The 114,393-nt window shown below is 60.1% G+C and carries 112 protein-coding genes (2 of these 112 only partly in view); 50 read left to right on the forward strand and 62 right to left on the reverse strand.

The window, feature by feature from the left end:
* A protein-coding gene (locus tag M0412_RS08825) for a DUF1499 domain-containing protein (protein WP_142839259.1) crosses the window boundary here: on the reverse strand, positions 1–567 show its 5' portion. 354 nt of this gene lie to the left of the window's left edge; 567 of the gene's 921 nt are visible here — the first part of the coding sequence; it begins with the start codon at positions 565–567; its stop codon lies beyond the left edge, outside the window.
* Between the two features lie 759 nt (positions 568–1,326).
* On the opposite strand from M0412_RS08825, the gene M0412_RS08830 reads away from it, so the two are divergent.
* From M0412_RS08830 to M0412_RS08840, 3 genes are all read left to right on the forward strand, one after another.
* A complete protein-coding gene (locus tag M0412_RS08830) occupies positions 1,327–2,691 on the forward strand; it encodes a dicarboxylate/amino acid:cation symporter (protein ID WP_269698535.1) in 1,365 nt (454 codons plus the stop codon).
* Positions 2,692–2,841: 150 nt separating this feature from the next.
* Entirely contained in the window at positions 2,842–3,249 is a 408-nt protein-coding gene (locus M0412_RS08835; RefSeq protein WP_269698536.1) for a hypothetical protein, read from the forward strand.
* 152 nt (positions 3,250–3,401) lie between these two features.
* The gene (locus M0412_RS08840) at positions 3,402–3,674 is read left to right on the forward strand and encodes a hypothetical protein (protein ID WP_142839256.1); all 273 of its coding nucleotides are present in this window, start codon (positions 3,402–3,404) and stop codon (positions 3,672–3,674) included.
* Here the strand turns inward: M0412_RS08840 and ppdK are convergent.
* Positions 3,652–6,378 (reverse strand): pyruvate, phosphate dikinase, encoded by a 2,727-nt coding sequence (ppdK, locus tag M0412_RS08845; protein WP_269698537.1) that lies wholly within the window; start codon positions 6,376–6,378, stop codon positions 3,652–3,654. The two genes, M0412_RS08840 and ppdK, sit on opposite strands and share 23 nt — an antisense overlap.
* A 228-nt stretch (positions 6,379–6,606) precedes the next feature.
* Here ppdK and M0412_RS08850 point away from each other — a divergent pair, with 228 nt between their 5' ends.
* Complete coding sequence (locus tag M0412_RS08850; RefSeq protein ID WP_269698538.1) at positions 6,607–7,584, forward strand: VOC family protein; 978 nt, start codon at positions 6,607–6,609, stop codon at positions 7,582–7,584.
* 739 nt (positions 7,585–8,323) lie between these two features.
* On the opposite strand, the gene M0412_RS08855 is transcribed toward M0412_RS08850, so the two are convergent.
* The 4 genes from M0412_RS08855 to M0412_RS08870 form a co-directional block, all read right to left on the reverse strand.
* On the reverse strand, positions 8,324–11,791 hold the full coding sequence (locus M0412_RS08855; RefSeq protein WP_269698539.1) for a chromosome segregation SMC family protein: 3,468 nt from the start codon (positions 11,789–11,791) through the stop codon (positions 8,324–8,326).
* An 84-nt stretch (positions 11,792–11,875) separates the two neighbouring features.
* Positions 11,876–12,556, reverse strand: coding sequence for a DsbA family protein (locus M0412_RS08860; protein ID WP_142839252.1), 681 nt, complete (start codon positions 12,554–12,556; stop codon positions 11,876–11,878).
* A 128-nt stretch (positions 12,557–12,684) separates the two neighbouring features.
* Positions 12,685–13,206 (reverse strand): DUF721 domain-containing protein, encoded by a 522-nt coding sequence (locus M0412_RS08865; protein ID WP_142839251.1) that lies wholly within the window; start codon positions 13,204–13,206, stop codon positions 12,685–12,687.
* 26 nt (positions 13,207–13,232) lie between these two features.
* Complete coding sequence (locus M0412_RS08870) at positions 13,233–13,697, reverse strand: hypothetical protein (RefSeq protein ID WP_269698540.1); 465 nt, start codon at positions 13,695–13,697, stop codon at positions 13,233–13,235.
* A gap of 126 nt (positions 13,698–13,823) precedes the next feature.
* Between M0412_RS08870 and mutY the strand changes: the two genes are divergently transcribed.
* The gene (mutY, locus tag M0412_RS08875; RefSeq protein ID WP_269698849.1) at positions 13,824–14,933 is read left to right on the forward strand and encodes an A/G-specific adenine glycosylase; all 1,110 of its coding nucleotides are present in this window, start codon (positions 13,824–13,826) and stop codon (positions 14,931–14,933) included.
* Between the two features lie 80 nt (positions 14,934–15,013).
* The gene (locus tag M0412_RS08880; RefSeq protein ID WP_269698541.1) at positions 15,014–15,625 is read left to right on the forward strand and encodes an HAD family phosphatase; all 612 of its coding nucleotides are present in this window, start codon (positions 15,014–15,016) and stop codon (positions 15,623–15,625) included.
* Between the two features lie 66 nt (positions 15,626–15,691).
* Here the strand turns inward: M0412_RS08880 and M0412_RS08885 are convergent, their stop codons facing one another.
* From M0412_RS08885 to M0412_RS08895, 3 genes are all read right to left on the reverse strand, one after another.
* Positions 15,692–17,206: a DegQ family serine endoprotease gene (locus tag M0412_RS08885; RefSeq protein ID WP_269698542.1), complete on the reverse strand. Its 1,515-nt coding sequence runs from the start codon at positions 17,204–17,206 to the stop codon at positions 15,692–15,694.
* Positions 17,207–17,491: 285 nt separating this feature from the next.
* Positions 17,492–18,004 carry a hypothetical protein gene (locus tag M0412_RS08890; RefSeq protein WP_269698543.1) on the reverse strand — a complete coding sequence of 171 codons (513 nt, stop codon included), beginning with the start codon at positions 18,002–18,004 and terminating at the stop codon, positions 17,492–17,494.
* 614 nt (positions 18,005–18,618) lie between these two features.
* The gene (locus M0412_RS08895; RefSeq protein WP_269698544.1) at positions 18,619–19,764 is read right to left on the reverse strand and encodes a site-specific DNA-methyltransferase; all 1,146 of its coding nucleotides are present in this window, start codon (positions 19,762–19,764) and stop codon (positions 18,619–18,621) included.
* Positions 19,765–19,998: 234 nt separating this feature from the next.
* Here M0412_RS08895 and M0412_RS08900 point away from each other — a divergent pair, with 234 nt between their 5' ends.
* The gene (locus M0412_RS08900) at positions 19,999–21,099 is read left to right on the forward strand and encodes a hypothetical protein (protein WP_269698545.1); all 1,101 of its coding nucleotides are present in this window, start codon (positions 19,999–20,001) and stop codon (positions 21,097–21,099) included.
* 52 nt (positions 21,100–21,151) lie between these two features.
* Here the strand turns inward: M0412_RS08900 and M0412_RS08905 are convergent, their stop codons facing one another.
* Both M0412_RS08905 and M0412_RS08910 read right to left on the reverse strand, forming a co-directional pair.
* Positions 21,152–21,628: a DUF1284 domain-containing protein gene (locus M0412_RS08905; RefSeq protein WP_269698850.1), complete on the reverse strand. Its 477-nt coding sequence runs from the start codon at positions 21,626–21,628 to the stop codon at positions 21,152–21,154.
* 46 nt (positions 21,629–21,674) lie between these two features.
* A complete protein-coding gene (locus tag M0412_RS08910; protein ID WP_269698546.1) occupies positions 21,675–22,355 on the reverse strand; it encodes a GntR family transcriptional regulator in 681 nt (226 codons plus the stop codon).
* Between the two features lie 233 nt (positions 22,356–22,588).
* On the opposite strand from M0412_RS08910, the gene M0412_RS08915 reads away from it, so the two are divergent.
* A complete protein-coding gene (locus M0412_RS08915) occupies positions 22,589–23,278 on the forward strand; it encodes an HAD family hydrolase (RefSeq protein ID WP_269698547.1) in 690 nt (229 codons plus the stop codon).
* A 184-nt stretch (positions 23,279–23,462) separates the two neighbouring features.
* Here the strand turns inward: M0412_RS08915 and M0412_RS08920 are convergent, their stop codons facing one another.
* Positions 23,463–24,002 carry a PilZ domain-containing protein gene (locus M0412_RS08920; RefSeq protein ID WP_269698851.1) on the reverse strand — a complete coding sequence of 180 codons (540 nt, stop codon included), beginning with the start codon at positions 24,000–24,002 and terminating at the stop codon, positions 23,463–23,465.
* Between the two features lie 294 nt (positions 24,003–24,296).
* On the opposite strand from M0412_RS08920, the gene thrC reads away from it, so the two are divergent.
* The 4 genes from thrC to M0412_RS08940 are packed head-to-tail and all read left to right on the forward strand — an operon-like array spanning position 24,297 to position 30,559.
* Positions 24,297–25,694, forward strand: a complete 1,398-nt coding sequence (thrC, locus tag M0412_RS08925) for a threonine synthase (protein WP_142839240.1) — start codon at positions 24,297–24,299, stop codon at positions 25,692–25,694.
* Between the two features lie 21 nt (positions 25,695–25,715).
* Entirely contained in the window at positions 25,716–27,014 is a 1,299-nt protein-coding gene (locus M0412_RS08930; protein WP_269698853.1) for a pitrilysin family protein, read from the forward strand.
* Positions 27,015–27,047: 33 nt separating this feature from the next.
* Positions 27,048–27,647: a GNAT family N-acetyltransferase gene (locus M0412_RS08935; protein ID WP_142839239.1), complete on the forward strand. Its 600-nt coding sequence runs from the start codon at positions 27,048–27,050 to the stop codon at positions 27,645–27,647.
* Positions 27,644–30,559, forward strand: coding sequence for a sensor domain-containing phosphodiesterase (locus tag M0412_RS08940; protein ID WP_142839238.1), 2,916 nt, complete (start codon positions 27,644–27,646; stop codon positions 30,557–30,559). Before M0412_RS08935 ends, M0412_RS08940 begins: the two co-directional genes overlap by 4 nt.
* Positions 30,560–30,740: 181 nt before the next feature.
* On the opposite strand, the gene M0412_RS08945 is transcribed toward M0412_RS08940, so the two are convergent.
* The 3 genes from M0412_RS08945 to M0412_RS08955 all read right to left on the reverse strand — a co-directional run bounded on the left by M0412_RS08945 (position 30,741) and on the right by M0412_RS08955 (position 32,952).
* Positions 30,741–31,847 carry a putative zinc-binding metallopeptidase gene (locus M0412_RS08945; protein ID WP_269698548.1) on the reverse strand — a complete coding sequence of 369 codons (1,107 nt, stop codon included), beginning with the start codon at positions 31,845–31,847 and terminating at the stop codon, positions 30,741–30,743.
* A 169-nt stretch (positions 31,848–32,016) separates the two neighbouring features.
* On the reverse strand, positions 32,017–32,208 hold the full coding sequence (locus M0412_RS08950; protein WP_046798516.1) for a CsbD family protein: 192 nt from the start codon (positions 32,206–32,208) through the stop codon (positions 32,017–32,019).
* Between the two features lie 138 nt (positions 32,209–32,346).
* Positions 32,347–32,952: a YqgE/AlgH family protein gene (locus M0412_RS08955; protein WP_269698549.1), complete on the reverse strand. Its 606-nt coding sequence runs from the start codon at positions 32,950–32,952 to the stop codon at positions 32,347–32,349.
* Between the two features lie 161 nt (positions 32,953–33,113).
* Here M0412_RS08955 and M0412_RS08960 point away from each other — a divergent pair, with 161 nt between their 5' ends.
* Positions 33,114–33,962, forward strand: coding sequence for a protein-disulfide reductase DsbD domain-containing protein (locus M0412_RS08960; RefSeq protein WP_269698550.1), 849 nt, complete (start codon positions 33,114–33,116; stop codon positions 33,960–33,962).
* Between the two features lie 122 nt (positions 33,963–34,084).
* Positions 34,085–34,570, forward strand: a complete 486-nt coding sequence (locus tag M0412_RS08965; RefSeq protein WP_149898739.1) for a peroxiredoxin — start codon at positions 34,085–34,087, stop codon at positions 34,568–34,570.
* A gap of 159 nt (positions 34,571–34,729) precedes the next feature.
* On the opposite strand, the gene M0412_RS08970 is transcribed toward M0412_RS08965, so the two are convergent.
* The 12 genes from M0412_RS08970 to coxB all read right to left on the reverse strand — a co-directional run bounded on the left by M0412_RS08970 (position 34,730) and on the right by coxB (position 44,929).
* Positions 34,730–35,038, reverse strand: coding sequence for a Dabb family protein (locus M0412_RS08970; protein WP_142839232.1), 309 nt, complete (start codon positions 35,036–35,038; stop codon positions 34,730–34,732).
* A gap of 142 nt (positions 35,039–35,180) precedes the next feature.
* Positions 35,181–35,621, reverse strand: a complete 441-nt coding sequence (gene rnhA, locus M0412_RS08975; RefSeq protein WP_003494262.1) for a ribonuclease HI — start codon at positions 35,619–35,621, stop codon at positions 35,181–35,183.
* Positions 35,618–36,586, reverse strand: coding sequence for a homoserine kinase (locus M0412_RS08980; protein WP_269698551.1), 969 nt, complete (start codon positions 36,584–36,586; stop codon positions 35,618–35,620). The genes rnhA and M0412_RS08980 overlap by 4 nt, the downstream gene beginning before the upstream one ends.
* A 94-nt stretch (positions 36,587–36,680) precedes the next feature.
* The gene (gene ispH, locus M0412_RS08985) at positions 36,681–37,727 is read right to left on the reverse strand and encodes a 4-hydroxy-3-methylbut-2-enyl diphosphate reductase (RefSeq protein ID WP_137037217.1); all 1,047 of its coding nucleotides are present in this window, start codon (positions 37,725–37,727) and stop codon (positions 36,681–36,683) included.
* 76 nt (positions 37,728–37,803) lie between these two features.
* Complete coding sequence (locus M0412_RS08990; RefSeq protein ID WP_269698854.1) at positions 37,804–38,538, reverse strand: SURF1 family protein; 735 nt, start codon at positions 38,536–38,538, stop codon at positions 37,804–37,806.
* A gap of 10 nt (positions 38,539–38,548) precedes the next feature.
* Positions 38,549–38,935: a DUF983 domain-containing protein gene (locus tag M0412_RS08995; RefSeq protein WP_052817424.1), complete on the reverse strand. Its 387-nt coding sequence runs from the start codon at positions 38,933–38,935 to the stop codon at positions 38,549–38,551.
* A gap of 350 nt (positions 38,936–39,285) precedes the next feature.
* A complete protein-coding gene (locus M0412_RS09000; protein ID WP_142839229.1) occupies positions 39,286–40,161 on the reverse strand; it encodes a cytochrome c oxidase subunit 3 in 876 nt (291 codons plus the stop codon).
* A gap of 58 nt (positions 40,162–40,219) precedes the next feature.
* Entirely contained in the window at positions 40,220–40,837 is a 618-nt protein-coding gene (locus tag M0412_RS09005; RefSeq protein WP_142839228.1) for a cytochrome c oxidase assembly protein, read from the reverse strand.
* 28 nt (positions 40,838–40,865) lie between these two features.
* Entirely contained in the window at positions 40,866–40,997 is a 132-nt protein-coding gene (locus M0412_RS09010; RefSeq protein WP_003521105.1) for a hypothetical protein, read from the reverse strand.
* On the reverse strand, positions 40,997–41,950 hold the full coding sequence (locus tag M0412_RS09015; protein ID WP_142839227.1) for a heme o synthase: 954 nt from the start codon (positions 41,948–41,950) through the stop codon (positions 40,997–40,999). The genes M0412_RS09010 and M0412_RS09015 overlap by 1 nt, the downstream gene beginning before the upstream one ends.
* A 388-nt stretch (positions 41,951–42,338) precedes the next feature.
* Positions 42,339–44,048 carry a cytochrome c oxidase subunit I gene (gene ctaD / locus M0412_RS09020; protein WP_142839226.1) on the reverse strand — a complete coding sequence of 570 codons (1,710 nt, stop codon included), beginning with the start codon at positions 44,046–44,048 and terminating at the stop codon, positions 42,339–42,341.
* A gap of 17 nt (positions 44,049–44,065) precedes the next feature.
* A complete protein-coding gene (coxB, locus tag M0412_RS09025; RefSeq protein ID WP_305765180.1) occupies positions 44,066–44,929 on the reverse strand; it encodes a cytochrome c oxidase subunit II in 864 nt (287 codons plus the stop codon).
* A 446-nt stretch (positions 44,930–45,375) separates the two neighbouring features.
* Between coxB and M0412_RS09030 the strand changes: the two genes are divergently transcribed.
* The 5 genes from M0412_RS09030 (at position 45,376) to M0412_RS09050 (ending at position 49,350) form a co-directional block, all read left to right on the forward strand.
* Positions 45,376–45,900: an invasion associated locus B family protein gene (locus M0412_RS09030; protein WP_003494243.1), complete on the forward strand. Its 525-nt coding sequence runs from the start codon at positions 45,376–45,378 to the stop codon at positions 45,898–45,900.
* An 83-nt stretch (positions 45,901–45,983) separates the two neighbouring features.
* Entirely contained in the window at positions 45,984–47,399 is a 1,416-nt protein-coding gene (gene tldD / locus M0412_RS09035; RefSeq protein ID WP_142839224.1) for a metalloprotease TldD, read from the forward strand.
* Positions 47,400–47,727: 328 nt separating this feature from the next.
* Positions 47,728–48,165 carry a VOC family protein gene (locus tag M0412_RS09040; RefSeq protein WP_110757604.1) on the forward strand — a complete coding sequence of 146 codons (438 nt, stop codon included), beginning with the start codon at positions 47,728–47,730 and terminating at the stop codon, positions 48,163–48,165.
* A 4-nt stretch (positions 48,166–48,169) separates the two neighbouring features.
* Positions 48,170–48,844 (forward strand): HAD family phosphatase, encoded by a 675-nt coding sequence (locus M0412_RS09045; protein ID WP_142839223.1) that lies wholly within the window; start codon positions 48,170–48,172, stop codon positions 48,842–48,844.
* Between the two features lie 128 nt (positions 48,845–48,972).
* Complete coding sequence (locus M0412_RS09050; RefSeq protein ID WP_269698552.1) at positions 48,973–49,350, forward strand: hypothetical protein; 378 nt, start codon at positions 48,973–48,975, stop codon at positions 49,348–49,350.
* A gap of 54 nt (positions 49,351–49,404) precedes the next feature.
* Here M0412_RS09050 and M0412_RS09055 read toward each other — a convergent pair whose 3' ends face one another.
* Positions 49,405–49,710, reverse strand: a complete 306-nt coding sequence (locus tag M0412_RS09055) for a MazG nucleotide pyrophosphohydrolase domain-containing protein (protein ID WP_142839222.1) — start codon at positions 49,708–49,710, stop codon at positions 49,405–49,407.
* Between the two features lie 151 nt (positions 49,711–49,861).
* Between M0412_RS09055 and M0412_RS09060 the strand changes: the two genes are divergently transcribed.
* Positions 49,862–50,641 (forward strand): sulfite exporter TauE/SafE family protein, encoded by a 780-nt coding sequence (locus M0412_RS09060; RefSeq protein WP_269698553.1) that lies wholly within the window; start codon positions 49,862–49,864, stop codon positions 50,639–50,641.
* Between the two features lie 30 nt (positions 50,642–50,671).
* Here the strand turns inward: M0412_RS09060 and pdxH are convergent, their stop codons facing one another.
* Positions 50,672–51,292, reverse strand: coding sequence for a pyridoxamine 5'-phosphate oxidase (pdxH, locus tag M0412_RS09065; RefSeq protein WP_142839221.1), 621 nt, complete (start codon positions 51,290–51,292; stop codon positions 50,672–50,674).
* Positions 51,293–51,348: 56 nt separating this feature from the next.
* Between pdxH and M0412_RS09070 the strand changes: the two genes are divergently transcribed.
* The 4 genes from M0412_RS09070 (at position 51,349) to M0412_RS09085 (ending at position 54,698) form a co-directional block, all read left to right on the forward strand.
* A complete protein-coding gene (locus tag M0412_RS09070; protein WP_142839910.1) occupies positions 51,349–51,798 on the forward strand; it encodes an RT0821/Lpp0805 family surface protein in 450 nt (149 codons plus the stop codon).
* A 208-nt stretch (positions 51,799–52,006) separates the two neighbouring features.
* Entirely contained in the window at positions 52,007–53,122 is a 1,116-nt protein-coding gene (locus M0412_RS09075) for a DnaJ C-terminal domain-containing protein (RefSeq protein WP_269698554.1), read from the forward strand.
* A gap of 131 nt (positions 53,123–53,253) precedes the next feature.
* On the forward strand, positions 53,254–54,072 hold the full coding sequence (fabI, locus tag M0412_RS09080) for an enoyl-ACP reductase FabI (protein ID WP_142839219.1): 819 nt from the start codon (positions 53,254–53,256) through the stop codon (positions 54,070–54,072).
* A gap of 32 nt (positions 54,073–54,104) precedes the next feature.
* A complete protein-coding gene (locus M0412_RS09085) occupies positions 54,105–54,698 on the forward strand; it encodes a histidine phosphatase family protein (protein WP_269698555.1) in 594 nt (197 codons plus the stop codon).
* 256 nt (positions 54,699–54,954) lie between these two features.
* Here the strand turns inward: M0412_RS09085 and M0412_RS09090 are convergent, their stop codons facing one another.
* On the reverse strand, positions 54,955–55,215 hold the full coding sequence (locus M0412_RS09090) for a DUF1344 domain-containing protein (protein WP_006309807.1): 261 nt from the start codon (positions 55,213–55,215) through the stop codon (positions 54,955–54,957).
* 435 nt (positions 55,216–55,650) lie between these two features.
* On the opposite strand from M0412_RS09090, the gene aroC reads away from it, so the two are divergent.
* Positions 55,651–56,745, forward strand: a complete 1,095-nt coding sequence (gene aroC, locus M0412_RS09095) for a chorismate synthase (protein WP_269698556.1) — start codon at positions 55,651–55,653, stop codon at positions 56,743–56,745.
* A gap of 91 nt (positions 56,746–56,836) precedes the next feature.
* The gene (gene ribB, locus M0412_RS09100) at positions 56,837–57,937 is read left to right on the forward strand and encodes a 3,4-dihydroxy-2-butanone-4-phosphate synthase (protein WP_065115034.1); all 1,101 of its coding nucleotides are present in this window, start codon (positions 56,837–56,839) and stop codon (positions 57,935–57,937) included.
* Between the two features lie 265 nt (positions 57,938–58,202).
* Here ribB and M0412_RS09105 read toward each other — a convergent pair whose 3' ends face one another.
* The gene (locus M0412_RS09105) at positions 58,203–59,399 is read right to left on the reverse strand and encodes a winged helix-turn-helix domain-containing protein (protein ID WP_269698557.1); all 1,197 of its coding nucleotides are present in this window, start codon (positions 59,397–59,399) and stop codon (positions 58,203–58,205) included.
* A gap of 113 nt (positions 59,400–59,512) precedes the next feature.
* Here M0412_RS09105 and M0412_RS09110 point away from each other — a divergent pair, with 113 nt between their 5' ends.
* The 7 genes from M0412_RS09110 (at position 59,513) to dxs (ending at position 65,851) form a co-directional block, all read left to right on the forward strand.
* Positions 59,513–60,193 carry an energy-coupling factor ABC transporter ATP-binding protein gene (locus M0412_RS09110; RefSeq protein WP_269698558.1) on the forward strand — a complete coding sequence of 227 codons (681 nt, stop codon included), beginning with the start codon at positions 59,513–59,515 and terminating at the stop codon, positions 60,191–60,193.
* The gene (locus M0412_RS09115; protein ID WP_269698559.1) at positions 60,190–60,822 is read left to right on the forward strand and encodes an energy-coupling factor transporter transmembrane protein EcfT; all 633 of its coding nucleotides are present in this window, start codon (positions 60,190–60,192) and stop codon (positions 60,820–60,822) included. The genes M0412_RS09110 and M0412_RS09115 overlap by 4 nt, the downstream gene beginning before the upstream one ends.
* 5 nt (positions 60,823–60,827) lie before the next feature.
* Positions 60,828–61,391: a biotin transporter BioY gene (locus M0412_RS09120; protein ID WP_137452278.1), complete on the forward strand. Its 564-nt coding sequence runs from the start codon at positions 60,828–60,830 to the stop codon at positions 61,389–61,391.
* A 25-nt stretch (positions 61,392–61,416) separates the two neighbouring features.
* A complete protein-coding gene (locus M0412_RS09125; RefSeq protein WP_269698560.1) occupies positions 61,417–62,352 on the forward strand; it encodes a histone deacetylase family protein in 936 nt (311 codons plus the stop codon).
* Positions 62,353–62,354: 2 nt separating this feature from the next.
* Entirely contained in the window at positions 62,355–62,609 is a 255-nt protein-coding gene (locus M0412_RS09130) for an exodeoxyribonuclease VII small subunit (protein ID WP_003503059.1), read from the forward strand.
* 299 nt (positions 62,610–62,908) lie between these two features.
* Positions 62,909–63,832: a pirin family protein gene (locus tag M0412_RS09135; protein WP_065115028.1), complete on the forward strand. Its 924-nt coding sequence runs from the start codon at positions 62,909–62,911 to the stop codon at positions 63,830–63,832.
* A gap of 99 nt (positions 63,833–63,931) precedes the next feature.
* On the forward strand, positions 63,932–65,851 hold the full coding sequence (gene dxs, locus M0412_RS09140) for a 1-deoxy-D-xylulose-5-phosphate synthase (protein WP_080817504.1): 1,920 nt from the start codon (positions 63,932–63,934) through the stop codon (positions 65,849–65,851).
* A 42-nt stretch (positions 65,852–65,893) separates the two neighbouring features.
* Here the strand turns inward: dxs and M0412_RS09145 are convergent, their stop codons facing one another.
* Complete coding sequence (locus tag M0412_RS09145; protein ID WP_269698561.1) at positions 65,894–66,256, reverse strand: nuclear transport factor 2 family protein; 363 nt, start codon at positions 66,254–66,256, stop codon at positions 65,894–65,896.
* A 107-nt stretch (positions 66,257–66,363) separates the two neighbouring features.
* Here M0412_RS09145 and M0412_RS09150 point away from each other — a divergent pair, with 107 nt between their 5' ends.
* Positions 66,364–67,158: a helix-turn-helix domain-containing protein gene (locus M0412_RS09150; protein ID WP_269698562.1), complete on the forward strand. Its 795-nt coding sequence runs from the start codon at positions 66,364–66,366 to the stop codon at positions 67,156–67,158.
* 5 nt (positions 67,159–67,163) lie between these two features.
* Entirely contained in the window at positions 67,164–67,472 is a 309-nt protein-coding gene (locus M0412_RS09155) for a putative quinol monooxygenase (protein WP_269698563.1), read from the forward strand.
* A 113-nt stretch (positions 67,473–67,585) separates the two neighbouring features.
* Here M0412_RS09155 and M0412_RS09160 read toward each other — a convergent pair whose 3' ends face one another.
* The 3 genes from M0412_RS09160 to M0412_RS09170 are packed head-to-tail and all read right to left on the reverse strand — an operon-like array spanning position 67,586 to position 68,852.
* Positions 67,586–67,948 (reverse strand): nuclear transport factor 2 family protein, encoded by a 363-nt coding sequence (locus M0412_RS09160; RefSeq protein WP_269698564.1) that lies wholly within the window; start codon positions 67,946–67,948, stop codon positions 67,586–67,588.
* A gap of 40 nt (positions 67,949–67,988) precedes the next feature.
* Complete coding sequence (locus M0412_RS09165; RefSeq protein ID WP_269698565.1) at positions 67,989–68,372, reverse strand: ACT domain-containing protein; 384 nt, start codon at positions 68,370–68,372, stop codon at positions 67,989–67,991.
* 27 nt (positions 68,373–68,399) lie between these two features.
* Positions 68,400–68,852 (reverse strand): Lrp/AsnC family transcriptional regulator, encoded by a 453-nt coding sequence (locus M0412_RS09170; RefSeq protein WP_269698566.1) that lies wholly within the window; start codon positions 68,850–68,852, stop codon positions 68,400–68,402.
* 119 nt (positions 68,853–68,971) lie between these two features.
* On the opposite strand from M0412_RS09170, the gene M0412_RS09175 reads away from it, so the two are divergent.
* Positions 68,972–69,934 carry a nucleoside recognition domain-containing protein gene (locus tag M0412_RS09175; protein ID WP_269698567.1) on the forward strand — a complete coding sequence of 321 codons (963 nt, stop codon included), beginning with the start codon at positions 68,972–68,974 and terminating at the stop codon, positions 69,932–69,934.
* An 85-nt stretch (positions 69,935–70,019) separates the two neighbouring features.
* On the opposite strand, the gene M0412_RS09180 is transcribed toward M0412_RS09175, so the two are convergent.
* Positions 70,020–72,041: a methyl-accepting chemotaxis protein gene (locus M0412_RS09180; RefSeq protein WP_269698568.1), complete on the reverse strand. Its 2,022-nt coding sequence runs from the start codon at positions 72,039–72,041 to the stop codon at positions 70,020–70,022.
* A gap of 270 nt (positions 72,042–72,311) precedes the next feature.
* Between M0412_RS09180 and M0412_RS09185 the strand changes: the two genes are divergently transcribed.
* Together M0412_RS09185 and M0412_RS09190 are read left to right on the forward strand one after the other, a co-directional pair.
* A complete protein-coding gene (locus tag M0412_RS09185) occupies positions 72,312–73,064 on the forward strand; it encodes a TlyA family RNA methyltransferase (protein WP_142839208.1) in 753 nt (250 codons plus the stop codon).
* A complete protein-coding gene (locus tag M0412_RS09190; RefSeq protein WP_269698569.1) occupies positions 73,061–74,311 on the forward strand; it encodes a class I SAM-dependent RNA methyltransferase in 1,251 nt (416 codons plus the stop codon). Before M0412_RS09185 ends, M0412_RS09190 begins: the two co-directional genes overlap by 4 nt.
* 10 nt (positions 74,312–74,321) lie before the next feature.
* Here the strand turns inward: M0412_RS09190 and M0412_RS09195 are convergent, their stop codons facing one another.
* From M0412_RS09195 to M0412_RS09205, 3 genes are all read right to left on the reverse strand, one after another.
* Positions 74,322–74,636, reverse strand: a complete 315-nt coding sequence (locus M0412_RS09195; protein ID WP_269698570.1) for a hypothetical protein — start codon at positions 74,634–74,636, stop codon at positions 74,322–74,324.
* Between the two features lie 291 nt (positions 74,637–74,927).
* Positions 74,928–75,686 carry a crotonase/enoyl-CoA hydratase family protein gene (locus tag M0412_RS09200; protein WP_142839205.1) on the reverse strand — a complete coding sequence of 253 codons (759 nt, stop codon included), beginning with the start codon at positions 75,684–75,686 and terminating at the stop codon, positions 74,928–74,930.
* A 10-nt stretch (positions 75,687–75,696) separates the two neighbouring features.
* On the reverse strand, positions 75,697–77,481 hold the full coding sequence (locus tag M0412_RS09205) for an acyl-CoA dehydrogenase (RefSeq protein WP_269698571.1): 1,785 nt from the start codon (positions 77,479–77,481) through the stop codon (positions 75,697–75,699).
* A gap of 224 nt (positions 77,482–77,705) precedes the next feature.
* Between M0412_RS09205 and M0412_RS09210 the strand changes: the two genes are divergently transcribed.
* Entirely contained in the window at positions 77,706–78,701 is a 996-nt protein-coding gene (locus M0412_RS09210; protein ID WP_142839203.1) for a transporter, read from the forward strand.
* Positions 78,702–78,758: 57 nt separating this feature from the next.
* On the opposite strand, the gene M0412_RS09215 is transcribed toward M0412_RS09210, so the two are convergent.
* From M0412_RS09215 to M0412_RS09230, 4 genes are all read right to left on the reverse strand, one after another.
* Complete coding sequence (locus M0412_RS09215; RefSeq protein ID WP_142839202.1) at positions 78,759–79,280, reverse strand: BA14K family protein; 522 nt, start codon at positions 79,278–79,280, stop codon at positions 78,759–78,761.
* 223 nt (positions 79,281–79,503) lie between these two features.
* Positions 79,504–79,980 carry a BA14K family protein gene (locus M0412_RS09220; protein WP_142839201.1) on the reverse strand — a complete coding sequence of 159 codons (477 nt, stop codon included), beginning with the start codon at positions 79,978–79,980 and terminating at the stop codon, positions 79,504–79,506.
* A 284-nt stretch (positions 79,981–80,264) separates the two neighbouring features.
* Complete coding sequence (locus M0412_RS09225; protein ID WP_142839200.1) at positions 80,265–81,347, reverse strand: hybrid-cluster NAD(P)-dependent oxidoreductase; 1,083 nt, start codon at positions 81,345–81,347, stop codon at positions 80,265–80,267.
* A 7-nt stretch (positions 81,348–81,354) separates the two neighbouring features.
* Positions 81,355–82,599, reverse strand: coding sequence for an aromatic ring-hydroxylating dioxygenase subunit alpha (locus M0412_RS09230; protein WP_142839199.1), 1,245 nt, complete (start codon positions 82,597–82,599; stop codon positions 81,355–81,357).
* A 332-nt stretch (positions 82,600–82,931) separates the two neighbouring features.
* On the opposite strand from M0412_RS09230, the gene M0412_RS09235 reads away from it, so the two are divergent.
* The 3 genes from M0412_RS09235 to M0412_RS09245 are packed head-to-tail and all read left to right on the forward strand — an operon-like array spanning position 82,932 to position 86,066.
* A complete protein-coding gene (locus M0412_RS09235) occupies positions 82,932–83,540 on the forward strand; it encodes a DUF6656 family protein (protein WP_269698572.1) in 609 nt (202 codons plus the stop codon).
* Between the two features lie 60 nt (positions 83,541–83,600).
* Positions 83,601–84,578, forward strand: coding sequence for an L-threonylcarbamoyladenylate synthase (locus M0412_RS09240; RefSeq protein WP_269698856.1), 978 nt, complete (start codon positions 83,601–83,603; stop codon positions 84,576–84,578).
* Positions 84,579–84,629: 51 nt separating this feature from the next.
* Positions 84,630–86,066 carry an FAD-binding oxidoreductase gene (locus M0412_RS09245; protein ID WP_269698573.1) on the forward strand — a complete coding sequence of 479 codons (1,437 nt, stop codon included), beginning with the start codon at positions 84,630–84,632 and terminating at the stop codon, positions 86,064–86,066.
* Between the two features lie 72 nt (positions 86,067–86,138).
* On the opposite strand, the gene M0412_RS09250 is transcribed toward M0412_RS09245, so the two are convergent.
* Positions 86,139–86,999: a glycoside hydrolase family 75 protein gene (locus tag M0412_RS09250; protein ID WP_269698574.1), complete on the reverse strand. Its 861-nt coding sequence runs from the start codon at positions 86,997–86,999 to the stop codon at positions 86,139–86,141.
* A 160-nt stretch (positions 87,000–87,159) separates the two neighbouring features.
* Positions 87,160–87,678 carry a glycosyltransferase family 2 protein gene (locus tag M0412_RS09255; protein ID WP_269698575.1) on the reverse strand — a complete coding sequence of 173 codons (519 nt, stop codon included), beginning with the start codon at positions 87,676–87,678 and terminating at the stop codon, positions 87,160–87,162.
* A 286-nt stretch (positions 87,679–87,964) separates the two neighbouring features.
* Between M0412_RS09255 and M0412_RS09260 the strand changes: the two genes are divergently transcribed.
* Positions 87,965–89,122, forward strand: a complete 1,158-nt coding sequence (locus M0412_RS09260) for a PA0069 family radical SAM protein (RefSeq protein ID WP_269698576.1) — start codon at positions 87,965–87,967, stop codon at positions 89,120–89,122.
* Between the two features lie 338 nt (positions 89,123–89,460).
* A complete protein-coding gene (locus tag M0412_RS09265; RefSeq protein WP_269698858.1) occupies positions 89,461–90,114 on the forward strand; it encodes a ribonuclease HII in 654 nt (217 codons plus the stop codon).
* A 172-nt stretch (positions 90,115–90,286) separates the two neighbouring features.
* Here the strand turns inward: M0412_RS09265 and M0412_RS09270 are convergent, their stop codons facing one another.
* From M0412_RS09270 to M0412_RS09330, 13 genes are all read right to left on the reverse strand, one after another.
* On the reverse strand, positions 90,287–91,270 hold the full coding sequence (locus tag M0412_RS09270) for a phosphotransferase enzyme family protein (protein ID WP_269698577.1): 984 nt from the start codon (positions 91,268–91,270) through the stop codon (positions 90,287–90,289).
* Between the two features lie 342 nt (positions 91,271–91,612).
* Complete coding sequence (locus M0412_RS09275) at positions 91,613–92,098, reverse strand: F0F1 ATP synthase subunit B (protein ID WP_004440269.1); 486 nt, start codon at positions 92,096–92,098, stop codon at positions 91,613–91,615.
* Position 92,099: 1 nt separating this feature from the next.
* Positions 92,100–92,741, reverse strand: a complete 642-nt coding sequence (locus M0412_RS09280; RefSeq protein WP_142839194.1) for a F0F1 ATP synthase subunit B — start codon at positions 92,739–92,741, stop codon at positions 92,100–92,102.
* 79 nt (positions 92,742–92,820) lie between these two features.
* Positions 92,821–93,048, reverse strand: a complete 228-nt coding sequence (locus M0412_RS09285; RefSeq protein WP_003494147.1) for a F0F1 ATP synthase subunit C — start codon at positions 93,046–93,048, stop codon at positions 92,821–92,823.
* Positions 93,049–93,120: 72 nt separating this feature from the next.
* Positions 93,121–93,870: a F0F1 ATP synthase subunit A gene (locus M0412_RS09290; protein WP_003494138.1), complete on the reverse strand. Its 750-nt coding sequence runs from the start codon at positions 93,868–93,870 to the stop codon at positions 93,121–93,123.
* Between the two features lie 60 nt (positions 93,871–93,930).
* Entirely contained in the window at positions 93,931–94,296 is a 366-nt protein-coding gene (locus M0412_RS09295) for an AtpZ/AtpI family protein (RefSeq protein ID WP_142839193.1), read from the reverse strand.
* Positions 94,297–94,566: 270 nt separating this feature from the next.
* Complete coding sequence (locus M0412_RS09300; protein ID WP_269698578.1) at positions 94,567–95,730, reverse strand: cell wall hydrolase; 1,164 nt, start codon at positions 95,728–95,730, stop codon at positions 94,567–94,569.
* A gap of 366 nt (positions 95,731–96,096) precedes the next feature.
* The gene (locus M0412_RS09305) at positions 96,097–98,016 is read right to left on the reverse strand and encodes a potassium transporter Kup (protein ID WP_046800710.1); all 1,920 of its coding nucleotides are present in this window, start codon (positions 98,014–98,016) and stop codon (positions 96,097–96,099) included.
* 15 nt (positions 98,017–98,031) lie between these two features.
* Positions 98,032–99,009, reverse strand: coding sequence for a magnesium transporter CorA family protein (locus M0412_RS09310; RefSeq protein WP_161991137.1), 978 nt, complete (start codon positions 99,007–99,009; stop codon positions 98,032–98,034).
* A gap of 338 nt (positions 99,010–99,347) precedes the next feature.
* Positions 99,348–100,475 (reverse strand): Mrp/NBP35 family ATP-binding protein, encoded by a 1,128-nt coding sequence (locus M0412_RS09315; protein WP_269698579.1) that lies wholly within the window; start codon positions 100,473–100,475, stop codon positions 99,348–99,350.
* A 129-nt stretch (positions 100,476–100,604) separates the two neighbouring features.
* Positions 100,605–101,828 (reverse strand): CmpA/NrtA family ABC transporter substrate-binding protein, encoded by a 1,224-nt coding sequence (locus M0412_RS09320; protein WP_269698580.1) that lies wholly within the window; start codon positions 101,826–101,828, stop codon positions 100,605–100,607.
* Positions 101,829–101,906: 78 nt separating this feature from the next.
* Positions 101,907–102,647, reverse strand: a complete 741-nt coding sequence (locus M0412_RS09325; RefSeq protein ID WP_269698581.1) for a LuxR family transcriptional regulator — start codon at positions 102,645–102,647, stop codon at positions 101,907–101,909.
* A 209-nt stretch (positions 102,648–102,856) separates the two neighbouring features.
* The gene (locus M0412_RS09330; protein ID WP_269698582.1) at positions 102,857–103,726 is read right to left on the reverse strand and encodes an IclR family transcriptional regulator; all 870 of its coding nucleotides are present in this window, start codon (positions 103,724–103,726) and stop codon (positions 102,857–102,859) included.
* An 82-nt stretch (positions 103,727–103,808) separates the two neighbouring features.
* Here M0412_RS09330 and M0412_RS09335 point away from each other — a divergent pair, with 82 nt between their 5' ends.
* Genes M0412_RS09335 through M0412_RS09350 form a run of 4 tightly spaced genes read left to right on the forward strand, consistent with a single transcriptional unit; the run spans position 103,809 to position 107,029 of the window.
* The gene (locus M0412_RS09335) at positions 103,809–104,579 is read left to right on the forward strand and encodes an SDR family NAD(P)-dependent oxidoreductase (protein WP_371338157.1); all 771 of its coding nucleotides are present in this window, start codon (positions 103,809–103,811) and stop codon (positions 104,577–104,579) included.
* Entirely contained in the window at positions 104,579–105,493 is a 915-nt protein-coding gene (locus M0412_RS09340) for a 2-dehydro-3-deoxygalactonokinase (protein ID WP_142839185.1), read from the forward strand. Before M0412_RS09335 ends, M0412_RS09340 begins: the two co-directional genes overlap by 1 nt.
* 14 nt (positions 105,494–105,507) lie before the next feature.
* A complete protein-coding gene (locus tag M0412_RS09345) occupies positions 105,508–106,137 on the forward strand; it encodes a 2-dehydro-3-deoxy-6-phosphogalactonate aldolase (RefSeq protein ID WP_142839184.1) in 630 nt (209 codons plus the stop codon).
* A gap of 4 nt (positions 106,138–106,141) precedes the next feature.
* Positions 106,142–107,029: an SMP-30/gluconolactonase/LRE family protein gene (locus M0412_RS09350; protein WP_269698584.1), complete on the forward strand. Its 888-nt coding sequence runs from the start codon at positions 106,142–106,144 to the stop codon at positions 107,027–107,029.
* A gap of 99 nt (positions 107,030–107,128) precedes the next feature.
* On the opposite strand, the gene M0412_RS09355 is transcribed toward M0412_RS09350, so the two are convergent.
* Together M0412_RS09355 and M0412_RS09360 are read right to left on the reverse strand one after the other, a co-directional pair.
* Entirely contained in the window at positions 107,129–108,481 is a 1,353-nt protein-coding gene (locus M0412_RS09355) for a bifunctional diguanylate cyclase/phosphodiesterase (protein ID WP_269698585.1), read from the reverse strand.
* A gap of 140 nt (positions 108,482–108,621) precedes the next feature.
* A complete protein-coding gene (locus M0412_RS09360) occupies positions 108,622–110,241 on the reverse strand; it encodes a response regulator (RefSeq protein ID WP_309568461.1) in 1,620 nt (539 codons plus the stop codon).
* 405 nt (positions 110,242–110,646) lie between these two features.
* On the opposite strand from M0412_RS09360, the gene mutL reads away from it, so the two are divergent.
* Together mutL and M0412_RS09370 are read left to right on the forward strand one after the other, a co-directional pair.
* On the forward strand, positions 110,647–112,479 hold the full coding sequence (mutL, locus tag M0412_RS09365; RefSeq protein WP_269698859.1) for a DNA mismatch repair endonuclease MutL: 1,833 nt from the start codon (positions 110,647–110,649) through the stop codon (positions 112,477–112,479).
* A gap of 151 nt (positions 112,480–112,630) precedes the next feature.
* Positions 112,631–112,852, forward strand: a complete 222-nt coding sequence (locus tag M0412_RS09370) for a DUF2093 domain-containing protein (protein WP_142839180.1) — start codon at positions 112,631–112,633, stop codon at positions 112,850–112,852.
* Positions 112,853–113,053: 201 nt separating this feature from the next.
* On the opposite strand, the gene lpxK is transcribed toward M0412_RS09370, so the two are convergent.
* Both lpxK and M0412_RS09380 read right to left on the reverse strand, forming a co-directional pair.
* Positions 113,054–114,100: a tetraacyldisaccharide 4'-kinase gene (gene lpxK, locus M0412_RS09375; protein WP_269698587.1), complete on the reverse strand. Its 1,047-nt coding sequence runs from the start codon at positions 114,098–114,100 to the stop codon at positions 113,054–113,056.
* 233 nt (positions 114,101–114,333) lie between these two features.
* Positions 114,334–114,393, reverse strand: the final stretch of a protein-coding gene (locus M0412_RS09380; RefSeq protein ID WP_269698588.1) for an HAD family hydrolase. The gene runs 678 nt beyond the window's last position; 60 of the gene's 738 nt are visible here — the last part of the coding sequence; the start codon falls outside the window, past its right edge; its stop codon occupies positions 114,334–114,336.

Raw genomic sequence — 114,393 nt, forward strand, 5'->3', positions numbered from 1 at the left:
TTCCGCGCCGATGACGCCTCTTGTGTGGCTGATGCGGATATTCTGGGCAGCGGCCATCTTCTTGGCGGCGGCATAGATGCGGTCGATCGCGCCTTCATAACGGCGGCCGGCGAGGCTGGCATAGGCAATCGCCTGCGCGTCCCGGTCTTCCTTTGCCACCATGGCGGGCCTTGCCAGCCATTGCTGGTTCGCCACCGGCGTCACCAGCCATTCCGGCACGTCGGTCAGGTCGGTCGAGATGTCGTAAATCTTCGGCTGCTGCCAATAAAGATATGCGCCGTAACCGACCACACCGAGCGGCAGGGCCGACAGGAGAAGAGCGGCAAGCGCTGAAAGTCCGCCGCGCGCGCCCTTTGTCCACAGTCGCTCAAGGCCGATCAGCGCCAGAAGCACCGCCGCCAACGCGATGCCGGCGGCAATTATCAGCAACCCCACGAGGTCAGGCGTCGTCAGTGGTCCAAACCGGTGGACACAGGCGGCAATCAGAAATAGCGCCAGCGCCGCCAGACCGAGATAGCGGGAAAGATAGGCTGCAACCGAAAAAGGCCGGACGAAACGCACAGTCATGGAAGCGGATATCCGTAAGATCGCATTGGCGTAAAAGCGTTGCACCCGAAATCTGGCAAGGGAATCACCTGCATATGATGTCATAGACCGGATTTGCGGCGAGGAAAACAAAGGAGGGAGCCGATCTGCGGGTAAAGCGTGCTCACAACCTCTGAAGACCTCTTTTCCGTCATGCCGGACATGATCCACTACTGTCGGGTTAAATTTCCGGACAGGTCGCTGTCGCCTTGAAGTCGATGATGAAGGGTGAACATTCACTCAATGTCATCCTCGGCCTTATGCCGAGGATCTAATCACGTTGAATAAAATCAATACGTTGGCAGATCCTGGGACAGGCCCGAGGATGACGTCGGCGCAATTGGCATGACTTTCCTTCCCATCGGGCGACGCTGCTCTTCTTTGGTGTCGGGTTAAGGCGAAAATCCGGAAAGCCTATTCGAATGAGAGGCTTGTGCCTTCTCCAGAAACTTGAACCGGACAGCAGTGGACATGGCCCGGGGTGCGCAACGCTCCTGCCAAATGCAGACGCTCCCCCGGCCTCCGGTATCGCTCCGGCAGACTGAGAGGCCACGGCAACAGGGAACGGGAATATTTTTCCCCATTGTCGCCACTTAAGGGAATAATTCCCCGGCAATGCAACAAATACGCAAGCTCATCCCTTAATTGCTGAGGAAATCGGCGTATCCTCGGCGACCTCCCTCGAGAATGCGTGTAAAAAGTGCAACATTCTCGTTTTCTTGCACAATAAAGAGACATGTCATGTCACAGGCAACGACGTCCGCCGGCCCCTCCGGGCCTAAACCCTTTTATCGCAATTTCGGCTTTCAGGTTCTGATCGCCATGGTCATCGGCCTGCTGCTCGGACTCGTTGCGCGCAACATCGGTCCCGATGCCGCCGGCAGCCCGAACGGGCTTTCCGTGACGCTGCAGACCATCGGCAGCATTTTCGTGCAGCTCCTGCGAGCGCTAGTGCCGCCGCTGATCTTCACGGCCATCGTCGCCTCCATCGCCAATCTCAAGAACCTTTCGAATGCGGCAAAGCTCGTCTGGCAGACGCTTTTGTGGTTCGCCATCACGGCGCTCATCGCCGTGGTCATCGGCATCGTGCTCGGCCTCGTCATTCAGCCGGGTGTCAACACGGCGATTGCCAATACGGCAGCGGCAGCCCCCTCCTCCACCGGCTCCTGGCTGGACTTTCTCAAGGGCCTCGTTCCGGCCAACGTCTTCGGCCTTGAAGCCTCTACCAAAATCAACAACGGTTCCGGCAGCACCTCGCTGAACTTCAACGTTCTGCAGCTGCTGGTGGTGTCGATTGCCTTTGGTGTTGCGGCGCTGAAAGCTGGCAAGGCAGCGGAGCCGTTCCTTGCCTTCAACCAGTCGCTCCTTGCCATCGTGCGTAAGATCCTGTGGTGGGTCATCCGCCTCACCCCCATCGGCACCATCGGCCTGCTCGGGCGTGCGGTTGACCAATATGGCTGGACGACGCTTTCGCAGCTCGGCTGGTATGCGGCGGCCGTTTATATTGGTCTCGCGCTGGTGCTCTTCGTGGTCTATCCGGCGCTGCTGATCGCCCATGGCCTGAAGCCGTCACGCTTCTTTGCGGGCGCGTGGCCAGCCATCCAGCTCGCTTTCGTGTCGCGCTCGTCCATCGGCACGCTGCCCGTCACCGAAACCGTGACGGAAAAGAGCCTCGGCGTGCCGCGCGAATATGCCGCCTTCTCCGTGCCGCTCGGCGCCACCACCAAGATGGACGGCTGCGCCGCCATCTATCCGGCGATTTCGGCGATCTTCATCGCGCAGTTCTTCCAGGTACCGCTCGGCATTCAGGAATATGTGCTGATCGTCTTCGTTTCGGTGCTGGGTTCGGCTGCAACAGCGGGTCTCACAGGCGCGGTGGTGATGCTGACGCTGACACTCTCCACGCTTGGGCTGCCACTCGAAGGCGTGGGCCTGCTGCTTGCCATCGACCCGATCCTCGACATGGGCCGCACGGCGGTCAACGTTGCCGGTCAGGCGCTGGTGCCGACCATCGTCGCCAAGCGCGAAGGCATTCTCAATGAGGCCGTCTACAACAACGCCAAGGACATCGACGCGCTCGATGACCGGGAAGTGGCGCCGGCCTGATCACGATAATCGTGGGGCGTTTCCAGTGAAAAGGAAACGCCCCACGTGTGCCACTGCCGTTGCTCCATAAGAGTTTGGGATTGACGGCGATGGTTTCGTCGATAGCAATATCGGCACAGACAACAATGCATCTTTCGGCGGAACCTGCGCATGGCGAAACGTAACTGGATTTATGTCGCCCTGCTCGCCTTCCTCTCCCTCGGCCTCTTGATCGACGCCGCCATCTGGCCCGCCGGACCTCCAAGTTCCTTTACCGCAAACGATCTCGTACAGATGATCGGCATCATCACGCTGTTTGCCTGGTGGCAGATAGAAGATGCCGAAAAGCGGGACATCCGGCGCAGTTCTGCCGCCAAAGTCGCGACCATTCTGCTCGCGCCTGTTGGTCTTGCCATCTATCTTTATCAGACCCGCCGGTGGACACGCGCCACGCTCGGCCTCATCGCCTTCATGGGCGGCATCTTTCTCGCCGCCATCCTCACGCTGTTATTGAGTGACTGGCTCATTCTGCAGGGCTTTTTCCCTTCCTCTTTTTTGTCCGGTTCTGAAACCGGATAGAGGTCCGTCCCGCTGGGCCGGGCGCAGCCATTGTCTGGCGGTCAATTGATGCAACTTTCCGCGCCAATGCGGCTTTTCCCCATATGAAAACAGGCGTATCAATCGCGGCAATAAAAGTGCCGTACGGCTGTCATGTTCAAGGGAGAAACAAGATGCGTGTTTCCATCGTCCTCGGTTCGCTTGCCGCCATGCTGGCGCTTACCGCCTGCCAGACGCTGACGCCGGAAGAGCGGCGGGCGCGGGACGAGGCGACTTGCCGGGGTTATGGTTTCCGCCCCGGCACCGACCCGATGGCGGGTTGCCTTCTCGATCTGGAAATGGATCGCCGCGCCGATAACCGTGCATGGCAGGCGCAGATGAACCGCGACATGTTCTACAGGCCGGTTGTCGTCGAGCGTCAGATCATCGTCCGACAGAACCCCTGACGGGAATGAAGGCAACGTTGCTTGCAACCTGCCCCTCCTTCGCCCGCGCAGCAAGCGTTGCCTGCGCGGCGGCAAGGCGGGCAATCGGCACGCGGAACGGCGAACAGGACACGTAATCGAGATCAGCATCCTCGCAGAAATGGATCGAGGCCGGATCGCCGCCATGTTCGCCGCAAATGCCGAGCTTCAGTTCCGGTCGTGTCTGGCGGCCGCGTTCGGCGGCGATGCGGATCAATTCCCCCACACCATCAAAATCGAGCGAGATGAACGGGTCGCGCTCGATGATGCCCTTGCGCTGATAGGTGTTGATGAAGCGCGCTGCATCATCACGGGAAATGCCGAAGGTCGTCTGCGTCAAATCGTTGGTGCCGAAAGAGAAAAATTCCGCGGCTTCGGCGATGACATGGGCGCGCAGTGCAGCGCGCGGCAGTTCGATCATGGTGCCGGTTAGATATTCGATCTCCATACCGGTTTCCTGCGCCACCGCGGCAGCGACACGATCAATAACCTCGGTGACATAATCCAGCTCTGAGCGCAGGCCGACCAGCGGCACCATGATCTCAGGCACAACGGGCGCGCCGGTGATGCGGGCTGCCTCAACGGCGGCTTCGAAAATGGCGCGGGCCTGCATTTCGGCGATCTCGGGATAAGAAATGGCGAGACGGCAGCCGCGATGGCCGAGCATGGGGTTAAATTCATGCAGCGCATCCAGCCGCTGACGGAACACGGTCTGCGGCATGCCCATGGCGGCCGCCACCTCGACGATCTCGCCATCGGTCTTCGGCAGGAATTCGTGCAGCGGCGGATCGAGCAGACGGATCGTCACCGGCAGGCCATGCATGATCTGGAACAGTTCGGTGAAATCCGATCGTTGCATCGGCAGAAGCTCATCGAGCGCTGCCCGCCTGCCCCTTTCGCTCTCGGCAAGGATCATTTCGCGCATCACGTGGATACGGTCGCCCTCGAAGAACATGTGTTCGGTGCGGCAGAGGCCAATGCCTTCCGCCCCGAAGGCGCGGGCGGCGCGGGCGTCGGCCGGGGTGTCGGCATTGGTCCGCACCGTCATGCGGCGCAGATTGTCGGCCCAGACCATCAGCTTGCCGAAATCGCCAGACAGTTCCGGCTGCGTCATCGGCACTTCGCCCTTCAGCACCCGGCCGGAAGAGCCATCGATGGTGATGATATCGCCGCGCTTGAGCATACAGCCGACGCCGATCAGTACCTTGTTGCGCATGTCGACGCGCATGGAACCGGCACCGGTGACGCAGGGGATGCCCATGCCGCGCGCCACCACGGCGGCGTGGCTGGTCATGCCGCCACGCGTCGTCAGAATGCCTTCGGCGGCGTGCATGCCGTGAATATCTTCCGGGCTGGTTTCGATGCGCACCAGAATGACCCGGCGGCCTTCGGCTTCCGCTGCAACCGCCTCTTCCGAGGTGAAGACGATCTCACCCGTAGCAGCTCCCGGAGAGGCCGGCAGGCCGGAGCCGATGACGGGGCGGGAAATGCCCGGATCAATCGTCGGGTGCAGCAGCTGGTCGAGCGATGAGGGCTCGATGCGGCAGACCGCCTCCTCCTGCGAAATCGTGCCTGCTTCCACCATATCGACGGCAATCTTCATGGCGGCGCGGGTGGTGCGTTTGCCGGAACGGGTCTGCAGCATCCAGAGCTTGCCGCGCTCGATGGTGAATTCCAGATCCTGCATGTCGCGATAATGGTTTTCCAGCCGCTTGCAGATGGCCAGGAACTCACTGAACGCCTCCGGCATCAGCTTTTCCATGGAGGGCTTGTCGGAACCCGATGCCAGCCGCGCAGCCTCGGTGATCGACTGCGGCGTGCGGATGCCCGCCACCACATCTTCCCCCTGCGCATTGACGAGGAATTCGCCGTAAAGCTCCGCCTCGCCGGTGGAAGGATTGCGGGTGAAGGCGACGCCGGTTGCCGAAGACGAACCGAGATTGCCGAAGACCATGGCCTGAACGTTGACCGCCGTACCCCAGTCACCCGGAATATTGTGCAGATGCCGGTAGGTCACGGCGCGGTGGTTGGTCCAGCTGGCGAAGACAGCGCCGATGGCGCCCCAGAGCTGCACGTGACAGTCCTGCGGGAAGGCTTCGCCCAGCTCGTCCTCGATCAGCTTCTTGTAAAGCGAAACGACGTGCTGCCATTCGACCGCCGACATGTCGGTATCATATTCATGGCCGAGCCGGCCCTTTTCATCCTCGAGAATTTCCTCGAACAGTTCATGATCGAGGCCCATGACGACATCGGCATACATCTGGATGAAGCGGCGGTAGCTGTCCCAGGCAAAACGGGCGTCGCCGGCATCATGGCCCAGCGCCTCGACGGTGCGATCATTGAGACCGAGATTAAGCACGGTATCCATCATGCCCGGCATGGAGGCGCGCGCGCCGGAGCGGACGGAAAGAAGCAGCGGCGACTGGCTGCCGCCGAAGGTCTTGCCGGTCACGGTTTCCATGCCGTGCAGGCCGGCCATGACTTGCAGCTTCAGCTCTTCGGGAAGATCGCGGCCGTTCTTGTGATAAAGGGCGCAGGCATCGGTAATGATGGTGAGGCCGGGGGGAACGGGTAGGCCGAGACTTGCCATTTCGGCAAGGTTCGCGCCCTTGCCGCCCAATATTGCAACGTCACCTGCCCTGCCTTCGGCAGCACCATTGCCGAAGGTATAAACCCATTTTTTCATTCCACGCTCTCCACCCAGAAGCGTTGTCATTTTTCTATCATCTACAGCATTGCCAGCATGTTGGGAACGCCGCAACGTGCAGTTTACATCGCAGTGCAGCATAATTGCGGCAAATTGCGCGCCAGAATTGCCGCAAACACAAAATAACAGCAGGACTGACGCATTCGTGTAGTGCGTAGAAACGGAGTGTTCCCTAAGCCATTATCATCGCCGACAAAGAGATTATTCATGCAATTTACTCGCCGCCACACGTTGAAATTTGCCGGAATTTCTTGCGCCGCCACGGCGCTGGCCGGTGCGCTCAAGGCCGAGGGCGGCCCGCCCGCTGTAAGTGCCGCCACCGCCCTGCCCTTTGCCCTGACGACACCCATGCATATTGGCCAGGCCGCACTTCGCGTGCGCGACCTTGATCCGATGATCGATTATTACCGTTCGGTGCTTGGCATGAACGAGGTGGGACGCACGGCAAGAGGCGTGACGCTCGGCGTCGGAAACGTGCCGCTGCTCGATCTCGTCCACAAACCGGCGGCAGATTTCGAAAGCCCCACTTCCGCCGGCCTGTTCCACATCGCCTATCTGATGCCCACCCGCGAGGATCTCGCCCGCTGGCTGGTGCATGCGGCGCTCCGGCAGGTGCCGCTTTCGGGTTTTGCCGATCACAACGTCAGCGAAGCGGTCTATCTCAACGATCCCGAGGGCAACGGTATCGAGGTCTACAGCGACCGCCCGAAAGACGCATGGGTCTGGAGCGGCCGGGTGGTAAAAATGGGCACCGAACCGCTGGATGTCGATAATCTCGTGGCGCTGACCGACACCAAAACCGACCATTACGAGGCGGCCCCGGCCGGAATGCGCATCGGCCATATTCACCTGCGGGTCGGCGAAATCGCCGCCGCCCGTGGCTTTTATGAACAGGCCGTCGGCCTGCAACCGACGCAGGATGCGCGCTCCGATGCCTCGTTTCTCTCTTCCGGCGGGTATCATCATCATCTGGCGGTGAATACGTGGAACAGCCGTGGCGCGAAGGAACGCAACGCCATGGAAACCGGCCTCGACTGGTTCTCGCTGACCGTTCGCAATCCCGCCGATCTGGAGGCGCAGAAAACGCGGTTGCGAGCGGCCGGTTACGTGCTGGTGGAGATGGAGAACAATGTGGTGGAGGCAATCGACCCATGGGGCACGCGGCTGCGGCTGGTGCCGGGGTGAGTGGTCGTGGGTCTCCGTATCATGCGCGGAGCACACTGCGCGATTGAAGGTTACGGCGGGTTAAGCGTTTAGAGGGCTTCGCAGCATCATCTCCTTCCGACATTCCGGCCTTGAAACGCTACTGTCCGGTTTAAATTTCGAGCATTGGGACAGGAATGACGTATGGCCGTCGTCCTATAAATGGCAAACCTCGCCAAACACTCCGACGTCATCCTCGGGCCTGTCCCGAGGATCTGCAACGGATTGATTTTTTTGACGTGTTTGGATCCTTGGGACAAGCCCAAGGATGACGTCGAGAAAATGCGCAACGTTCACCGCTAGCTTCCAAGCCATATAAGGTATCCATAAATTTAAACGGGACGGCAGTAGCCTTGCGCAGGAATCCAGCCGACGCGGGTCTGCGCGTCGGGAAGGACTCTTTTCAGCCCAAGGACTTGGGCTGGCTGGATACCGGCTGAAGGCCTGAATGACGGAGGAGGTTTGCGCCCCGGAAACGATTACCAGCCATGCAGCCACATCGCCCTCTGAACCCGGAAAAGAAAGCCTTGCGAGGCCACGGCAGCGGCCTCGCAAGGCATTCCATCCGGTACAGGAAACCGGATGGTGGGGTCTGGTGAGAGCCCTTGGTTGTTTCGAAAAACATAGCAAAATGCCGCGTGATGTCGCTCACCCGAATGGGTGATACGGCCAGATAAATTCACATTGAGCAAAAGTCGGGGCTGATCCCGAACAAGCCGCCTCAGACGGCTTCGCGCAGCTGTTCGGCGGTCTGCAAGTCCACCGACACAAGCTGCGATACACCCTGTTCGGCCATGGTGACACCGAACAGGCGGTTCATGCGCGCCATGGTGATGGGATTGTGGGTGATGATGACGAAGCGGGTCTCCGTCGAGGCCACCATCTCGTCCATCAGGTTGCAGTAGCGCTCGACATTGTGGTCGTCAAGCGGGGCATCCACCTCGTCCAGCACGCAGATCGGCGCGGGATTGGTGAGGAAGACGGCAAAGATCAGCGCCATGGCCGTCAGGGCCTGCTCGCCGCCGGAAAGCAATGTCATGGTCTGCGGTTTCTTGCCCGGCGGACGGGCGAGAATTTCCAGTCCCGCCTCCAGCGGATCGTCGGATTCGATCAGCTGCAATTCGGCCGTGCCACCGCCGAAGAGATGGGTAAACAGCCGCTGGAACTGCGAATTGACCACGTCAAAGGCGGCGATCAGCCGCTCACGGCCCTCGCGGTTGAGGTTCTGGATGCCGGCCCGCAGCTTGCGCACGGCATCGATGATATCGTCGCGCTCCTTGATGAGCGCCTCGAGCTTGGCGGAAAGCTCGGCCTGCTCTTCCTCGGCACGCAGATTGACCGCGCCAAGCCTTTCGCGTTCGATCTTCAGCCGGTCGAGATCACGCTCGACGTCGCGAATATCGGGCTTCGGCTGGTCCGGGCCAAGGCCGGTCAGGCGCAGGGCCATATGCGGCTCGGTATTCAGTGTTTCACGGATGCGATGTTCAGTCTCCTGCCGTTTCTCGCGGGCGGAGACCAGACGTTCTTCGGCACGGCCACGTTTTTCGCGGGCTTCGGCCAGTTCGGAAAGCGCCGTCGCGGCCACCCGGTCTGCGGCACGCTGCAGGTTTTCCGCCTCAGCCAACCGGTCGGCGGCCTCGCGGCGGGCGTCCTCGGTCTTCTGCAATTCGTTGAGGAGGTTGCGGCGTTTCTCGTCGAACTCCTCCGGCGCTATGTCAAGCTCGGCGATTTCCTCGCGCGCCTCTTCCTCACGTTCGCGCAGCGTGGCGATGTGATCGGCCGCACTTGCCGCCCGCGATTGCCAGGTGGAACGCTCCTGCGCGATTGCCTGTATTCTGCGCTGGCGGCTTTCCGCCTCGCGGCTCACGCCCTCGTGGCGGGCGCGGGCTTCCGCCAGAAGGCCGCGGTCGGTCGCGACTTCGAGCTGACTTTCGCGCAGCTTGAGATCGAGCACGGAAAGATCCGGCGCGTCTTCTATCTCAATACGGGCGTTTTCTTCCTGGACGGCGATTTCGTCGATCTGCGCGCCGATCTGGTTCAGAGCTTCGGAAACGATATCCCGGCGGCGCAGCAGATCGCCCGAGGCACGTTCGGCTGATGTCAGCGCCTCGCGCGCCTCGGCAAGCTGACGGGTCGCGAGCCGGCTCCGGTCGCGCACGTCTGAAAGCTGCAATTCGCTGCTTCTGATGGCCTCGGTTTTCGCGGCAAGCTGGTCTTCGGCCTCTTCCAGAATGGAGCGGGCCTCATCCAGTTCGGTTTCGATTTCGGCGAGGCGATTCTTCTGCGACAGGCGAAGTGCTGCAGCACCCGGGGCATCGGCGCTGGCGATGTGGCCGTCCCAGCGGAACAGGGCGCCTTCGCGCGTTACCAGCCGCTGGCCGGCTTTGAGCGAAGGCAACAGGCGCCGGGCTTCCGATACGTCTGCAACGACGCCGATCTGTGCAAGGGCACGTCTAAGCGCATCGGGTGCCTGCGCATAATCCAGAAGCGGTTTGACACCCTGCGGCAGGGCGGGATCACCAGCACCGTCGCCATTGCCGCCCCAATAGGCAGGTGCTGCGGCATCGAGCGGGCTTTCGAGGTCATCGCCAAGCGCCGCGCCAAGTGCAGCCTCATAACCGCGTTCCACCGTCATTTCTTCCGCCACCGGCGTGAAACTGCCATTGGCAGCGGCACTGGAGGCGAGGATTTTGGTAATGGTGCGCGCTTCCGTATCCAGCGCGTTCAGCCGATTCTTCGCCGTTTCCAGCGGCCCGCGCGCCAGCGCTTCGGCCGAACGTGCCTCGGCAACGGCGGCCTCGGCCTCCTCCGCCACGATCAACGCGTCTTCGACTGCGATCTCAGCCGCCTCGACCGCTTCACGCCGTTCTGCGGGGTCGGGAAGGCCGGAGAGTTTTTCGTCGATGGCCTCGATCTCGGCGGATGCCTCCTGCGACTGCCGCTCCAGCCTCAGCTTGCGATCGGAAAGATCGCGGATCGCCCGCTCCAACTGCTGACGCGCGGCGGCGGCTTCGGCTCGTTCGGCGGTGATGGCGGTGAAGATGGCCTCACTTTCCGCAAGTTTGACAGCGGCGGCTTCGAAGGCTTCGCGCATTTCGTCGGCATGGCGGCCGGAATCGGACAGGATTTCGAGGAGTTCGGCTTCTTCCTCATCGAGCCGCGCCAGTATCTGGGCATTGTCGGAGACAAGCCGTTCCTCGCGGACGATATCCTCGCCAAGTTGCGACAGACGGCGCGCCAGCTCGTCGCGGCGGCGCAGCAGGCGGTTCGCCTCGTCATCCAGCTGGGTGCGGGCGATCTGCAGGCGTTGCAGGGCAGCGGCAACGCGGGCCTCGTCCTCGCGCAGTTCCGGCAGTTTCAGGCTGGCGATGCCCTGCTGCTTGGCCGCTTCCATCTGCCCTTGCGCCTTTTCGGCGACGATATTCGTGGCCTGATTGAGCGCGCTTTCCGCCTCGCCTTCGGCTTCCTTGGCCTCCACCCAGCGGATGTGCAGCAAGGTCGCCTCGCGGGCGCGGATATCGGCTGACAGCATCTTGAAGCGGTTGGCCTGGCGCGCCTGGCGTTTCAGGCTTTCGATCTGGCTTTCCAGCTGGGCGGTGACGTCTTCCAGCCGCTCCAGATTGGTCTCGGCGGCGCGCAGGCGAAGCTCGGCCTCGTGGCGGCGGGAATGCAGGCCGGAAATGCCGGCCGCCTCTTCCAGCAGCTGGCGGCGGGCCTGCGGCTTGGCATTGATGAGTTCGCCGATACGCCCCTGCCCCACCATCGAGGGCGAGCGCGCGCCGGTGGAGGCATCCGCAAACAGCAGCTGCACATCCTTGGCGCGGGCCTCCTTGCCGTTGATGCGGTAGACCGAGCCGTTTTCGCGCTCGATGCGCCGCGTCACCTGAATTTCATCGGCATCATTGAAGGCGGCTGGGGCGGTGCGGTCGGAATTGTCGAGATAGAGGCCAACTTCGGCGGTGTTGCGGGCCGGGCGATTGCCGGAACCGGAGAAGATCACGTCATCCATGCCGGAGGCGCGCATGTTCTTGTAGGAGTTTTCGCCCATCACCCAGCGAAGCGCTTCCACCAGATTGGACTTGCCGCAGCCATTCGGGCCAACGACACCGGTGAGCCCCGGCTCGATGATGAATTCGGAAGGTTCAACGAAGGATTTGAAACCGACAACGCGCAGCTTGTTGAACTTCATCCCGTCATGCTCCGGCCGGACGACAGGCAATAAAAAACGGGCGAACGGAAGTATCCGCCGCCCGTTTCTTTCAGGGTTCGGCGATCAGAGCAGCTTGTCGATGACAGCCGACATGTTTTCAACCGACATGTCTCCCGCGTATTTCTTGCCGTTGATGATGAAAGTCGGCGTGGAGTTGATGCCGAATTCCGTCGCACCGCGTTGCATGGTTGCGTTCACATCATCCAGAAGTTTCTGGTTCGTCAAGCAGGCCTCGAAAGACTCCTGTGAGAAACCGGCCATTTTCGACAATTGCAGCAGGGCGGCGCGCGCATCCTGGGCTACAGCCCAGCTCTGCTGCTGCTTGAACAGCATGGAAACGAAGGGGAAATACTGGCCTTCAGGGGCGCAGCGCGCCAGCATGAAGGCGGCAGCCGCGCGCGGATCGAACGGGAATTCGCGCAGCACGAAATAGACCTTGCCGGTATCGATGTATTTTTTCTTGATCTCTTCGAAGGTCTTGTTGTGGAAGTTGGCGCAGTGCGGGCAGGTCATCGACATGTATTCGACGATCTTTACGGGTGCGTTGGCATCACCGAGCGCTGCTTCCGGCAGCGGGCCGGGCTTCATCACCGCAGCCATATCCACATCGCCGGTGGATTCAGGCAATTCCTGCGCCTCGGCGATACCGGGCGTGAAGGCAAACGGCAGGGCCGCAGCAACGGCAGCAAGGGCAACACCGCCGAGAAGGCCGCGACGGGAAATGGTCAGTTCGGGAAAATGCATGAAAGCACCTGTTGGTAATAGACTCTATTGTCTGTTGATTCCGATATAGCGACGGCCTGTTCATCACAAGCGGGGTTTTGAACTCTTCTTGTCAAAGAATTGTGACCAGTCAAGGACAGCGCCTTTCATCAAATCGTCCTGCGCGGCGGCTTTTTCTGCAACACCGCCGTGCCAAGCCGCTCCACCGCCTTGCGCAGCGCCTCGCTCTCGATGCCTTGCATCATGTCATCGAGACGTTTTGCCGCATCGCCACGCAGCGGCGGCGGTTTTCTTTTGCGGGCAATGGTTTGGGAAACCGGCTTCTGCACGATCCGGATCTGGCGCACCGCCGGAAAGCCGAAAAAACCGTTGATGCGAGCGATGAGTTCGCCCTGTGCATGGGTGAGAAACAAGGCGCGCGCGCCTTCGCAGGCGATGGTCAGCACGCCGGGCTGATAACCGCCGCGATCCGGCCCCTCATCGCGGCGCGGCCAGGTGATCTTTTCCGGCCGGGTGCAATCGGCAAAGTCGTCGCCGGCAATCTCGTCCCAGGAGCCGAGCAGCGCCGTGTTGATGCCCGCCCGCTTCGACAGCACGGGATCCATGATGCCGTTGGCGACTTCGGCGATCTGTACGACGCCCTTGCGGAACGAATCTGCAGGTTTCTTCATGCTCTCCTCGACAGAGGCAAACGACCTCAAGCGGTCGCGCCGTCGTCACCTTCTTCGCCGCGCAACAGCGCACGGAATCGTCGCCAGTCCCGGCGGGCGCCCAAGCGTATCATTCCCGCCACCCAACATCCAAAGAGGAAATAGCCCGCAGCCAAAATCTTCAGATGAAGGATGCCCGGCTTATCCGAGATGAAAGCAATCACCAACATGCAGGCCAGAACGACGAACAGATATATCCACAGGCCATGGCAAAAAATCGCCCAGAAACCCGATTCAAAAATCCGGAAGCGGCGTGACGGTTTTTCCCGCGTCATTTCCAGCTCACGAATGTGCCGGATTACCCGCGCCGTTACCAGGGCGACCCCGTTCTGCGTGCCAAAGCACAGCCGACCGATACGGTTCAGCAGGCTGATGATCAGGCACAATGCGAGAAGCGCTCCAATAATATGGAGGAGCGGTTGGGGCATGTTTTCCAGCAGCGCGTTCGGCATGGGTTGGTCCTCCTGAAACGGATGGTGGGTCTCGATGTCATGGCGTTCACCGCCGGATGCGGTTTTCCGCCTCGCCACGACAGGCTGCTGTTGCAGATTGCCGCGCCGTCTCTATGTTCAGCGGCGATGAACACATATGCGCGACAACAAATATCACATCCGACGGCGGAACAACTTCTGGCATGGTACGACCGGCACCATCGCGAGCTGCCGTGGCGCACATCTCCGGCCATGGCGGCACAGGGAAAACGCGCCGATCCCTATCACGTCTGGCTGTCGGAGGTGATGCTGCAGCAGACGACGGTGCAGGCGGTAAAGCCTTATTTCCTGAAGTTTCTCGCCGCCTGGCCAACCGTCAGCGATCTGGCGGCGGCACCGGTCGAGGATGTCATGGCGGCATGGGCAGGGCTTGGTTATTATGCCCGCGCCCGCAACCTCAAGAAATGCGCGGAAGCCGTGGCGCGCGACCATGGCGGCATTTTTCCGGATAGCGAGGCAGGCCTGAAAGAGCTGCCCGGCATCGGCGATTATACCGCCGCCGCCGTGGCGGCCATCGCGTTCAACCGGCAGGCGGCGGTGATGGACGGCAATGTGGAGCGCGTCATTTCCCGGCTCTTCGTCATAGATGCTCCCCTGCCCGGTTCCAAACCGGCCATGAAAGCGAAGGTCGCCGAGCTTACGCCCGCCGATCGGCCCGGCGATTTTGCCCAGGCGATGATGGATCTCGGCGCGACGATCTGCACGCCGAAACGGCCGGCCTGCGCACTCTGTCCGTTCAATGGCGCCTGTCTGGCGCTTGCGCGTGACGAGCCGGAGCGTTTTCCCGTGAAGGCGGCGAAGAAGGCCAAACCCGTGCGGCTCGGCGCGGCCTTCGTAGCGGTGAATCCGAGCGGCGAAATCCTGCTGCGGCGGCGCATCGAAAGCGGGCTTCTCGGCGGCATGACCGAGGTGCCGACAACGGCGTGGACTGCCCGTGTGGATGGCGGCACGGAGGCGAGCCACGCGCCCTTTGCCGCCGGCTGGCAGGCGGCGGGCGTCATCGTGCATGTCTTCACCCATTTCGAACTGCGGCTCACCGTCTATCGCGCGCAGGTGCCGGATAGCCTCAAAACCGGGCCGGATGACGGATGGTGGGAGCCGGTTACAAATCTTGACGCGCAGGCGCTGCCAACGGTGATGAAAAAAGTCATCATCCAAGCTATTCCATCCGCGTATCGGCCCGAAAATCGAAATTGATTTTCGACAGGGACGATGCAACTCAAAGATTTGGAGCGTTTGAAAGACGCGCTGATGTTCGATGAAAGCAGGAAGTTTCGATGACCAAGATTGAGCATATCGTATTCGACATCGGCAAGGTGCTGATCCATTACGATCCGCATATTCCCTATAGCCGCCTCATTCCCGATGCCGACGAGCGCAAATGGTTCTTCGAGAATGTCTGCACCCATGACTGGAACCTCGAACAGGATCGCGGTCGCCGCTGGGAGGACGCCGAAGCGCTGTTGCTGGAGCAATTTCCCGAGCGGGAAGAGCATATTCGCGCCTTCCGCAAGTTCTGGCACGAAATGGTCTCGCATTCCTATGACGAGAGCGTCGCGATCATGGTTGGCCTGATCGACAGCGGCCACGACGTGACGATGCTGACCAACTTCGCTTCCGACACCTTTCGTGAAGCGCAGAAGATGTTCCCCTTCCTCACCCTGCCGCGCGGCGTGACGGTCTCCGGCGATGTGAAGCTCCTGAAGCCTGACGTGGCGATCTACGATCTGCACGCAAAGGAATTCGGCCTCAACCCCGCGGCCAGCATCTTCATCGACGATACGCTGGCGAATGTGGAGGGCGCAAAGCAGGCCGGCTGGCAGGCGGTGCACTTCACCGGCGCGGAAAAGCTGCGGCAGGATCTGCGGGATTATGGGGTGGATGTCTGAAAATGACAGAACGGGCAGCTCCGATGGAGTTGCCCGTTCCTTGCGATTTTACCGGAAAACCGGGGTTCAGCCCTGTGCGAAGGGCACGGCGACATAGGTCTGCGAATCGCCGCGCTGGATGAGCAGCAGAACGGATTTGCGACCAGCCTTGCCCGCCTGCGCAATGGCCGCCTTGGCATCACCCGCCGATTTCACCGCCGTCTGATTGACCGAAACGATCACGTCGCCTGCCTGCAAACCGGCCTCGGCGGCGGGTTTGGAGGGTGTCACGCTTTCGACGATCGTGCCCTTTTCATTCTGCGGGAGATTGAGGGCTTCACGGATCGCCGGGGTGATATCCGCCAGTCCGATACCGATCATTGGCAGGGCTTGTGATGAGGCATCGCCCTTCTGCTGGCCATTGTCAGGCGATGCCTGTGCGCTCTGGCCATCATTGCCACCCACGGTGAGAAGCAGGTCGCGGGTCTCGCCCTGACGCCAGACCGTGACGTGTTCCTTCTGGCCCGGCGACAGATCTGCGACCATGCGCGACAGATCGCGCGGCGACTTGATCGTCTGTCCGCCGAGCGCGGTAATCACGTCGCCGGTCCTGATGCCGGCGCGGCCTGCGGGTGTGCTCGCTTCCACCTTGGCGACCAGCGCGCCTTCCGGCGTGGCAAGGCCGATGGCGTTGGCCACGTCAGGGGTCACCGGCTGTATCTGGACGCCAATGAAGCCGTGGTGGATCGACCCATCCTTCATGAGGCGGACGACGACATTCTGCGCCTGATCCGACGGAATGGCGAAACCGACACCGACGCTGCCGCCATTCGGCGAATAGATCGCCGTGTTGATGCCGACGACCTTGCCTTCGACATCGACCAGCGGACCACCGGAATTGCCGTGATTGATCGGCGCGTCGATCTGGATGAAATCGTCATAGGGTCCGCTGTGCAGGTCACGCCCGCGGGCCGAGACGATACCGGCCGTGACCGTGGTACCGATGCCGAACGGATTGCCGATCGCCAATATCTGATCGCCGGCCTTCAGCCTGTCGGAATCTCCCCAGGAAATCACTGCCAGAGGCTTGGAAGCGGTGATCTTGAGGACGGCCAGATCCGATTTCGGATCGGCGCCGACAAGCGTGGCGGGAAGCTCCGTGCCGTCATCCAGCGTCACCTTGATCGAAGTGGCATTGTCGATGACGTGATTATTGGTGACGATATAGCCGTCCGGCGAGATGATGAAGCCGGAACCCAGTGCTTCCGCGGTCTGGGATTGGCGCTGCTGCGGCTGCTGTTGCGGCAGGGGAATGCCCTGCTCGCCGAAGAACTGCCGAAACTGCTGGTCGAACGGCGTGGTGTCATCGCTCGCCTGTTCCTGCGTTTTCATTTCGGTGGTGACGGTCACCACCGCCGGCTTGTCGGCGGCAACGATCCCGGCGAAGGAACCGCCCGACGTCACCGGGCCGGGAACGGCCGATAATCCGGCCTGGGCAAAAGCGGGTGTGTTATGCAGAAAGACGGGCAGCACAAGCGGTGCGGCGACAAAGGCTGCGCCAAGCAAAGCTGCGATACGATATCTGCGAAGAATGCCGGACATGACGTTTCTCCTTTGTGAGGACATGCGCAGCCGAAACCGCGCCGTCGCTATACGATGCCCTTTCGGCAACCAGATTCCGGCTGCGCATAAGATGGGCTATGCCAAATCCTCGTGCATCCCGATGGGGACGCACGGTGCCTTGTGTTACATGTCTCTAGAAAATCGGCAGGTTTTCCCTACCGGGCCCTGGAGTGAGGGAGGGCGGGTCTCACCGGCGCGCCCTCCTGATGCTTTGCTTTCCGAGGGGAAGCCCGATCCTCGGAAACGAGGATCGAAACGTCCCGGTCAGCTCATGCGCACGATATTCCGATCAAGTTGCCGGACTTCACCTTGAAGCGTGGCGAATGTCTTGAAAGGGATGCCGCCGCGATGCATGTCGGCTGCTCTCAAGGCCTGCGTGCTGATGCCCGCGGCCTCTTTTTCCAGCCTGTTGAAAGAGCTGGCCGTCAGCTTGCCCTGCTGACGTTCGAGATCGATCCGGTGATCGGCGACGCGCACTTCATTCAGAACGCGGGCCAGATGATGTGGTCCCTGATAGCTGTAGCTCATCGGAGGGGCATTATAATAGCCGGTGGCAAGGTCACTCCAGTCGACATAGTTGTCGGACTTGAAGAAACCCCGATCACGGTCACCATGGAAACCGCCACCCCGGTCGCCGTCATGGAAACCGTGGCCCCCGTCACTGTGCTCCCCACCATGACCGCCACCGTGACCACCGTGCTCGGCCGCGAACGCGCCGCCCGAGGCAACCGCCAGAATGAAGGATGCTATTGTGACTGTTTTTAAAAGCGAGCGCATGGCACGCCTCCTTGTTCATCGCAGGCAATGGCCCGCGAATCCGGCTGTCTCGCATCGTCGCGTCGCGATCGTTTTTGGTCGCCGGCGACACTCAGCCTGGAAGAATATGTACTCCCCGCCATGTGTAGCGTCACGTTAATCTTCCGTAACGCGCCGGACATCTATTGTTAAGACTTGGCCACCAGAGCACATCCTGACTAAACGGAATCAAGGACGTGCTTTATTGCCCTGTTCTCATGATTTTTTTGGACGTAGAGCCGTTATCTGGGGGCGCCGGAAAGCCTGGGGGAACCCCAAAAAGAAAATTGGCGCAGGCGGAAATGGCGGTCTCCGGCCTGCGCCAGTCCTGCCGCAAGCGGCATGGGACAGCAATGTTTTCGTGATCTGTCCGAACCGGATTTCCACAACCACTGCTTTGACCCAGACAGTATGGGCCGTCTCTTGCGCGAAACTTGTCTGGCTAAAGTTTTATATTCGAAAATACCAACGCCCGACACCAGGGTGCCGGGCGTTGGTCGTTCTCCATCCGGGACTGAAGGTACTAAACCGGACAGAGACGTATTCTGACAAGGGCGGGCGGTGGATCGTCCGTCTTCAGCCTTGCGGGCTTTCGACTATTCGGCCTTTGCCATTTCACTGCGAATGATGGTTCTGAGATCATCGATCGGCTTCAGTTCGTCGCCGTCCTCGAAATGCCAGAACGTCCATCCGTTGCATGCGTCGAGACCCTGCACCTTCGCGCCTAAGCGGTGAATGGAGCCGGCGGTCCCGCCGGATGCCAGGGTACCATCCGCACGAATAATGGCGCTATAACGGCGTCTTGCATCCGTCAGAACCTGGCCGGGGCGGACGAGGCCGCTTTCGACCAGCGTGTTGAAGGCAACGCGCGGTTCGGCTTTCTTGCCGGTCATGACGGTCAGTTCGGCCTTGCCGAGCGGCTCGACGGCGGCGATGCGGGTGGATGCCGCGTCGATATAATCCTGCTCGCGCTCGATGCCGACGAAGTGGCGGCCGAGGCGTTTTGCGACGGCACCCGTGGTGCCGGAACCGAAGAACGGGTCGAGCACGATGTCACCCGGCTTGGTGGACGCCATGATGATGCGCGCCAGCAAGGCTTCCGGCTTCTGGGTGGGATGTACCTTCTTGCCGTCCTCGCCCTTCAGCCGCTCATGGCCGCTGCAGATCGGGAACAGCCAGTCGGAGCGCATCTGCACATCGTCGTTGGAGGCCTTCAGTGCATCGTAATTGAAGGTGTAGCTTTTGGCTTTCGGATCACGGCTTGCCCAGATCATGGTCTCATGGGCGTTCTGGAAACGGCGGCCCTTGAAATTGGGCATGGGGTTGGTCTTGCGCCAGACAATATCGTTGAGGATCCAGAAATCGAGGTTCTGGAGCATGGCGCCGACGCGGAAGATATTGTGGTAGGAGCCGATGACCCAGATGGTGCCGTTCGGTTTCAGCACGCGGCGGCAGGCGAGCAGCCAGGCGCGGGTGAAGGCATCATAGGCATCGAAGGAGGCGAACTGGTCCCATTCGTCATCGACGGCATCAACCAGCGACTGATCGGGCCGGTGAAGCGTGCCGCCGAGTTGGAGATTATAGGGCGGGTCGGCGAAAATCGCATCCACCGACTGGCTCGGGAGGGCATCCAAGGCAGCGACACAATCACCTTTGATGATGCTGTCTTTCCAGGCGTCACTCTCGCCCGCACGATCAAAACCGGCACGCCGAAAATCGGCCAGCGGAAAAACTGCTGCCATTGGTACTCGCTCCATACGCTTACTCTCTACTGATGCTTATGGTTACCGAAGATGGTTATCAAAGCCTGAACAAGTCACGGAAAACGCAAAATAAATGGCTATAGCGGCCGCGATGTGGGATTTGCGGCGACGGGCGGGGAACCCGAAGCGGCGCAAAAACGTTGTGCACAACGGGTTAGTCTGTCGCGCAGTTCGACGCGGCAGCAAGACGGCAATGGCAAGGGGTGATCCGCAATGGGGTCGATGATGAAAATGGCTTCTTTTTCCGTAAATGTCGCATGCGCTGCGCTTGTCGTTGCGGCGCTGCCGTCGCCATTGCGGGCGCAGGCGCCCTCGGCGCAATTTAACGTGGTGACGGATGCGGTGCTGTTTGATGGCGGCCCCTCGCTTGGCAACAGCAACAAGGTGCGTTGGGATTTCTACAAGACCGACCGGGCTGGAGCGCGAACCGATGAGAATGCCGGCGGCTCCTATGACGCCACCTTCGAGGCAAAACTGCCGGCCGGCAAATATGTCGGTGTCGCGGCGCTGGGCAATGTGACCCGCGAAATTGCCTTCGAGGTGAAGGATGGCAGCGTCGCAAGGCCGAAGGTGAATTTCGATGCGGCGGAACTGACTGTCGTGCCGAAACGCAGCCCGGATGGCGATGTGGAAAGCCAGGCGAAAACCGAAATCACCAAGGGCGATTTCAAGGACAGCGTCTATGGCCAGAATGCCGTCTTCGTGCCGGCGGGCGAGATTGTTCTCACCGGCAGCATCGGTCCGGCGCGGGTGCAGGAAACACTTGCCGTCAAGGCGGGCGAAACGATCAGCCACGACCTTGTCATCCCGAGCGGCGTGGTGATTGCCAAGGCGGTTTATGCCCAGGGCGGCAAAGCGGTTGAAACGGACGACATTCGTTTCGAGGCGATGTCAGCCAAGGAAACCCTTGATGGCACGCGCCAGACCATCAACGGCATTTACGGCACGGGCAAGATGATGGAAATGCCGGCAGGCGATTTCGTCATGCGGGCCCGTCTGGGCAAGGTGACAGTGGAACAACCTTTCACGGTGACCGCCGGAAAACGCTCGGAAATCACCCTTGATCTCGATGCCGGCGTTCTTGCCATCACCGCCCCCGGTGCGGAACGGATCGATATCGTCGAGACAACCAAGGATCTGCAGGGCACGCAGAAGGAAATTTCCGGTCGCTACGGCACACAGCATCAGGAAACGCTGCATCCCGGCGATTATTCGGTGAAGGTGAGCTACGACAAGAAATCCGGGCGCGACCCGAAGGAGATCAAGGCAACGGTGAAGGCGGCAGAGCGGACCGAGACGAATGTGCCGGAGTAAGCCCTCTCACCTCACTCCTGTGCCTGTCACAGGAATAAGGAAAGAGAAGGCGTCACAATTTCCGGCCATCCGACCCATATTTGGGACTGAGCATCGGATGCTTCGAAAAACCCGCCGCATCCTTCGGCACCATCTGCAAAGGCTCGCCGATTTTCACGCCCGCGAAGCCTGATGCTGCGATACGGTCGCAAAGCCTTATCCACTGGCAACCACGACAGGCCTGCCGGATGTCTCCGGCGGCGAAGGCGAGACGCATTCTTGCAAGAAAGTCCGGCGTTGCCCGCAGCCGTTTTCCGGGGGCAAGCGTCTCGTTCAAGAGCGTCGACACTGAACCCCGCGCCGCCTCGTCCCGCTGCACCACGCCTTCGTTAAAACAGTGCGCATGGCTTTCGCAGAGCAGGCCGGTGCAGATATCATCCGGTCCATCCACCAGCTCGATATCCTCTTCGCCCGCATTCAGTCGGGCGGCGACACGGTCGTAATTTTCGACGAAGCCGGAAGTATAGCCCTTGCCGACATAGGTCAGCATACACAGAAGATGGTGGGGGCGGAGCCGGACAGTCAAGCGCCGCCGCCTATCCGACAATCGCGAAGGCGTCGCGTACCGAGCCGGACGAGGTGCGGATGGCCTTGCGGCCGATCCATTGCACATGTCCGTCGAGAATGCGTACCGCCTCTTCCGCGCGGCCGCCGCGCAGCGCGTCGATGATTGCGCGGTGGTCAGTATCCGTGCGGCGCTCCCAGCCGGCCCGCCAGGCGGAAAACAGGAAACGGGCGCTTGCCGCATGCAGGCCGTCGATCGCCTCCATCAGGCGCGGCATGTTGCAGGGTGCCGTGATGAGGCGATGGAAGCGGCGATTGGCCTCTTCCCAGTGCTGCACGTCAACGGCGCTATCACCTTCCAGCGTCGCCGCCTCGGCCTGATCGAGAATGGCTGACGTCATGTTGGGAATGGCGTGGCGCAGCGCCAGAACCTCAAGGGCGGCGCGCATTTCCGCCACTTCGCGCACATCGTCAAGGCCGAAATCCGCCACCCGGACACCCCGGCGCGGAATGCTGGCGGCCAGCCCCTGCGCTTCCAACCGGCGAAACGCCTCGCGAACCGGCACATGCGACGCGCCGAATTCGGCGGCGATGTGATCCTGCCGCAGCCGTTCACCCGGCGACAGTTCACCGCGGACGATGCGGTCGGCGAGCGTCCGGCTGATGCGTGCGGCAATGGTGTCTTCAGGTGCGGTTTTTACTGGCTTGGGCATAATATCCCATAACGCATATGCCGCGCGACTGTGTAGCGGTTTTTGCAGGCGGGAAAAAGCAATGGCGAATATTCTAGATCCCTTAGCCGCTTATGCGTTCCCCGTGTCCGGCACAGGCAAGCTATGAGCCCGGCGGGACCGACCCTTGCGGGTGAGCCGGTTGAGCTTGACGCGGACATGGTCTAAAAGCCCGGCATCACTTTTTCCAGGCACATTCGATACAGGGAGCGCCCATGAGCGGCTTCGACCTCATTATTTTCGACTGCGACGGCGTTCTGGTCGATTCCGAAATCATCGCGGCGCAGGTGGAATCCCGCCTTCTGACCGAGGCCGGTTATCCGATCTCCGTCGAGGAAATGGGCGAGCGCTTTGCCGGCATGACCTGGAAGAACATTCTTCTGCAGGTGGAAAGCGAAGCCAGCATTCCGCTCTCCGCGTCGCTGCTCGACAAGTCGGAAAAGCTGCTCGACATGCGGCTGGAACGCGACGTGAAGATCATCGAGGGTGTTAAATTCGCGCTGTCGCGCCTGACGACGCCGCGCTGCATCTGCTCGAACTCCTCCAGCCACCGCCTTGACATGATGCTGACGAAAGTCGGCCTGAAGCCCTATTTCGCGCCGCATATCTATTCCGCCAAGGACCTCGGCGCCGACCGCGTGAAGCCGAAGCCCGACATCTTCCTGCATGGTGCCGCCCAGTTCGGCGTCTCGCCCGATCGCGCGGTCGTCATCGAAGATTCCGTACACGGCATCCATGGCGCGATGGCCGCAGGCATGCGCGTCATCGGCTTTACCGGCGCATCCCACACCTATCCGAGCCACGCCGACCGGCTGACCGATGCGGGCGCCGAAACGGTGATTTCGCGCATGCAGGATCTACCGGCCGTGATTGCGGCAATGGCGGAGTGGGAAGGCGCCTTTTGAGTTTGGAGGAGAGCCCCCACCTTCAAGTCATCCTCGCCCTTGAGGCGAGGATCCAAAAACCGCGCGAAGGTGGAGCCTCGGGACAGGCCCGAGGATGACGTTGCGAATGTTGGGCGGTCTGTAAGCAATAAAAAACCGGAGCCTGCAAAAGCAGCCTCCGGTTTTTTTCATCCAGCTCGTCAAATCACCGGCGCCTGGTCTTTGCCTTGGCGCTCTCGCCGCCGAAGCCGATATAGACGTTGACCGACTTCGGTGCGCCGCCCGGTCCATTGGGAATGGCGACGTGGTCATTGTTGAAGATGAACTGCGTGCCGGCGGCGCCTGCCGGGACATCGATGGCGAAATTGGTCGTTTCGCCGTAGATTTCGCCATCACCGTCCTTCACCGTCACGCGGATCGGAACTGTGACGCGGCCGGGCTTGGCCAAGGGGCCGGGAACGAGACGGCCCTGGGCCAGCACGTTCACTGTCAGCGTCGTTTCGTTTGCGGTGCAGGAGCGCGTCGTATCTGACAGCGAGACCTGATAGGCAAGCTTCTGCGGATCATCCTTGGCGCCGCCGGCATAAACGCGGTGGACGGCGCTGGCGTCGAGAACCGTGACCGTCGGGCAGTTGGCCTGCACCACGGGGGCAACGGCATTGGCCTGCGCCGCCGGAGGGTTGACGGCAAGCGAGTCCGCTGGATTGGAGGAATTGCACCCTGCAACGACGGCCAGAAGCGACATCGCGGCGGACAAACGCAAGAAATTCCCTGACACTCTTCTAATTCCCTCTCCATTGTCCCGGAACCGAACCGGAGACGCTGTTTATTGACCTTTCACGCAGGTTGGCGATGGTCTATAGCAGCGACGCCGGAAAAAATCGATTGGCATGTTCGGTTTTGCTTGAATTTTCAAAAAAGCCCTTCATTACCTCGCCAATCGCCTCATTTCCGTGAGACGCTGCTGGAAAAGATGCCGAAGATCGGCGACGGACATACCGGTTAAGGACAAGGCCGGTTAAGGACAGGGGACTATCTCGTGAAATATGTATCGACCCGGGGTGCGGCCCCTTCGCTTGGTTTCTGCGACGCGCTTCTGGCGGGCCTTGGCCGTGACGGCGGGCTTTACGTGCCCCGCGAATGGCCTTCCATGACGAAGAAGGAAATCCGCAACCTGCGCGGCAAATCCTATCAGGACGTCGCATTCGAGGTTCTCTATCGCTTCACCGGCGGCGAAATTCCGGCCGACAAGTTCAGGGCGATGATCGATGACGCCTATTCGACGTTCCGCCATCCGGCCGTCGTGCCGTTGACGCAGACCGGCCCGAACACTTTCGTGCTGGAGCTTTTCCACGGCACCACGCTCGCCTTCAAGGACGTGGCGATGCAGCTTCTCGCCCGCCTGATGGACTATACGCTGACTGAGCGCGGCGAACGCGCCACCATCGTCGGCGCCACGTCCGGCGACACCGGTGGCGCTGCGATCGACGCCTTTGCCGGCCGCGAGCGCACTGACATCTTCATCCTTTTCCCGAACGGCAAGGTTTCCCCGGTGCAGCAGCGCCAGATGACGACCTCCACCGCTTCCAACGTGCATGCGCTGGCGATCAACGGCAATTTCGACGATTGCCAGACGCTGGTCAAAGAAATGTTCAACGACGTGAAGTTCCGCGACGGCGTGAAGCTTTCCGGCGTCAACTCCATCAACTGGGCGCGCATCATGGCGCAGGTGGTTTATTATTTCACCGCGTCGCTGTCGCTCGGCGGCCCTGACCGGAAGGTGTCCTTCACCGTTCCGACCGGCAATTTCGGCGATATCTTTGCGGGTTACGTCGCCAAGAAGATGGGCCTGCCGATCGACAAGCTGGTCATCGCCACCAATGACAACGACATTCTGGCGCGCACCCTGAAGACCGGCCGTTACGAGATGCGCGGCGTCAAGCCCACCACCTCGCCTTCGATGGACATCCAGATCTCGTCCAACTTCGAACGCCTGCTGTTTGAAGCCTATGACCGCGATTCCGCGGCGGTGAAGGCATCGATGGACGGTCTGAAGCAGTCCGGCGCGTTTGAAATTCCGCCGAAGGCACTGAAATTCATCAAGAAGGACTTCCGCGCCGGCCGCGCCACCGAAAAGCAGGTGGCGGCAACCATCCGCGAGACGCTTGAGAAAACCGGATACCTGATCGACCCGCATACGGCGACCGGTGTTTTCGTGGCGGAAAAGCACGAAAAAGCGGGAAGCCCGATGGTGGTTCTGTCTACCGCCCACCCGGCTAAATTCCCGGCCGCTGTAAAATCCGCTTGCGCAATCGACCCGGCGCTTCCAGTATGGCTAGCTGACATTATGAACCGGGAGGAGCGTTTCGACATTCTGGACGCAGAGCTGAAAGCCGTGGAAACCTTCATCGGCCAACATGCACGCGCCGGCAAATAGAGACGCGGAAAGACGTTGAGTATGAGAGTTAATGTGACCCGGCTTTCGTCCGGGTTGACCGTTGTGACGGAAAGAATGCCGCATCTCGAAAGCGTTGCTCTTGGGGTGTGGATCAAATCCGGGTCCCGCAACGAGACGACTGCCGAACACGGCATCGCCCATCTACTCGAGCATATGGCGTTCAAGGGCACGGCGCGGCGTACCGCCCGGCAGATCGCCGAAGAGATCGAAAATGTCGGCGGCGAAGTCAACGCCGCGACATCGACGGAAACCACCTCCTACTACGCCCGCGTCCTCAAGGACCATGTTCCGCTCGCCGTCGATATCCTTGCCGACATCCTGACGGAATCGCTCTTCGACGAAGAGGAACTGGAGCGGGAGAAAAACGTCATCCTCCAGGAGATCGGCGCTGCGACCGATACGCCCGACGACGTGATCTTCGACAATTTCTCCGGTGTCGCCTATCGCGACCAGACGATCGGTCGGCCGATCCTCGGCACGCCTGATACCGTGCAATCCTTCACGACAGGCCAGATCAGGCATTATCTCGCCCGCAATTACACGACGGATCGCATCTTCGTCGTCGCGGCCGGTGCTGTCGATCACGAAAGCTTCGTCAAGCAGGTGGAAGAACGTTTCGCCTCGCTGCCGCAGCTGCCCATTGCCACGCCGGTTATGGAAAAAGCGATCTATACCGGTGGCGAAATCCGCGAAACCCGCGATCTCATGGACGCGCAGGTGCTGCTGGGCTTCGAGGGCAAGGCCTATCACGCCCGCGATTTTTATTGCTCGCAGATCCTTGCCAATATTCTCGGCGGCGGCATGTCTTCCCGCCTGTTCCAGGAAGTGCGCGAATATCGCGGTCTCTGCTATTCCGTCTATGCCTTCCATTGGGGCTTTTCCGATACCGGCATCTTCGGCGTGCATGCGGCCACCGGCGCCAACGACCTGCCGGAACTGGTGCCCGTCATTCTCGATGAGCTGCGCAAATCGTCGCAGACCATCCATCAGGAAGAAATTGACCGTGCCCGGGCGCAGATCCGCGCGCAATTGCTGATGGGGCAGGAAAGCCCGGCCGCCCGTGCCGGCCAGATGGCCCGGCAGATGATGCTTTACGGCCGGCCCATCCCCAATGAGGAGATGATGGAGCGCCTCGGCGACATCACGCGTGAACGCCTGACCGATCTTGCGGGACGGCTGTTTTTCGATACAGTTCCAACATTGTCCGCAATTGGCCCGCTTGAACATCTGCCGCCTCTTTCAGACATCACTGCCGCGCTTTCTGCGCAGCAGCCTGCAAGGATAAAGGCGAACGGCTGAGACATGGCGGTTTCTTCCGCACAGGGATGGTGAATGCTGCGTTTTCTTTCCCGACATAACGACACGCCTGAACTGCGCAGCGCCGACCATCTTCTCAGACTGCCGCGCTACAGCGATTTCAAGCAATGGCATGTGCTGCGCTCCGAAAGCCGGCAGTTTCTTCAGCCCTGGGAACCCACCTGGCGCCCTGATGAACTGACCGAAGGCTCGTTTCGGATGCGCGTGGTGCGCAACGGGCAGGAGTTTTCCTCCGGCACCGCCGTCTCGTTCCTGCTGTTCGAAAAAGAGACCCTGCTCGTCGGCGGCATCACCATTGGTTATATACGCCGGGGTGCCGCGCAGAGCTGCATGATCGGCTATTGGACGGGCGAACGGCACGCGGCACGAGGCCATATGTCTGCCGCATTAAAATTGGTAATACCATACATCTTCAACGGACTTCAGTTGCACCGTATCGAGGCAGCCTGTATTCCGGAAAACTTCAAAAGCATCCGGCTTCTCGAAAATGCCGGTTTCCAGCGGGAAGGCCTCTTGCGGGAATATCTGAAAATCAATGGCCAATGGCGGGATCATATGATGTTTTCCCTTCTTGCCGACAAGCAAAGCTCCGGCGGAACGAAGTACGATACATGACCTACATTCACCATGAGCCATGCCTCACGAAACGTCTGGCGGCAATCGCGCTGGCCGTGCCGTTTTTCCTGCTGTTTCTGCTTTTCTCCTCCTATTCCTACGCCTTCGAGCCGGTGAAAATTTCCCGTGACGACACGGCGCTTGATCTGACTGCCACCACCGATATCTATGCCAATCAGGGCGAAGCCTTTCAGGTCTCGACCGCGCCCGGCCCCGACGGCATCCGCCGCCGTATCGAGGTGCGCGCCAGTTCCACCGACCACCAGGGCGACTGGGCGGTTTTCGCGCTCGCCAACGTGTCAGAAGAGCAGCTGGAGCGCGTCATCGTCGCCCCGCATTTCCGCCTCGTGAATTCCAAGCTGTTCTGGCCCGATCTCGGCTCGCAGCGCATCATGGCGATCACGCCGAGTGAGGGCTTTGCGCTTGACCGGCAGCCGAGCCCTGACGCCGACGTGTTCCGCATAACGCTCAACCCCGGCTCCGTCATCACCTTCGTTGCCGAGCTTTCCACACCGCAGCTGCCGCAGCTTTATCTGTGGGAACCGGAAGCCTACAAGGACACGATCAACGCCTTTACGCTCTATCGCGGCATCGTGCTTGGCATTGCCGGCCTGCTGGCCGTGCTTTTGACCATCCTTTTCGTGGTCAAGGGCACTTCGGTCCTGCCGGCCTCCGCAGCACTCGCCTGGGCGGTTCTGGCCTATATCTGCGTCGATTTCGGCTTTCTCGAAAAGCTCATCACGGTCACCTCAAGCGACCAGCGAATATGGAGGGCGGGCGCGGAAGTCGCGCTCGCCTCCAGCTTTGTGGTCTTCCTCTTCACCTATCTCAATCTCAACCGATGGCATGCGCATCTGGGTTATGCGACCTTTGCCTGGGTGGTGGGTCTGGCGCTGCTGTTCGGCGTTGCCATTTACGATCCCTCGGTCGCATCAGGCATTGCCCGCGTATCCTTCGCCCTGACGGCGACCGCCGGCATCGCCCTCATCATCTATCTCGGTTTCAACAAATATGACCGGGCCATTTTGCTGGTCCCCTCCTGGGCGTTGATCCTCGTCTGGCTGTTCGGCAGCTGGCTGACGGTTACGGGACAGCTGGACAACGACATCGTGCAGCCGGCGCTCGGCGGCGGGCTGGTGCTGATCGTGCTTCTGATCGGCTTTACCGTCATCCAGCACGCGTTTGCCGGCAGCGCCTATCAGCAGGGTCTGTTCTCCGACCTCGAACGCCAGTCGCTGGCCCTTACGGGCAGCGGCGATACCGTCTGGGACTGGGATGTGACGCGTGACCGTATCGTCACCACGCCCGACATTTCCAACCGGCTGGGGCTCGAACCCGGCACCATGCATGGCGCTGCGCGCAACTGGCTGCCGCGCCTGCACCCTGACGATCGCGACCGGTTCAAGGCTACACTCGACGTGCTGCTCGACCATCGCAAGGGCCGTCTCAACCACGAATTTCGCATTCGCGCAGAAGACGGACATTTCCACTGGCTGCAAATCCGCGCCCGTCCGGTTCTCGGCTCCAACGGCGAAATCATCCGCTGCGTCGGCACCATCACCGATATTACCGAGCAGAAGAATTCGGTCGAGCGGCTGTTGCAGGATGCGATGAACGACAATCTGACCGGGCTTCCGAACCGGCAGGTCTTCCTCGACCGCCTGCAATCGATCCTCAATCTCTCGCCCGATAGCGAGGGCGTACGCCCGACGGTGATGGCGATCGATATCGACCGTTACAAGCTGGTCAACGATACGCTGGGCATTGCTGCCGGCGACAATATTCTCATCGCGCTGACGCGGCGTCTGCGCCGGCTGCTGAAACCGCAGGATACGCTGGCGCGTCTTGGTGGTGATGAATTCGGCCTTATCCTGACCTCGGAGCGCGATCCGCAGCGTGTCGCCGATTTCGCCGATGCGGTGAACAAGGCGATCATGGTGCCGATCAATTTCGCCAACCGCGAAATCATCCTCACCGCCTCCATCGGTCTCGTCTCTTGGATCGACCAGCAGGAAAGTGCGGCCGGTCTGCTCAGCGATGCGGAGCTGGCCATGTACCGCGCTAAGCGCGCCGGCGGCAACCGCGTCGAGCCTTTCCGCCCCGCCTTCCGCACGTCAGGCACTGACCGGTTGCAGATGGAAAGCGACCTTCGCCGTGCCATCGAGCGCAAGGAGCTGTCGCTCGCCTATCAGCCGATCGTCAAACTTGATGACGGTGAGCTGGCCGGTTTTGAAGCCCTGATGCGCTGGGAACACCCCAAGCGCGGCAATATTCCGCCAAGCGAATTCATCCCCATCGCGGAAGCCTCCGGCCTGATCGAGCCGCTCGGCATGTTTGCACTGGAACGGGCGGCGACCGACCTGATGGACTGGCAACATGCCATCGAGAAGATGCCGATCTTCATCTCCGTCAATATTTCCAGCGCGCAATTGCTGAACAACGAATTGTATAACGACGTGCGAGGCATGCTGACCCGCACGCGCTGCAATCCGCAGCAGCTGAAGCTGGAACTGACGGAATCCGTCGTCATGGAAAACCCGGAACAGGCGCGGCTTGTGCTTTCCAAGCTGAAGGAAACCGGCCTGAGCCTCGCCATGGACGATTTCGGCACCGGCTATTCGTCGCTCGCCTATCTGACCCGTTTCCCCTTCGACACGATCAAGCTCGACAAGGCGCTGGTGGCCAATACCAGCGACAAACGCAACGTGCTCCTGCGCTCCGTTATCGCCATGGCGCGGGCGCTCGACATGCAAGTGGTTGCGGAAGGCATCGAAACGCCTGAAGATGCGGCCGAGCTTTCGCGCATGAACTGCCACTTCGGCCAGAGTTTCCTGTTCGGTACCCCGGTCTCGGGCGATGCGGCGCTGAAGCTGCTGCGGGAACGGTTCCAGCCGACGAAGCGGGCTTCGTAAACTTCGAGGGCGATTGTTATGCCCTCTCACCCACACACGGCGTCATCCTCGGGCTTGACCCGAGGATCCATCGTCGCTCGTGGGTGTGGATTCTCGGGTCAAGCCCGAGGACGACGGAGAGGCATTGAATACCCGCAACCTCCAAGATTTTCCGACTAGCCGCGCTAGGTCAGCACCTGACTCACTGAACCATCACACCCTGCCCTGCCATCGGCGCTTCATCCGCCGCCACCTTCCCATGCAGCAGGTCGTGAATGAACTCCATTTTCGCCACCACCGGCGGTGTCAGCACGAAGGGGTAAAGGTCCGCCTCCCCCATGCTGCGCTGGATGGAATTGATGGCGACACTGAGGGGAATCCACGCCTTGACCAGCTGCGCGGCGCTGCGGGCATTGTAGGGATCAAACGTCACCTCGGCCGCCATTTCCTCATGCCCATCAGGATCGATTGCGACGCCGAAGGCACGGGCGGTCTCGAGCGTATCGACGATATGCAGGTAATGGGCGAAACATTCGGCGAAATCTTCCCAGGGGTGGACTGAGGCGTAAGAGCTTATGAAGCTTTCCTGCCAGTCGGGACGCGGTCCCCCATCGTAATTGCGTTGCAGCGCCGCGCCATAATCCTCGCGGTCATCGCCGAACACTGCGCGGCAGGCCTCCAGCCGGTTCGCATCACGCACCAGCTTGTTCCAGATGAAATGCCCGACCTCGTGGCGGAAATGGCCAAGCAGGGTGCGATACGGCTCATTCATGTTGGCGCGCACCTGCTCGCGCGTCACATCGTCGGCTTCCGCCGCGCGGATTGCGATCAGGCCTTCATCATGCCCGGTCATCGCCGGAATAACCGAACCATCGGGCGCCACCTCATCGACCAGAAAGTCGAAGACAAGTCCGCCGGCTGGATCAACATCACGGTTGGGATGTGGCAGGCCGAGCCGCAGGATCGAATAAAACAGGTGCCGCTGCGCCTGGCTGATGCGGCGCCATTGTTCGATCCCCTGCTCCGTCGCAATGTCGGGCACCAGACGATTATGGCTGCAGGCTGGGCAGAAGGCGCTGTCGCTTTCCGCCGGTACCGACCAGTTGCAGATGTCATTCACTTCATTGGCGCAGAAACGTACCTGTTTTTGCGGCTCCGCGACGATCTGCCAGTTCGGTTCGCCGGCCGGCGCCAGCGCTTCCATGGAAAGGCGCTCCGGCACGAAGGCAAGGCGATGGCCGCAGGAAACGCAGAAACGATTGTCGAAATGGACCGGCTGGCCGCAGGATGCGCAGGAGAAAAGTCTCATTGATGAAACCCTTGCGATGGATCAGTTGAACGAAGGAAAACATACGATGTCAGCATGAACGGCGTAACAACCCGTCGTTCCGGCATCCCATACGACAAGAGCGCATGTGCGGTAACACATGCGCTCCAAGCGCCGCATCGTTTGAGAGGCGGAAGATCGTCAGGCGGTATTACATACGGTCAACAGCGCCCTTTACAGCATCCTTGGCCTTGCCGACGCTCTTCTGTACCTTGCCCTTGGTTTCCTGGGCGGCACCCTTGGCGCGCAGCTCGTTATTGCCGGTGGCTTCGCCGACGCTCTTCTTGACCTTGCCAGCAACTTCGTTTGCCGTACCGGAAATCTTGTCTGATGTGCTACCCATCTTACTGCTCCCTAGTTGAGCCGTACTGTCTGTCCGGCTTTCCGGGTGAGTAACGTGAGGGGGCAGGATTTGGTTCCCACCTATAATGATAAGTGGGCGGCAGAAAATATACGCTCGCCAAATTCCGGCGTTCCTGGTTTACGCGTGGCCGGCATCGGTGGAGAGCATGCGGGCATCAACGCCCATCAGGGCCAGCGCCCGCTCATATTTATTGTCCAGCCCGCGGTCGAAAATCAGATCTTCCGCCGCCGGGCAGTTCAGCCAGCCATTATTGGCGATCTCGTTTTCCAGCTGGCCGGGTCCCCAGCCGGCGTAACCGAGCAGCATGGTTGCCTTTTGCGGGCCACGGCCGTTGGAAATGGCACGGACGATATCCAGCGTCGCCGTGAGCGAAATATCGTCGCTGACGGGAATACTGGATTCGCTCAAATAATCATCGGAATGCAGCACGAAACCGCGGCCGGATTCGACCGGGCCACCGCACTGGATCGGAAATTCGCGGGTACGGTTGGGCAGCATGATGGCGTCATTGCTGTCCACCAGCTTCAGATGCAGCAGAATGTCCGTAAACGTGATCTGCTGCGGCCGGTTGATGATGAAGCCCATGGCGCCGGCATCCGAATGGGCACAGATATAGATCACCGCACGGGCAAAATTACCGTCGTCCAGCCCCGGCATCGCCATGAGGAACTGACCGTCGAGAAAGCCACGTTCGCGTTTGTCCATCAGGGTTGAAAAGCTCACCGGCGCCTCCAGCAGACCGAATTCCGTGATTGAACGGAAAACGGCGTTCGCACTTCGACAAGGGACAGGATGCGGCATAGCGTGCCATCAATCAACCGAAAATGATGAACCCCACGAATTCGTAACTGGTCGACCGGGCAATGTTGGGTTAGACGGGAAGCATGAGCGCCAGGACATTCTTCCGATTTTCACATCTTCGTTTCGCGGCCCTGTTTGCCGCTCTCCTCGGCGGCGCGCAAGCCGCCCGGGCCGAAATTACCGATTGGGCCAGGAGCGAAGGCGGCCAGATGCGCGTGGCAAGCCTTGCCATGGATGCGGACGGCGTGGTGCGCGGCGTTTTGCAGATCGAGCCGAAGGACGGCTGGATAACCTATTGGCGCGAGCCGGGCGAAGCAGGTATACCGCCGAAGATCACGCTTGATCCGGCAAGCGGTGTTACGCTCACCACCATGGCCTATCCCGTTCCCAAGCTCATCGAAAATGGCGACATTACCGATATCGGCTACGACCATGCCGTCAGCCTGCCTTTTCAGCTGAAAGCCACCGACCCGGCGGCCAGCGGAAAGATCGACCTCACCGCCTTTATCGGCGTATGCCAGAATATCTGCATTCCCTTCGAGGCGACATTCTCGATCGACCGTGGCAATGCGGGTGACGACGATGGCGAGGAACGGCGTCTGCTGGAGGAAGCCCGCGAAACGCTGCCTGAAGCCGCCTCCGACGATTTCAAGGTCATCGATTTCCACATCACACCCGACAAGACCATGCTCGGCGTGCAGCTGCAATTGCCGGAAAACGCGCCGAAGGAAACCGAGATCTTCATCGCCGGCCCCTCTGGCTTTGCCTATTACGAGCCGCAGAACATGGTGCGCGACAAGCGCAAGCTGTCCTTCTACATGAACATCAAGGGCCTGCCGAAAACCTATCAGGTGCCCGGCAACAGCTGGCCCATTCTGGTCAAATCCGGCGATCGGGCGATGGAGACGATGCTGAATTTTCCAAAGCCCTGAGCGCTTCTTGTGTTGTCCCCGAACCGGTGGCTCAACTCTGGAAATTACCTCGAAAACCGCATGACAGATTTCATTTCCGTGCTCTATAGTCGCGCCAACCGAACGACCACAGGAGCATGGACATGACCATCAAGATCGGCGAAAAACTGCCTTCCGCAACCTTCAAGGAAAAGACGGCCGACGGCCCGGTGGAAACCACGACGGACGCGCTTTTCGGCGGCAAAAAGGTCGTTCTTTTCGCTGTACCCGGCGCTTTCACCCCCACCTGCTCGCTGAACCACCTGCCGGGCTACCTCGAAAACCGCGACGCCATTCTCGCCAAGGGCGTCGATGACATTGCCGTGATCGCCGTCAATGACTGGCACGTCATGGGCGCATGGGCGCAATCCTCCGGCGGCCAGGGCAAGATCCACTTCCTCGCCGACTGGGACGCGGCCTTCACCAAGGCGCTCGGCCTCGATGCCGACCTTTCCGGCGGCGGGCTCGGCGTGCGCTCCAAGCGTTATTCGATGCTGGTTGAAGACGGCGTGGTGAAGTCGCTCAACGTGGAAGAAAATCCCGGTCAGGCGACGGTTTCCGCTGCTGCGGCGATGATCGAGCAGCTTTGACGTTAAGAAGATGGCCTCTTGGCCCTAGATAAGGCGTCATCCTCGGGCTTGACCCGAGGATCCACCAGCTCAACAGGGGGTTATGGATCCTCGGGTCAAGCCCGAGGATGACGTCGCGAGTGGAGCGACGAGACATTGAAGAGCGGCCCCGCCGCCCTCTCAAACATTCATATCAAACACCAGAAGACCGGCCAGACCGCCATCGGTGAGCGACACCAGGCGTTCGCCCACTTCCACATGCTGCGGATGGGCGAGATAGTCGTCGCGGGCCTCGGGGCTTTCCAGCGTCACGATGAAGCCGTCGACAAAACCGCCGTTCAGGCCTTCAGGCGAGACATTCTGGCCGTATTTCACATCGATGATGCCGGGTATCACGTCCTTCAGGGCGGCAATCGCCTCGAATATCGCGTGTTTTTCAGAGGATGCCGTCGCAGCCTTGAAGCGTAGAAATACACAATGCAGGATCATCCGGATTCCTCTCCTCCGCTGGACGCAACGCAGGCGCCCTTGACGACAAGATAAGTCGGGTTTCGGTTTTCACAACCCCGATAAATGCGGCCCGGGTCAAATCGCCCCTGACCGAGCCAAGCGGCAATAAAGCAGGCCTGCGTTACCGGCGTTTGAAGGGCTCCATGCCCTTGCGCGCCAATTCGTCGGCGCGCTCGTTTTCCGGGTGGCCGGCATGGCCCTTCACCCAGTGCAGGGTAACCTTGTGACGCTCCTGTGCCGCCTCAAGTGCCTGCCATAGCTCGACATTTTTGACCGGCTTGTTATCGGCTGTTTTCCAGCCCTTCTTTTTCCAGCCGAAAATCCACTTGGTAATACCGTCTTTGACATAGGCGCTGTCGGTATAAAGATCGACCTCGCAGGGGCTTTTCAGCGCGTTGAGTGCCGAAATCGCCGCCAGCAGTTCCATGCGGTTATTGGTGGTCTCGGCCTCGCCGCCGGACAGTTCCTTCTCCACCTCGCCATAACGCAGCACGGCGCCCCAGCCACCCGGACCGGGGTTACCGGAGCAGGCGCCATCGGTGAAAATATCGACATGTTTCATTCGCCGGCCAGCCCATATTCGGCGACATTGGCGATCGAGCGGTGGAACCGCAGCTTGCGCAGATATTCCAGCGGGTCTTTCTTCACCACCAGCGCGCCTTCCGGGGTCGTCAGCCAGTCGTAAAGCCGTGTCAGGAAGAAGCGCAACGCAGAGCCGCGCGCCAGCAGCGGCAGCGCTTCCAGTTCCGCCTCGCTCATCGGCCGCACCGACTGGTAACCTTCCAACAGCGCCTTGCCCTTGGTGACGTTATAGGCGCCATCCTTTTCGAAGCACCAGGCGTTGAGGCAGATCGACACGTCATAAGCGAGCAGGTCATTGCAGGCGAAATAAAAATCGATCAGGCCGGAGAGTTCGTCGCCGAGGAAAAATACATTGTCCTGAAACAGATCCGCATGGATGACGCCGGCCGGCAGATCCTTCGGCCAATGGGCGGCGAGATAATCGATCTCCGGACGGATTTCGTCCCTCAGGCCCTTCTCCACCTCGTCGGCGCGATCTTCGGATTTGTCCCACAGCACCTTCCAGCCTTCAACGGAGAGTGCGTTGGGGCGCGTGATTTCGAACCCCTCACCCGCCAGATGCATAGCCGCCAGCGCCTTGCCGACTTCGCGGCAATGTCTGGCTTCCGGCTTTCTTAGCCACATGCCTTCAAGGAAGGAAATCAGCGCCGCCGGGCGGCCCGACAATTCACCCAGCAATTCGCCATCCCTGCGCGGCAGGGGCAAGGGGCAGGACAGGCCCTTGGCGGCCAGATGCTGCATGAGGCCGAGGAAAAACGGCAGATCGTTTTTTTCCACCCGCTTCTCATAAAGCGTCAGGATCAGCGGTTCCTTGGTGGTGTGCAGCAGGAAATTGGAGTTTTCGACACCTTCGGCAATGCCTTTATAAGAAGTGAGGCTGCCGGTGTCGTACTGCGTGAGGAAATTCCTCAGATCATCTTCGGTGATATCAGTATAAACTGCCAATTTAAAATCTCTTGATGAAGGATGGAATGAGAAACCCGGGGGGTGGGAATGACGGATGCAAGGCGAGAAGCGCTCACCTCGCCATCACCCTGTTCTAGGCCCCGGCGGCGGTCTTCGGCGGCAGCGCATTGCTGGCATTACCGTTGACGAACGCCATGTCATCCGTCGTCAGCTCGATGCTGCGCAGCTCGCGGTTGACGAGGAAATGTTCTGTTTCCTCAACCGTCACGGCAAGATCGAGCGTGGTGTCGAACCGTGCCTTAAAGGCCTCGATGATTTCATCGACGATAACTTCAGGTGCGGATGCGCCCGCCGAAAGACCAACGGTGCGGATATCGCCGATCGCATCCCAGTCGATTTCCGCCGCCCGCTGCACCAGCACGGAGTGCTTTGCCCCGGCCCGCAGCGCCACTTCCACCAGCCGCTTGGAATTGGAGGAATTGGGTGCGCCGACAACGATGAACAGGTCACAGCCGGGTGCTGCCTGTTTCACCGCATCCTGACGGTTGGTGGTTGCGTAACAGATGCTGTCGGCGGCAGGCGCCTGAATGGCGGGGAACCGTTCCTGCAGACGGGCAATGACGCCGGCGGTATCATCAACCGACAGCGTCGTCTGGGTGACGAAACCGAGATTTTCACGGTCCACCGGTTCATATGTGCCAGCGTCTTCCACCGTTTCGACCAGCGAGACGGTACCTTCGGGCAGTTGGCCCATGGTGCCGATGACTTCCGGGTGACCGGCATGGCCGATCAGCACCACATGGCGGCCAAGGCGCTGGTGGCGCATGGCCTGCTTGTGAACCTTGGAGACTAGCGGGCATGTGGCATCTAGATAAAACAGGTTGCGCGCCTGCGCATCCTCAGGCACGGATTTCGGCACGCCATGGGCGGAAAAAACCACCGGCTGCTCGCGATGTTCGGCAGGGATTTCATGCAGTTCCTCGACGAAAACCGCGCCCTTGGCTTCCAGCCCTTCCACCACATAGCGATTGTGCACGATTTCGTGGCGGACATAGACCGGCGCACCATAGGCCTTCAGCGCCAGCACGACGATCTGGATCGCCCTGTCCACGCCCGCGCAAAAGCCGCGCGGTCCGCACAGCCTTATCGTCAAAGGGGGTTTGGAAACGGCGATGTTCATTCGTGCTCCTTGGCCTGCTTCTTGGCGTGCTCCATGCCTTGCCCGATAGCCTGCCCCTTGCCGGGCGGGGCGCACATTATTCGTCGCGCGCCTTATGGTTCCGGAAATAGGCAAAACCAACGACGATGACAAGGGCCAGCGCCAAGCCATACCACGTTATCGCATATTGCAGGTGATTGTTGGGCAAATCTATCAGCGTCACGCCGCCCTGCGGCCAGCCGCCGGGATTCTGCGCATTGTCGGCATCCACGAAGAGGTTGACCAGCCGGTTGGAGGGAATATCGACGCTCGAGGCCATCACCGCCAGATCCTTCCAGTAGAAGATGTTCTTGGCGATATCGTTATCCGGCAGCAGGGAGGAGGGTTTTGCGATCAGGGGCGCGCGTGCCAGTCCTGTTATTACCACCTCGCCGGTTACCTGTCCTTCCGCCCGTTTGGCCTGTTCCTTCATCTCGAAGGGCACGAAGCCGCGATTGACGAAAAGGATGCGGCCATCGGCAAGCGTCAGCGGCGTATAGATGTAATAACCTGTCCGGCCCTGATGGGTGGCGAAGAAATGGCGCTCGCGGCCGTGATCGAACGCGCCTGACAGCCTGACCTTGCGATATTCGATATCGCCGCCGCTTTTCGCCATTGCCTCGATATCGGCAAGCGGAACCGGGCTCGCGCTCAGCCGCTCCTCGATATCGGCCATAAGCGCTTCTTTCCAGTAAAGCCGCTTCACCTGCCAGGTGCCGAGCCCGAGAAGGATGGCAAGCGCCAGCAGCACCAGCGGCGCGGCGAACCAGACCCGTCTGTCCGCCGCCTTCATGTGGGAAACCTCATTCACGATCAAGCCTGCCTTCGCTTGCATTGTTGCGGTATTGCAGCGCAATCATGATGCCCTTGAGCTTGCGCAGCAGCACGAGCGAAACAATCACCGTAAACGGCAACCAGAGCATGACATGCACCCAGACGGGTGGCGCAAAACGCTGGTCGAACCACAGCGCCAGCCCGACAACCAGAAAACCGACGATCAACATGACGAAGACCGCCGGACCATCACCCGCGTCAGCGAAACCATAATCCAGCCCGCAGGCGCTGCAGGCCGGTTTCGGCGTCAGGAAACCGTCGAACAGCCGGCCGTTACCACAACGCGGGCAGCAGCCTTTCAAGCCCACCTTGATGGGATCAACAGGCGCAAAATTACCGTTTGATGGTTCAGACATGATGACCTCCCGCGAAGTTGCCTAACCCCTCGCCCGTCCGCCTCGGGCTTGACCCGAGGACCCACAATTTCAGCGGGCTATGGATCCTCGGGTCAAGCCCGAGAATGACGTCCAATCTCCTGGAAGCTTGCCTCAGAACCCGGGCACTTGTTTGTTGCGAGCCGGCGCCGCGACTTTCTTCTCCCCGCCGGGGAGAAGGTGGCCCGAAGGGTCGGATGAGGGGGCGAGCTATCGGTCTATCTTCACCCTTGCCCCCTCATCCCGTTGCCGCGGACTTCTCCCCGGCGGGGAGAAGAGATGTGCGGTACCCGCTCGATTCAGAAGCAACGTGGTAGACGATCCGACGTCGTTTAACCGTGGACCGGCGCGCCCCAGCCACCCCAGATGTAGATGGCGAAGAACAGGAACAGCCAGACAACGTCAACGAAGTGCCAGTACCAGGCAGCCGCCTCAAAGCCGAAGTGCTGCTTGGGCGTGAAACCACCGGCAATGGCGCGGAACAGGCAGACCAGAAGGAAGATCGTGCCGACGAAGACGTGGAAACCGTGGAAACCGGTGGCCATGAAGAAGGTCGCGCCATAGATCGAATTCTTGAAATCGAACGGGGCGTGAATGTACTCGTAAACCTGCACGGTGGAGAACAACACGCCGAGCGCCACGGTGAGCGCGAGGCCGCTGATCAGGCCCTTGCGGTCATTGTGCAGCAGCGCATGGTGCGCCCAGGTGACGCAGGTGCCGGAAAGCAGCAGGATAACGGTGTTGTAGAGCGGCAGGTGCCAGGGATCGATGACTTCAATGCCCTTGGGCGGCCATTGACCGCCGGTATATTCAAGGCGGGACGCCTGAATGGCCTCATGCGGGAAGAGGCTGGCATCAAAATAGGCCCAGAACCACGCCACGAAGAACATCACTTCCGAAGCGATGAACATGATCATGCCGTAACGCAGATGCAGCGACACGACGCGGGTATGGCTGCCCTCATTGGCTTCCTTGATCGTATCCGCCCACCACGCATACATGGTGTAAAGCACGATGACGAGACCGATATAGAAAAGCCAGGGGTTGGCGAGTTCCGCACCGAACAGCTTGAACGAGCCGCCCGACAGGTAACGCATGTAACAGACGCCGCCGAAGGTCAGGATGAAAGCGCCGATCGAGGCCAGAAGCGGCCAGGGGCTTGGGTCTATGATGTGGTAGTCGTGGTTCTTCTGATGCGTGTCTGCCATTGCGACAATCCCCTGGTATCTCTTCCCTGATCCGGCCTCAAGAAGGCCAGATCTCCTCTCACAATTTGCTTTCGCCAGATTCAGTCTTTACCGGCAAGGACGCAACCGGTTTTTCGGTTTTGGCCGGATAAAACGTATAGGACAGCGTCAAAGTATGAATGCTCTTGGTTTCGCGCGCCGTGGCGATGTCGGGATCGACGAAGAAAACCACCGGCATTTCCAGTGTTTCGCCCGGCTGCAGCGTCGTTTCGGTGAAGCAGAAACACTCCACCTTGTTGAAATAAGCGCCCGCCTCCATGGGCGTGACGTTGAAGACCGCCGTTCCCGTGGTCGCCACGGGCGAGCGGTTGGTCGCCTTGAAGGTGACCTGCACCGTTTCGCCGATCTTCGGCTTGACCATCCTGTCGACCGGCTGGAAATCCCAGTTGAGGCCGTTCGACGTGTTGGCGTCGAAGGTGACGTTGATGGTCTTGTCGAGGATGACGTCGGAATATTGCTCGACGCGCTGGGTCGTGCCGTTATAACCGGTGACGCGGCAAAACAGGGTGTAGAGCGGCACGGCGGCATAGGCCATGCCGATCATGGCGCAGAAAAATACGAGACAGAGCACCAGGATGGAGCGATTGCTCACCCGTTGCCTGCCGGTTCCCACCGTCTGCGTTTCCATATTCGCCATGTCCTCCTCCTCTCCCCTCAATCAGCCCTTAATGCGAGCCGATCTTGATGATGGTGATGATGTAGAACAGCACCACCAGACCGGCGAGCAGGACGCCGAGCGCGATGTTGCGTCCGCGTCTCGACTTTTTCTGCGCCGCGCTCAGTTCCACCGTTTCCATCACAGAACTCCCGAAATCACGGCCTTCAGGGCCGGAGCGAAATGATCGGCCAGAAGGCCGGAAAAGATGGCGAAGAGGTAAAGCACCGAATAGGCAAACATCTTCTTGGCCGGCAGCATCTTCTCGTCACCCTCGGGCATGCGCCGGACATCGAGCGAACAATAAACGAAGATAGCGCTCAGCACCGCGGCGAAAATACCGTAACCGGCGCTCGCCAGACCCGTGAAATACGGTGCGACGGCAGCGGCGGCCGTCAGCACGGCGTAAACGATCATCTGGTTCTTGGTAGAGCGTTCGCCCGCCACATTCGGCATCATTGGAATGCCCACGGAGCCGTAATCACGCATCTTGAACAGCGCCAGCGCCCAGAAATGCGCAGGCGTCCACAAAAAGATGATGAGGAACAGGATGACGCTATCAAGCGAAACGCCGCCGGTGACGCAGGCCCAGCCGAGCATGGGCGGGAAAGCGCCGGCAGCACCGCCAATGACGATATTCTGCGGCGTCGAGCGCTTCAGCCACATCGTATAAACGACGGCGTAAAAGAAGATGGTGAAGGCGAGCAGGCCGGCGGAGAACCAGTTGACTGCAAGGCCGAGGATGACCACCGAAAAGGCCGACAGCGTCAGCCCGAAGGCCAGGGCCTCACGCGGCGCGATGCGGCCCGAAGGGATCGGCCGCTTTGCAGTCCGGCTCATCACGGCGTCGATATCGGCATCGTACCACATGTTCAGCGCGCCGGATGCGCCGGCGCCGACCGCGATACAGAGAATGGCGATCAGCCCAAGCACCGGATTGATTTCGCCCGGCGCCAGCACGAGGCCGGCAAAGGCTGTGAAGACGACCAGCGACATGACACGCGGTTTCAGCAATTCGAAATAATCGCGCGCGCCGGCTTCCGAGAGTTCGGAGCTTTCAACACCCAGCATATCGCGATTGTCGATAACGGTCATTTCCTGTCCTGTTTTCCTTCAGATGCCACTTGCCGCGACATCCCTTGCACCGGCCCGAAAACGAAGGTGATTTCCGGCATGCGCGATGCGTCAATTCATTGGGTCCGAACGTTTCGGCATGGGCGGCATCGGCCAAAACCGATACCATTCGCCCGGCCTGTCGCCGCGCCCACCCCGCCATTCGTCTGCGCCTGCTCATTCATAAAGGCCAAACTTGGCATTTATCACATCCGGGCATGTATCATGTCGGACGTCAGGCTTCGCTTGGACAAAATGTCACGCGGCAATGGACCAACCCGCCTTTGGAAACGGCACGGACGCAACCACGCCGTCCCCTTTTTCAGCAACCGGAATGCGCGAGCAGCGCCCGCGCCTTCCGGTCCGGTATTCAGCGAATGCGCGGAAGCTGTTCCCACTGGTGGTAAGGCGGCGGCGAAGACAGCTGCCATTCGAGTGTCGTTGCACCCTCACCCCAGGGATTGTTGCCGGCGATCCGCTTCTTGGCGAAGGCTTCCCAGACGCCGAAGAGGAAGATGCCAACAGCAACCGCCGAGATATAGGAGCCGTAAGACGACACCAGGTTCCAGCCGGCATAGGCATCGGGATAATCGATGTAGCGGCGCGGCATGCCGGCGAGACCGAGGAAGTGCTGCGGGAAGAAGATCAGGTTCACGCCGACGAACATGACCCAGAAATGCAGCTTGCCGATGAACTCGCTATACATGTAGCCGGTGATCTTCGGGAACCAGTAATACCAGCCGGCGAAGATCGCGAAGACCGCGCCGAGCGACAGAACGTAGTGGAAGTGGGCCACGACGTAATAGGTGTCATGCAGCGAGCGGTCGAGACCGGCATTGGCGAGCTGCACGCCGGTGACGCCACCGACCGTGAACAGGAAGATAAAGCCGATCGCCCAGATCATCGGGGTCGAGAAGGTCAGCGAACCGCCCCACATGGTCGCGATCCACGAGAAGATCTTGATACCTGTCGGCACCGCGATGACCATGGTTGCGAATACGAAATAACGCTGCGCTTCGAGCGACAGGCCGACCGTATACATATGGTGCGCCCAGACGATGAAGCCGACCGCGCCGATGGCGACCATGGCATAGGCCATGCCGAGATAACCGAAGACCGGCTTCTTGGAGAAGGTGGAAATGATGTGGCTGATGATGCCGAAGCCGGGCAGGATCAGGATGTACACTTCCGGGTGGCCGAAGAACCAGAACAGATGCTGGTAGAGGATCGGATCACCGCCGCCTTCCGGCGAGAAGAATGCCGTGCCGAAGTTACGGTCGGTCAGAAGCATGGTGATGCCACCTGCCAGAACCGGCAACGACAGCAGCAGCAGGAATGCGGTGACGAGAACCGACCAGGCAAACAGCGGCATCTTGTGCAGCGTCATGCCCGGGGCGCGCATGTTGAGAATGGTGGTGATGAAGTTGATGGCGCCAAGGATCGAAGACGCGCCGGCAACGTGCAGCGAGAAGATCGCCAGATCCACCGCAGGTCCCGGCATGCCGCTGGTCGATAGCGGCGGATACATGGTCCAGCCGCCGCCCACACCATAAGCACCCGCCGGACCTTCAACGAAGAGCGACAGGAGCAGCAGGATGAAGGCCGGAACGATCAGCCAGAAGGAAATATTGTTGAGGCGCGGGAAAGCCATGTCAGGAGCGCCGATCATGATCGGGATCATCCAGTTGGCAAAACCGCCGATCATCGCCGGCATGACCATGAAGAAGATCATGATGAGCGCGTGCGCCGTGGTGAACACGTTGAACATGTGCTTGCCGCCGTCGATGGCAGCGTCGCCCTCGAAGCCGTAAACCATGGACGCCAGACCGTGGAAGATCTGGATGCCCGGCTCCTGCAGCTCCATGCGCATGACAACGGACAAACCGCCGCCGATGATGCCCGCCATGATGGCGAAGATCAGGTACAGCGTGCCGATGTCCTTGTGGTTGGTGGACAGGAACCAGCGGGCGAAAAAGCCCGGCTTATGGGAATGATCATGCGAATGATCGTCATGCGCATGCGCATCGTGTTCGGATTGACCATGCGAGTGATGATCGTCGTGTGCGGAAGGTCCAGCCATTGTCGTCACTCCAGTCGTCAGTTGGTTTCGTTGGCGGCAACGTCAACTGTGCGCGGAGCGCCGTCGACGGAGGCCATCAGCGCCCGGTTCGCGCCGTTCAGATCTGAAGCGGCGGCGGCGTGCCAGGCATTGTACTGCTGTTCGGAAACCACCCGAATGGCGATGGGCATGAAGGCGTGGTCCTTGCCGCAAAGCTCGGAACACTGGCCGTAATAAAGGCCTTCCTTCTCCGGCTTGAACCATGTTTCGTTGAGACGACCCGGAACGGCATCGATCTTGACACCGAAAGCGGGCATGGCGAAGGCGTGGATGACGTCGGTCGGAGCCGCCGTCACCAGAAGGCGAACGGTCTTGCCGACCGGAACGACCATTTCATTATCTACCGCAAGAAGACGCGGATAGCGGGCCTTGTCCTCCTTGCCCGCAGCAGCGCGATCCTGCTCCTTCAGCAGATAGCTGTCGAAGGAGAGCGGCTCTGCGCCCTCGGCCGCGGCATATTCATAGCTCCACAGCCATTGCGTGGCGGTCGCCTTCAGCGTCAGGTCCGGGTTTTCCGGCTGGGTCAGCTGCGCGTTCAGAAGATTGAACGAAGGGAAAGCAAGGAACAGGAGAATGAGCACCGGCGCCAGCGTCCAGACAACCTCGATCGCCGTATTATGGCTGGTCTTGGAAGCCACCGGATTTTTCGCGGCGCGGAACTTCAGGGCAACGATGATGAGCAGCACAAGAACGAAAAGCGTAACCGGAACAATGAACCAAAGCGTATATTGTTCGAACCAGCGTATTTCGTGCATGATCGGCGTGGCGGCCTCCTGCATGCCCATTTGCCAATGCACCGGCTGATCGGCGTGGGCGCCGACAGCCGTGAGCAGACAGGTCATCCCCGCCAATGCTGCGTAAATCCTATTCCTCACGGTACCCTCTCCCTCACGCGTCTGATCTAGATCAATCACAGACGCAGAATCCATGCTAATGGTACTAACTTCAAACCACAGTTTGTCCTCTGCCGCAATATGCGTCGGGACACGGATGTCAGCCAATTTTGCCATTGGTCAATTGGCGGTCGACTTTCCCGCACTCCACGCCACGATGGATAGGCCGCGACCGCTTTCAAACAGTCAGAATGCGGCACAGGCCCTTCTTTCAGAGGGTTTTGCAGCCTGCCAGCCCAGGCCGGAGGTGGGGTGGCGGGCGGAGAAATTACGCACATGAACAAAGCGGAAAGGTCCTATTTCCGCCCAACTCCGCTGGAATTGAGGTTCCAAGGCTTTTTTTTCCGGATTATGGCGTCAAAATAGCCGCACTGATTCGAATCCCAGAGGTATCCATGCGTCTTTCCCCGCTCGCGCGCACTTTTCTTGCCGCCGCCGGTCTTGCCATCATCGCCCCCGCCGCTGCGGCGCTGGCGCAACAGCAGCCGCCCGGCACGCCGAAGTCGACGCATGGCGCATGGTCTGTCATCTGCGACAAACCGGCCGGCGCGTCGGAAGAGCAATGCGCCCTGATGCAGAACGTCATTGCCGACGACCGCCCTGAAGTGGGGCTTTCGGTGGTGGTGTTGAAGACCGCCGACCGCAAGTCGCGCATCCTGCGTATCCTCGCACCGCTTGGCGTTCTGCTGAAGGATGGCATGGAGCTCTATATCGACAATAATAATATCGGCCGCGCCTATTTCACCCGCTGCTTCTCCGAAGGCTGCTATGTGGAAGTGGATATTGACGACGAGCTGCTGAAGGTTCTGCGCGCCGGCAAGGCCGCCGTTTTTGCGCTGCGTGAATCCGTCGATCAGGACCGTGTCGGCATTCCGATCGAGCTCACCGGCTTTGCCGAAGGCTACGACGCACTGCCGTAACGTCTCGTCGTCAACGGGCAGCCTTGCGTCTGCCCGCTCCAGTGCCTAAATCGGTCATTGAACGATAATGACTGGAGCCTCCCATGACCGACGATCTTGTAAAACTCTTCGATTGCGATGAAACGCAATTGCGCAAGCTCGTCGGAGAGGCGCTCGTCGGCGCTGACGATGGCGAGCTGTTCATCGAACATGCCCAGGCCGAATCATTGACCTTCGACAATGGCCGGCTCAAGGGCGGCTCCTTCAACACCGATCAGGGTTTTGGCCTGCGCGCCGTTGCCGGCGAGACGGTGGGTTACGCCCATGCCGGCGAGCTTTCCGAAAGCGCGCTGAAGCGCGCTTCGGATGCGGTGGGCGCCGTCACCCGCGGTTATTCCGGCTCCTATGCCGCCGCACCCCAGCGCACCAACAAGAAGCTCTATGGCGACGAAAACCCGATCGGCAGCCCGAGCTTTGAGGAAAAGGTGAAGCTCCTCACCGATATCGATGCCTATCTGCGTGATAAGGACGAAAACGTCCGGCAGGTGACGGCGACGATTTCCGCAAGCTGGCAGGTGGTGGATATTCTGCGCGCCGATGGGCATCGCGTCAGCGATATCCGCCCGATGACCCGCATTAATATTTCCGTCGTTGCCGGCGAAGGCGACCGGCAGGAAAGCGGCTCCTATGGCATTGGCGGTCGCGTTGGCTTCGGCGACTTCATTACAACGGAAAGCTGGCAGCGTGGCGCGGATGAAGCGCTGCGCCAGGCGCTCGTCAACCTCACCGCCATCGATGCACCGGCCGGCACCATGGATGTGGTGCTGGGCTCCGGCTGGCCGGGCGTGATGCTGCATGAGGCCGTCGGTCACGGTCTGGAAGGCGATTTCAACCGCAAGAAGACCTCGGCCTTTGCCGGCCTGATGGGCGAGATGGTGGCCGCCCCCGGCGTCACCGTCGTGGATGACGGCACCATCGACAGCCGTCGCGGTTCGCTCACCATCGACGACGAAGGCACGCCATCCGCTTATAATGTGCTGATCGAGAATGGCCGGCTGGTGGGCTATATGCAGGACCGCCAGAACGCCCGGCTGATGGGCGCAAAAGCCACCGGCAACGGCCGCCGGCAGGGTTATTCGCATGTGCCGATGCCGCGCATGACCAATACCTACATGTTATCAGGCGACAAAACGCCGGAAGAAATCATCGCCTCGGTCAAAAAGGGCATCTATGCCGTTTCCTTCGGTGGCGGACAGGTGGATATTACATCAGGCAAATTCGTGTTCGGCTGCACCGAGGCTTACCTCATCGAGAACGGCAAGATCGGCGCGCCGGTGAAGGGCGCCATGCTGATCGGCAACGGACCTGATGCGATGAAGCGCGTCTCGATGATCGGCAATGATTCCAAACTCGATACGGGCATCGGCAATTGCGGCAAGGCCGGGCAGTGGGTGCCGGTCGGCGTTGGCCAACCGCATCTGCGCATGGACCAGATCACCGTTGGCGGCACGAAGGCGTAAGGAATTCGGAGCTTGGATCACTGCGGTCTGTCCCAAATGCCGCCATACCGGCCCTGAGCCGGTATCCAGCCGACGCGCGTCTGTGCGGCGAGAAGCGTGTTGTCCGCCCAAGGATTTGGGCTGGCCGGATGCCTTATCCAGTCCGGCATGACGGCAGAGATAGTTGCGGTCACGCGAAATGTTAAGCCTGCCGCAGCAATCCCAGCCCATAACCTTGCACATGGCTGCCATGATGAGGTTTCCTCTGGCACCTCACCGAGAAGACGATAAGATCACCCTCACGGCAGGCCCTCCTCCCACCGCCGGGCCTGCGTGGCACAAGGAGACCATGACCATCATACGCAATGCCCTCGTCCCGGAACTTGCCGTCACCGACTGGCTGAAAAGCCGCGCCTTTTATTGCGACCTGATCGGTTTTCATGTGGTTTATGAGCGTCCCGAAGAGGGCTTCGCCTATCTTGCCCTCGATGAAGCACAGGTGATGATCGACCAGATCGGTGCGACCCGGACCTTCGTGGCTGATAATGCCGGGCTAGAATTTCCGCTGGGTCGCGGCATGAATCTGCAGCTCGCCGTTCCTTCCCTGCAACCCATTCTGACGCGACTGGAGCGGTCTTCGATCGACCTCGTTCTGGCGCCGGAAGAGAAGTGGTACAGGCGCGGCACGGTCGAGGTCGGCAATCGGCAATTCATCGTTGCCGATCCGGACGGTTATCTGATCCGCCCGTTCGAGAGCCTGGGCGAACGCCCCTTCCGGTTCGGTTAAGCCCATGTTGCCCTTTCGCCCGCATGCGGTTGTTTTCGACATGGACGGATTGCTGATTGAAAGCGAGGTGCTTTATCGCGATTCATTTCTGGCGGCTTCGGAGGAAGGCGGCCATGGAATGCAGGTCGAGACCTATCAGAAGGTCTGTGGCAGTCCCTGGGATGTCATCACCGGCACCATCTTTGCCGATTACGGCGCGGATTTTCCCATGGATGCTTTTCGCGACGCGTGGCTGCGGCATCTCGGTGTGATGATGGCGGAGGGTGTGGCGCTGAAACCCGGCGTCGCCGAAATCCTCGATCTTCTCGACCGGCTGGACATCCGCCGCGCCATCGCAACATCTTCGCAGCACACATCGGTTACACGCCATCTCGGCCCTTACGATCTTCTCAGGCGCTTCGACACCATCGTGGCGCGCGGCGATTATACCGAACCGAAACCCGCACCCATGCCCTATCTCACTGCAGCAAAGCGCCTCGGCCTCGAGCCGGGCCGCTGCCTGGCGCTCGAGGATTCCTATTCCGGCGTCCGCTCGGCCGCTTCGGCCGGCATGATGACGATCATGGTGCCGGACGTGGCGCCGCCGACCGAGGAAATGCGGGAAAAATGCGTTGCCGTCATGGGTGATCTCCATGCGGTGGCAGACATGCTGCAAGACGCACGGCTTTTACGGCTTTGAAAAGTGGGCCGTGATGTGAATGCGCGTCACACGCCTTTCGCCATTTGGACTTATAGTGGCGGTCGTAACGGCCGGAACGCCGATATTGGTCAGGCGCCTCCGTCGGCGCATCCATAACCGGAGTGGTCATGCTGCTTGTCGCCGTGTCGCTCGCGACGCTTGTATTGCTCTCTCTCTCCGCGTTTCAGATCACCCTCGCCGCCGGTGCGCCTTTCGGCCGTTTTGCCTGGGGCGGCGCAAGCCGTGTGCTGCCGGTCAGGCAAAGAATTGCAAGTGTCGCTTCTCTTGCGATCTATGGCCTTATGGCGTCTTTTCCGCTGCAAAAGGCAGGCTTCGCAGCGATCTGGCCGGCAAGCTGGATCGAACCCGGCATCTGGATCATCGCCTGCTATCTTGCGGTGAGCATTGGATTGAACGCAATGTCGAAGAGCCGCGCAGAACGGCTGGTCATGACACCGGTAGCCACCGTTCTTGCGATCCTGTTCTTTATCGTCTCGCTGTCATAAAGACACCAGACCAACGGCACGATGCCGCAACGATCGGGCCTTCTCAGCGGATCGTCAGCCCCCCGGCCTGAAACGCCACTTGCGCTCGATCGCTCCTTCAATATCGAGACCATTATAATGGGCCAGCAACAGCACATGGCCGAGGAGATCAGCGGTTTCGTCGGCCAGATCCCGCTTCATCTCCTCTTTGCTCCTGCCCTTGATGCGCCCCCGCCCCGTCAGCCGGTTCCAGGCCTGCGTGACCTCGCCAACCTCTTCCTGAAGCTTCAGCATGTACCAGTCCGGATCGCGGAATATTCCGTTTTCAGCGGCATATTTTTGCGAGGCCTCTTCAAACCGACGCATCGTGTCAGCAAACATTTGTTCATCCTTTGTTCGTGCGCTACAACTCTAACCACGATTCTCCGGCCGCGTCGATCCGAAAGGATGTTTCGCGACCCTGAACGGAAATCTCCGCGACAGATGCCCGCCGTCGCGATAGGAACAGTCATTCGAAACAGTGCCGTCACCCATGCCTTATCTCGATTTTTTCTCGTCCCTCATCACCGCCCATAGCCCGTCGCTGCTGGCCATGTTTGCGGGTGCGGCATTTCTCGCCGGTCTCGCCCGCGGCTTTTCCGGCTTCGGCGCAGCACTCATCTTCATTCCGCTGGCAAGCGCGATCGTCGGACCGCGCATCGCGTCAGCGGTTCTGCTAGTGGTGGACGGCGTGTTGACGCTTGGCATGATACCCCCAGCCTTTCGCATGGCGGACCGGCGTGAGGTTTTCACCATGGCGGCAGGCGCACTTGTCGGCGTGCCACTTGGAACCCTGCTGCTTTCCCATAGCGATCCGTTGACCCTGCGCTGGATCATTTCCACCGTGGTCGTCGTGCTTCTGTTGTTTCTGCTGTCCGGCTGGCGGTATAGCGGGCGGCCGAAGACGCCTCTGACACTGTTTACCGGGTTTCTGGCCGGGCTGTTTTCGGGTGCGGCGCAACTGGGTGGGCCGCCCGTGGTTGCCTATTGGCTTGGCGGGGCGCTCAAAGGTGCGTTCGTGCGCGCCAATGTCATTCTTTATTTCGCGGTTTCGACCGTGATTTCCACGGCAAGTTATTTTTTCGGTGGTCTTTTCACCGCCGATGTCTTCGTTTTTTTCCTGCTGGCCCTGCCGTTTTACGGGGCGGGTCTTTATGCCGGCGCGCGCCTGCACGGATTTGCCGATGAGGCCGCATTCAGACGCATCTGCTACGGCCTGATCGCCATTTCCGCCGTCATCGGCCTGCCGCTGTTCGATTCGCTGTTGAAATAGGCAGGCCGCACCGGCCTGCCCCCACCGCCTTCAAGGATACATACGAACCTTCGACCATGGCGCATCCGGCGTCTCGCGGCGGAATTCGACGCGGTCATGCAGTCGGAATTTGCGGTCGTGCCAGAATTCGATGCTGACCGGGCGAATGCGAAAACCGGACCAATGGGCCGGGCGCGGAATATCGCCGATGGCATATTTGGCGGTATATTCAGCCACCGCCTTTTCCAGCGCGAAACGGCCTTCCAGCGGTCGCGACTGCTTGGACGCCCAGGCGCCGATGCGGCTGCCGCGCGGGCGGGAAGCGTAATAGGCATCCGCCTCCGCATCCGTGACGATTTCCACCTCGCCGCGCAGACGCACCTGACGTCTCAGGCTTTTCCAGTGGAAACACATGGCGGCTTTTTTCTGGCCAAGGATCTCGCGGCCCTTCTGGCTTTCGAAGTTCGTATAGAAAACGAAGCCGCGATCATCGACGTCTTTCAACAGCACCATGCGCACATTCGGCAGGCCATTTTCATCGACGGTTGCGAGCGCTACCGCGTTCGGATCGTTGATTTCGGAAGCCGTCGCATCCTTCAGCCATTCGGCAAAAAGGGTGAAAGGTTCATTTTCTTCCGTGAAGTCACTGGATGTTAACCCCGTTTCCGACATATTGACTAAAATGCTCCCGAGCTGATTTGGACCCCAGAGATGATTTCTGGCGAAAGATGGTGACCGTCATAGCAAAGTCGAACAGTCGAACAAAGGGCCTCCTTTCGTCGATCGCGGAAGTTTCCGCCGTCGTATCAATGCTCGTGGTGCTGAGCGGTTGTGTCAGCCTCGATCTGTTCGGCGGCGACAAGGTCGACCGCTCGCTCTCCACGGCCTCCGTTCCCAACCAGCAGAATAATGGCCAGCAGACCGATGATGCGACCATCCGCAATGCGGTAACATCGGCCGATCTTGCCAAACTTGCCGACCAGCCGCTGCCCTGGGCCAATGCCTCAACCGGCAGCGCCGGCGTCGTGACCGCCATTCACGAAGACAAATCCAGCGGTTTCGTCTGCCGCGATTTCAGGACGACGCGCCACTCCTTCGAAGGTGTGGCCGCTTATTCCGGACAGGCCTGCCTCTCGGAAACCGGCGAGTGGTTGATGACCCGCTTCGAGCAGAAATAATCTATTTACCTTGGCGCATGGAATAAGCCCGGCCACCCCGCGCCGCGCTTCCTGCGTAAAGGAGTGATTAGCAACTTATTGCAACAGTCGACGTTGATTAAACCGAGGGCGTGTACGTGAATGATCGCGGCATCCCTTTTCGGAGGGGTTAGTTTCAGGATTGCGCCATGAACGGCGGCAGACTGAGCCAACGTAACTGGTGTTTCGCATGCGCGATCCATATTCGATCCTCGGCGTGAAACGTGACGCCCGCCATGAGGAAATCAAGGCTGCCTGGCGCACGAAGGCGAAAACCGTCCATCCGGACGCCAATCGCGACGATCCCGATGCTTCGGCGCGATTCGCCGAAGTCGGGCAGGCTTATGACCTTTTAAAAGACCCCAAGAAGCGCGATCTTTACGATCAGGCCCGCCAGGCGGCCGAGAAGAAGAAGCGCGGCGAAACCATCATGCAGCAGCGGGAGGCAGCGCGCGAGGCTGCCGAACGCGCCAAGGCGGCTGAGAAGCTGATGGAGGAACTGGCCCGCGCCGATGCCCGCAACCGGGCGCAGACCGGCCAGAAAACCGACGGAAAACCTGAGACGGCCGAGGATATCGTCGAGCGTATTTTCGGGGCCGATGCACAAAACGACCCCAAGGTGCAACAGGCGGCGGAAGCGGCCAAGGCTGCAGCCAGCGGCACAAAAAGTGACATTCCGGGGACGGGTGAAACGGCACAACCGGCCGCTGCTGACGACAAATCCACATCCGCCTCGCTTGCCGGCAATCTCTTCAGCGCCCTCGTACGCCGGTTCCGCACGCCGCAGCCGGTTGCGGAAAAGGCACCTGACATTACGGCCGAAGCCACCATCACGGTTGCCGATCTTCTGGAGCGCAAATGGGTTACCATTGGGCTTGCCGAAGAGCGGGAAGCCCGCTTCCAGCTGGAACCCGGCATGACCGACGGCCATGTGGTGAGGTTAAAGGGACAGGGGCTGAAACTTCCCGGCATGGCGCGCGGCGATCTTGCCGTGACGTTGCTTGCCGCACGCGACGACGCCTTTTCCATTCGCGGATTCGATATTCACACGACTTTGCCGATCTCGCTTGGTGATGCGGTTCTGGGCTGCGAAACGAAAGTCCGCACTCCGCTCGGCGAAGAAAATCTCAGCATTCCGGCCTGGTCCGGCTCGGACCGCGTGCTGCGGCTTGCCGGCAAGGGCCTTGCCGATGGCAAGGGTGAATATGGCGATCTCGTCATTGAATTGCGCATTGTCCTGCTCGAAAAGCCGGATGAAAAGGTGACCGACCTCATGCGCCACATGCGCGAAGGCCTCTATTTGTGAAAGTTTTGCGAATAGCCGGGACAACGCACCCTTTGTTACGTTCCCTAACAGTTGATGATCTTTGGCAATCTTGAACAGGATTGCAGCCTATGCCATAGGCAGGATCAATCGAAAGTATCAGGGAGCATAAAATGGCTCAGGCATCCGGCCTCATGGCTGGCAAACGCGGCCTCATCATGGGCGTCGCCAATAATCGTTCAATCGCTTGGGGCATTGCAAAGGCCTGCGCGGATGCAGGTGCGGAACTCGCACTCACATGGCAGGGTGACGCGCTGAAGAAGCGTGTCGAGCCGCTCGCACAGGAACTTGGCGCCTTCATGGCTGGTCACTGTGACGTGACGGACCTCGGGACGATCGATGACGTTTTTGCGTCTCTGGAAAAGCACTGGGGCAAGATCGACTTCGTCGTGCACGCCATTGCGTTTTCCGACAAGGACGAGCTGACGGGTCGTTACCTCGACACCAGCCGCGACAATTTCAACCGCACCATGGATATTTCCGTGTTTTCGCTGGCCGCTGTCGCCAAGCGTGCGGAGCCTATCATGAATGATGGCGGCTCGATCATCACGCTCACCTATTACGGTGCCGAGAAGGTCATGCCGAACTACAACGTCATGGGTGTGGCCAAGGCGGCTCTTGAGGCCAGCGTGCGTTATCTCGCCGTTGACCTCGGCAATCGCGGTATCCGCGTCAACGCCGTTTCCGCCGGCCCGATCAAGACGCTTGCCGCTTCCGGCATTGGCGACTTCCGTTATATTCTCAAGTGGAACGAATATAATGCGCCGCTGAAGCGCACTGTTTCCATCGAGGAAGTCGGCAAATCGGCACTTTACCTGCTGTCCGATCTTTCGACCGCGGTGACCGGTGAAATCCACCACGTCGATTCCGGTTATCACACCATCGGCATGAAGGCGGTGGATGCGCCTGACATTTCGGTGGTGAAGGACTAACCATCAGGAATGCTTGAAACAGGGGTATCGCCTTGCTCGTCTATGTGATCCGGCACGGACAAACGGACTGGAATGCGATACGCCGGCTTCAGGGCCAGAAAGACATTCCGCTCAATGATTTCGGCCGCCAGCAGGCGGTCGGCAATGGCAGGCTGCTCGCCCATTTGCTCGGCGAGCAGGCCACGGATTTCGACTATGTGGCAAGCCCGCTTGGTCGCACCCGCGAAACCATGGAACTGATGCGCGGCGCGATGGGTCTCGACCCCCTTGCCTACCGCACCGACGACCGCCTGATCGAAGTTTCCTTCGGCGACTGGGAGGGGCAGACCCTGCCGGAACTCAAAAAAGAGTTTCCTGACCGGGTGAAGGCGCGCAAGGCCAACAAGTGGGATTTCATTCCCCCCGGCCAGGATGCCGAAAGCTACGAAATCCTCTCCTGGCGCATCGGCGCATGGCTCTCCTCCGTGGACAGGCCGACAGTCTGCGTCTGCCACGGCGGCGTCATCCGCTCGATCTTCCGGCTGGTGTCCGGCATGGACAAGGATGAGGCGTCACGCACGCAAATCCCGCAGGACCGGATTTTGAAGGTCGATATCGACGGGAACAGTGCGGAGTGGGTGTCGTGAGGGAGCACCGGGATAGCCCTCGGCGGCGTCTTTGAGACGCTTGTATATTCGCAGGACGGTGCCGCATATTTCTTCTCCCCGCCGGGGAGAAGATGGCCCGAAGGGTCAGATGAGGGGGTTACGTTGCCGGATTTCGGAGAGCTTGCCCCCTCATCCCGCTGCCGCGGACTTCTCCCCGGCGGGGAGAAGAAACAAGGTGCAAACGCTCATTTCACAACGGCGGTTTTAGGATGATGACGCGTAGACCCGAGCCGCCTTACTCAACGACCTGAAGATCGTCGACCACGCGTTTCCCATCCACTTCCGTATAGAAAACCACGACCTTCACGCCCGCCTTCAGGCCTTCAAAGTTGAACTCTTCCGGCACGCGATAGGTCTTGCCATCGTTGAGCGTAATGCTCAGCCCGTTCGCATCGATCTTGCTGATCGTGCCTTCCACATCGACGCTCTGGGCGAAGCTGTTGATTGGCATCAGCAGGTTGGCGGTGGCCAGAAGGGCGGCAATCATCATACGCATCGATCTAGCTTTCGTGGATTTGCGTGAAAACCTTACATGCATGAAGAATTGCCTTTCGAATGTGGCGGAAATTGCCCGCAACCATGACATTTTCGGCCCAATTGATGAACGGATTTGAGATCGTGTTCAAGCCGTTAGTGATTTTTACACCGCATTTCGCGGCAATATTGGAAAACTGCGGATAAACGTGGAAAACGGCGGCGCATTTACATTTCCGTCATCTCGAAAAACCGCGCTCGCCGGCCCGAATCGCCACCCACTCCCATCCCGGCGCCTGTCGGCGGGATGGGGAAGACGCCTGTCGATGTCGTGTTCGGCACTTATCCTGCCGCAGCGAAAGAAAGGCTTTTGCCTTGTCGGGATTTACACTAAGACAAATCCGCTTGTTTTAAACGGCGCTACCCGCAGGCGCCCTGTTTTCCGGTTTTGAGAACTATGTCGCATAACAGCTTCGGTCATCTTTTTCGCGTTACCACCTGGGGAGAAAGCCATGGGCCGGCACTTGGCTGCGCGGTGGATGGCTGCCCGCCCGGCCTGCGCTTTACCCTTGCCGAGGTGCAGCACTGGATGGACAAGCGCAAACCCGGCCAAAGCCGTTTCGTCACCCAGCGGCGCGAGGACGACATCGTCAAGGTTCTCTCCGGCGTGATGCTGGATGAGGACGGTGAGACGATGATAACGACGGGCACGCCGATTTCCATGCTGATCGAAAACACCGACCAGCGTTCGAAGGATTATGGCGAGATCGCCAAACGGTTCCGCCCGGGCCATGCGGATTTCACCTATGACCTGAAATACGGTATTCGTGATTATCGCGGCGGCGGGCGTTCTTCCGCGCGCGAGACGGCGGCGCGTGTCGCCGCCGGTGCGATCGCCCGCAAGGTGGTGCCAAGCCTCAATGTGCGCGGCGCGCTGGTGCAGATCGGCAAACACAAGATCAACCGCGATAACTGGGATTGGGATCAGGTCGACCAGAACCCGTTCTTCTGCCCGGACGCGGCGATGGTGCCTGTCTGGGAAGAGTATCTGGACAGCATTCGCAAGGCAGGCTCCTCGATTGGCGCCGTCGTCGAAGTGGTGGCGGAAGGCGTTCCCGCCGGCATCGGCGCCCCCATTTATGCCAAGCTCGATCAGGATATCGCCTCCAGCCTGATGTCGATCAACGCCGTCAAGGGCGTGGAGATCGGCGAAGGTTTCGCCTCGGCCGAGCTTTCCGGTGAAGAAAATGCCGACCAGATGCGCATGGGCAATGACGGCAAGCCGATTTTCCTGTCCAACCATGCCGGCGGCATTCTGGGCGGCATCGCGACCGGTGAGCCTGTCATCGCCCGCTTCGCCATCAAGCCGACCTCCTCCATTCTGACAGAGCGCCTGTCGATCGATACCGACGGCAACAATGTCGATGTGCGCACCAAGGGCCGCCACGACCCCTGTGTTGGCATTCGCGCCGTGCCGATTGGTGAGGCGATGGTGGCCTGCACCGTTGCCGACCATTATCTGAGGGACCGCGGCCAGACCGGCCGGCTTTAGCGGACCGAAAAGTGTGAAGCGGTTTTCGGACAATCCGCTAAAGAAACAAAAAGAGCAACGAACCGTTGCTCTGAAGTGAGGGGATATCGCCATGGCCTATGACCAGAAACGCGTTGTCGACGCCATCCGCGCTTTCGAAGCCGGTGAAATCGTCGTGGTGACCGACGATGACGACCGCGAGAACGAAGGCGATCTGATCATTTCAGCGGTTCACTGCACGCCTGAAAAAATGGCGCTGATCGTTCGTCATACCTCGGGCATCGTCTGCGCGCCAATGCCGCGCGAGGAGGCCAAGCGGCTGAACCTCAACGCCATGGTGGCGGAAAATGACAGCGCCCATACGACGGCCTTCACCGTCAGCGTCGATTTCAAGCACGGCACAACGACTGGCATTTCCGCCGATGACCGCACGCTGACGGTGCGCAATCTCGCTAATCCCAATGTCGGCGCTTCCGATTTCACCCGGCCGGGCCATATATTCCCGCTGATTTCCCGTGAGGGCGGCGTCTTGATGCGCTCCGGCCATACCGAAGCGGCGGTCGATCTCTGCCGTCTCGCCGGCCTGCCGCCCATCGGCGTCATCAGCGAACTGGTGAATGACGATGGCAGCGTGATGCGCGGCCCGCAGGTTCTGGATTTTGCCGACAAACACGGCATGAAACACGTTTCGGTCGCCGATCTCATCGCCTATCGCCAACGCAAGGAAACGCTGGTGGAGATGGAATCCTCCTTCACCATCGAGACGCCCTTCGGACCGGCCAAGGCGCAGACCTATTCCCTGCCCTGGGATCCGATGCAGCACATGGCGGTGATTTTCGGTGATATCAGGGACGGCATTGACATTCCCGTTCGCCTGCACCCCGAAAACGTCGCCGACGACGTGTTCGGCGACCGCCAGCCGGTGCGGCATTATATGCAGAAGATCGCCGAGGAAGGACGTGGTGTCATCGTCTATCTGCGCGAAGGCTCCGTCGGTGTCGGCCAGGTGGCCGGACGCCGCAAGGCGCGTGACCCGGACGAAGCGCATGCCCAGGCCCGTTCGCGCGAAAACGAATGGCTGGAAATCGGTCTCGGCGCGCAGATTCTCAAGGATCTCGGCATCAGCTCCATCAAGCTGCTGACCACCCGCGAACGTCATTATGTCGGGCTTGAAGGCTTCGGCATCCAGATTTCGGCGACGGATATCTGCTGATTTTGGGGTTTGCCTTTGGTTTTCCAGGGCAATTGTGAAACGAGTGGGTGCCCTTGTTTCTTCTCCCCGAGGGGGAGAAGTCCGCGGCAGCGGGATGAGGGGGCGCCCTTGCCGGATTTCGGAGAGCTTGCCCCCTCATCCGACCCTTCGGGCCACCTTCTCCCCGGCGGGGAGAAGAAACACGCGGCGACGCCGGGCTACCTCAGCTGCGAAGATGGCGTCGCGTGGTGGGATGTCACTCTCACAGTGTCCAGAGCGAAAAACTTCAGCTTTCCTCCCGCCAGCCCTCCAGATAATTCACGCTCTCCACCCCCGTAAATTTCGCGAGCCGCGCCAGCTCCGCGTCGAGCTTCTCCAGCCGGCCCGCCGAGGCACGCACGCCCGGTTCCAGCCACAGGCGCCGAACATCCAGCGTACCGCGCTTGCGATCCGCCTTCATGTCGATGCGACCGATCACGCGGTCGCCCTCCAGAAGCGGGAAGACATAATAGCCATATTGTCTTTTCGGCTCCGGCACGAAGACCTCGATGCGGTAATAAAAACCGAACAGACGTTCCGTGCGGTTGCGGTCACGCAGCAGCGGATCGAAGGGGCTGAGGACGCGGACGCGGGATGAGGGTTCCGGCACGTCGGTCAGGTCGGTGGTGAAAGCGGCAAAGGCATAGGACGGGCGGGCACTGTCGCCATCGCTTGCAAGAAGCGAAACCTCACAGAGTTCATCGCGATGGCTTTTGACCCAGTCCCTCGCCTCCTGCGGGGTAACGAGATCGAAAAAGGCGGCGATTTCGCCGTGGGTGGCGAAACCCAGCCGTTTCAGCGCCTGCCGGCAGGCCCAGTCGACAAATTCCGCATGTTCCACCTCGGTTTCGTGATGCTCACCGGGAATGACCCGCTCGGCGAGGTCATAGACCTTCTGGAAATTCACCCGGCCGGCAATCGCCAACTTGCCGGTGTGCCAGAGATATTCGAGCGCGGTCTTGGACGGATGCCAGTTCCACCAGCCGCCGGACTGGTGCCCCTCTTCCTTCAGCTCCCGCGCCAGAACCGGCCCGGTTGCCGCAATGCGCTCCAGCGTTTCACCGAAAGCGGCGTCGAAACCCTCGCCGTGCCATTTGCGCCAGCGCTCCTGAATGATCGGCTCGCGGCGGCGGAAGCGGTGCTTCCAATAGGGATAAAATTCCGTCGGCACGATGGAAGCGTCATGTGTCCAGTGCTCGAACAGCGCGCGGTCCTTTTCCAAAAGCGTGGTCAGATGGTCCCGCCTGTAGGTCTGGTTGCGGGAGAAAATAATCTGATGGTGGGCGCGCTCCACCGTGCCGATGCTGTCCACCTGCACAAAACCGATATCGGTTATCAGCTGCAGCAGGTCGCTCTTGGAAAGCGCCTTGCCGGGCGGCGAGGAAAGCCCCTGCCGCGCCAGAAAAATTCGTCTTGCCGCTTCGTTTGAAACCTTGATCACCATGGAGAAGAAGGTATGACGGCTTTTTCAGGATTGCAATGTTCTTTTTTTGTTCCTTGTTTCACTTCTGTTGATGACGGGGTATAGAACCGGAAAACGAGCGCGAGGATGTAAGCTTGGAAATCCGTTTCGACGCCGCCGGTGTCGCTTTCGAGGGCCGGCAGGCCCTGCAGCCGCTGTCTCTGACATTGACGGAACGGCGTATCGGCGTGATCGGCCTTAATGGTTCCGGCAAGACCACCTTTGCCCGGCTGATCAACGGGCTGAACAAGCCGAGCGAGGGCAAGGTTGCGGTGAACGGTCTCGACACCGTGACGGACGCCAAGGCGGTCTTGCAGACGGTCGGCTTCATCTTCCAGAATCCGCAGAACCAGATCATCCTGCCGATCGTGCGCGACGATGTCGCCTTCGGGCTGAAACGGCTCGGTCTCGGCAAGGCGGAAACCGAAACCCGGATGAAGGCCGTTCTTGCCCGGCTTGGCATTTCACATCTTGAAGAACGGCGCGCGCACGAGCTTTCCGGCGGGGAGCTGCAGCTTGCGGCGCTGGCGGCGCTTCTGGTTACCGAACCGCACATCCTTATTCTCGACGAGCCGACCAACCAGCTTGATCTCAAAAACCGGGCTGTCGTGGAAAAGACCATGGCGACGCTGTCGCAATCGCTCATCGTCATTACCCATGATCTGCCGCTGCTTGAAGGCTTCGACCGTGTGCTGGTTTTCCACGGCGGCGCGCTGATTGCGGACGCCGCGCCTGAAGAGGCGGTGGCGCAATATCTCGCGGCGGTGGCGCGATGAAATCGCTGCACGTTGAAGGCACGGGCGGGCTCTACCGCGTCTCGCCGCGCCTCAAGCTCCTGACGCTGATGGGCTTCAGCATCGCGCTGTTCCTTACCCGCGATCTGTTGCTGCTGGGATGCGCCATGGTTCTCGCCGCCGCCATCCTGCGCGAGACGCGGCTACCCTTCCAGGATATCGGCCTGCGGCTACGGCCGGTGATGCTGACCATCTTCCTCGTCGCGGCCTTCAGCTATCTTTTGCTCCCGGCCCATGATGCGACAGTCAATCTTTTGCGGCTGACGGCGCTGGCGCTGCTTGCCACCGCCGTCACCATCACCGTCAGCATCTCGCAGTTCATGGATGAGATCACGCTTGCCGCCGCCCCTCTCGAAAGGCTGGGGCTGGTCAAGGCTGCCGATATCGGGCTTGCGGTCGGGCTCGTCGTGCGGTTCGTGCCCGAGATCGTCAACCGGTATCATGCGGTGCGTGACGCACACCGGGCGCGTGGCCTGCCCGTGCGGATGGCGACCATCATCGTGCCACTCGTCATTATGACGTTGAAGGATGCCGATGCCATTGCCGACGCCATTGACGCGCGCGGTTTCAGAGGCCAAAGCTTGGCGCCAGATAACCATCCGGAGTTTTGAGCGCCATGACGACCCGCGACCTTGTGCTGATTTCGCTGTTTTCCGCCATCATCATCGCACTCGGGCTTCTGCCGCCGATCACGCTCGGTTTCGTTCCCGTGCCGATCACCGCGCAGTCGCTCGGCGTCATGCTGGCCGGCGTCGTGCTGGGTGCGAAGCGCGGCACGCTCGCGGTACTGCTGACGATCCTGATTGCCGCCATCGGCCTGCCGGTCCTGTCGGGCGGACGCGGCGGTCTTTCGATTTTCACCACGCCGACGACGGGCTTCCTGATCGGCTGGATCGCGGCTGTCTTCGTCACCGGCACGCTCTCGGAAAAACTCGTCAATCGCAGCCAGTCCGCTCTGGCGCAGGGTATTGGTTTCTTCGTCGCCAGCCTCATCGGCGGCGTGGTGGTGCTTTATGCCTTCGGCATCACCTATCTGGCGCTGGTCGTCGGGCTTGGTTTCGAAAAGGCCTTCATGGGTTCGCTCGCCTTCATTCCCGGCGATGCGCTGAAGGCCGTGCTTGCCGCGCTGGCCGGCCGTGCCGTGATGGCCGGTTATCCGCTTCTGCCGCAGCGCGCCTGAACAGACTTTCTTCGGGAGGAAAAGCATGGCGACGCGTTTATACGAACACCCGATCTTCCTGGAGCATATCACGCCTCCCGGCCACCCCGAGCGGCCGGACCGCCTGCGGTCGCTGAACATCGCACTCGAACATCCGAATTTCGAGCGGCTGGAACGGAAGGAAGCGCCGCAGGCCAATGAGGATGCGGTGCTGCTGGCGCATCCGGAAGAGCATCTGCTTTCTGTCATGCGGCAGATCCCGCAAGAGGATGGCGAGATCAACCGCATCGAGGCGGATACCTATGCCTCGCCGAAAAGCCTGCAGGCGGCGCTGACCGGCATCGGTGCAGCAATGGCTGCGGTGGATGACGTGTTTACCGGCGCTGCCGATAATGTCTTCGTCGCCGCCCGTCCGCCCGGCCACCATGCGGAAACCGCCAAGGCCATGGGCTTCTGTCTTTTCAACAATGTGGCGATTGCCGCCCGCCATGCCCAGAAAAAACATGGGGCAGAGCGCGTCGCCATCATCGACTGGGACGTGCATCACGGCAACGGCACGCAGGATATTTTCTGGGACGACACATCAGTGCTGTTCTGTTCCACCCACCAGATGCCGCTTTACCCGTGGAGCGGCGATAAAAACGAAACCGGCGCGAAGAACAATATCGTCAACGCCCCGCTTTCGCCCAACACCGGCAGCGACCATTTTCGTGAGGCCTTCAAATCCCGCGTACTGCCGGCGATTGCCGATTTTTCGCCTGATCTCATCCTCATCTCCGCCGGTTTTGACGCGCATCACCGCGATCCGCTGGCACAGATCAATCTGGTGGGAGAGGATTTCGACTGGGCCACGGGCCGGCTTCTGGAAATGGCCGACAAATACGCATCGAACCGGGTCGTCAGCCTGCTTGAAGGTGGTTATGATCTGGAAGGGCTGGCGGAATCGGCAGCCATGCATATTTTGAGAATGATGAAGGGTTGAATATGACGGAAAATGCCAACACAGCCGATGTCAGCGGTTATTCCTTCGAAAAGGCCGTCGCCGAGCTGGAAAGCATTGTCGCACGCCTGGAACGCGGAGACGTGGCGCTGGACGAATCAATCGCCATCTATGAGCGCGGCGAAGCCCTGAAGAAACATTGCGAGACGCTGTTGAACGCTGCCGAAAAGCGAATCGAGAAAATCCGCCTCGATCGTGCGGGCAAGCCGCAGGGTGTGGAACCGCTCGACGGGGAATGACTGCGTTTAGCGGGAGCGTTTGGACGTGATTCGATAAGGTAGCCACCTCCCGATTCAAACACTCGACGTCATCCTCGGGCTGGTCCCGAGGATCGGCAATGCATTGATTTTCTTGACGTGTTTAGATCCTCGGGCCAAGCCCGAGGATGACGGAGGAGAGGTTTGAAAACTTTCCCCGGCCGTAAGGTGTTCTCACAATGTCGTGTTAACAAGGATCGTTGACGCTGCGTTCGATATCGCGATGCTCCCCTCCCCCTCGGTTATGCTAAACTCCCGCCAGACCATACGAGGAGCTTGCGATGTCCTTCTTTCCCGGCAACGATCCCGTCGCGGGTGATGCTTTTGCCTGCGATGCCATCGAAAACCTGATCATTCCCCGAACCAGTGATATTGGCGGCTTTGCCGTGCGCCGCGCCCTGCCGACCCGGCAGCGGCGGCTTGTGGGGCCGTTCATCTTTTTCGATCGCATGGGCCCGGCGATCCTGAAGGCGGGTGAGGCGCTCGACGTCAAGCCGCATCCGCATATCGGGCTTTCGACTGTTACCTATCTGTTCGACGGCGAAATCAAGCACCGGGACAGTCTCGGCACCGAGCTTGTCATCCGCCCCGGCGACATCAACCTGATGACGGCCGGGCGTGGCATCGTGCATTCGGAACGCACGCCGGAAAATCTCCGCGGCCATCCGCTTTCCATGTCCGGACTGCAGACCTGGCTTGCCCTGCCAGACCATATGGAAGAAATCGCCCCCGCTTTTGCCCACACGGCGAAGGAAGACATGCCGCTGATCGACCTCAAGGGCGCGACCGGCCGGGTGGTAATCGGCGAATTCGAAGGCCTCACCTCCCCGGTTTCGTCCTTTACAGATACGCTTTATGTCGACCTGTCGCTGGAGCCGGGGGTAAAATTCCCCTTCTCCGCCGATCATGAGGAGCGGGCGATCTATATTCTGTCCGGTTCGCTGGATGTTGCCGGTGATATTTTCGCCGCCGATCAACTGCTCGTCTTCCGGCCCGGCGACGACATCACGCTGCAGGCCGGCAGCAATGGCTGTCACATCATGATCTTTGGCGGGGCGGCGCTGAATGAGCGCCGTTACATCTGGTGGAACTTCGTTTCGTCATCAAAAGAACGCATAGAGCAGGCCAAACAGGAGTGGAGAACCGGACGCTTCGACATCGTTCCCGGCGACGAAGAAGAGTTTGTCCCTTTGCCGGAAGGTTGAAATTCTATAGAAGTGTACGACATGCAGGGCTGCACCGTCGGCTTTCGACATGAAAGACGCTCTGGCACGCCCTGCTGACGACAAGAAAAGGCCGAACGATTGACCGGAATGCCACAGACACCATTGCTCGACCGGGTGAATTTTCCCTCCGATCTCAAGGAGATCGACGATCGCGACCTGCCGGAACTGGCAAGGGAACTGCGCGACGAGATGATTGATGCCGTGTCGAAGACCGGTGGCCATCTGGGTGCCGGCCTTGGCGTGGTGGAACTGACGATTGCCATCCATAAGGTGTTCAACACGCCCGAAGACCGGCTGATCTTCGATGTTGGCCATCAATGTTATCCGCACAAGATCCTGACCGGCCGACGGGATCGCATCCGCACGCTGCGGCAGGAAGATGGGCTTTCCGGTTTCACCCGGCGGGCCGAAAGCGAATATGATGATTTCGGCGCCGGCCATTCCTCCACCTCCATTTCCGCCGGTCTCGGCATGGCGGTGGCGGCGGGTCTTGATGGCAGCGACCGCAAGGTCGTAGCCATCATCGGCGACGGCTCGATGTCGGCGGGCATGGCGTTTGAGGCACTGAACAATGCCGGCGCGCTCGATGCGCGGCTGATCGTCATCCTCAACGACAACGATATGTCGATTGCGCCGCCGACGGGCGCGATGAGCGCTTATCTGGCACGCCTCGCCTCCGGCCGCACCTATATGGGCTTCCGCGATTTCGGCAAGAAACTGACGGCCTATCTCGGCAAGACCATCGACCGCGCCATTACCCGCGCCGTGACCCATGCGCGCGGTTATGTGACCGGCGGCACGCTGTTCGAGGAGCTTGGCTTTTATCATATCGGCCCGATCGACGGCCATTCCTTCGATCATCTGTTGCCGGTGCTGCGCAATGTGCGCGACAACCAGAAAGGCCCTGTTCTCATCCATGTGGTGACGCAGAAGGGCAAGGGTTATGCGCCGGCGGAAGCCGCAGCCGACAAATATCACGGCGTCAACAAGTTCGACGTCATCACCGGCGCGCAGGCGAAAGCCAAGCCGAATGCGCCGAGCTATACCAGCGTCTTTGCCGAAGCCCTGATCCAGGAAGCGACGCTCGACGAAAAGATCATCGGTGTGACGGCCGCCATGCCGAACGGCACGGGCCTCGACAAGATGGCCGAGCTTTTCCCGTCCCGCACCTTCGATGTCGGCATTGCCGAGCAGCATGCCGTCACCTTTGCGGCGGGGCTTGCGGCTGATGGTTACAAGCCGTTCTGCGCGCTTTATTCCACCTTCCTGCAACGCGGTTACGACCAACTAGTGCATGATGTGGCCATCCAGAGCCTGCCCGTGCGTTTCCCCATCGACCGCGCCGGTTTTGTCGGTGCTGACGGGCCGACCCATGCCGGTTCGTTCGACACGACTTTCCTCGCCACCCTGCCCGGCATGGTGGTGATGGCGGCCTCGGATGAGGCGGAGCTGAAACATATGGTGCGCACGGCGGCAGCCTATGATGAAGGCCCGATTTCCTTCCGCTACCCGCGCGGTGAAGGCGTGGGCGTCGAGATGCCCGCGCGTGGTGAGATTCTCCAGATAGGCAAGGGTCGTATCATCAAGGAAGGCACCAAGGTTGCGCTGCTCTCCTTCGGCACGCGGCTGGCGGAATGCCTGGCGGCGGCCGAAGACCTTGAAGCGGCCGGCCTTTCCACCACGGTTGCCGATGCGCGCTTTGCCAAGCCGCTCGATCTCGACCTTATCCGCCAGCTGGCCAGCCATCATGAGGTGCTGGTGACCATCGAAGAAGGCTCTGTCGGCGGTTTCGGCGCGCATGTGCTGCATTTCATGGCCAGCGCCGGCCTGCTCGACCATGGCCCGAAAGTCCGGACGCTGACCCTGCCCGACCAGTGGGTGGAGCAGGCCAAGCCCGAAACCATGTATGCCAATGCCGGCCTTGACCGGGCCGGCATCGTTTCCACCGTGTTTAATGCGCTCGGCCAGCGTCAGGCCGGCGTCGGTTTCGCCGGCTGACAAGATTGCCGGGACAGGAGGCGGGACCATCCCGCCTCTTTTTCAGGATGCCGTGCCATCGAGAAAACCGACGACATTTTCGATCCGTCCCTCGGTATTCAGGCTGACGACATCGGTTCCGCCAGCGACATCGTCCCCATCAGGCGAAATGAGACGCCATGAGAAACGGGTGAAGTTGCCGTGACCATCCGGAGTGCCGGCAAGAACGAAGCGATATCCCGGAAATTTCTGCCGCGCCGCGTCGATCATCGCGGCAATCCCCTGCTGGCCTTCGCCCTGCATCAGCGGATCGACGTAGCGCGTATTTTCTGCCCATGCCTGCCCGACGAGATGCCTGCGGCGTTCATTGTCCTCTTCGTTCCACGCTGCGAGATAGGTCTGGGCGATTGTGAGATGTTGCGTCATGATTGCGCTCCTTCTGGTTGACGGCCCAAACATGCCGGCGGTCGGGAAGCAGAACAATTACCTCGGAGGTAATCGCATTGCCGATATGTTCTGCTAGGCTGCGGGGCATGACACATCATCAAGAACATGTCGGCCAGGTGCTGAAGGAATGGCGTGCCCGCCGCAGGTTGAGCCAGCTCGATCTGGCGATAGAGGCGGACATATCCGCGCGCCATCTGAGCTTTGTGGAAAGCGGGCGATCATCCCCCAGCCGCGAGATGCTCGCGAAACTGGCGGAGCAGCTTTCCATGCCCGCCCGCGCCGCCAACCGGCTGATGCTGGCGGCGGGTTATGCGCCTGTTCATTCCGAACGCTCGCTGGATGCGCCCGACATGACGGCGGCCCGGCAGGCCGTCGAAACCGTGGTCCAGGGCCACATGCCCTTCCCCGCCCTTGCCGTCGACCGGCATTGGAACGTCGTTCTCGCCAATGAGGCAATCACGTCGCTTCTGGCCGGTGTTTCCGAAGAGCTGCTTCGCCCGCCGCTCAACGCCCTGAGGCTCAGCCTGCATCCGGGGGGCTTGAGTTCGCGCATCGTCAATCTTGCCGAATGGCGGCATCACCTGCTGGAGCGCCTGCGCCGTCAGGTCGAGGAAACGGGAGACGAGATGCTTTGCCACTTGCATGCGGAGCTTTCGGCCTATCCCGCGCCGAAGGCCTCACCCCATGCCACCGGGGCCGATCCGCTGGCCATACCGCTGCAACTGCGCGATCCGGCCTCGGGCGCCGTTTTGAGCTTCATCTCCACCACCACGGTTTTCGGAACCGCAACCGATGTCACGCTGTCCGAACTGGTGCTGGAATGTTTCTACCCCGCCGATGCGGCAACCCGCGCCGCCCTGATGCCAGACACAAAGGAGTAAGACCCGTGCACACCACCTATCTCATCGGCTTCCAGGTCCGCGATGGCCAGCGCGAGCGCTTTCTTGAATTGCTGAATGCGCTTCTCGACGCCATGCGGCACGAAAAGACCTTCGTGAACGCCACCCTGCATCGAGACGGTGAAAACGAGAACCGCTTCCTGCTGCATGAGACCTGGAGCGACCATCAGGACGTGCTCGATGTCCAGATTCATCGCCCCTATCGTCAGGCATGGCACGATGCCCTGCCCGAGCTTCTGGAAGCCCCACGGGATATCTCCGTCTGGCATCCCATGCGGGCCGATCACGCTGCATAAGGAGGGGAACAGACAGGCCCCGCACAGACGGCGCGGGGTCAGAAGTCCGGTTCAGACCTCCTTATGGTCCCAATCCATCGCAGCGAGCGTTTATTTCCGGAACGCCTGAGTTTTCAAGACAATATCCGCGGTTCGCTCAATTTGAACCACGCCTTGGCAATCTTTCCGTTTTCAACTTCATAGATGCAGACAACGTCGATCTCTCCCCTGCCTTCGGGGAAGTTCCGCGTAACCGTTTCGTGGTCGATGACGACATTCCCGACAGTAATGCGTGTCAGCAGTTTTCCATGCAGATCAGGCTCCTTGAAGCGCTCGATGTGGCGCGCCCTGATCTCTGCAGCACTTCCTGCCAGAAACGTCGCCGGAAAGGCGTAATACTGACAATCATCCGCCCACCAGCCCATGAATGCATCGATGTCGCGGGCGTTATAGGCCTCGAGCTGCTTTTGCACCGGCAGTTCAATTTCACTCTTCAAAACGTACCTCTTCAGAAAATCATTGTGACGACATGGGTTTTTAAATGAGCGAATGTCCTGCATCCGCCAGCAGATCGCGTGTTTTTTCGAGAGCGTGCGATTTCACCAGCAGGTGGTCTCCATCAAAGGTCGAAACCACAAATATTCCAATCCCGTTGGTCGACAAAGGCGCGATGACCGACAGGACGATGCCCGTCTCATCAAATGCAAATGGCCCCTGAAACTTGAAACACGACCAGCCCGCATCGACCCGCACATCCTGCGGTATGCGATCTTCCTGGCAAACGATGGAAAGTTCGTCATCGGTTCGGCTGATGCTGACAAACCCGCCGCCGTCGGCCCACGCCGGAATGGGATCAGACGCCTGAAGCCGCGCTACCCCGTATGAGCCATCCAAAACCTGCAATTTAACGCGCGGCGCCATATGGACATTCCCTTTCCTGAAAATCGCTCAAAGCCTGATGGCAGTTTCCTCTTTCGCCGTCTTGATGACGACCATGGTGAAGAAGCGTGCAACATTGTGCTGGTCCCGGAACAGCCTGTCGCACAGGGCATCGAATTCCTCCATGTCACGCAGGCGCAGCATCAGCACGACATCGCTTGCACCTGTCACGGCATAGGCATGCGACACGGCCTCTTCGGCAATGGCAATATCCAGAAAGCGGCGCATATGCTGCTCGCCGTGCAGTTTCAGCTCCACCGTCACCAGCGCCTTGATCACGCGCCCGGCCTTTGCGGGGTTTAAGATCGCGACGATACGGTCGATCACCCCCGATTTGCGCAGCCGTTGCAGGCGGCGCAGACAGCTGGAAGGAGACAGCCCCACCTTATCGGCCATATCCACATTGGTGCGCGACGCATCGCCCTGCAAGAGGTTCAGAAGTTTCCGGTCGATCCGATCCATACCAGCAGCATATCTTTCGCCAACATATTTGCAATAAAATTGCATGAAGTTGCAATCTTTGACCACAAATGCGAATGGGTTCGGCCTAGAGGATGAGGACAACCTTCGAGGAGCCTCACATGCCCATTTTCGTCACCATCTGGCAGAAAACCCGGGAAACGCTTGATATCTACTGGGTGCTGGTGCGGATTACCGTTCCGATTGCCATCCTCACCGAGCTGTTGTCGAGGATGGGTGCGATCGAGGCGGTGGCGCCGGCCTTCGCGCCTGTCATGAACCTCGTCGGGCTGCCGCCGGAGCTTGGTCTCGCCTGGCTGACAGCGATGCTGGTCGGCATCTGGGGCGCCGTGCCGCTTATCTTCACACTCGTTCCCGCCTCCTCGCTCAGTGGCGCGGATATCACGGTCTTTTCGGCGCTTATCCTCTTCGCGCACGGCCTGCCCATCGAGCAGAAGATCATTGAAAAGGCAGGACCCGGCATGCTCGTCACAACGGCGCTGCGCATCGGCGGCGGATTGCTTTATGCCCTTCTCCTGCATCAGGTTCTGGAGGTGACGGGGTGGTTGTCTGGGCCGGTGAACCCTGCCTGGATTACCATGAGCGCCACGCCGGATTGGGCGGACTATCTCCTGGGTCTCGGTAAAACCATGATCTGGATGTTCGTCATCCTTCTCGTGCTGTCCCTCGGCCTCGAAATCCTCAGGCTGACCGGGCTTCTGGCACTGATGATGAAGGCGCTTTCGCCCCTTTTGCGGCTTGCCGGCATTCGCGGCGAGGCCGAACATCTCACCGCCATCGGCTTGTTTCTGGGAATTTCCTACGGCGCGGGTTTCCTGATCCGAGAGGCGCAATCGGGAGCGATCTCGCCACGTCAGGTGTTTCTGTCCTGCGTGTTCATGGGTTTTGCCCATAGCGTGATCGAAGACACCCTTGTGGTAATGTCGCTGGGGGCCGATGTTTATGGCGTTCTGGTCGGACGGCTAGTTTTCGCCATTGCCGCAACTGCCGTCATTGCCGCACTGCTTCACCGCCTGTCGGATGAAATGTTTTTTGCGCGGATGTTCCGGCTTCGGAGCACGTGAGCGGCGCTACCCATCTGAAAAAGCTGATGCAAAAAGGGGGCCTCACGGCCCCCGATTTTTTTGCATCCAATCCGGAAAATCCGACTCAGAACTCGGTCCAGTCCTGATCTTTCGCAGCCGGTGCTTCCGCAGCACCACCGAAGGCGCGGGCGAGGCTCTGGCCAAGCGCCCGGGCCGGCGAAGCCACCGGTCTTGCCGTTGCGGAGGCCGATTTTACCGGAGCCTTGCGGACCGGTGCAGCAGGTGCCGGCTGGAAGGCGGGCTTGGCCGAAGACTGGCGCGGTGCGGAATATCCACCGGCACTCGCAACGGCAGCGCGTGCGCCGCCCACCCGGAACTGGCCAAGCAGGCTGTTCAGCGCTTCCGCCTCACGGGCAAGCGAATGGCTGGCGGCGGTCTGCTGTTCCACCATGGCGGCATTCTGCTGCGTACCCTGATCCATGGTGTTTACAGCCGTGTTGATTTCCTGCAGGCCGGTCGCCTGTTCGCGTGACGCAACGACGATGGCACTGACATGGGCGTTGATCTCTTCGACTTCCGAAACGATGAGTTCCAACGCCTTGCCGGTCTCGTCGACGAGGCTCACGCCGTTTTCAACCTGCCGGCTGGAAGCGCTGATCAGCGTCTTGATTTCCTTGGCGGCATTGGCGGAACGCTGGGCGAGTTCGCGGACTTCCTGCGCGACGACCGCAAATCCCTTGCCGGCATCACCGGCGCGAGCGGCCTCCACGCCGGCATTCAGCGCCAGCAGGTTGGTCTGGAAGGCGATATCGTCGATGACACCGATGATGTTGCCGATTTCACCCGAGGACTTTTCGATCTCGCGCATGGCGGCAACCGCCTTGCGGACCACGGTGCCTGATTTTTCCGCACCGGTACGGGCACGCTGGACCAGATTGCCGGCATCTTCCGCGCCGCGGGCACTGTCACGCACCGTGGTGGTGACTTCTTCCAGTGCGGCAGCGGTTTCCTCGATGGAGGCCGCCTGCTGTTCCGTGCGGCGCGACAGGTCGTCGGCGGCTGACAGCATTTCCGAAGCGCCGGCATTGATCGCGGCAGCGTTCTCGCCGACCGTGCGCAGGGCTTGCTGGAGTTTTTCGACGGCGCTGTTGAAATTCACGCGAACCGGATCAATGGCGGGCGCAAAAGGCGTTTCAATGCGATAGGAAAGATCGCCGTCCGCAAGAGCGGCAAGACCCTTGCCAAGCTCGGCGCTGGCAAAAGCGCTGGCGGCCTCGTCCTTGGCCCGTTCTTCCTCGTTGCGGCGGCGTTCAGTCTCCGTCGCGGAACGCATGCGATCGGTCTCACCGGCGAGGCGGGATTTTTCCAGCCCGGCTTCCTTGAAGACCAGAACGGCCTTCGCCATCTTGCCGACTTCGTCTCCACGATCCGTGGCCGGAACTTCCGTGTCCAGATTGCCATCGGCAAGCCGGCTCATTGCCGCCGTCATGCCGACGATCGGCGTGACGATCGAGCGTGACAGCGCCCAGATGAGGGCAACGGCCAGAAGACCGGCAACGGCACCGCCGCCCAGAAGCGCATATTTCAGGTTCAGCGCCGCTGCCTGCTGTTCAGCGGCATAGGCCGTGGACAGGCCGTTCAGCTGTTCCTTGATCTTGGCGGCGGCGGCGCGGAAGCCGTCGAGCTGGCCCTTGGCCTGATTGCGGCCGATCTCGATGATTTCGGAAATCGGCGCTTCCGTGGTCTTGCGGGCAGCGATCTGTGGTTCCGCCAGTTCCTTGAAGAACACGGTGGCGGATTTCTGCATGTCGTCGATGGAGTTGAGGATATCCCGCTGGCCGGCGGCAAGCGCGCGGGCTTCGTCAAGCTTCTTCAGCATCAGGTCGCGCTGGGCGAAAACATCATTATAGGTGCTGTCGCTGCGAAACAGCAGGAAGCCGCGCTGGTTGACGGCCTGCTCCAGCATGGCGGCCGTCGCGCCGTCCACTGCCTGGATGATATCCTTGGTCCGGTTGTTGTCGATTGTGACACGCTCGCTCCCCAGCGTCTGCCAGAATACGACCGCGGAGGCGAGCAGGCACACGCTCATCAAGGCACAGAAGGTGGCTATGAGCTTCAGGTTGATAGGGAGATTTTTCAGCGACATCGCAAACTCTCTCGGCGACCCGATGCCTCGGAGCAAGCGTCTGCGCTGCAACGGTCGCAATTTTGTGGATAGGAGGAGATGCCGTCATGGCAGGTTCCGGTGGCCGCACGGGCCTTGGGCACAAAGTGCAATACAAGCCTTTATATTGGATTAATCGAACATTCTGACTTTGCGGTGCAACACAAACATGGCCGGGGGCAGCGGCATTCGGGGCCGTTTCCGTGATAAATCGCTTGCATCGGCGGGGTTTGGCGGTCATTGAACGGGACCATGTCCAAAACATCTGAAAATGAACGGCTTGACCAGCTTCTTGTGTCGCTCGGCCACTTTGCCAGCCGCTCGCGTGCGCGCGACGCGGTTTCGCGCGGCACCGTGAGCGTGAACGGCAAAATCGTCACCAAACCGAGCCAGACCGTCGCTGCAAACGTCAAGATCACGATTACCGATCCGGCGCAGGCCTACGTCTCCCGCGCTGCCCTTAAACTTGCGGCCGCGCTCGATCATTTCAAGCTCGATCCGAAGGGCCTTGAGTGTCTCGATGTCGGCGCATCCACCGGCGGTTTCACCGAGGTTCTGCTTCATCGCGGCGCGGAACATGTCGTCGCCATCGATGTCGGCCACGGGCAGATCCATCCAAGGATCGAGAACGACCCGCGCGTCACCAGCCTGGAAGGGCTGAATGCGCGGTTCCTCACCACTGACGATATCGATGACCGGCCCATCGGCTTCATCGTTTCCGACGTCTCCTTCATTTCGCTGAAGCTTGCGCTTGCCCCGGCACTTGAGCTTGCGGAGCCGGGTGCTCTGGCTATCCTGCTGGTCAAGCCGCAATTCGAAGCGGGGCGTGATGCCATCAGCAAGGCCGGGCTTCTGAAGGAGCCGGAAACCGCGCCCGCAGTTGCTGCCGAGCTGGAACGCTGGCTCGTCGAAGACATGGGCTGGAAAAGCCTCGGGCTTATTCCTTCGCCGATTTCCGGCGGCGACGGCAATATCGAATTTCTTCTCGGAGGCGAAAAGCCATGAGCACCCAGACCGTGACCATCAAGAGCCTTGGTGCACAGGGCGACGGTATCGCGCACTGTCCCGACGGCCCGGTCTATGTGCCCTTCGCCCTACCCGGCGAGACGGTGGCCATCGCCAAAGTGAAGGACCACGGCACGGTCATGTCGATTGCGGAAGCCTCGGCGGATCGCCGCGACCCCGTCTGCCGTCACTTCGGCCCTGAAGGCGCCAACGGCACCTGCGGCGGCTGTTCGCTGCAGCATCTGGCCGACCAGCCCTACCACGCCTTCAAGCGGGAGCTGGTGGTTTCGGCACTGAAATCGAAGGGCCTGACACCTGATGTGGATGATCTCGTCATCTGTCGCCCCGGCGAGCGCCGCCGCGCGGTGTTTGCCGCCCGCAGGACGGAAAAGGGTCTGCTGCTGGGTTTCAGCCAGGCGAGCAGCCACCACATCGTCGCCATCGAGGAATGTCCCGTCACCTCGCCCGGCATCGTCTCGCGCCTCGATGCTATCAGAGCCATCGGGCTTTCGATGACGGCGAATGCCGAGCCGTTCCGCATGACCGTTCTCGAAACGCTTTCCGGTCTGGATATTTCCGTCGAGGGTATCAAGTCGGTCAACGACAAGCAGCGGCGGACGCTGACGGAAACGGTGCTTGCCATGCGCGGCATCGCGCGTGTCTCGCTGTCGGGTGAAATCCTGATCGAACCGCAAAAACCGATCATCGAATTCGGCGGCGTTCCGGTCTCACCGCCCGCCGGCGGTTTCACGCAGGCAACGAAACAGGCCGAAGACGCCATGGCGGAACTGGTGCTTGCCCATATCGGCAAATCCAAACGCATTGCCGATCTCTTCTGCGGTTCCGGTACATTTGCGCTCAGACTGGCGCGCATCGGCAAGGTGCATGCGGTGGAAGCCGAAGACAAGGCGCTGAAGGCATTGGATTTCGCCGCCCGCAACACGCAGGGCCTCAAACCGGTCAGCGTCGAAAAACGCGATCTTTTCCGCCGGCCGTTGATGACCAGCGAATTGAAGAACTACGACGCGGTCGTGTTCGATCCGCCGCGCGCCGGGGCGGAAGTCCAGTGCAAGGAACTGGCCCGCAGCACGGTGAAGAAAATCGTTGCCGTCAGCTGCAATCCGCTAACGCTGGCGCGCGATCTGGCGCTACTGGTCGAGGGCGGCTATCGCGTTACCCGCGTCACACCTGTTGACCAGTTCCTCTGGTCGCCGCATGTGGAAGCGGTGGCGGTGCTGGAGAAATAATCAGGAATAATCACCAGGCGGTATCGACGGTGCCGTTGCCGACCACGCCCGAGCAGCGGCAGGCACCGCCAACCCGACCCTGCTCGATCGGGCAGATATACGGGCGGCGGCGATTGGCGCTTTCCGGCGGGGTGATGACGCAGACGAAGCGCGCGCGGCGCTGGTGACTGCGGCTGTTGCCGGAATTATAGTCCGGGCTGTCGTCATCGCTTGACTGCGCCAGAATGATGTTGCTGCCCGAAACCGGCAAGCGCGTGATCGCTGCTGCCTCTGCAACGGTTGCGGCGGAAAGAAAGACGGACAGGGCGAAAACCAGGTGGCGCATGCGGGTGCCTTCGGACGGAGAGTTGGTGCGATCCGTTTTCCGGACCGATTTGATGGACCATACATAATCCGTATTCACAAGCACAGCGGCTTCCAGCGCCTAACGATGCCGCAAGTTTCTTCTCCCCGGCGGGGAGAAGGTGGCCCGAAGGGTCGGATGAGGGGGCGACGTTGCCGGATTTCGGGGAGCTTGCCCCCTCATCCCGCTGCCGCGGACTTCTCCCCGGCGGGGAGAAGAAACAAGCGGCGCGCTCCCAGGCGGTGAGCAACCGTCCCAAGCCCCCCGAAACGACTAGCGGCGCATGAATGCCTCGAAGGCGGCGCGGGCTTCGGCACTCTGCAACTGCGCGATGAAATGGCGGCCTTCCTCTTCGATGCGGGCGAGAATATCGGCCGGGTTGCCGCGAACCAGATCGCGGGCGATCTTCAGCGCCTGCTGCGGTTTGGCCGCAAGCCGGGTGGCAAGCGCCAGCGTTTCGCTCTCCACATGCTCGGGGGCGACGACTTTCCAGATCAGGCCAGCCTGCACTGCCTGCTCAGCCGAGAATCCCTCACCCATGGCAAGCAGCGCAAAGGCGCGCTGGTGACCGACAAGCTTCGGCACGAGCAGGCTGGAGGCCGCTTCCGGCACCAGTGCCAGATCCACGAACGGGGTCTTGAACAGGCTGCGTGTGGAGGCGACCGTCAGATCACAATGCAGGTTCAGTGTCGTGCCGATGCCGATGGCAAGGCCGTCCACACCGGATACCAGCGGTTTGTCGAAGGCGACGAGTGCTTTGAGAAACTCGAGTGCGGCGAGCTTGCCCTTCCCGCCCGACATGGCGAAGGCAAGGAAATCGGCCATGTCGTTGCCGGCAGAGAAACAGCCTTCCGTGCCAAGAAAGGCAACGACGCGAATCTCCGGGTCGTCATTGGCGGCCTGCAGCGCCTGTGCCATACGCAGATACATCGCATCGGTGATGGCGTTTTTCTTTTCCGGCCGGTTGAAGCGGATGGTCAGAACGTCAGGCGCATGACCGACCCGCTCGACAAGAATATGATCGTCCGACATCTGAACCTCCTCAGGCCAATACGGTGCGGGCTGCGGCAAGGCTTGCCGCGCCTGATATAACGCGATCCTTCAGCGCCGCCGTTTCCGCCAGCAGGTTTTCCGCCGCAAAACGGCAAAGTGCGGCGCGATGTGCGCCCCTGCCATCATCGACGGAGGCCAATGCGCCCTTGGCGAGATAGGCGCCTGTCAGCGCCAGACCGAAGAGACGTTGATAGGGCGTCGCGCCGGCGAGTGCGGTTTCGGTTTCGCCGGCCTTGATGCGATCCAGCAGCCAGTCGGTTGTCGTTTCCAGATCGTTGAGGCTGGCGTCGAGATAACCGGCGGTCTCGCCCAGATCATCACGGTTGGAAGTGGCTGTCCGGGCAGCGATCTCGCGCAATTCGCCGATGAAACCGCGCACCTGCGCGCCATCGGAAAGCGGCAGCTTGCGCAGCACCAGATCGATGGCCTGTATGCCATTGGTGCCTTCGTAGATCGGGGCAATGCGGGCATCACGCAGATAACGCGCCGCGCCCGTCTCTTCGATGAAGCCCATGCCGCCATGTACCTGAATGCCCATGGAGGCCACATCCACACCGGCATCGGTGGAAAAGGACTTGGCGATCGGCGTCAAAAGGGCAGCGCGCTCCTGCCAGTGAGAGCGCTGCCGGGCGTCTTCGCTGGCATGCGCCATGTCGATGGCATGGGCGCAGCTGAAGGAAATCGCCCGCGACCCTTGAGTCAGCGCCTTCATCGTCAAAAGCGTTCTGGCGATATCAGGATGCTCGATGATCGGGCTCATGCCGGAACCCTGCCAGCCGGGCGCCTTGCCCTGCGTGCGTTCTCTGGCGTATTCGATCGCCTTCTGGGTCGCCGCTTCGCAGATCGCCACGCCCTGCATGCCGACGGCGAGGCGGGCGTTGTTCATCATGGTGAACATGCAGGCGAGGCCCTTGTTCTCCTCGCCGATCAGCCAACCCAGAGCGCCTTTTTCTTCACCAAACCTGCCGTCGCCGAAGATCATCGTGCAGGTGGGCGAGCCGTGAATGCCGAGCTTGTGTTCCAGCGAATGGCAAAAAAGGTCGTTGCGGCTGCCCGGCGCACCGTTTTCATCGGGCAGGAATTTCGGCACGAGGAACAGCGAAATGCCACGCGTTCCGGCCGGCGCATCCGGCAGGCGGGCAAGAACGAGGTGGATGATATTATCAGCCGCGTCGTGTTCACCCCAGGTGATGAAAATCTTCTGCCCGAAGATACGGTAGGTGCCGTCACCATTGCGCTCCGCCCGGCTCTTCAACACGCCAAGGTCCGATCCCGCATGCGGTTCGGTCAGGTTCATCGTGCCGGTCCATTCGCCGGAAACGAGCTTGGGAAGATAGGTGCGTTTCAGATCATTGCTGCCGTGGGTGACGATGGCTTCCACCGCGCCCATGGTCAGCGTTGGCGCCAGTGCGAACGCCATGGAGCCGGAGTTCCACATTTCGAGGGCTGCAACATTCAGCATATGCGGCAGGTTCTGACCGCCGAATTCCTCAGGCGCCGTCAGGCTGTTCCAGCCGGCTTCCGCCCAGCGGCGGTAAAGATCGGCCCAGCCATCCGGCGTCGTGACCTTGCCGTCGGCAAGCTTCGCGCCCTGGCGGTCGCCAATATCGGCGAGCGGGGCGACCTGTTCCGTGGCGAAACGGCCGGCTTCCTGCAGAATGGCATCCACCAGATCTTCACCGAGATCCCCCAGCACACCCTTTGCCAGCGCGTCTTCAAGACCCGCTACATGTTTGAGTGTGAAGGCGATATCATCCACCGGCGCGCTATACATGCTGCCTCCTCCCGAAGCTTTTGTATCCTGCTACTGCCTTCGGGCTAAATGATTTTTACGTAAACGTCAATTTGAAAATTCCCAGCATTTCAGCGGGATTGTTATAAAACTGTCATATGAATTTGCTCAGCATGCGCTGAAAGGCGCCGTGCCGCCACTGCCGCTGCCGCACCAGAACGACAGACGCCTTCCCTCCTCCCATCCAGCCGGTCAGGACTGCCACGATGGATCTCATAACGCCCAATATTCCCGGCCTTGTCTGGGCCTATCAGTTCCACCCCGGCACAGCCCCGTGCCGCCGGCTGGCGGCCGATGCGCGCTTTCACGAGGTGGCCGAGTGCGAAGGTTTCTTCTGGCTGCATCTCAATCTCGCCGACCAGCGCGTAGCGGCTTTTCTCGAAACCATCGACGGTCTCGACCCGGCGGCGCGGGCAAGCCTCACCACCCATGAGACGCACCCTTCCATCGTGGTCGACGAAAAATCGCTCTATGGCACGCTGGTCGATTTCCAGCGGGAATTCGACAAGGAAACACGGGATTTCGGCTGGCTGCATTTTGCGGTGAGCGACCGTTTCATCATCACCACCCGCCTGCAGCCGCTGCATTCGGTGGATCGGCTGAAAGCGGCGGTCGACAAGAATTCCAACCGCTATCTCACGCCATCGCATGTGTTCGAGGGGCTGGTGGCGGAATTCCAGCGCTCGCTCATCAATCTGGTGATGGAGACGACGGAAGAACTGAACGCCATCGAAGATCTGGTCTATGACAGCGAAAACCGTGACGAGCGGCGGCGGCTTGCGCCACTGCGCCGCACGGTGGTTCGCCTGCACCGGCATTTGCGCACCGTTCTCACCCTGATGCGACGCGCTTCGGCCGTCGATGAGGACGAGATGCCTGACGGTTTCGAAGATGTCGCCTCACGCCTGATGGGTCGCCTCGAAGCGGTGGATCACGACGTCTATGCCCTGCAGGAACGCGCACGGCTGCTGCACGAAGAAATCGATTCCAAACTTTCGTCCGAAACCAACCGGCACCTTTACATATTGTCGCTGATGACGGCCTTCCTGCTGCCGCCATCGCTGGTGACAGGCTTTTTCGGGATGAATACGGATGAGCTGCCGTTTACAGTCGGCACCGGCGGCACGTTGTCGGCCGGCGTCTTTATCGTGATTTCGGTCGTGCTTGCCTGGTTCGTGCTCAAACGGGCACGGATCTTGTAATAAAAAAGCCGCCCGGTGATGACCGGACGGCTCTGTCAATTTCAGCCTGGCATTCTATCAGCTGTAAGGCGAATAGCAGGGCTGGCGCGGGCCATGGTAAGGCTGGAACGTGTTGCTATAGGCATCGTAGGAACGATAACGGCCATAGCACCAGTTCACATGCGCCTGGCTCATGCCGCCGCGGCGGACCGGGCGATATTCGCGATAGACCGGGCGCGGACGATATTCCGGCACCGGACGGTAGACTTCACGCGGCTGCGACAGGGCGCCGCCGATGATTGCACCCGTCGCAAAGGCTGCGAGCGGGAACCAGTAACCGTCATGGTGACGATAGCCCGGGCGATAATCGCGATAACCGCGATGGCCGCCATACCAGCCGCGACGTTCGCCGCCCCAGCCACGACCGTCACGATCGCGCCAATATTGCACATTGACGATATTGCCGGCGTCGTTGCCGGTAGCCTCGACACTTTTCGGTGCCATCGGCAACGGCATTGCCGCTTCTGCGGGAACGATCGCTCCTGCAACCACGATCGCAGAAAGACCGACAGCCAAGATATTCTTCATATAGTTTCTCATCTGACTTCCTCCATTCACGACGGTCAACAGGCCGCTCTACGTGAATAATAGCAGTTTTTTCTTCTCACTCGGCCAGTTTTCAGTCTGGCTTAAACATTTCAGGTTGCAGGCTAGGCGGTTTCGCCTGAACCCAGCATTAACGACCCAATCACGCTTCGTTTACCCAATCCGGCGGCCCGGAAAACAAAAGCCCGGATAAAAATCCGGGCTTTCGAAAATCCTGTCAGCGGCTGTAAGGCGATACGCATATGCGGCGCGGACCGCTGTTCGGCTGATAGGTGTTGTCGTAAGCGCGATACGAACGCCAGCGGTTCTGGCACCAGGAGACATGGCTGCCGCCATAGGCCGGGCGCGGCTGCTGAACGGCACCGCCGATGATCGCACCGGCCGCAAAGGCTGCCAGCGGGAACCAGTAGCCATTATGATATCGGTAGCCCGGACGGCGATCACGATAACCGCGGTGACCGTTATAATAGCCGTCGCGCGGCGGGCGCGGGCGATACATACGGTCGCCGTGCCTGCGGTCATAACGACGGTCATATCTGCGGTCCCATTCACGATACTGAACCGGCACGACATTGTCAGTCGAAACCACCGGCTTCGGCATCGGAACAGGCACCTGGAACGCCTGCGATGGCGTAAAGCTTGTGAGGAACACGATCATCGCCGTTGCGACGCTCGTTGTCCGGAAATTCATCATGATCTTCCTCCGTTTGCTTCAGCGCGTTGGACCGCGCCTTTTCACCCACGCGCTCTTGTCGGAGATAAGGGTAAGCCCCGTTTCTACACCCGAAAAGAATTCGATGACGTGCAAACGAGTTTAGGGAGATTTGGTTCCATGACAACCATCCGGAGAAGATGGCAAGGACGACGCGTCCGCCAGATCGCCCTGGCTTTTCCGCGACGCGCCAGAACGACCTAGATGTTTGTTTTTACGCAGGCCTTTTTCCCCGGAACCAACGGCACTTCCGGGGAACGCCTTCGTCAGGCTTCCACCTTCACATCGGTCAAAGGCCGCGAACAGCAGGCGAGAATATAACCCTCCTCGATCTCGTCATCGAGAATGCCGCCATTGTGGTTCATCTCCACCTCGCCGGACAATTTCAGCACCCGGCAGGTGCCGCAGATACCCGATTCGCAGGCAGCCCCGATGCGCACACCGGCAGCACGCGCCGTCATCAGTACCGTCTGGCCGGGCTGGCAGGCCATCTCTTTTCCGGACAGCGTAAAGCCCACCATCGACAGCGCTTCGCCATCCACATCGGTGAGAACGCTCTCGCCGACCGTGACCGGGGCGGCGGGCGAAAAGCTTTCCTGATGGTAACGGCTCATGTCGAAGCCGGACGCATCGAGCATGGAGCGGACGGCGGCCATGAACGGCTCCGGCCCGCAGCAGAAGACGGTGCGCTCCATGAAGTCATGCGCGAGCAGCGCGATCTTGGCCTTGTCGACCATGCCTTTGAGCCCGGACCACAGATCGGTGCGACCGCATTTCTCGACAATAAAGCCGAGAGACAGGTTTGGCATGAAGCGGGCGAGATATTCCAGCTCGTGGCGGAAGACGATATCGGACGGCGAGCGCGAGCAGTTGATGAAGGCGATATCGCTTTGCGGCGCACGGTCGCTCATGTCGCGCACCATCGACATCATCGGCGTGACGCCGGAGCCTGCCGAGATGAACAGATATTTGTCACCGGGGTGCCGCACATAGGAGAAATCGCCGAGCGGTCCGAGCGCCCGGATTTTCATGCCGGGCTTCAGATTGTCGAACATCCAGCGCGTGCCGATGCTGTTGGCCTGCGCCTTTACCGTGACCGAAAGCGCATAGGGCCGTGACGGGCTGGAGGAGAGTGTATAGGTGCGATAAAGCGGCTCCTTGCCCACCGGCAGTTCCAGCGTGACGAACTGACCCGGCAGATACCGGAACCAGTTCTGGTCCTCGGAGCGGAACAGGAACGTCATCACATCCTGCGTTTCGGGTGTCACCGAAATGCACTCCAGCAGCTGGAGCTTGTCGCTCCACGGCTTCATCTCGTCTATGTGCTTGTAGGTCACAACCATATTCATCTTCGCATCACGCTACTGCCGAAAGCCGGGCCTTGTCGCCGGAAAGCCGGTCGATCATGAAATCGGAATACCAGTTGACGAACTGCATCACACCGCCCTCGTCTTCCATGGAATAGGGGCCGGGCTGGTACGCAGGCGAACGGATGCCGAAGGCATTTTCCTCGACGATGCGGCGGTCCTGATCGTTGGTTTCGTTCCAGACGTGGGTCAGGTCTTCCAGATCGTAATCCACGCCTTCCACCGCATCCTTGTGCACCAGCCATTTGGTGGTGACCATGGTCTCATTGGCATTGAGCGGCAGCACCCGGAAGGAAATGGTGTGGTCGCCAAGGAAGTGGTTCCAGGTCGTCGGATAATGGAACAGCAGCAACGCGCCGATATGGCTGATGCTGACATCTTCCGACAGCGGCCGGCGCACGGCGCGCTTGCCCGACATGGTGTAGCTTTCCGCTTCGCCGATCAGCGGCATGCGGGCGACACGGAACTGGCCCTGCGGATCGATCTTGAAACGGCTTGGCAGGCCGGCGGCCTCGCAGCGCGCCCAGTGGCCGCCGATTTCGGGGTCGCTGGCACCGCCATCCGTTCCCGTCACGCTCGGGTTTTCAGGATAGGTGCGGCAGAGTTCCGGGTGGTTGGCGGCGCAGTGGTAGCACTCGCGGTTGTTTTCCCAGACGAGCTTCCAGTTGCCCTTTTCGATGATGGTGCTTTCATGCGCGACCTTGGCTTCCCAGATGCGGTGCGGGGCCATGTAGCTTTCGACTTCGGCCCGCATGGGCGCGAAATCCGCCGGCTGGTCGGCAAGGCAGATGAAGACGTAACCGGCAACGGTCTCGCAGGCGACCGGCTTCAGGCCGAATTCCGCCTTGTCGAACTCCTCGCCCATATGACGCGCGAACAAAAGCTTGCCGTCGAGATCGTAGGTCCACTGGTGATAGGGACAGACGAGACGGGCGGACTGGCCTTTGTGGGCGGAGCAGACGCGGGAGCCGCGGTGGCGACAGGAATTGTGAAGGGCACGTATCTCACCGTCGCGTCCACGGACGATGACGACGGAATAGGAGCCGACCTGCACGGTGAAATAATTGCCGGATTTGGGCACTTCGCAATCATGGCCGACAAACAGCCAGTCGCGATACCAGATGGTTTCCATATCCAGCTTGAAATAATCCTGGTCCGTGTAGAAGGGCTGTTCCAGGCTGAAACCTTCGCGGCGGTTCTTCAGCTGGCGCAATACGGTATCACGCAATTCCATGGCCAAATCCTCGATCAAACCGCCCTGCCCGGCACCATTTACCGGGCTGCGGAAGCATGATCACATCTAAACACCGGCGGTCATTTGCAGCAGCACAGACAGCGACATCGGCTTCCGCATTGGCGACAAATTGCGACATCCGCAAATGCCTGTCACAGCCCATTCCGCTGCGAAATCCGGCAGCTACTCGGTGAGAAAAACCACGTCGCAATATGACGCATGATACAGCGCGATTGCCTGTCCACCCGTCAGAAAACAGGGGGTGCGACGCAACGGAGTATTAACGCGAACTAAATTATCTTGCCGCATCGACAGCAACGAGGGCGTTCCTGGTGGAGAAGGCGACACGCATACGTTATTTCGATGCGGCCAGACATTCGATCATGCCGATACGGTCGAAGACCGCGCATTCGGATTTCCTGCGCACGGGCCGGATCAGCCGTTATGAAGAACGCTGGTTGCCGAGGGAGCGTGTCTATTACAGCCACGAGGAGGTGGCGGCGATGACCGGGCGCAAGCTGGAAGCCGCCGCCGATGCCACCCATAACCGCCTCAACACCTTTCACCAGTCCATCCGTTTTCCCAAGATGGTCTCCCACCATCTGCTCAACGACCGGCCACATCTCGGCTATTGTCATGTCACGGCGGCGAAAACCAGCTTCGACGCCGAACGCCACGTGCTCTGGTCCTTCTATTTCGCGAATTTTTTCGCCGAGCTGAGCGGTGCCGAGAACTTCTTCGAAAATATCGATGCGCGTTATTCGCGGATGTATTTTGCCGTCGCCATCAATGCGCTTCCGGATAAGGAATTCACCGTCGATACCTCCTTCCATCGCGGTGGCCTGCTGTTCCAGACCCATGATCCGCGCGTGGCGCTGAAAAATGTGCTGCTGCTCGGCGCGCGCTCGGAAGAGATGCGCAGGATCATCAAGGCGATATAAACGATAGCGCTTTCCATCCCGGCCAGAAATACGCTATTGAGCGCGCTGAAAGGCAGCATCATGGCGCGTCATATCAACATCGAAAACGAGCGGGAAACCGCGTTGCAGGCAGCCGTGGCGGAGCTTGCGGACGGCCAGCCGATCGCCCTGCCGACGGAAACCGTCTATGGCCTTGCCGCCGACGCCACCAATCCGGCGGCCATCACCCGCATTTACGAGACGAAAGGCCGGCCGCAGTTCAATCCGTTGATCTGCCATATAGCCGACATTGCCATGGCGGAGCGTTATGCGGTCTTCGACCCCATTTCGCTGAAGCTTGCGCAGGCCTTCTGGCCCGGCCCGCTGACGCTGGTTCTGCCGCTGAAACCGGAAAGCGGCATTCATTCGCTGGCGACGGCCGGGCTTGATACGGTCGGCATCCGGGTGCCGCAGGGTTTTGCCGGCGACCTGATCCGCCGGTTCGACAGACCGCTGGCTGCCCCCAGCGCCAATAGTTCCGGCAAGATCAGCCCGACAAGTGCCGCCCATGTGGAGGCCGATCTCGGCCAGAAGATCAGTCTCATTCTTGATGGCGGGGCCGCTTCGGTCGGCGTCGAATCCACCATCGTCAAGGTGGAAGAGGATGGCCGCGTGCGGCTGCTTCGCCCCGGCGGCATCGTTACCGAGGACATAGAGCGCGTTGCCGGCCTGCGGCTGGAGCGGCCCGAAAAAGCCTCCGCCGCCATTGAAGCGCCCGGAATGCTGGCGTCGCATTATGCGCCCGGTGCATCCGTGCGCCTCGGCGCCACATCTGTTTTACCGGGCGAAGCGCTGATCCGTTTCGGCAGTGTCGCCACTAAAGGTGAGGAAGCGGCCCGCGCCGTTTTCGATCTCAGCCCCACCGGCAATCTTGCCGAGGCCGCCGCCAATCTGTTCGATTATCTGAAAGCCGCCGATGCGACCGGCGCAAAGACCATCGCCATCACCGTCATTCCCATGCATGGTCTCGGAGAGGCGATCAATGACCGCCTTTCCCGCGCCGCCGCACCGAGAGGCTGACGCCACTCAACCCCTTTCGCCCATGTTTCAAACGACAGCGAGACGCCGCCCATGACGACCACCGCCATTCCCTCCTCCGACATACTCGACCGCTTCACCGCCATTGTCGGTGATAAAAATGCGGTGCGCGACCCGGTGGAAATGGCGCTGCGTCTGGTGGAAAATCGCGGGCTTTATCGCGGCGCCTCGCCGCTGCTCATCAAGCCCGGTTCGGTTGAAGAAGTTGCCGCCATCCTGAAGCTCGCGAGCGAGAGCGGCACCCCCATCGTGCCGCAGACCGGCAATACCGGGCTTGTCGGCGGCCAGACGCCCCGGTCCGAAGGCACCGACATCATCCTGTCGCTGGAGCGCATGAACCGCATCCGCGATATTGATCCGGTCGCCAATGTCATCGTCGCCGATGCCGGCTGCATTCTCGATGACATCCATAAGGCAGCGGAGACGGTGGAACGGATGTTCCCGCTGTCACTCGGCTCACAAGGCTCCTGCCGCATCGGCGGCAATCTCGCCACCAATGCCGGCGGCACGGCGGTGCTTGCCTATGGCAATATGCGCCAGCTCTGCCTCGGGCTTGAGGTCGTTCTGCCGACCGGTGAGATCTGGAACGGGCTGCGCCGGCTGAAAAAAGACAATACGGGTTACGACCTGCGCGATCTCTTCATCGGCTCGGAAGGCACGCTTGGCGTCATCACCGGCGCGGTGCTGAAGCTGTTCCCGAAGCCGCTCGGTCATCAGGTGGCGTTTGCCGGGCTCGGCTCCACCGAAGACGCATTGAAGCTGTTCGAAATGGCCTCGAACCTCTGCGGCACGGCGCTGACCGGTTTCGAACTGATGCCGCGCATCGGCGTCGAATTCACCACCAGACATATTCCCGGCGTGCGCGACCCGCTGCAGACGCCGCATGAATGGTACGCGCTCATCGATATCTCCACCTCCGATTCGGCGGAGACAGCCGAGACGATGATGCAATCGCTGCTGGAGCGCGGTTTTGAGGCCGGGCTGGTTGCAGATGCGGTGATTGCCGCGTCAGAAGCCCAGCGGCAGGCGCTGTGGCACATGCGTGAAAGCATGTCGGATGCGCAAAAGCCGGAAGGTGGCTCGATCAAGCATGACGTTTCAGTGCCGGTCTCGAAAATACCGGAATTCATGGCGACGGCGGAAAAGGCGGTTATCGCCGCTATTCCCGGCGCCCGCGTCTGCGCCTTCGGCCATCTTGGCGACGGCAACATCCATTACAATATTTCCCAGCCGGTGGGTGCCGACAAAGCCGAATTCCTCGGCCGCTGGCGGGACATGAACGAGATCGTCCACGGTATCGTTCTGTCGCTCGGCGGCTCCATTTCCGCCGAACATGGCATTGGCCAGCTGAAACGCGACGAGTTGGCCGCCATTCGGCCCGGTATCGAAATGGACCTGATGCGCCGTATCAAGCACGCATTCGACCCCGCCGGCATCATGAACCCCGGCAAGGTGCTTGCCGCCGGCTAGGTGGGTGATTGGGAAGACTGTTGCGGGCGGCTGTTGGCCGCCCCCTTTGCGTCAAGACAGGGCCGGCTCAAACTAACGGGCGCATTCGATCAATTTCTGAAGGCCGCCCCAATTGTCGAAATGCGTTTTTCCCATTGCCGCAATTTCAGCCCGCCATTTTTGGGCGTCAACGGTCGGATGGGACGTCTTTCCGGGAAACACCACCGTGATAACCGGGATTGGATCTTTATTCTTGCGTTGGTCGGCAATGCCCGATTTCGCTCTCAGAACGCCCCCCTTGTTCACCAGCGGATTGTTGCCGATATCCTGGTGGAAGCGCACGGAAGCCTCACCGAGCTTGCCGCCATCACCATAAACCCCGTAAGCGAAGCGCTTGGTCGCCGGGCGATAGACCACGGCGATATCACCGTCCTTCACGCCATATTTCTTCACGAAGCTGCTGGACAAAACAACATAGGGAATTTCGGTGGCATCGACCCAATGCCTCTGTGTTCCCGCCGGTCCATCGGGAACCGAAACAGATGTTTCGGTGATAAAAGCCTTGCCGGGCAAGGGATCGCCAGCCTTTTGAATTATCGGCTTATTGTTATCATCCTTTGAAAAGCCAAATATCCTGACCTTCGAATAATCACCCGTGGCAACGGCTTTCTTCCAGGCATTCTGGCATTTTTTTTGCCATCCCCTAGGGTCCGTATCGGGCGTTGAACCGACAGCAGTCAGCCCATCGCAGGTATAGGACAGCCCCTCGCCATTCACGAGATAAGAGTTGGGCGCCCCATCGGCATCGACCTTGAGTTCCTTTGTGGAAAAAACGACACCTCCGGTTCCACACAGGGCCTGAGACAAGGCAGTCGTTGGCAGCGCCAATAGTGTGGCAGCGCAGAAAACAGCGTGCATCCTGGAAGAATTCGACCTGAAAAATCCGTATGACATGCAACCCTCCCCCTACAAAACATGTATAGGTTGCATTTATTCATGCAGAAGTCGAGTCCAGTCTTATTCAGGGACAGAATCGGGTGTCTCCCCGGCATTTCTGCCCGTTTCAATCTTCAATTTTTCAGAATAACTCTTCCAGCAGCTTCAGGATTGCGGGTTAGCCCGACGGCCGGGCGGTCCAGGCAGGAAGCAGTTCCGCATTCAGGCGACGCGGCTTTTGCGCATGGACGAACTGCGTCAGGCCCATGCCGGATTTCGCAATCGCCACCGCATGTTTCTTAGGCATCAGATAGCCATGTTCCAGCGGCGGCGGACGACGCATGATTCGGCTGAAGAATGGGCGCTTGTGGTAACGGGAGGGCGAAAAACGCGCCGGCTCCGCACATACCGTCACATATTCCAGTATTTCCTCAATCCAGCCGCTTTGCGGCCGCGCACCTGGCTCCACCAGCAATATCCACTGTCCGCGCGCAGAGCGCATGACATCTTCAATGTCCCATTGCCCATAAAAGCGGCAACCGGCGGCATCGGCGACACGCGACGATCCATCGCGCGAGCCGTGATCGAGGATCACCACGTCGCTTACAAGCCCTTCCACGGCACCGGTTACAAGCGCAGACAAGGTATGCGCCAGCTCCGGTTCCTGATCCCGGCATTCCATTATGACTGTCAACATATGCATAGCTCTAACGCATCGCACAATTAATTGCCACTATTCCCATCGTGGTAAAATCCGCCATTCCCGGTGCGGATCGGCACCCCCCGCCCCGCGGCGAAATAACTCCCCCAACCTTTCCCTGCCGGGATGTGGACAAATATTGGTTCTGCATTTTTGTTCTTGTATTGTTCTCATTTTTGCGTTAGGAATTTAATCATCGAAGAGGTGATGAAAGCCTGTTCGAACGGAAACGGTTTAGGGTGTTTGGCGGGCCTTCAGGCGCGCGGCGCCCGGGAGCATCCAGATGAGAAACCATACGCTTTCGGGGCAGGCTGCCTTCCAGCCGAGCCATATGCCAGATATTGCCAATGCGCTGGCCGATGCATCGGGCCTGCGGATCGAGATCGACCGTCGTCGTGGCCGTGGCGCCGGGATCAATCCGGATGGACGCTTCGAGGCCCTGCAGCGCGAAGTTTTCGACGATGGCTGGCAGACACTCGAAGACATGCCCGAATTCCGCACCGAGGTGCAGGTGGAAAAGCCGCGCAGCATCATCACCCGCAACGAATCGCCCGATATCCCGTTCGACCGTTCCATCAACCCCTATCGCGGCTGCGAACATGGCTGCATCTATTGTTTCGCAAGGCCTACGCACAGCTATATGGGTCTTTCGGCCGGGCTGGATTTCGAATCGAAGCTGTTTGCCAAGCCGGATGCGGCGAAACTTCTGGAAAGAGAACTGGCAAAACCGGGCTACAAGCCGCGGGTGATCGCCATCGGCACCAATACCGATCCTTATCAGCCAATCGAGCGTGAATGGCGCATCATGCGGCAGATACTGGAAGTGCTGGCCAAGGCCGACCATCCCGTCGCCATCGTCACCAAATCGGCGCTGATCAAGCGGGATATCGACATTCTGGCCCCCATGGCCAAAAAGGGTCTCGCCAAGGTCGGCATTTCCGTGACGACGCTGGATCGCAAGCTCTCGCGCAACATGGAGCCACGCGCCGCCACCCCGGAGAAGCGGCTGGAAGCGGTCAAGGCGCTGACGGAGGCGGGCATTCCGGTTGCCGTGATGATGGCACCCGTCATTCCGGCACTCAACGATCATGAGATCGAACGCATTCTGGAAGCCGGCAAGGCCGCCGGTGCGAGCGAGGCATCTTACGTGCTGCTGCGCCTACCGCTGGAGGTGAGCCCGCTCTTCCGCGACTGGCTGCTACGCAACTATCCGGACCGCTATCGTCACGTCATGTCACTGGTGCGCTCCATGCGCGACGGCAAGGATTATGATGCGGAGTTCGGGAAACGCATGAAGGGCGCCGGCCCTTACGCCTGGCAAATTGGCAGGCGTTTCGAAATGGCAACGAAACGGCTTGGCCTCATCCGTCGCGGCATTCATCTGCGCGACGATCTCTTCGTGCCGCCGGGCGGCGCAGGGGTCCAATTGTCGCTGCTTTAAAAAACAGACGCTGAAAATATCCTGCCTGATCGAAGCATCACACAGCGGGTGCGACGATATCAGATGGAACACGACAAGGAGCGCTGGCCTCTTCCCTTCGGGCGGCCACGCTCCCCACGAAATGCCCGGCGGGTTTTCCCTGGCCAGCCGGACATTGCCCCCCGGAACCGCCGCCTCGCGTGCGATCGTTTTTCCTCCGCCGCCCCGTTGGAGGATCAAAGGTCATGATGACCTGAAGGGCATAGTGAGCCACGCCCCCTCGACCCGGCTCACCCTGCCTGTCATCGCCCGCCTCCGGGGGCTTGCAGGAGATCGGGTGTGTGTGCAAGTTTCGCCGCATGAAACGCCGCGCACCACCCGATTCTCCTGTCCTCTTCGATCTCGCCGATACCGGCCCGGATTTCTCCTTCGAACTTGAGGCAAAAAAGAAGGGACTCTGGCCCGTGGCGGGTACGGATGAGGCAGGCCGCGGGCCGCTCGCCGGCCCTGTGGTTGCGGCAGCCGTCATCCTCGATCCGGACAATATTCCTGAGGGTATGGACGATTCCAAGAAGCTGACGAAGCTGAAACGGGAAAGCCTCTTCGTCCAGATCATGGAAACATCCATCGTATCGGTCGCCTCCTCCGGCCCCGGCCTGATCGACAGCATGAATATCCTGCGCGCCAGCCTCGACGCCATGCGCCGGGCCGTGCTCGGTCTCGAAATCTCCCCTGCTCTCGTGCTGGCCGACGGCCGCGACAGGCCGCCCGGCATTGCCTGCGAGGCCAAAGCCGTCATCAAGGGTGATTCCCGCTCCCTCTCCATCGCCGCCGCCTCAATCATCGCCAAGGTGACCCGTGACCGAATGATGGAGCGCGCCGGTGTGGTGCATTCGTCCTATGGCTTTGAGGGCCATGCCGGTTACGGCACACCGGCCCATCTGCGCGCTATCGAAAGCCATGGCCCCTGCCCGCTGCACAGGATGAGTTTCAGGCCGCTAAAGCGGGATTGATCGTGGCGCGACGGACGCAACTCGTGATTCAGATAAATTTGTTCGATCAGCACCTTCGCAATGCAAAATACATCGACACGGATAAAATCCGGAAGCGGGTGCAAGTCAGGACGCCACTTTGTCTGAAACAGAGAGCGGCCAGTCTTTTCAGCATGGCGTGCTGGCGTCAGCCTCAGAACAGACGATCGGAAAATCGATCGATCTCCCACTTGGTGAGAAAATTAACCTGCCTCGGAATCCATTCGACAGAGTTGCTTCCCCATTCGTGGGTTCGGCTTGCGTGTTCACCCATAAGCCATAGGTGACGAACCGTCACAAACCTCAGCGCCGCTTCGAAGTCGTCAGGCGATATCGGCCGAATTGCCCGATACCCATCCACGAAGGCGTGCCAGACGGTAATCTGTTCCCGGCCAAAGGAGATTTGAGCCCAGAGGAAGACAGCGAGATCATAAGCGAGATACCCCGGACCTCCATCATCAAAGTCGAAGAATACAGCTTCACCAGCCTCATTGATACGCGAATTGAAACCGTGACAATCTCCATGACAATATGTCCAAGTCAGATCACCGGCCGCTTCGATCGCCGTTGCTGCGCGCTTGGCGATGTCTTGAAGATCAACGAGAACCTGCGCATCATCCACAATTCCGCTGTCGCGTATTCGTGCGAGAGGCCGATGCAACAAATGTTCGAGATCAAGCCGATATAACGTTTCGCCAATGGAAAATGTCTCTGCGGCGTTGTGCACAAGAGCAAGGGTCTTTCCATTAGCCCGGGCATCGCCAGCATCAGCGGCATGCACTTCACGCCCACCAAGCGCGTTAAAAAGTACGCCCTCGCGCGCACCTTCCAGCGCCTGGCCTCGAACGAAGAAAGCGCCTTCACGTGTCGGAACTGGCCCGGCAACTGGAACTCCTGATTTCGAGAGATGGGACAGAAATGCAGTTTCGCTTTTGACGTCGGCTGCGCCACGGGAACGACGGTGGGAAAGCCGAAACACATAACGCTCGCTGTCGTTCACGGTGACGAGATAAACGTCGTTAAATCCACGCTGAAGCAGCTTACAGGATACAGGTTGTTTTAGTTCGTAGTGCCGATTGATAAAATCTTCGATCGCTTCACTCTGTGGGGTAGAATACAGCGGATAAAAGTCGATCATTTGGCTATGTCCTGCGGAGCTTCATGAGGCTGTCTCAGCATCGCGACCTAGTCGCTTGCTCCGTAGAATAGGGAAATCTGCTGCTGCGGCAATAATCGTTGCTGGTGAACGCGGACGCGCCATCGAATATTTAGGGTCCAGAAAGCCAAACCCCAAAGTTTGCCAATACCCGTCCCTTTAACCTGCCCCCCGCAAGCTGACCGTTTGTATGGGTGGCCCACTAAAAGAACAGCATTTCGACAGGCCTGTCGGTGCCATATTTCTAACCAATCCCTGGGGCCCAGACGAAAAAACCCCTCACGGCTCGCGCCGGAGGGGTTTTGAACAATACCGAGATAAATCTCAGTTCAGCTTCGACTTCACTTCGCCGATCGTGGCGGTGAAAAGCTTGGCCTTTGCGGCAGCCGTGGTCTTTTCGGCCAGCAGCTTCTCGGAAGCGGCAATGGCGATGTCAACGGCGGCGGCGCGGACGGCGCCGATGGCGTCTTCTTCGGCCTGCTTGATCTTCTGTTCCGACAGAGCCGTGCGGCGGGCGACGAATTCTTCCGTCTTCTGCTTGGCTTCTTCCGTCAGGGCAGCGGCTTCGCGTTCAGCGGCGGCAACGATGCCGGCGGCTTCTGCTTCGGCTTCCTTGCGCTTGCGCTGATATTCGGCCAGCAGGTGCTGGGCCTCTTCCCGCAGGCGCTTGGCTTCGGCCAGCTCGTCCTGAATGTTCTGGGCGCGTTCGTCCAGAGACTTGGAGAGCATGCCCGGAACCTTGAGATAGGCGATCAGGACAAAGAAAAGGACGAGACCGACAAGAGCGAAAAATGATGCATCAAATGCCATGTCAGGCTCCCTTTACGCTAGAAGCGGCGGCAATGGCGGCCTTGACGTCGGTGTCCTTGACCTTGGCGCCAACCAGCTGGTCGACGATCGCGGTCGCGGTTTCCTCGGCAATGGCGCCGACATCGGCGAAAGCCTGGTCCCGGATGCCGGCAATGCGCTTTTCGGCGGCGGCGAGCTTTTCAGCAAGTCCTGCCTCGATGGCGGCGCGGTCGGCGTCAGCCTTGGCCTTGGCGGCGTCACGTGCCGCGGAGCCGATCGAGCTTGCCTTGGCGCGGGCTGCCGCGAGTTCTTTTTCATAGGTTTCGACGGCTGCGTCAGCTTCGGTTTTCAGCCGTGCCGCTTCGTCGAGATCCTGTGCGATGCGTCCGTGACGGTTTTCGAGAATGCCGCCGACGCGCGGAACGATGACCTTCTGCATGAGCAGATAAAAAAGGCCAAACGTGATCGCCAGCCAAAGGACCTGCGATGCATAAGTAGACTGGTCGAACGGCGGGAAAACGCCGGAAGCACCGTGTTCGGCACCATGCGCTACACCGGTTTCCGTGTGCGTGGCTTCCGGTTGCGGCTGGCCAACGGCCGGAGTTTCCGTATGCGTTTCACCTACGGTCGGTGCTGACTGGGCATAAGCCTCGGTCACGAACATGCTCACCTCCAGGGGGACTGCAAATGCGAAGGATCACGGCACGCCATTTGCGGGCCGTGATCCAGACCTGATGCCGTTATCAGACAGCGAACAGGAGAAGGAGAGCAACGAGCAGCGAGAAGATGCCCAGAGCTTCCGTAACGGCGAAGCCGAATACCAGACGGCCGAACTGGCTGTCGGCAGCAGAGGGGTTGCGCAGTGCGCCGGACAGGTAATCACCGAAGATACGGCCGAGTGCGAGGGACGTACCAGCCATGCCGAGGCATGCGAGACCTGCGCCGATGTACTTTGCTGCTTCCGCTTCCATGTGAGACTCCTTGAGATATTGGTTGTTGCGGCTATTCTTGACGCCCGTTTCCGGGGCCAGCGACTTTACTTCTCAGTGACCACCATGCACGGCGTCGTTCAGGTACATGCAAGTCAGTACCGCGAACACATAAGCCTGCAGGAAGGCAACGAGAAATTCGAGAGCGGTCATTGCGACCGTCATGATGAGAGGCAGAACGGCGCCACCGATGCCAAGCGCGCCGAGCGCGCCCATGGAGGCGACGAAGCCTGCGAAAACCTTGAGCGTGATGTGGCCGGCCAGCATGTTCGCAAAGAGACGAACGGAAAGGCTGATCGGACGCGACAGGAACGAGATCATTTCAATCGACGCCACAAGCGGCAAAAGCGCCTTGGGCACGCCCGAGGGGGCAAAGATGCCGAAGAAATGCAGACCGTGCTTGTAGAAACCGTAAACGACGACCGTGCCGATGACGAGGCAGGCAAGCGCGAAGGTGACGATGATCTGGCTGGTGACCGTGAAGAAATACGGGAACATGCCGAGAAGGTTTGCCGTCAGCACGAACATGAACAGCGAAAAGACGAAGGGGAAGAACACCATGCCCTTTTTGCCGGCGCCTTCGCGCAGCATGGAGGCGATGAATTCATAGGACATTTCCGCAACGGACTGCATGCGGGTCGGGATCAGACCGCGGTTCGACGTTGCGAAATAAAGGAAACCGGAAGCGGCGGCCACGGTCGCAACCATGAAAAGCGACGCATTGGTGAAGGAAAAATCGACGCCGCCAATTTCGATCGGAATGATCGGCTGCACCAAGAACTGATGGGTCGGATCGTTTGCCACCGGCTGCCCTCTTTACCTGTCGCCGCGCTTGGCGGCATCTCAACTGCAAGAAAAAACAGCTTAAACGCCGTCTTTTCCACCCTCGTCTCGCCTGTCCGCCTTCTCCAGCAACGGCGGCTTGGCCACCGCGCCCGTCGAGCGCAACACATTCAATACGCCTGCGCAGAAACCGAGAAGGAGAAGAACGATCATCCCCCACGGCGTCGTGCCGGCAAAATAGTCCAGAAGATAACCCAGCATAGCGCCGACCACGATGGCCGAAATGAACTCCGATGAGAGCTTGACCGCCATCGCAAAACCTTTCCGGTTTTCCGCAGCGTTGGTCTCCGCCCTCACTTCCGCCTCATCCTCCGCTTTCACCTTTGCCAACTCATCAGCAAGGCGTTTGCGACGCTCGTCCAGACTATCGTCACGGTTGCCAGTCATCTTAAAATCCCACCCATTTTCTCCGTTCCAGCCATGCCAGAACCCTTTGGAGTTGTAAACGGTGACGGATTAAGCCTGTTCCAGCCCGCTCTGAAGTCGCGCGCAACATAGTTTTAGGGGCTTCTCTAGTCAAGGCACTGAGGCAGCTTGTTTCAGCACAAATTAATCATTGAAAAACAATAGCTTGATGCCAAATCACCGTTTGGCGGCGATGTTTCGCGAGGGAATCGGCATTTTTGACACGCAAAATGCGACGAATTGGCGGTGGTATCAGCTCCAGCCGCCACCATAGGTACGGTAAAACACGTGCAGACCGATGCGGCCAACCTTCTTCATGGACTTGCCCCAGGCGGGGCGAACATAAACGGCGTGATAATGCGTAGCGGAACCCACCTCGTTCAGCCAGATCTTGCCGGCGGTGGTGGCCATGGCCACTTCGCGCGCCATTTTCCAATGGCGTTCGGAATTCACGCGGTCCTTGATATTGTCGCAGGCAAAGGAAAACTGGCAGCGGTTGCGCCAGTCCTTATTCTGATAGACCACGCCGCAGATGGTTTTCGGATAGGCCGGGTTACGCACGCGGTTGAGGATGACCTGCGCCACCGCTGCCTGTCCCTTGACCGATTCTCCGCGCGCTTCGAAGTAGATGCCGGATGCCAGGCACTGCTGTTCGGCTGCGGAAAACACCTCGGCCGGCAGCGGGGTCGCCGCCCAGGCATGGTCTTCCGGGCTGATCTGCGGCACGAAGCGGCCAGCCTCCGGTTTTTTGAGAATGGCGTCGAAGGGCGATTCGCGGGCAAAGTCAGGTGCGGCCGGCGCGTAGGCCGTGGCGAGAATATCCGGGGTACGGTTGGTGATGAGTTCCGCCAGCATGGGCGACACACTCTTGTCCACCTTCTTTTCATCGCGGCGGAAATAGAAGGAGGCGAGTTCAACATCCTTGCCGCGCTTCGGCTTCACGAAAGCCGTGCGGTCCTTGCGCTTCAGCGGCTCTATATCCAGCATGCTGGTGCGTTGAAGGACGGAGCCGGCGGTGAAAGCCTTTGGCGGCTGCATGATTTCGGTGGCGACGATGCGGCCCTTCTTGGCGGCGCGGTTGACACGCTCGCTGTCCGGCGTCGTGGCCTCGCCCTTCTTGTTGGTGACGAAGGCGACCTTGCTGCCATTCGGCAGGGTCATGCCGCTGCCATGCAGCGCCGCCTCGCCTGCCGCATCATTAAAAGTGAGCGAGGCATTGTGCACCGAACCCGCCGGAGAGGCCGTCAGCACCATGCGCCATTGTTCGCCGCCATTGTCCAACCCGGCCAAGAGCGAGGCCAGATCCGCACGCGCGGCAAGAGAAGGAAAGACGAGCCAGGCGGCAAGGCCGAAGACGACGGGTGAGGCCCATCTGGAGGTCCATGCCTGAAGGGACGCGGAGGACCGACGACGCATTACACTTTTCGAACGCAAAACCAGCACTCCGAACACCGACAACCATATTTGCTACAGGTGTTGAAGAATCTCTTATTAACCTTGATGCTTGGTTAACGCGGCGAGCGGACGTGGCTTCACGTTAATGTGTGCGCGCCTTCTAATGCGCATGGCGTGGAGTCGAGTTCGCATGTGCCGATCATAACTGTCCCGCAGGCCATCTCCACATCCGTCGTTCCGGCCTTGAGCCGGAATCCGGCCGAAGCGCGTCGGCGCGGTGTAAAGACCCCTTTCAGCCCAAGGACTTGGGCTGGCTGGATACCGGCTCAAGGCCGGTTTGACGGAAAGAAGGAGGCCGCTCAGCTACCTGAAGGCATGACCGCGTCATCACACGACGACGTGAGAACCCAGTTCCACCACGCGGTTGGCCGGAAGGCGGAAATAGTCCGACGGGTCGGCGGCAGTTTCGGCAAGGGCGATGAACAGGCGGTTCTGCCAGCCCGGCATGCCGGACTTCGGATCCGGCACCAGCTTGCGGCGGCCAAGGTAAAATGAGGTCGACATGATGTCGAACTTGTAGCCGGTGCGTCTCAGATAACCCAGCGCCTGGGTGACGTTCTGAGTTTCCATGAAGCCGAAATGCAGTTCCACCACCGCGAAACGGTCACTGAGTTTCGTCAGCGTGTACCTGTTTTCCGGGCGAACGCGCGGTTGATCCTCGGTCCGGATCGTCAGGATGACGTTCTTGTCATGCAGGACGTGGTTATGCTTGAGATTGTGCAGCAGGGCCGCTGGCGCTGCCTCCGGATCGCCGGTGAGGAAAATCGCCGTGCCGGGCACCCGCACCGGCGCATGGGCGCTTTCCTTTTCCACCGAGGCGACGAAAGCCTTCAGCGGCACGTCGCTGCGGCGGGTCTTGGCGAACAGGATTCTCGAGCCACGCTGCCAGGTGGTCATGATGATGGTGAAGGCGATCGCCAGCAGCACCGGCACGTAGCCGCCATCATGGATCTTCAGCAGGTTCGCACCAAGGAAGATCAGCTCCAGCAGCAAAAGCGGTGCCAGAACGGCAAGCGCCAGCCAGACCGACCATTGCCAGCGTTTGCGCACGAATTCAAAGAACATCAGGCTGGTGACGACCATCGCGCCGGTGACGGAAATACCATAGGCGGTGGCCAGCGCATCGGAACTCTTGAAGGTGAGCACCAAAGCGACGACGCCGAACAGCAGGATGGTGTTGACGGCCGGCAGATAGATCTGCCCGGTATTGGTTTCAGACGTGAAGAGGATCTCCATGCGCGGCAGGTAGCCGAGATGGATGGCCTGACGCACCAGCGAAAACGCGCCTGTGATGACCGCCTGGCTGGCAATGATGGTGGCGGCGGTGGCCAGAATGACGGCCGGCAGGATCGCCCATTGCGGAAACATCAGATAAAACGGATTGGACATCGCCGCCGGGTCTTTGAGCACCAGCGCCCCTTGGCCTAGATAATTCAGCGTCAAAGCCGGGAAAACCAGACAGAACCATGCCCACTGGATGGGGCGGCGGCCGAAATGGCCAAGATCGGCATAAAGGGCTTCGGCACCGGTGATCGTCAGGAAGACCGCGCCGAGCACGACGATGCCATAAAAGCCTTCATTGGCCAGAAACTCCACCGCATGCCACGGGTTGAAGGCAAAGAGAATGCCGAAATCATCGGCGATATGAATGAGGCCGGCGAGACCCATAACGAGGAACCAGACCGCCGTGATCGGCCCGAAGAATTTCGCCACCGTTCCCGTGCCGTGCGACTGGATGGCGAAGAGGCCGATGAGAATGCAGACGGAAATCGGAATAATAAAGTCGTCCATGGCCGGCGTGACGAGCTTCAGACCTTCCACCGCCGAGAGCACCGACAGCGCCGGCGTGATCATCGCGTCGCCCAGGAACAGGGCGGCGCCTATGAGGCCGAGCACGATGAGAACGCCGCGATGGGTGCCTGCCGTCTTCATCAACAGCGCCAGCAGCGACAGCGTGCCGCCTTCGCCGTCATTGTCGGCGCGCAGCAGCAGCGTGATATATTTGAACGTCACGATGATCGTCAGGGCCCAGATCATCAGCGAGGTCAGGCCGATGACCTCTTCCCGCGTCACGCCATCATAGGCGATCGGCCGCAAGGCTTCGCGGAAGGCGTAAAGCGGGCTGGTGCCAATATCGCCATAAACGACACCGATCGAACCAAGGATCGCGGCGTAAAGCCCCTTGTTCTGATGTTTGTCATCCGCGTCCGGTTTCTCGGCAACGTCCTTATCGACGATTTGAGACATGATGATCCTGGCTCCTTAGAGCCAGCCCTTCCAACGAAAAAAGAGAAACGGAATGATTGCGGACATCAGCATGATGACGAGCGCGAGTGGATAACCAAATGTCCAGTTCAACTCCGGCATGAGCTGAAAGTTCATTCCATAAACCGAGGCCACCAGCGTTGGCGGCAGGAACACCACCGAAGCGATGGAGAAAATCTTGATGATGCCGTTCTGCTCGATATTGATGATGCCGAGAGAGGCATCCAGCAGAAACGTCAGATTGCCGGAAACGAAGGCGGCATGTTCGTTCAGCGACTGGATATCGCGGCCGATCGACTTGCCCTGTTCCCGCGCTTCCTTATCCCCGCGCGCCTGATCGCTGGTGGAGAGGAAGGTCTGCAGCCGCGCCAGCGATGCGAGGCTGACGCGGACCTTGGAGATCAGCCGGTGATAGGCGGCGATGTTGGTAAGACGGTCTTCGAGATAACGCGGCGCCTTGCGTTTGGAACGTGCCTGGCTGCCGAGTATGTCGGCGGCGAGATTGTCGATGCCGGTGACCGAATTTTCGAGAATTTCCGCCGTGCGGTCGACGATGGTTTCCAAGAGCTTCAGAAGCAGGGCCGTGCCGCTGCGCATTTCGTGCGGCACGCGGGTGATGGCGGCGATGAAGAGGTGGAAGGATTTCGGCTCGGCATAACGGATCGTCACAAGGCGCTTGCCGGCAAGAATGAAGGCGACATCGGTGAGGCGCGGATCGTCCGAATCTGCCTTCCATACGAGAGAGGCGGTCATAAAGACATTGCCGTCTTCCATATACAGGCGGCTGGAGGGTTCGATATCCTTCAGATCCTCACGGGTGGGCAGATCGAGCCCCAGCAGTTTTTCCACATGCTGCTCTTCCGCCCTGTCGGGATTGACGATGTCGATCCAGACGATGTCGTCGGGAATCTGTCCGGAGCCGTCGTCTGGCGACAGGCTGATCGCCTCGCAATTGGCGCGATAGGCTTTTATCAATCCGCTTCTCCGGTCCACATCGCAAGCTTCAGCCGCAATGCTGCTTAACATATCCTGTTTGCGGTCGGCAAACCTTTGGACGACACTTCAGGGCACGCCGGAACGAGCGGGATTTCATATCTCGCCAGCCCGATGGACCAAGAGCCAAACGGCGCAGGCGTATGCGCCCAAAGCGAGATGCAATCAAGCAATATTTTTTCTCGACAGCATTGCAGGCGAAGCATTTCTCGGTGTTCACATCCAGAAAACTTGCCTGATACTGACGATTAATCTTCTGTTTTAAAAAGACTATTCAATACCGAGAAACGCTTTTTCGGCTTATGCCGAAAGCCGTTGCGTTATTCGAAAACGATCTTCGGCGCGGCTTTTCTCTCACCCGCACCGATGCGCGCCCAGACTTTTTCGGCGATATCGCGATAGATCGCTGCCTGCGGGCCATCCGGCTCGGCGACGACAACAGGCGTGCCGGCATCCGACATTTCACGGATGGAGATGGTGAGCGGCACTTCGCCGAGGAACGGCACGCCGATCCGCTCGGCTTCGGCCTTCGCACCGCCATGACCGAAAATATCGTAGCGCGCGCCGGTATCCGGGGCGATGAAGTAGCTCATGTTCTCGATGACGCCGAGCAGCGGCACTTCCACCTTGCGGAACATGGTGATGCCCTTGCGCGCATCGATCAGCGCCAGATCCTGCGGCGTGGAGACGATGACGGCGCCGGCAAGCGGCACCTGCTGGGCGATGGTCAGCTGTGCATCGCCCGTGCCGGGCGGCATGTCCAGCACCAGCACGTCGAGTTCGCCCCAGGCAACTTCGCGCAGCATCTGCATCAGGGCGGACTGCACCATCGGTCCGCGCCAGATCATCGCCGCTTCCTCATCCACCAGGAAGCCCATGGACATGACCTTCAGCCCGTAATTTTCCATGGGAAGGATGATGCGGTCTTCCTGCTGCTGCGGGCGGCCGGAAATCTTCAGGAGTTTGGGAATAGAAGGGCCGTAAATATCGGCATCGAGCATACCGACCTTGAGGCCGAGCGCCTGAAGACCAAGCGCCAGATTGACTGATGTCGTGGACTTGCCGACCCCGCCCTTGCCAGAGGCGACGGCGATGATGGCGCCAACACCCGGCACGCCCACCTTGGAGGAGCGCGGCTGCGCAGCCGGGCGGCCGGTTGCAGCGGCGGGGCGCGGCGGCTGTTGCTGCTGGCCGGGCTTGCGATCCGCCGTCAGCGCGACCACGGCGCCGACAATGCCCGGAACGCCCCTCGCCGCCTTTTCAGCGGCAAGTCGCAACGGCTCCATCTCCTGCGCCTTGTCGGAGGGAACGGTAATCGAAAAATAGGCTTTCGCATCGGCAATGAAGATTTCCGAGACCATGCCGAGCGCCACGATGCTTTTGCCGCTGCCGGGATAGATGACGGCTTCCAGAGCCTTTTCCACCTGGTTCTTGCTGACGTCTGCCATTGTCTTACTCCGTAAACGTGGTCCGGCTGGATATGGGCACTCTTCCGCGCCATCCATAGACAAGCGGGAGCGCTTCGCCAATGCCAAAGCGCAAACAGGAGAGATTAGCGACGATTAACCGCTGCCATTTCAGATTTCGTCGTCCATATCGAGCGTTTCAGGATCAAAGACCCGGCCGTCAAAAAAACAGTCCGGGCCAAGGACGAGGCCCGTGCGCGACGCGCCGACATGCACCTGCTCCCTGAGCGTGCCTTCGAGTTTCAGATTGGCGCCCGGCACCGGCACGAAAAGCGGCTTCATCGCCTTGCGGAAAATATCCGGCCGATAAGCGTTGCGCGCGGCCTCCACCACGGCCGCGTCGAACCGACATTCGGCGGGAACCTCGCCCCAACGCAACATCTGGCTGAAGAACCAAAGCGCCTGGCTCTGCCACGGAAAATTTGCGGCCTTGGCGCTGGTCACGAAAAACTCCTGAAAACGCCGCATGTCCCTCTGCGAAGTGGAAATATAGCCCGTCAGCGCCGGCAGCAGGAACTCGCCGTTCTCGTCCATATAATGAGGGGCGGCGAGGATGCCCGTCAGTTCCTCGATATTGGCGGAATTGGCGCACCATTCGCCGGCGCGGTAGAGCGCTCGCAGCAGCCCTTCCAGCAGGGTGGCGTTTTCCTCAGTCCACTGCCGCTTGCCGGCCAGTATCTTTTCCGGCGCATTTTGCCAGATCAGCGCCCCGGTCGTGACAATCCGCCCGGCGCCGCCCAGCACCACGGCGCTGCCCGCCGGTTCGGCGGTACAGAGCGCATCGACCTTGCCGTTTTCCAGCAGGCCGGGCATGGCTTTCGGCAGGGCTTCGACGATTTCCATGTCCCGGCCGAGCAGCACACCGCAGCTTCCAAGCAGATAACGCAACATATAAAACGGTGTGGACACGATATCCTCGACCGCAAAGACCGGCGGGTTTTTACCTGCAGCACGGCGCGCCGCGCAGACGCGGGCCATGGCCCGCCCGAAGGCCGCGGGGTCCGGAAGCTTCAAACCTTCACGGTAAAGCTCGTCGTAAAATTCGTGCGAAACGGTGGTTGCCGATCCGCCGAGGGAAAGCGTGAAAACGCCGATAATATCGGCCGGCAGCTCATCAAGGCCAACTGCGGAACCGACCGGCACCGGCGCGGGCAGATGGGCGATGTGAACCTCATCCTCGGCAAGCGCGGTCAAGACAGCGCGTGCGGATTGTTTTCGGACGAGTTGCAGTTCTATGCCTTCATCGGCAGCAAAGCCTTTTTCGGCAGCGACTATCAGCACGGCGCAATCGACAGTCGGAGAAAATCCCGCTTTTACCTTATGCCGCTCCGGCAAACGATTTCTCCTTTCCGGTGATTCGAAAGAAGGATCGCCCAGGACAGGGTTTATCACAATGATAAAATTATGATTTCGCTATTTTATCAAACCTACCCGCAGCGCCTTGGCGACGGCCTGGGTGCGGTTGACCGTGTCGAGTTTTTTCGTCGCGCGGTTGAGGTAATGATTGATCGTATGTTCCGACAACATCATGATTTCAGCGATTTCGGCGCTGGTTTTTCCGGCCGCCGTCCAGTTCAGACAGTCGATCTCGCGCTCGCTCAATGTTTCGGGAACCCTGAGATCAAGACGACGGATTTCCGATAGCCGGGCAAAGACATGGCTGGAAATGTAAAACAGTTCCGCCAGCCGGCTTGCCGGCAAGATCGTCTTGTTGCCGGAGAAAGACACCGCGCCCCGGGTGGTGGTGATATCGTGAACGGGAAACCAAACGGAGTTGATCATCTCAAATCGCTCGAACAGGCCGATCACGTTCTTTTTGGCGATCGGTTCGTTGCCTCCATCCAGGAAATCCATGGCAACGGAAAAGGGTACCGTCGATTTTTTGAGCTGCGCCATCACCTTGCTGTTCTGCAGCATGCCCTCTTCGTCGTAACGCTGCAGAAGCTCGGCCGGCCAGCTGGTGATGATGGTATATTGCGACAGCTCGCTCGCCAGTTCGGATGACAGGTCAAGCACCATGAAGGCCCTGAACTCCCAGGCCTCCGTCAACCGTTTCAAGAACCGGAATATGTCGAATTGCGTGTTCAGACCGGCGATCTCGCGAACGCAATCAACACCAATCGCCTGAACGGCGGCCGTCTCTGTTTTCTGCATAAAAGCTGTTCTTCGAGAATGAGAAATACCACCGCAAAGGCCACCTTTGCCCGGAAATTGCCGGGGATGTTACTCACCAAAATGATTCATGCAAACAAAAGTTGAAAACTTAATTCAGAATAGTCGAAAATAAGATTTAACTCACGCAATTTGACGCCAGACCCGTCTACCAGGTCGCGAAAATCGACGGAGCAGCGCCACTTTTTTCCTCAACCATCGGCAACCGGCGATAATCGGCAGGCAAGCTCCGCCGAAATTTTATCAGCGGTTTCGCGCACCAGCGGCGCCCATTTGTAAAGCTGTTCCACATCCACCCTATAGGCGGGGCCGGTGACGGAAATCGCCGCAAGGAAACTGCGTCCCGGCGCATGGACCGGCGCGGCGGCGCAATGAATGCCGATCTCGTGTTCCTGAAGGTCGAAACCGTAACCTTGCACGCGGATGGCCGACACATCCGTTACCAGCGCCTCCGGCGTTATGATCGTGTTTTCCGTAAAGCGGTGGAACTCCAGCCCGGTGGCGAGGTTTGCGAGCGCATCAGCAGACAGCAGGGACAGCGCCGCCTTGCCAACGCCCGTGCAATAGGCGGGCGAGGTCTTGCCGACCTGCGAATGCATGCGCAGGGTATGTCTGCCCTCGATCTTGTCGAGATAGGTGACCTGCCCGCCATTCAGAACGGCGAGATGCACGGATTCCTGCGTCACCTCCTGCAACGCCGCCAGATGCGGCGCAGCGACGCTGCGCAGATCATTGCCGCTCCAGGCTTTGGCCGCAAATTGCAACAATCTCAGGCCGACAGCATAGGTCTGGTCGTTGGCATGGTCGATCAGGCCTTCGGCAAGAAGATGGGCGAGCTGGCGGTGGACCGTGCCGCGCGGCTGGCCACTCGCCTCGACCACATCGGTAAAACGCATCGGTTTTTCCGCAGAGGCGATAAGCTCCAGAAGCGAGACGGCCTTCCCGAGCGTGCCGGTCTCGCTTTCTGTTTTTCGGGCGCGACCGGGAACAGGCTCATGCTGTTGGGCATTGGGGGTTTTATTATCGGGCATGGCAACATCCACCGTCATCTGCCTTGACATAAGTGTGACGCCAAGAGAATAATTCCATTTAGTAAAATCTAGTTCCATATATTGGAACAATCAAGCCCTCATGGATGAGACGATGTCGATGACGCAAGCCCAATTTCCCGACCTCAAGGATGCGGGCGTGCTCATTACCGGCGGCGGCTCCGGCATTGGGGCATCGCTGGTGGAAGCCTTCGCGATGCAGGGGGCGAAGGTCGCCTTCATAGACATCGCCGAGGAGCCGAGCGCCGCACTTGTGCAGCGGCTCGCAGGGGCGGCTCCCCATCCGGTGCATTTTTTCAAGACCGACTTGAGCGACATTCCCGCAATCGGGCGGACGGTGGATGCGGCAGCCTCCGCTACCGGCGGCATCAAGGTTTTGGTCAACAATGCCGCCTGGGATGACCGACACGACATCGACACGGTGACGGAAGCCTATTGGGACGCCAATCAGGCCGTCAATCTCAAGCAGATGTTCTTCACCGTTCAGGCCGCGCTGCCCTATCTCAGACAGGCGAAGGATGCATCCATCGTCAATTTTTCATCCATCTCATTTCTGCTGAACATGGGTGAACTACCCTCCTATGCGGCGGCAAAGGCCGGCATTATCGGACTGACGAAGAGCCTTGCCGGCAGGCTGGGACCTGACAATATCCGCGTCAACACGCTGCTGCCCGGCATGATCGTCACGGAGCGGCAGAAAGACCTGTGGCTGACCGACGACGGCATCGCCGCAACCACGGCGCGGCAATGTCTCAAGCGCACGCTCGTCGCCGCCGATCTGGCCGGGCCGAGCCTGTTTCTCGCATCCTCAGCATCAAGCGCCATCACGGCGCAATCCATAATCGTAGACGGAGGCCTTCTATAATGTCCGAACCCGCTTTTATCGCCGTCGACTGGGGCACGACCAGTTTCCGGCTCTGGCTTCTGAGCCGTTCTGGCGCTGTTCTGGCTGAGCGCAGAAGCGCGGAAGGCATGACGACCGCCATGCGCACCGGCTTTGCCGAGGTGCTGCAATCGCATCTTGATGCCATCGGCGCACCTGACAATCTGCCGGTTCTGGTCTGCGGCATGGCAGGCGCCCGGCAAGGCTGGGTCGAGGCGGGTTACATCGACGTGCCGGCATCGCTTTCAGCGGTTCTTGACGGCGCGGTCCGCGTGCCGGGTCAGGCGCGGGATGTCCGCATTCTGCCGGGGTTGGCGCAACGGGATAAAAATGCACCCGACGTGATGCGCGGTGAAGAAACACAGTTGCTCGGCGCACTCGCCTCCGCTGATGCCGGTGAAAAGCTGGTCTGCATGCCGGGCACGCATTCCAAATGGGTGACGGTCAAAGGCGGTGACGTGACCGGCTTTGCCACCTTCATGACCGGCGAACTGTTCGAAGTCATCTCCAGGCAGACGATCCTTTCGCATGCGGTGGCCGAAGCTGATGCCTTCACCGGTGAACACGAGACTTTCAGGGCCGCCGTGCGCGACATCTACGCCAATCCGCAACTCGCCACCAACCGGCTGTTTACCCTGCGCTCCGGGCAATTGCTGCATGGCCTCACCGCGACCGATGCCAAGGCCAAGCTTTCCGGCATCATGATCGGGCTGGAAATTGCCGGCGCGCATTCCAATGCGCGGCGGGACACGCCTGTCGTGCTGATCGGCTCCGGCGCGCTCGGTGCGCTTTACGAAGGCGCCTTCACGGCCCTTGATATCCAATATACGGTCATCGATGCAGACGAGGCCGTGCGGCGCGGATTGCTGGCCGCCGCCAATACCATCTGGTCATAAAAGAAAGACCCACCATGCGTATCCCCTTCCCTGCCATGAAATATCCGCTGATCGCCATTCTGCGCGGTCTGAAACCCGAGGAAACCGAAGGCGTTGTCGGCGCACTGATCGAGACCGGCTTCCGCGCCATCGAAATCCCGCTCAATTCGCCCGATCCGTTCCGCTCGATCGAAATCGCCGCGAAGATGGCGCCTGCCGATTGCCTGATCGGCGCCGGCACGGTGCTCAGCGTAGAAGACGTGGAGGCACTGGATGCCGCCGGCGGCAAGCTGATGGTCAGCCCCAATGCCGATGCCGAAGTGATCATCGCCGCACGCGTCAAGGGCATGGTGACGATGCCCGGCGTTCTCACGCCCACCGAAGCGCTGGTGGCCGCAAAGGCCGGGGCGACGGGGCTGAAGTTCTTTCCCGCCAGCATTATCGGCCCGGCCGGCATCAATGCTATCAGGACGATCCTGCCGAAGGACCTCATCATTGCCGCCGTCGGTGGCGTTTCCGACAAAAATTTCGCCGAATATACCTCGGCCGGCATTACCGCCTTCGGGCTTGGAACCAGCCTCTACAAGCCGGGCATGACGGCGGCCGAGGTGCGCGAGCGCGCTACCGTCACGCTATCGGCCTATGATGCAGCCATCGGAGGATAAGAGCTTGGCAACTGTTTTTCCCTTTGCCGGACATGTGCTTGACGAAACGCCGATGATGCTTGGCGAAGGCCCGACCTTCGACCCTGCGACCGGCACCGCCTGGTGGTTCAACATCGTCGAGCGCGAGTTGCACGAGCTGCATTTCGCTTCCGGCCGCAAGACGGTGTACGCCCTGCCCTTCATGGGCAGCGCGCTGGCCAAGGTCAGCGAACATAAACAGTTGATCGCCTCCGATGACGGGCTTTTCCTGCGGGATACGGCAACCGGCGTGCTGACATTGCATGCGGAACTGGAAAAGGACCTGCCCGGCAACCGTTCCAATGACGGGCGCATGCACCCCTGCGGCGCACTCTGGATCGGCACCATGGGCCGGAAGGCGGAGACAGGCGCCGGCAGCATCTATCACGTTGCTAAAGGTATCGTGACGAAACTGTTTGCCGAGGTTAGCATCCCCAACTCGATCTGCTTTTCACCCGATGGCGCGACGGGATATTACGTCGATACCAAAGTGAACAAGCTGATGCGGGTGCCGCTCGACGCTGAGACCGGCCTTCCCACTGGCAGGGCCGAGGTGTTCATCGATTCCGCCGGCGTCGAAGGTGGCATTGACGGGTCGGTCTGCGATGCCGAAGGGCATATCTGGAATGCCCGCTGGGGCATCGGGGCTGTCGATCGCTACGATACGGACGGCAATCACATCGCCCGATATGAGGTGCCGGCGGGGCAGACGACATGCCCGGCCTTCATCGGCCCCGACGCATCGCGCCTTCTCGTCACCTCCGCACGGGAAAATCTGGACGCGGACGCCCTTGCCGCCAATCCGCAGCATGGCCTGACCTTCGATCTCGGTATCGACGTCAAGGGCAGGTTCGAGCCGCTTTACCGGTTGTGAAGCGAGGCGCATGCCGCCCTCTCCTCATTCCTGTGCCTGTCACAGGAATGAGTGAGTGTGGGATGCGCGCGCCCTTCACATTCACCGTCGTCCTGCTTTTCAGGGAATATCCGACAGGATTTCCCGATAATTTTCGTGCAGATATCGCTGGGTCGCGGCGGCATCGGCGGGGCGGCCGTAGAAATAACCCTGCCCCATGGCGCAGCCAAGCGCGCGCAGCTTTTCCTCTTCCACCCGCTCCTCGATGCCTTCGGCCACCACTTCAAGATCAAGTCCGTCACACATGGCGACGATGGCCTTGATGATGTGTTCCGAAGGGCGGTCGCTGCTGATGCGCGAGACGAAGGCGCGGTCGATCTTGACCTTGTCGAAGGTGAAATCGCGCAGGCGGCCGAGGCTCGACTGCCCGGTGCCGAAATCATCGAGCGAAATGCGAACACCGGCACTCTGCAATTCGCTGATGATGCGCTGCGCGGTATCGGCGGACGTCATGACGGCCGTTTCGGTGATTTCAAGCTCCAGCCGGTGTGGATCGAGGCCGACACGGGCCAGAATGGAAAGAATATTGTCCGCCGTGCTCGGATCCATCAATTGCGCGGAAGACAAATTGAAGGACAGAAACAGCTCGCGCGGCCAGAACAGGGCGGCTTCCGCCGCCTTTCGCAACAGGGCTTCCGACAGCGCGTCGATGAAACCCCGTTCTTCGGCGAGCGGCACGAAGACGGCGGGTGAAACAAAGCCGAGATCGGGATCGTTCCAGCGGGCCAGCGCCTCGAAGCCGATGACCTTCGCCTCTTCCAACCGGACGATGGGCTGGAAATGCACATCGATCGCATCGGTGATGATGGCGTTTCGCAAGGCCTGTTCCAGTTGGGTGGCGCGCTTCATTTCCTGCGCGATTTCGCGCGAATAGACCGTTATCTGACCACGTCCGCGCCGCTTGGAGCGATAAAGCGCCGTCTCGGCACTTTTCAGCAGATCCTCGAAGTCATCGCCGGCAAAGGGATAGATGGCAAAACCGAAAGAGGAGGAAAGCCGGACGTTACGATCGCCGAGATCGTAAGGGGCCGAGAGCACGTCCTTGATCATGTTGCCGATGCGCTCCGCACCGGTGCGCTCAAACACCAACGGCAGCACGAAGGCGAATTCGTCGCCATCATGGCGCGTCACGACCGCGCCATCGGGAATGCAGGCCTTCAGCCGGTGCGCGACCTGACACAGGATTTCATCGCCCGCCTGAACACCGAAAAGATCGTTGATGGGTTTGAAACCGTCTATATTGGCGATGCCGACGGTAAACGGCGCGGGGTCGCTGGAGCGTTCGCTGGCCAGCATACGGATCTTGTCCCGCAGACGGTAACGGTTGCCGAGCCCCGTCAGAGGATCGCTGTAAGCCATGGCCTGCAGCTCGTTCTGGCTGACCTGCAACGATTGCGGTTCTGCCCGTTTCATTCCTGCATCTCGTTAATCCTGTGTGAACGCGCTCACAATGCAGGGCAAGTATTAAAAAAACCATAGAGCCGCGAACCAAAAATGCGGCGGCATTTTCGGAAAGCCTGCCGTTCGGGAAAAACGGCCCGTTTGTTGGGCTTTCAGGCCTGCAGCCGCACCGCATCCGTGCCGAAAAGACGCAGGAAAACCGCCTCGACCATGTCAGGGCTGACGGGTTTCAGCAGCATGTCGTTCATTCCGGACGCCATGCATTTGTCGAGATCGCCCTCGAAGGCGTGGGTGATGACCCCGACGATGGGAATGTTCTCGTCGCCGGCCAGTTGCCGCATGCGGCGGGCAACCTCGAAACCGTCGATATCGGCGAGTGTCGTGTCGAGCAGGACGACGGAGGGCGCCTGCTCCGCAAACAGCTGCAAGGCTTCCTCACCCGAGGTGGCGAGCCGCCAGGAAAGCCCAAGGCCTTCGAGTATCTGCGAAAAGACGATCTGGTTGACCCGGTTGTCCTCAACGAGAAGTATCTCGCCGACGCCGCCCGTCTTGAGGATCCTGGGCAGGTCTTCGGTCATGATTTCCCAGTCTTCCTCCGTCGATTTCTCGCCAGGAGACGATCTGAGACCGACAGCGACGTAATGCAGCAGCGATGCGTCGATTTCCTCCTCCTCGATAGTGACGAACGGCAGGTCATGCGCAGCGGCGATATCGAGACATGTGACGCTCATCTGGGCATCGACGACGACGACATCGATGCCCACGCCGGCGGAGGTGGCGATATCGATGAATGCCTGCTGTTCTTCCTCGCTCGTCACCGCCGCATGATCCATGCCGCCCGCGGTCAACCGGCGGCCGGCGGCTTCGGCGAAACGCCCGCTTTCGGAGACAACCAGCACCGCCTTGCTTTTCAGCAGGTCTTTGGCCGGCGCGTCATCTTCGTCCTTTCCGTAAGTGGAGGCGACGAAGGCGACATGTTCGAGCGAGGGGATGATGGGCCTGCCGCTTGCATCGAGGGTGGCAAGTGCGGTGACATCCTCCATTGTCGTCACCAGAAAATGCCGGCCCGGGCGACCCACCCGCTGCTTGCGGGTAATCGTCAGCACTTCCTCGCCGTTTATGCGTCTCACTCTTTCGGGAATGAGACTCGGCGTGCCGGTGTCCATTACCGCCCGGTCAGCCGCATCGATCTGCGCTGCGACCTTACGTGAATGCAGATCGAAAACCGTCTTGCCGAGAATGCTCTCCGCACTGGTTTCAATCATGGTGCAGGCGGATTTGTTCACGGCCGCATAGGCCATGTTGCGGTCCTTGACCAAAACGGGGAATGGCAGATTGTCGAGGATGTCCTCGATCAGCTGCACCCGTTCAAGGTCGATGCGCCACTGTTCTTCCCTTTTCTTCTGTTCGGAAATATCGGCGACGACGCTGATGCCGAGCCCGGAAGGCAGGCGGTTCATGACGAAACGCAGAAAGCGCTCCCCCTTCAGCCGTTCGGTCTTTTCCGACCTTTCCTTCCAGTGCAGCGCCAGCCGCTCGCCGATCCATTCGTCCCGCCCGAGCTGGCGGGCATTGGCGGCGAGGTTTTCCGTCTCCAGCAGATAACAATCGTAAAGCGCGCTCAGATAGTCGCGCAGCCGCGCACCGGGACCGACAACGGCCTCTTCCAGCGGGAAAAAATTCAAGAGTTTCCGGCTTGCGAAAATAATGTGATCGTTACGGTCGTAAACGACGATCGCCGCGCCAAGCGCGTCGCAAAGGGCATCAAGCATCACCGTATGAACGCCCGCGCCAGAGGACGCCAAATCACTCAACTGCAAACTCCCGCCTGTTAATGGGTCAGGCTTATGTTTCTATTGGAATCGTTCTGGGCAGATGCCGGGATGAAACGACAAATTCCGATAAAGAGACATCAGGGTTCGCCACTTGAAGCAGTCTTGAGGAGAAGATGACGTTCACCCAAAGTCGACGTCACACACCACCCGGAAAGGGGGCCTCTTGCCTGCGGTCATTTCAAGCCGCCCCACCATAATCAAGGCCGATTAAAAGCGGATTAACGCTTACCCAGATGTTGACGGAAATGATCAAATGCGTGGAAGTCCACAAAACATGTGCAAATTGCCGCAATTGGCGTTTTTTGCTTTCGAAGCCATGGCGAATCCGCGAAAATGACGATCATGGCCATCAAGCAGCTTTCAGAAACCCTCATCAACCAGATCGCCGCCGGCGAGGTCATCGAAAGACCGTCCAGCGCCACGAAGGAACTGGTGGAAAATGCCATCGACGCCGGCGCGACCCGGATCGAGATCGCCACGGCGGGCGGTGGCAAGGGGCTGGTGCGCATTACCGACAACGGCTCCGGCATGTCGCCCATCGATCTGGAGCTTGCGGTGAGGCGCCATTGCACCTCGAAAATATCCACGACGCTGGATGATATCCGCACGCTCGGTTTTCGCGGCGAGGCGCTGCCCTCCATCGGCTCGGTCGCCAAGCTTTCGATCACCAGCCGTCAACAGGGCGCGGAACAGGGTTCGGTGATTTCGGTGACGGGCGGCAAGGTTTCGGAGGTGCGGCCCGCCGCCTCGAATGCCGGCACCATCGTCGAGGTGCGCGACCTGTTCTTCGCCACACCCGCGCGGCTGAAATTCCTGAAGACGGAACGGGCGGAGGCGGCCGCCATTACCGAGGTCGTCAAGCGAATGGCGATCGCCTTTCCGCATATCCGCTTCGTATTATCAGGCACCGACCGCTCGACGCTCGAAATCCCCTCGACCGGCGATGACCATCTCGCCCGCATGGCGCAGATTCTCGGTGCAGACTTCAAGGACAACGCCATCGAGATCGATGCCGGACGCGAGGATGTGACGCTATCAGGCTTTGCCGGCGTGCCGACCTTCAACCGCGGCAACTCGGCGCATCAATATGTCTTCGTCAACGGCCGCCCGGTGCAGGACAAGCTGCTTTTATCCGCCATTCGCGGTGCCTATGCCGAAACCGTGCCGCATGGGCGATATCCGGTCGCGGTGCTGTCCATCACGCTCGACCCTGCCTTTGTGGATGTGAATGTGCATCCGGCGAAATCCGACGTGCGTTTCCGCGATCCCGGCCTCATTCGCGGGCTGATCGTCGGTGCGATCCGCCAGGCGCTGACGCGTGACGGTGACAGGGCAGCGACGACCGGCGCGAACCAGATGATGAACGCCTTTCGTCCCGGCTACAGCCCGTCCGGCCTGCGGCCCTCGCCTTCCATGCCGGCTTCCGCGCCATGGTCTGCCGCCACATCCCCGTCACGGCCGCTCGCCGTTTCCGGGGACATGCAATTTGCAGAAGCGGTGCAATCGCGCTTTTCCGACATCACCATGCCGACGGCGCGGGCCGAACCGCGTGAGACCTATGAGCCTTTCGCAAGCCCTTCACCGGAGCCAGTGCTGTATCCGCTTGGAGCGGCACGGGCGCAGCTGCACGAGAACTACATCATCGCGCAGACGGAAAACGGCCTCGTCATCGTTGATCAACATGCCGCACATGAGCGGCTGGTATTCGAGGAAATGCGCAATGCCCTGCATTCCCGGCGTCCGCCGTCGCAGGTGCTACTGATCCCTGAAATCATCGATCTGCCCGAGGAAGACTGCGACCGGCTGATGGATCATGCGGCCGGGTTCGACGCGCTGGGCCTTGTCATCGAGCGTTTCGGACCGGGCGCTGTTGCGGTTCGGGAAACGCCGGCCATGCTGGGCGAGGTCAATGTGCAGGGGCTGGTGCGCCAGCTTGCTGACGAGATTGCCGAATGGGACGCCGCCTCCACGCTTGCCAACAAGCTGGAATATGTCGCGGCCACCATGGCCTGCCACGGTTCCGTACGCTCCGGTCGGCGCATGCGGCCGGAGGAAATGAACGCGCTTCTGCGGCAGATGGAAAACACGCCGGGTTCGGGACAGTGCAATCACGGCCGGCCGACCTATATCGAACTGAAACTTTCCGATATAGAACGGCTCTTCGGCCGAAGCTGACATCTTCACCCAGCCGCAAGCGGCCGGGGCTGGCCTTGTGCCGCGCCGAACGATATAAATCTAGGACATTGGAGCATCCGGATTGTTCAGGAAAACGCTACGCCGTTTCGGACTGGGTGCGCTGACAGGACAGAGCAGGAGACGAAAACGGATGAACAGATTTGAAGGAGGCGGCAACCGCCTCGCCGTCATCGAATATCTCGACGGAGACTTCCGGATCGTGCAAACCGGCTCACATGTCGTCTGCGCCATCACCGCCCAGACCATTCCGCTCGACGAATTGCGCTACTGGAGCGTGGCGCGGCAGGAAGCCTATGTGGACGCGGCCGCTTCGCTCGCGGCTGAGCAGAAGGCTGGCAATCTGCCGGCATGAGCCGGAAACGGCGTGCTGACGCGTTTCCATGTTAAACGGCTTTCTCAGGAACGGTTGCAGAGACGGCTGACACCCTCACTCGACGTCATCCTCGGCCTTGTGCCGAGGATCTGCTGATGTCTCATAAGTCGATAGGTTGCAGATGCTCGGGACAGGCCCGAGCATGACGGAGGAGAGGTTTCCGGACCTTGCCGACAACCTCTAAAATGACGACCGCGCATTTTCCCGCAGCAGGCGGGCGCGGCAATGCTGGATCGCGGCATCGATGATCGTTGAGGCCGCATTGGGGTCGTCGAACAGCATGTCGATCTCGATAACCTGGCTGTTCCATAGCAGCTCTTCCGCACGGCCATGGTGACCATTGAGACGCACGGCATCCTTGGCCGTCGTCACCAGCTGCAAATTCTCCTTGCCCGCATCCTGCAGGAGATCCGCAACCTCGTCGTCGCTGAAATGGTGATGGTCCGGGAAGGAGCGCTGCTGCACGATGTCGCCGCCAAGCGCCTCGACGGTGCGATAAAACTTGGCCGGATCGGCGATGCCGGCATAGGCCAGCACGCGCTTTCCCCTGAAATCCTGCGGCTCCTGCGGCGTAATCGCCGCAACGAAGACGGGTTTGGCAGCCTTTGCCGCCTGTCTTATCAGTGGATCGGCCGCATGGCCGTTGCCCACCTTCAAAAGGCCGGTCATCTGCCGCATCTGTTCGACAAGCGGCGCACGCACCGGGCCGCCTGGCACAAGATGGCCATTGCCGATGCCACGCATCGTATCAATGACAACAAGCGCATAATCCAGCGTCAGGCGGGCACTCTGAAAACCGTCATCCATGATGATGAGATCGACACCCTCTTTCACCAGCCGGTGGGCCCCTTCCACGCGTCGGCGCGAAATCACCGTCACCGCCTCGCGCGCCAGAAGCAGCGGCTCATCGCCGACGTCGGCAGAGCGATGGTGCTGCGGATCAACGAGGGTGGTGACATCAAGCGTGCCGCCATAACCGCGGCTGAGGAAACCGGGTTTGAGGCCTTTAGCGGTAGCAGCCCGGGCGATTGCCATCGCTGTCGGTGTCTTGCCCGCTCCGCCGACAGTGAAATTGCCGATGCAGATCACTGGAACGGACAGGCTTGCCCGCTTTGCCGTCCGCATCCGCCGTCCGGCGATCTTGCCGTAGAGAAGCGAGAAAGGCGACAGGAGCCATGCCTGCCAGCCCGCTTTCTGCCACCAGAATGGCGGCGCTTCAGAAACCATCTATGCCCGCTCCCGGCCGCGTCGCCCACGGCATTCGTTCGGATGTTATACGTCAGGGGTTGTTTGCCAGAAAAAACCGTAAATTGCAAAAAGCTCTCCGTCATTCCGGCCTCGAGCCGGAAACCATCCGGCGCGCGTCTGCGCATCGGGAAGAGTCTTTTTCAGCCCACGGACTTGGGCTGGCTGGATTCCGGCTCGAGGCCGGAATGACGGAAGAGATGGGTGGTTCCTTCTTAAACAACCCGTTCCGGCAGCAGCGCCTCAAGCCCGGTAATGTCATCAAAGCAATAATG

This window comes from Agrobacterium sp. O3.4 (genome assembly GCF_041414895.1).
Taxonomy (GTDB): Bacteria; Pseudomonadota; Alphaproteobacteria; order Rhizobiales; family Rhizobiaceae; genus Agrobacterium; species Agrobacterium cucumeris.

Coding starts and splice junctions, on each gene's coding strand:
- M0412_RS08830 (WP_269698535.1), top strand. CDS start 1,327: ATGTCACAGGCAACGACGTCCGCCGGCCCCTCCGGGCCTAAACCCTTT.
- M0412_RS08835 (WP_269698536.1), top strand. CDS start 2,842: ATGGCGAAACGTAACTGGATTTATGTCGCCCTGCTCGCCTTCCTCTCC.
- M0412_RS08840 (WP_142839256.1), top strand. CDS start 3,402: ATGCGTGTTTCCATCGTCCTCGGTTCGCTTGCCGCCATGCTGGCGCTT.
- ppdK (WP_269698537.1), bottom strand. CDS start 6,378: ATGAAAAAATGGGTTTATACCTTCGGCAATGGTGCTGCCGAAGGCAGG.
- M0412_RS08850 (WP_269698538.1), top strand. CDS start 6,607: ATGCAATTTACTCGCCGCCACACGTTGAAATTTGCCGGAATTTCTTGC.
- M0412_RS08855 (WP_269698539.1), bottom strand. CDS start 11,791: ATGAAGTTCAACAAGCTGCGCGTTGTCGGTTTCAAATCCTTCGTTGAA.
- M0412_RS08860 (WP_142839252.1), bottom strand. CDS start 12,556: ATGCATTTTCCCGAACTGACCATTTCCCGTCGCGGCCTTCTCGGCGGT.
- M0412_RS08865 (WP_142839251.1), bottom strand. CDS start 13,206: ATGAAGAAACCTGCAGATTCGTTCCGCAAGGGCGTCGTACAGATCGCC.
- M0412_RS08870 (WP_269698540.1), bottom strand. CDS start 13,697: ATGCCGAACGCGCTGCTGGAAAACATGCCCCAACCGCTCCTCCATATT.
- mutY (WP_269698849.1), top strand. CDS start 13,824: ATGAACACATATGCGCGACAACAAATATCACATCCGACGGCGGAACAA.
- M0412_RS08880 (WP_269698541.1), top strand. CDS start 15,014: ATGACCAAGATTGAGCATATCGTATTCGACATCGGCAAGGTGCTGATC.
- M0412_RS08885 (WP_269698542.1), bottom strand. CDS start 17,206: ATGTCCGGCATTCTTCGCAGATATCGTATCGCAGCTTTGCTTGGCGCA.
- M0412_RS08890 (WP_269698543.1), bottom strand. CDS start 18,004: ATGCGCTCGCTTTTAAAAACAGTCACAATAGCATCCTTCATTCTGGCG.
- M0412_RS08895 (WP_269698544.1), bottom strand. CDS start 19,764: ATGGCAGCAGTTTTTCCGCTGGCCGATTTTCGGCGTGCCGGTTTTGAT.
- M0412_RS08900 (WP_269698545.1), top strand. CDS start 19,999: ATGGGGTCGATGATGAAAATGGCTTCTTTTTCCGTAAATGTCGCATGC.
- M0412_RS08905 (WP_269698850.1), bottom strand. CDS start 21,628: ATGCTGACCTATGTCGGCAAGGGCTATACTTCCGGCTTCGTCGAAAAT.
- M0412_RS08910 (WP_269698546.1), bottom strand. CDS start 22,355: ATGCCCAAGCCAGTAAAAACCGCACCTGAAGACACCATTGCCGCACGC.
- M0412_RS08915 (WP_269698547.1), top strand. CDS start 22,589: ATGAGCGGCTTCGACCTCATTATTTTCGACTGCGACGGCGTTCTGGTC.
- M0412_RS08920 (WP_269698851.1), bottom strand. CDS start 24,002: ATGTCGCTTCTGGCCGTCGTTGCAGGGTGCAATTCCTCCAATCCAGCG.
- M0412_RS08930 (WP_269698853.1), top strand. CDS start 25,716: ATGAGAGTTAATGTGACCCGGCTTTCGTCCGGGTTGACCGTTGTGACG.
- M0412_RS08935 (WP_142839239.1), top strand. CDS start 27,048: ATGCTGCGTTTTCTTTCCCGACATAACGACACGCCTGAACTGCGCAGC.
- M0412_RS08940 (WP_142839238.1), top strand. CDS start 27,644: ATGACCTACATTCACCATGAGCCATGCCTCACGAAACGTCTGGCGGCA.
- M0412_RS08945 (WP_269698548.1), bottom strand. CDS start 31,847: ATGAGACTTTTCTCCTGCGCATCCTGCGGCCAGCCGGTCCATTTCGAC.
- M0412_RS08950 (WP_046798516.1), bottom strand. CDS start 32,208: ATGGGTAGCACATCAGACAAGATTTCCGGTACGGCAAACGAAGTTGCT.
- M0412_RS08960 (WP_269698550.1), top strand. CDS start 33,114: ATGAGCGCCAGGACATTCTTCCGATTTTCACATCTTCGTTTCGCGGCC.
- M0412_RS08965 (WP_149898739.1), top strand. CDS start 34,085: ATGACCATCAAGATCGGCGAAAAACTGCCTTCCGCAACCTTCAAGGAA.
- M0412_RS08970 (WP_142839232.1), bottom strand. CDS start 35,038: ATGATCCTGCATTGTGTATTTCTACGCTTCAAGGCTGCGACGGCATCC.
- rnhA (WP_003494262.1), bottom strand. CDS start 35,621: ATGAAACATGTCGATATTTTCACCGATGGCGCCTGCTCCGGTAACCCC.
- ispH (WP_137037217.1), bottom strand. CDS start 37,727: ATGAACATCGCCGTTTCCAAACCCCCTTTGACGATAAGGCTGTGCGGA.
- M0412_RS08990 (WP_269698854.1), bottom strand. CDS start 38,538: ATGAAGGCGGCGGACAGACGGGTCTGGTTCGCCGCGCCGCTGGTGCTG.
- M0412_RS08995 (WP_052817424.1), bottom strand. CDS start 38,935: ATGTCTGAACCATCAAACGGTAATTTTGCGCCTGTTGATCCCATCAAG.
- M0412_RS09000 (WP_142839229.1), bottom strand. CDS start 40,161: ATGGCAGACACGCATCAGAAGAACCACGACTACCACATCATAGACCCA.
- M0412_RS09005 (WP_142839228.1), bottom strand. CDS start 40,837: ATGGCGAATATGGAAACGCAGACGGTGGGAACCGGCAGGCAACGGGTG.
- M0412_RS09010 (WP_003521105.1), bottom strand. CDS start 40,997: ATGGAAACGGTGGAACTGAGCGCGGCGCAGAAAAAGTCGAGACGCGGA.
- M0412_RS09015 (WP_142839227.1), bottom strand. CDS start 41,950: ATGACCGTTATCGACAATCGCGATATGCTGGGTGTTGAAAGCTCCGAA.
- ctaD (WP_142839226.1), bottom strand. CDS start 44,048: ATGGCTGGACCTTCCGCACACGACGATCATCACTCGCATGGTCAATCC.
- coxB (WP_305765180.1), bottom strand. CDS start 44,929: ATGACCTGTCTGCTCACGGCTGTCGGCGCCCACGCCGATCAGCCGGTG.
- M0412_RS09030 (WP_003494243.1), top strand. CDS start 45,376: ATGCGTCTTTCCCCGCTCGCGCGCACTTTTCTTGCCGCCGCCGGTCTT.
- tldD (WP_142839224.1), top strand. CDS start 45,984: ATGACCGACGATCTTGTAAAACTCTTCGATTGCGATGAAACGCAATTG.
- M0412_RS09040 (WP_110757604.1), top strand. CDS start 47,728: ATGACCATCATACGCAATGCCCTCGTCCCGGAACTTGCCGTCACCGAC.
- M0412_RS09045 (WP_142839223.1), top strand. CDS start 48,170: ATGTTGCCCTTTCGCCCGCATGCGGTTGTTTTCGACATGGACGGATTG.
- M0412_RS09050 (WP_269698552.1), top strand. CDS start 48,973: ATGCTGCTTGTCGCCGTGTCGCTCGCGACGCTTGTATTGCTCTCTCTC.
- M0412_RS09055 (WP_142839222.1), bottom strand. CDS start 49,710: ATGTTTGCTGACACGATGCGTCGGTTTGAAGAGGCCTCGCAAAAATAT.
- M0412_RS09060 (WP_269698553.1), top strand. CDS start 49,862: ATGCCTTATCTCGATTTTTTCTCGTCCCTCATCACCGCCCATAGCCCG.
- pdxH (WP_142839221.1), bottom strand. CDS start 51,292: ATGTCGGAAACGGGGTTAACATCCAGTGACTTCACGGAAGAAAATGAA.
- M0412_RS09070 (WP_142839910.1), top strand. CDS start 51,349: ATGGTGACCGTCATAGCAAAGTCGAACAGTCGAACAAAGGGCCTCCTT.
- M0412_RS09075 (WP_269698554.1), top strand. CDS start 52,007: ATGCGCGATCCATATTCGATCCTCGGCGTGAAACGTGACGCCCGCCAT.
- fabI (WP_142839219.1), top strand. CDS start 53,254: ATGGCTCAGGCATCCGGCCTCATGGCTGGCAAACGCGGCCTCATCATG.
- M0412_RS09090 (WP_006309807.1), bottom strand. CDS start 55,215: ATGCGTATGATGATTGCCGCCCTTCTGGCCACCGCCAACCTGCTGATG.
- aroC (WP_269698556.1), top strand. CDS start 55,651: ATGTCGCATAACAGCTTCGGTCATCTTTTTCGCGTTACCACCTGGGGA.
- ribB (WP_065115034.1), top strand. CDS start 56,837: ATGGCCTATGACCAGAAACGCGTTGTCGACGCCATCCGCGCTTTCGAA.
- M0412_RS09105 (WP_269698557.1), bottom strand. CDS start 59,399: ATGGTGATCAAGGTTTCAAACGAAGCGGCAAGACGAATTTTTCTGGCG.
- M0412_RS09115 (WP_269698559.1), top strand. CDS start 60,190: ATGAAATCGCTGCACGTTGAAGGCACGGGCGGGCTCTACCGCGTCTCG.
- M0412_RS09120 (WP_137452278.1), top strand. CDS start 60,828: ATGACGACCCGCGACCTTGTGCTGATTTCGCTGTTTTCCGCCATCATC.
- M0412_RS09125 (WP_269698560.1), top strand. CDS start 61,417: ATGGCGACGCGTTTATACGAACACCCGATCTTCCTGGAGCATATCACG.
- M0412_RS09130 (WP_003503059.1), top strand. CDS start 62,355: ATGACGGAAAATGCCAACACAGCCGATGTCAGCGGTTATTCCTTCGAA.
- M0412_RS09135 (WP_065115028.1), top strand. CDS start 62,909: ATGTCCTTCTTTCCCGGCAACGATCCCGTCGCGGGTGATGCTTTTGCC.
- M0412_RS09145 (WP_269698561.1), bottom strand. CDS start 66,256: ATGACGCAACATCTCACAATCGCCCAGACCTATCTCGCAGCGTGGAAC.
- M0412_RS09150 (WP_269698562.1), top strand. CDS start 66,364: ATGACACATCATCAAGAACATGTCGGCCAGGTGCTGAAGGAATGGCGT.
- M0412_RS09165 (WP_269698565.1), bottom strand. CDS start 68,372: ATGGCGCCGCGCGTTAAATTGCAGGTTTTGGATGGCTCATACGGGGTA.
- M0412_RS09170 (WP_269698566.1), bottom strand. CDS start 68,852: ATGGATCGGATCGACCGGAAACTTCTGAACCTCTTGCAGGGCGATGCG.
- M0412_RS09175 (WP_269698567.1), top strand. CDS start 68,972: ATGCCCATTTTCGTCACCATCTGGCAGAAAACCCGGGAAACGCTTGAT.
- M0412_RS09180 (WP_269698568.1), bottom strand. CDS start 72,041: ATGTCGCTGAAAAATCTCCCTATCAACCTGAAGCTCATAGCCACCTTC.
- M0412_RS09185 (WP_142839208.1), top strand. CDS start 72,312: ATGTCCAAAACATCTGAAAATGAACGGCTTGACCAGCTTCTTGTGTCG.
- M0412_RS09190 (WP_269698569.1), top strand. CDS start 73,061: ATGAGCACCCAGACCGTGACCATCAAGAGCCTTGGTGCACAGGGCGAC.
- M0412_RS09195 (WP_269698570.1), bottom strand. CDS start 74,636: ATGCGCCACCTGGTTTTCGCCCTGTCCGTCTTTCTTTCCGCCGCAACC.
- M0412_RS09200 (WP_142839205.1), bottom strand. CDS start 75,686: ATGTCGGACGATCATATTCTTGTCGAGCGGGTCGGTCATGCGCCTGAC.
- M0412_RS09205 (WP_269698571.1), bottom strand. CDS start 77,481: ATGTATAGCGCGCCGGTGGATGATATCGCCTTCACACTCAAACATGTA.
- M0412_RS09210 (WP_142839203.1), top strand. CDS start 77,706: ATGGATCTCATAACGCCCAATATTCCCGGCCTTGTCTGGGCCTATCAG.
- M0412_RS09215 (WP_142839202.1), bottom strand. CDS start 79,280: ATGAGAAACTATATGAAGAATATCTTGGCTGTCGGTCTTTCTGCGATC.
- M0412_RS09220 (WP_142839201.1), bottom strand. CDS start 79,980: ATGATGAATTTCCGGACAACGAGCGTCGCAACGGCGATGATCGTGTTC.
- M0412_RS09225 (WP_142839200.1), bottom strand. CDS start 81,347: ATGAATATGGTTGTGACCTACAAGCACATAGACGAGATGAAGCCGTGG.
- M0412_RS09230 (WP_142839199.1), bottom strand. CDS start 82,599: ATGGAATTGCGTGATACCGTATTGCGCCAGCTGAAGAACCGCCGCGAA.
- M0412_RS09240 (WP_269698856.1), top strand. CDS start 83,601: ATGGCGCGTCATATCAACATCGAAAACGAGCGGGAAACCGCGTTGCAG.
- M0412_RS09245 (WP_269698573.1), top strand. CDS start 84,630: ATGACGACCACCGCCATTCCCTCCTCCGACATACTCGACCGCTTCACC.
- M0412_RS09250 (WP_269698574.1), bottom strand. CDS start 86,999: ATGTCATACGGATTTTTCAGGTCGAATTCTTCCAGGATGCACGCTGTT.
- M0412_RS09255 (WP_269698575.1), bottom strand. CDS start 87,678: ATGTTGACAGTCATAATGGAATGCCGGGATCAGGAACCGGAGCTGGCG.
- M0412_RS09260 (WP_269698576.1), top strand. CDS start 87,965: ATGAGAAACCATACGCTTTCGGGGCAGGCTGCCTTCCAGCCGAGCCAT.
- M0412_RS09265 (WP_269698858.1), top strand. CDS start 89,461: ATGAAACGCCGCGCACCACCCGATTCTCCTGTCCTCTTCGATCTCGCC.
- M0412_RS09270 (WP_269698577.1), bottom strand. CDS start 91,270: ATGATCGACTTTTATCCGCTGTATTCTACCCCACAGAGTGAAGCGATC.
- M0412_RS09275 (WP_004440269.1), bottom strand. CDS start 92,098: ATGGCATTTGATGCATCATTTTTCGCTCTTGTCGGTCTCGTCCTTTTC.
- M0412_RS09280 (WP_142839194.1), bottom strand. CDS start 92,741: ATGTTCGTGACCGAGGCTTATGCCCAGTCAGCACCGACCGTAGGTGAA.
- M0412_RS09285 (WP_003494147.1), bottom strand. CDS start 93,048: ATGGAAGCGGAAGCAGCAAAGTACATCGGCGCAGGTCTCGCATGCCTC.
- M0412_RS09295 (WP_142839193.1), bottom strand. CDS start 94,296: ATGACTGGCAACCGTGACGATAGTCTGGACGAGCGTCGCAAACGCCTT.
- M0412_RS09300 (WP_269698578.1), bottom strand. CDS start 95,730: ATGCGTCGTCGGTCCTCCGCGTCCCTTCAGGCATGGACCTCCAGATGG.
- M0412_RS09305 (WP_046800710.1), bottom strand. CDS start 98,016: ATGTCTCAAATCGTCGATAAGGACGTTGCCGAGAAACCGGACGCGGAT.
- M0412_RS09315 (WP_269698579.1), bottom strand. CDS start 100,475: ATGGCAGACGTCAGCAAGAACCAGGTGGAAAAGGCTCTGGAAGCCGTC.
- M0412_RS09325 (WP_269698581.1), bottom strand. CDS start 102,647: ATGCAGAAAACAGAGACGGCCGCCGTTCAGGCGATTGGTGTTGATTGC.
- M0412_RS09330 (WP_269698582.1), bottom strand. CDS start 103,726: ATGTCAAGGCAGATGACGGTGGATGTTGCCATGCCCGATAATAAAACC.
- M0412_RS09335 (WP_371338157.1), top strand. CDS start 103,809: ATGTCGATGACGCAAGCCCAATTTCCCGACCTCAAGGATGCGGGCGTG.
- M0412_RS09340 (WP_142839185.1), top strand. CDS start 104,579: ATGTCCGAACCCGCTTTTATCGCCGTCGACTGGGGCACGACCAGTTTC.
- M0412_RS09345 (WP_142839184.1), top strand. CDS start 105,508: ATGCGTATCCCCTTCCCTGCCATGAAATATCCGCTGATCGCCATTCTG.
- M0412_RS09355 (WP_269698585.1), bottom strand. CDS start 108,481: ATGAAACGGGCAGAACCGCAATCGTTGCAGGTCAGCCAGAACGAGCTG.
- M0412_RS09360 (WP_309568461.1), bottom strand. CDS start 110,241: ATGCTTGATGCCCTTTGCGACGCGCTTGGCGCGGCGATCGTCGTTTAC.
- mutL (WP_269698859.1), top strand. CDS start 110,647: ATGGCCATCAAGCAGCTTTCAGAAACCCTCATCAACCAGATCGCCGCC.
- M0412_RS09370 (WP_142839180.1), top strand. CDS start 112,631: ATGAACAGATTTGAAGGAGGCGGCAACCGCCTCGCCGTCATCGAATAT.
- lpxK (WP_269698587.1), bottom strand. CDS start 114,100: ATGGTTTCTGAAGCGCCGCCATTCTGGTGGCAGAAAGCGGGCTGGCAG.